We start from the raw sequence: 114,415 nt of genomic DNA, 5'->3' as shown, positions 1-114,415 counted from the left end.
CCGTGGCCGGCTCGCCCAGATCCCGCGCCGCTTCGGGCCGCTGACCGTGGTGGATCCCGCGCTGCTGCGCCGGGCCCACGGGGCGGGCATCGAGGTGCACGTGTGGACGGTCGACGATCCCGCCGAGATGCGGGAGCTCCTGGACCTCGGCGTCGACGGGCTGCTCAGCGACCGCCCCGACCTGCTGATCGCCCTGTGAGTGTCGGCGCTGTGAGTGTCGGCGCTGTGCGGGTCGGGGCTGTGCGAGGCCTGCGACCGCTACGCTGCGCGGCGTGACGAGCGAGGCTGCGGCCGGCCCGGCGAACGACGCACCGGTGGCCCGGCGCCAGATCGTGTCCTGGGGCTTCTGGGACTGGGGGTCGGCGGCCTACAACGTCATCATCCTGACCTTCGTCTTCTCCGTGTACCTCACGGACTCGGTCGGGAAGGACCTGCCCGGCCCGATCAGCGCGAACAGCTGGCTGGGCTGGGCGATCGGCGCCGCCGGGCTGCTGATCGCGCTGATGGCGCCCGTCATCGGGCAGAGCGCGGACCGGGCCGGGCGACGGCTGCGCTCCACCGGGATCTGGACCGCCGCGACCATCGTCAGCATGGCGTTCCTGTTCCTGGTGCAGGACGACTACCACTACCTCTGGCTGGGGCTGCTGCTGCTGGGCCTCGGCTCGGTGTTCTTCGAGCTCGCGTCGGTGTCCTACAACGCGGTGCTACGCCAGATCTCCACCCCGGCGACCATCGGCCGGGTGTCCGGTTTCGGCTGGTCCATGGGCTACTTCGGCGGCATCGTGCTGCTGCTGGTGACCTACGTGCTGTTCATCGCCGGCGACGGCGGGCTGCTCGGCGTCAGCACGGACGGCGGGCTGAACATCCGGGTCGTCGCCCTGGTCGCGGCGGCCTGGTTCGCGATCTCGGCGATCCCGCTGTTCCTCGCGGTGCCGGAGGCGCCCCCCGCCTCGGCGAAGCCCGAGCGGCTCGGCGTGGTCGCGAGCTACCGCCGGCTCTTCACCGACCTGCGCGAGCTCTACCGGAGGGACCGGCACACGGTCTTCTTCCTCGGCGCGAGCGCGCTCTACCGGGACGGGCTCGCCGCGGTGTTCACCTTCGGCGCGGTCCTCGCGGTGAGCGTCTACGGCATCGCCGCGGGCGACGTGCTGATCTTCGGCGTGGTCGCGAACGTGATCTCGGCGCTCGGGGCGCTCAGCGGCGGCTGGCTGGACGACCGCATCGGGCCCAAGCCCGTGATCACCGGGTCCCTGCTCGGGATGCTGGCCTGCGGGATCGTCCTGTTGTTCCTGTCCGGCCCGAGGGCGTTCTGGATCTTCGGGCTCGGGCTCTGTCTGTTCGTCGGGCCCGCCCAGTCGTCGTCGCGGACGTATCTGGCCCGGCTGGCCCCGGCCGGACAGGAGGGACAGCTCTTCGGCCTCTACGCGACGACCGGCCGGGCCGTCTCGTTCCTGGCACCGACCCTCGTGGGGCTCTTCACGTTCCTGTTCTCGTCCGACCGCGCGGGGATCGTCGGGATCCTCGTGGTGCTGCTCGCCGGCGTCGTCGCGCTCTGGCCGGTCCGCGCTCCGGCACACTGACCGCCCGTCCGAGACTGTCGTGCTTCCGACAGTGGACGGCGCAACCACTCTCACCTGCGGGTTCCCGCGGCGCCGTCGCGGGGGTAACGAAGAACGGCCCGCTGTGTAAACACTCGTCGCCTCAGCCGTGAGCTAAGTCACATAAGGCTGGCCCGTCACATTCCGGTGTGGCAAAGGGCCGGATGGGGGACACTCTCACATCGGGACGCCACTGGGCCCGCGTCGGCCGCACAACGGCCACACGGACCGGTGAAGGTTCCGCCCCGGGAATGTACGTCTGCCCCACAGACGTTACACCGGGTGGTGAACACGTGACCGTCGAGGGGTGCCCCCCTCGGCTCCGACGGAAGGATGATGCATGGCCGACCGCGTGCTCCGTGGCAGCCGGCTCGGGGCTGTCAGCTACGAGACGGACCGGAACCACGACCTCGCTCCGCGCCAGGTGGTCCGCTATGTGTCCGACTCCGGCCACGAGTTCGAGGTTCCGTTCGCGAACGACGCCGAGGCTCCCGCCACCTGGGAGTCCCCGCAGGGCGGCCTCGGCCGCCGGGTGGACGGTGTGGAGCCCGAGCAGAAGAAGGGCAAGCCGCCGCGTACCCACTGGGACATGCTGCTCGAGCGCCGCTCGATCCCGGAGCTGGAGGAGCTGCTCAACGAGCGTCTCGACCTCCTCCGCGAGCGTCGTCAGGAAATTGCCTGATCCGTCCTTCCCGAACGGGTCGCGCAGCACCATCACGAAGCCGGGCCACCTCCCGTGGGGCCCGGCTTCGTCGTGTCCGGGCCGGTGTCGGCCCGACTTTCGGTGTGCGGGTCCCGGTCGCAGGATGGGGTCATGTCTCCCGACTCCCCGGCGGCCGGCGGCTCCCCGACCCGCACGATCCGCGACCTGGCGGACGCCCACGTCGCCGCGCACGCCCGGCTGGACCCGCTGCTGGCCACCTCGCTCGGCCTCCCCGGCGGGGAGGACCGGCTCCCGGACCTCTCCCCCGCCGGTGAGGAGGCACTCGCCGAGCTCGAGGGCCGCACGCTCGCGGCCCTGAACTCGGCCCTGAACCCGGCTCTGAACTCGGCGGACAGGCCCGCCGAGGGGCACGAGCGGCGCTGTGCCCGGCTGCTCCGCGAACGTCTCGATGCCTCCGCCGCCACCCGGGCCGCCGGGGAGAGCCTGCGGGACGTGCAGATCCTGTTCGGGCCGGTCCAGGGCATGCGCACGGTGCTCACCCTGATGCCGACGGAGACGCCCGAGCAGCGCGAGGCCGTCGGCGGGCGGCTCGCCCGGATCCCCGAGGCGTACGAGGGCTACGTCGCGTCCCTGCGCGAGGGGCTGCGGCGTGGTCTCGTCGCGGCGTCGCGGCAGGTCGACGCCGTGGTGGCCCAGTTCGACTCCTGGCTCGCCGCGGACTGGTTCACCGGGTTCGCCGCCGCGGCCGGGGCGGACGGCAGGCCGGCCACGGCCGCGCTGGCCGGGCTGCGGGAGTTCCTGGCCTCGGAGTACCGGCCGCGGGCCGAGGGGGTCCCGGACGGCGTCGGCGAGGAGCGCTACCGCATCGCCGTGCGCCGCTGGACGGGCTCGGACCTGGACCCCCACGAGGCGTACGCGTGGGCCTGGACGGAGTTCCACCGGATCCTCGACGAGCAGCGCGCCGAGACCGTGCGGATCCTCCCGGGCGCCACGCCGCGGGAGGCCATGGCCCACCTCGACGCCCGGGGCGAGGCCGTCGACGGGGTCGAGGCGATCCGCGAGCGGCTCCAGCGGATCACCGAGGAGGCGATCGCGGCGCTGCAGGGCACGCACGTCGACCTCGCGCCCGAGCTGCTGCGCGTCGAGTCGATGATCGCGCCGGAGGGCAGCGCCGCGGCGCCGTACTACACGCAGCCGTCCCTGGACTTCTCCCGCCCGGGCCGGACCTGGCTGCCCACCCTGGGTCGCAGCCGGTTCCCGATGTGGGACCTCGTGAGCACCTGGTACCACGAGGGTGTGCCGGGCCATCACCTGCAGCTCGGCCAGTGGGTGCTGTGCGCGGGCGAGCTGTCCACGTTCCAGTCCGGCGCCGGGATGATCAGCGCGAACCTCGAGGGCTGGGCGCTCTACGCCGAGCGCCTGATGGACGAGCTGGGCTTCCTCACCGACCCCGGTCACCGGATGGGCTACCTCGACGCGCAGATGATGCGGGCGATCCGGGTGATCATCGACATCGGGATGCACCTGGAGCTCGAGGTACCGCCGGACTCGCCGTACGCGCCCGGGTCGCGGTGGACGCCGGAGCTCGCCCGCGGGTTCTTCGGTGCCTACTGCGGCCGCGATCCGGCCTTCCTCGACAGCGAGCTCCTGCGCTACCTCGGCGGCCCGGCCCAGGCGATCAGCTACAAGCTCGGCGAACGGGCCTGGCTGGCCGGCCGCGACGCGGCGCGAACCCGCCGCGGAAAGGACTTCGACCTGAAGACCTGGCACATGGCCGCGCTGTCGCAGGGCTCCCTGGGCCTGGACGACCTCGAGTCCGAACTCGCCGCCCTCTGACAGTGCCGGGGGCTAGGTGACGACCGGGGGCAGGGTGGACCAGGGGAAGTTGATCCAGAGCGGGGTGCGGCGCCAGACGTACTCGCAGCGCACCTCGCTCCCGGGCTTCTCGTAGACCACCGCGCAGCGCACGTCCGCGACCTGGCCGCCGCAGAAGTCCCGGACCAGCCGGAGGGTGGCGCCGGTGTCCGCGACGTCGTCCGCCACCAGGACGGTCGCCCCGGACAGGTCGACGGCGTTCGGCACGGGCGGGAGCATCACCGGCAGCGGCAGCCGCTCCCCCACACCGGTGTAGAACTCCACGTTCATCACCGCCAGGTTCTTGACGCCCAGCGCATAACCGAGCGCGCCGGCGACGAACAGGCCACCACGGGCGATCGACAGGATGAGATCCGGCCGGTAGCCGCTGTCCGCGACCTGCTCGGCCAGCTCGCGCGCGGCGGTGCCGAACCGCTCCCACGTCAGGGTCTCGCGGGCGGGCTCCTGCTCGTGGGCCTCGGTCATACGCGGCAGCCTAACGGCGGACGATCACGCCTTCAGGCTGTCCTCGGTGCTCGGGCCCGCGGTGGTCGGCCGCTCCGTGCCCGGGGCCACGTCGGTCGGGACCGCGTCGCTCGGCGCGGTGCCCGACAGAGCAGTGCCCGACAGAGCGGAGCCGGAGACGACAGTGCCCGAGACGGCGGTGCCGGAGACGGCGGTGCCGCTCGGGGCCGTTGCGCCCGGGGCCGCGCCGCGGGACCTGCGCAGCCGGTGGGAGATGCCCCAGCCGGTGACCCGCAGCAGCGCCTCCGCGACCACGGCACCCGACATCTTCGAGCTGCCGAGCTCGCGGTCGGTGAAGGTGATCGGCACCTCGCGCACCCGGAACCCCGCCTTGACCGCGCGCCAGGCCATGTCGACCTGGAAGCAGTAGCCCTGCGAGGAGATCGTGTCCAGGTCCAGGGCCTCGAGCACCTGCCGCCGGTAGGCGCGGTAGCCGCCGGTGATGTCGCGGATCGGCACGCCCAGCGCGAGGCGGGAGTAGACGTTCGCACCGCGGGAGAGCCACTCGCGGTGCATCGGCCAGTCCTGCACCCGGCCGCCGGGCGTGTAGCGCGAGCCCAGCACCAGATCGGCGCCCGGACCCTCGTCGAGCGCCGCGAGCAGCGCCGGGAGGTCCTCCGGGGAGTGCGAGCCGTCCGCGTCCATCTCCACGACGACCTGGTGCTCGCCCGAGAGTGCGTGCCGGAAACCGGCGAGGTAGGCGGCGCCGAGCCCGTTCTTGCCCTCGCGGTGCAGCACCCGGACCCGGGGGTCCGCGGCCGCCATCTCGTCGGCGACCTCACCGGTGCCGTCCGGGCTCGCGTCGTCGACGACGAGGACGTCCGCCGCCGGGACGGCTGCGTGCAGCCGCGCGATGACCGGCCCGATGTTCTCCCGCTCCTGATAGGTCGGGATCACCACCAGCACCGGTCCCGGGGGCTCAGCCATCGAAGTCCTCTCCTGCCCCGGGGGCATCGGACCCGCCGGTCCCCGCCCCCGCACCGTTCGCGCCGGCCGGCTCGTCACCGGCCCTGCGGCGTCGCCTCCCGGCGAGCACCGCGGCACCGACCGCCAGCACTCCTGCCGCGGTCAACACCCACTCGGGGATCGACCGCAGTCGCGTGGCCAGAGTAGTGGTGTCCTCCAGCGTCTCGTCAGCGACCAGCACTCCGGGCACGAACTGGCCGGTACTGCCCGTGACGGCACCGTCCGGGGTGATGGTCGCGCTGACCCCGGAGGTGGTCGCCACGACGACCGGCCGATCGTGCTCGACGGCCCGGATCCGGGACATCGCCAGCTGCTGGTAGGTCATCTCCGAGAGCCCGAAGGTGGCGTTGTTGCTCGGCACCGCCAGCATGGTCGCCCCGGCCGACACGCTGTCGTCCACCAGGTCGTCGAAGGCGATCTCCCAGCAGATGGCGATGCCGATGTCGGCGCCGCCGGCCTGCAGCACCCCGGGGCCCGGACCGGGCACGAAGTTGCCGGCCCGGTCGACGTAGCTGGAGAAGATCCGGAAGAACGAGCGCCACGGCATGTACTCGCCGAAGGGCTGGATGCGCCGCTTGTCGTTGCGGGCCACGGGGCCCGCCACCGGGTCCCACACCAGGATCGAGTTGCTCGTGGTGCCGTTGTCGTTCACGAGCACCGAGCCGACCAGGATCGGCGCCTTGATCGCCGCCGCGGCGCGGCTGATCTGCGCGGCCGCGTCGGGGTTGCGGAAGGGGTCGATATCGCTGGAGTTCTCGGGCCACACGACGACGTCCGGCTGGCGCTGCCGGCCCGCGGCGACCTCCGCGGCGAGCTGCTCGGTGACCCGGACGTGGTTGTCCAGCACCGCGCGGCGCTGGGAGTTGAAGTCCAGGCCGAGGCGGGGGACGTTGCCCTGCACGGCCGCGACCGTGAGCTGCTTCTCCGGCCCGTTCACGGTCGGTGGGACCAGCGTGGCCACGGGCCCGACCAGGAGCGCCACGGCCAGCAGCACGGCGGGCACGACGGCCGCGCGGATCCGGCGGCGGTAGAGGCGGCGCAGCAGCTCTCCGAACGCGAGCCCGGCCAGCACCACCACGAAGGAGAGCAGCGGGACGCCGCCGAGCGACGCCGTCGGCAGGAACAGGCCCGCGGGCTGACCGAAGCCCGTCCGCCCCCACGGGAAGCCGCCGAACGGCACGCGGCCGCGCACCGCCTCGACCCCGACCCAGATCGCCGCGCCCCAGACGGGCGCTGCGGGCAGTGTGGACGTTGCGGCCATCGCGGCGGCGGCCACGCCGAACGCGAGCGACTCGACGGCGCACAGTGCGAGCCACGGCAGCGCGCCGACGAAGCTGCCGGTCCAGCTCAGCAGCGGGACGAGGAAGCCCATCCCGAACAGGAAGCCCAGCAGGAACCCGCGGCGCAGGCGCACCCCGCGCAGCAGCAGCCCGAGGGCGGCGAACGTGAACGGGGCGAGCCACCACAGGTCGCGCGGCGGGAAGCTCAGGTAGAGGACCACCCCGGCGCCCAGCGCGGGCACGGCCCGGGCCAGCAGGGCCACGGCACGGCCGGAGCGCGGGCGCTCGGACGGAGGGCTTCCCGGGGCGGGATCGAGGGTCGGCGCGGCCACGGCTGGAGCCTACGGCCAGGCACCGACGGAACCGACGGCCGTACTCAGGCGGGACGGGCGCCGAGCAGGTCGAGGACCCCGGGCCCGGCGGCCGGGGAGGCGTGGCGGAACCACTCGCGCCCGTAGTGCCCCGCGAAGTCCGCCTCGGGGAGCGCGGCCGGGTCGACCTGGCTGCGGTGGGCGAGGATCGCGGCGCGCTTCACGGCGAGCAGCCGGTCGTCGCCCTCGACGGCGAGCGAGATGTCCGAGGCGGCCCGGCCGAAGGACACCGCCGCGGCGCGGGCGGCCCCGTGCACGAGGTGGCCGTCGCCGACGGTCCGGTCGACCGTGGCGAGGTAGGCGTCCGCCCCGGTCAGCTCGGCGGCGATGGTGCCGACGATCCCGGACATCCGGTGGTCCGGGTGCCCGTAGACGCCCTGCTCGTCGTCCGCCAGCAGGGTGGCGGCGCCCTCCTCGTCGAGGATCTCGGCGACCCGGCCGGCCAGTGCGAGGGGCTGCGCGGTGGCCAGGGCCAGCGCGTGGCTGCCGTCGGGGCCGCCGGGCAGGCCGGAGTCGCGCCGGCCCAGCAGCACGAGCCGGGAGACGCCGAGCAGGGCCGCGGCCTCCTCGAGCTCGGCGATCCGGCGCTGACCGACCGTCTCGCCGGTGCGCAGCGGGACCCGGGAGCCGCCCAGCTCACCGCCGGTCGCCATGACGAGGACGGTGCGGGCACCCGCGTCGGCCAGGCGGCGCAGCGTGATGCCGGTGAAGATCGCCTCGTCGTCCGGGTGCGGGTGGAGGGCCACGACGGTCTGGCCGTGCAGGTCGAGACCGGCGGACGGGACGACGGGTGCCGGGAAGGCGTTCATGAGAGGGGTTCGCAGACGCGCGGGCCGCGGACTCGCGGCAGGTGGACGGGGCCGGGGGTGTCAGCTGCTACAGCAGCGACAACACCCCGGACAGCAGCGACCCACGGCGGGGTGGCTGGTCCGGTCCGTCACGGGCGGAAGCATCCCACAGGGTGGTATCGCGCCGGAAGCGGGTCCCCCGAGCGTCACATCGCCTGGTGGAGGAGCCGACCGGCCCGCACGGTCCGCAGGCAGCGGTCGCCGTCCCAGAGGGCGTAGCCGGCCGCGCCGCCGGCGACCGGGACCGGCCGGCCGCCGGTGTGGGCGGCGAGCGCCGTGGCCTCGTCGACCGACGATCCGGGCGTGCGATGAGCGGTCGCCGCCCTGATCGTCGCCCAGGGGTCGACCGGGGTCACGGGGCTGTCCGACCCGAACGCAAGGGCGACCCCGGCGGCGTGCAGCGCGGCGAAGGGGTTCATCGCGAGCGCCCGCTCCTCCCCCAGCCTCGCGGCGTACATCCCGTCCGGGCCGCCCCAGGCCGCGTCGAACAGGGGCTGGACGCTCGCGACCACGCCGAGGGAGGCGAGGCGGGCGGCCTGCCCGGGATCGACCATCTCCAGGTGCTCGAGCCGGTGCCGCGCGGCCCGCACCGCGTCGGGCGAGGTGCGGGAGGCGGCCTCCTCGAAGGCCGCGACGGCGGACTCCACCGCGGCGTCGCCGATCACGTGGAAGCCGGCCGGGATCCCGGCCCGGGTACAGGCGACGACGTGCCGGACCAGGGCGGCATCGTCGAGGTAGCGGTTGCCGGTGCACTCCGGCGCGTCGCGGTAGGGGGCGTGCAGGGCCGCGGTGCGCGAGCCGAGCGAGCCGTCCACGAACAGGTCACCGGCCAGGCCGCGGGCGCCGGTGCGGGCGCAGAGCTCGCGGGCCTCCTCGGGGCTGGCCACCGCCTCCCCCCAGAACCCGGTCACGCCGTCGAACGCCAGCAGGGCCGCCAGGTCGGCCTCGCCGGAGATCTCGGGGCCCGCGCACTCGTGGACCTCCCCGATGCCGCGTCCGGCCGCATGGGCCAGGAAGGACCGCTGCGCGGCGTCCCGCTGGGCCGTCGGCAGGGCGGCCAGCGCGGCCCGGCGCACGTGATGGTGGGCATCGGCGGTGAGCGAACCCTCCGCCGTCCAGCCCGGGGCCCCGACGGCCTGCGGGGCACGATCGACGAGGGCGGTCGAGACCAGCGCGGAGTGGACGTCGATCCGGCTCAGGTAGACGGGCCGCCCGGCGGATGCGCGGTCGAGCGCCGCACGCCCCGGCAGGCGGGGATCGGCCCAGCGGTCCTCCTCCCAGCCGTGGCCCCAGACGAGCCCGCCCGGGGCCGCGACCACCGCGTCGAGGACGTCGGGCCCGCTGCGGCAGGAGGTGAGATCGAGGCCGGTGAGCAACAGCCCGGACGCCGTCGCGTGCACGTGGGCGTCGACGAACGGCGAGGTCAGCAGCGTGCCGTGCAGCTCCTCGACCCGCTCGGCCGGGCGGCCCGCCGCCCGGTCGGCCGGACCGGTCCAGGTGACGAGCGGCCCGTCGAGCTCGACGGCGGCGGGCCCGGTCGCTCCGGGCAGCCGGACGCCGACGAGGAGGGTGCGGGTCAGTAGTCGGCCTTCGGCATCAGGATCCACAGCACGATGTAGATCACGAACTGCGGGCCCGGGAGCAGGCAGGACAGCAGGAACAGCAGGCGCACCAGGAACGGGCTCATGCCGAAGCGCCGGGCGAGCCCCGCGCAGACCCCGGCGATGACCGTGCCGTTGCGGGGGCGGGTGAGGCTGGAAGCCATGGTCGGACGACTCCTTCGGTCGGCGGTGGCGGGTTCGCCACCGGCACCGTCCACGATGCCGTGCGGCGGCGGGACGGGACATCCGGTGAACGCCCCGACCGGGGCCGGGGTTCCCCCTGATAGCACGGTTCGGGCCTGCCGGAGGGCGAGGGCGGGGGTTGTCCACAGGGTCCGGCGGAATTGGTCCCTCCGGGTGAGGTGACGGGCCGGCGGGGATCCGCCATCCGGCCGAGCCGGACGAGGTTGTCCACAGGGGACGGGAAAGGTCCGCCGGCTGTCGGTGGTCGCGCCTAGCGTCCGGTCCGTGCCGATCATCCCGCTCCCCCGTCGCCTCCTCCTGACTGCGCTGGCCGCTGCCGTGCTGGTCGTGGGGCTGCCCTCGTGGGCCGCTGCCGATCCCCTCCCGAGCGCGGTCGTGGCGCTGGGCGACAGTGCGGCCTCGGGCGAGGGCGCCGGCGACTACCTGCCGGGGACGCGGGGCGAGGGAGGGGACTGGTGCCATCGCTCCCCGGCCGCGTACGTGCACCGGACCGGTCTGGCCGACGTCGGGATCGACCTGGCCTGCTCGGGTGCCGGGTCCACCCATGTCGGGTTCGGCGGGCCCGCGCACCACACCGAGGGATCGCAGGCCGCCCGGCTCGTCGAGGTCGCGCGCTCGCACCGGGTGCCGGTGGTGACCCTGCAGGTCGGCGCCAACGACGAGCCCGACCTGTCCGGCACGGCGGTGGCCTGCATCCGGGCCTTCATCGAGCCGGTCGGGCCGCCCTGTCGCGAGACCGTCGGCCGGGTCTGGGCAGACCGGCTGGCCGCGATGGAGCCGCGGGTGGAGGCCGCCGCGCGGGACGTCCGCGCGGCGATGCGGGAGGCCGGGTACCCCGACGACGGGTACGCGCTGGTCCTGCTCTCCTACGCCGCCCCCGGTACGGAGGCGATGCCGCTGTGGCACGCGTTCCAGGGCTGCCCGTACTCCCGGCCGGACGCCGGCTGGGCCCGCACGGTCGCGTTCCCGCCGCTCGCCGCCGCGATCGAACGGGTTGCCGGCCGGGTCGGGGCCCGCTTCCTCGACCTCACCCGGATCGCCGAAGGGCGCGAGGCGTGCACCGGCCCGCTGCGCGACGAGTGGCAGCGGCGCCTGACCGTCGACCCCGGGAGCCTGGTCCGGGGCACGCTCGACGCCCGGGCGCTGCACGTGTTCCAGGAGTCGTTCCACCCGACCGCCGCCGGGCACGCCGCGATCGGGGCCTGCCTGGCGGGGTTCGTCCGTTCCGGCGCGCAGCGCGGGGCGTGCGTGCCGGAGCCGGACGGGAGCGCGCACGCGGAGGTGCGCGCGTGAACGTCCTACAGGACGACCAGGTCGCGCGGACCGTTGTTCAGCCGCTCGGCACCGTTCTCGGTCACCACCACGATGTCCTCGATCCGGGCGCCCCACTCGCCGTCGAGGTAGATGCCGGGCTCCACGCTGAAGGCCATCCCGGGCTCCAGGGTGAGCCCGTTGCCGCCGACGATGTAGGGCTCCTCGTGCACGTCGAGGCCGATGCCGTGGCCGGTGCGGTGCACGAACTGCGGGCCGAACCCCGCCTCGGTGATCGGCGCGCGCGCCGCCTGGTCGACCGACTCCGCGGACACGCCCGGGCGCACGGCCTGCACCGAGCGCTCCTGCGCCTCCTGCAGCACGGCGTACGTCTCGCGCACGCTCGCCGGGGGCTCGCCGCCCACCGCGTAGGTCCGGGTGCAGTCGGAGTTGTACCCGCTGGCCAGCGGGCCGCCGATGTCGATCACGACGACGTCGCCCGCCTCGATCACCCGGTCGGACACGTCGTGGTGGGGGCTGGCGCCGTTCGGGCCAGAGCCGACGATCACGAAGGCGGCCTCGGTGTGCCCCTCGGCGAGGATCGCGGCGGTGATGTCCGCACCGACCCGGGCCTCGGTCCGGCCCGGCTTGAGGAACTCGCACATCCGGGCGTGCACGCGGTCGATCGCCGCGCCGGCGGCGCGCAGCTCGGCGATCTCCGCGGCGTCCTTGCGCATCCGCAGCTCGCGGACGATCGGGCCCGCGAGGGTCTGGCGGATGTCCGGGAACGCGTCCCGCAGCCCGAACACGTGCCGCGCCGGCATGCCGTCGGCCACGGCCATCGTGGTCGGGCCGCCTGCCAGGTCGCTGACCAGCAGGTACGGGTCCTCCCCGTCCGTCCAGGTGATCACCTCGACACCGAGGGACTCGAGGACGTCCGCAGCGAACCCGGGGGCCTCCAGGCGGGGGACGACGAGTGCGGGCGGCGCGAGGTGCCCCGCGGCGGGCAGCACCAGGCAGGTGAGGCGTTCGTGCGACTCGCCGGAGTGGTCGAGCAGGTAGCGCAGGTCGGTTCCCGGCGTGATCAACAGGACGTCGGCGTCCTGGGCTGCGGCCACCTCACCGGCCCGGCGCAGCCGGTCGGCGAGCAGCTCGGTGGGGACGGCGTGGGTCATGCCGCGAGCTTAGGGCGGTCACGCGGTGTCGCGGCCGGGGCTGGCATGCTTGCCCCTCGTGACGGCTCCGGTGCAGGTCCCCGCAGGCTCGCTCATGTTGCTCGACGCGGCGAGCATGTACTTCCGCGCCTACTACGGCGTCCCCGAGTCGATCACGGCTCCGGACGGCACGCCGGTGAACGCCGTGCGCGGCTTCACCGACATGGTGTCCCGTCTGGTGGCCGAGCACCGGCCCGCGCGGCTGGTCGCCTGCCTCGACCTCGACTGGCGGCCGGCATTCCGGGTGGACGCGCTGCCCTCCTACAAGGCGCACCGGATCGCCGGGTCGGAGCCGGGCGGCAAGGGGCCGGACACCGCGCCCGCGGGGATCCCGGAGGAGGTGCCGGACACCCTGGCGCCCCAGGTCCCGATCATCCTCGAGGTGCTGGAGGCGGCGGGCATCGCGACCGGCGGGGCCGAGGGCTGCGAGGCGGACGACGTGATCGGCACGCTCGCGCACCAGGAGGCCACGGACGCGGTCGTCGGGGTCTCCGGGGACCGGGACCTCATGCAGATCGTGCGGGACGAGCCCACGCCGGTGCGGCTGCTCTACGTCGGCCGAGGGCTGGCGAAGGCGGAGTACCTGGGGCCGGTCGAGGTGGCCGAGAAGTACGGCGTGCCGGTCGCGCGGGCCGGCGAGGCCTACGCGGAGATGGCGATGCTGCGCGGCGACCCCTCGGACGGGCTGCCCGGCGTGCCGGGGGTCGGGGCGAAGACCGCCGCGACGCTCGTCGGGCGGTTCGGCTCGTGGGCCGAGCTGCTCGCCGCCGTCGACGACCAGTCGGACACGCGCCTCGGCAACACCCGCACGAAGCTGTCGAAGGCCGCGGACTACCTCGCCGTGGTCGAGCCGGTGGTCCGGGTACGGCAGGACGCGGAGATCCAGTTCTCGCGCCCCGACATCCTGCCGTCCGCGCCGGCGGACCCCGAGGCCCTCGCCGCGCTGGCGGAGCGCTGGGGCCTCAGCAGCTCCGTCGACCGCCTCACGGCAGCCCTGAAGGGCTGACCGCGGCCGGCTGGCTCCCGCGGCTCTCGCACCGGCGACCCTCTCACCCGCGGCCCGCACAGACCACGTCGAGCGCTGGCACACCGCGTCGAGCGTCGGCACACCCGCTCCGGCCGGTGTGCGGTGCACCGGAGCGGCGTGCGAGCGACCCGACGGCCCGGGGGTCGGTCGCGCCGAGGGCCAGCAGGAGCGAGGTCAGAAGAAGGTGCCGGACCAGGGGGTGGTGGGGGTCGCGAAGAGTACGTCCGCGCGGGTGACCGCGGCGGGATCGTGGGCGGACCACCAGCCGCTCGCGACGAGCTCGGAGGGGCGGCGGTCGCCGAGGTAGGCCATGGCGAGGGCGGCGACGTCGCATTCGAGGTCGGCCTCGCCCTCCGCGGCCGTCCCGGCGTCGGAGCCGCCGATCACGTGGACGCCCTCGTTCCCGGGCAGCAGGCGGTCGTGCACCCGGATCCGCACCGGGTCGGCGTCGCCCCAGGCCCGGGCGGCGAGTGCGGCGGGGACGTCGAGGAGCCGCAGCCAGGTCTCGTCGACGATCCCGGTGGTGCGGGCGGCGCGGGGATCGGTGAGGAAGAGCTCCAGGGGATCGTCGATCGGCCGGAGCCGGGCCTTCACCTCGCGGACGAGGTCGATGCCGAGCACGAACCGCCACAGGGCCGCGAGGACGGCCGGGGTGGTGGCCTGCAGGTCCTGGACCTCGAGGACGTTGTCCGCGAACCCCGGGCCCTCGTGCGTCACGGTCCAGACGACGTAGCCGTCGTCCGGGCCGGTGGGGCTGCGGTGGACGGCGACGGCCGGGGCGGGACGGCCGGGGTGGTCCAGGCTCAGGCCCCACCAGACCTCGTCCCGTTCGATCACGCCCGGGACCGGGATCCGCGCCTGCGCCCGGGCGTAGACCTCGGGCAGGACGGTGCGGGCCTCGTCACCCGTCACCATCCGGACGTCCCCGCCCTCGGACGGACCGGCGCGGAACGGGGTGCGGGACGGCACGCGCAGGTCCCGGCCGCGGGTGGCGACGCCGTAGCCGAACCGGCCGTAGATGGCGGTCTCGGTGGCGCGCAGGCTCGCCGCGATCTCCCCGCGGGCCGCGCTGTCACGCAGCTGGGCGGTCATCAGCGCGCTGAGCAGACCACGCCGGGTCCGGTCGGCCCGCACACCGACGCGTGTGACCGCGGCCATCGGGATCCGGGCGCCACCGGGCACGGTCAGCGCCGACGCGAAGCTCGTCGCGCTCCCCGCGAGGCGGGCCTCACCGACGGGAGCCGGGTCGTCGACCCCGAAGGTGCGGCCCGGCGTGTAGGAGGGCGCGGTCCGGGCCCAGCGCTCGTCGTCGACGGGCCCGCCCATGTGGATGGCCGAGCCGAACAGGCCGTGCGCGACGCGGACCCCGTCGCCGTCGAGCACACGGACCGCGGGACCGGCGGAACCGGAGGGCGCGGTGCGGGTCTCGGGGTCGGTCCGGTCGGCGGCGGCATCGGCTCGGGTCACGAGGGTCGATCTTCGCCCTCTCCCGCCCCGGCTGTCACCCCGATTCGCTCCGGTCGCCTGCCACCGAGCCCCGATGGCGCCCCAGCACGACAACGCCGCAGCGCGACATCCCCGCAGCCCGACAGCCCCGAAGCCCGACAGCGACGCCGGACCTTGCGCGACCGCGGGCGGGCCCGGAGTCCGACGGCCCCGCGCTCGGGGCTCGGCCGATGCGCGGGGCCGGGTCGGCTCAGCCGGGCGAGCTCAGACGCGGCCGACCTGGTAGGTGCCCTGGTCGTCCAGAACCGTGATCGGGACCTGGACGTTCTCCCCGTCGACGGTCGCGGAGCAGGTGAAGGTCGCGCCCGCGGACACCTTCTGCGCGGACGGGCAGCGGACGTCGGTGGCACCGAGCTTGTAGTCGTCGGTGAGGATCTTCGTCACGCCGGTCTGGAGGGCCTGCTGGTCGAACTCCGTGGGGCGGAGGAAACCCGGCTTCCAGAAGGCGAGCACGGCCAGGACCACGAGCACGACGACCACCACGGCCCCGCCGATCACGAGCAGCCGGCCGCGGCCCTTGGCGCCGGCGTCTCCCGTGACCCGGCGCGCGGCCTCGACGCCCGCCGCACCGACCCCGCCCGCCGCACCGACCCCGAGGGCCGCAGTGACCCCGGCGGCCCCCGCGGCCCCGGTGTCGGGGTTCCAGGACCCCTGCCCGGCGTTCCAGCCCCCGGACGTCACGTCGGGTCCCTGACCCGGGCCCCGCCCGTGCTCGGCGCTCCAGCCGCCCTGGCCCGCGCCGGTCTCCCAGGAGCCGCCCTGCCGGCCCCAGGAGCCGCCGGCGGCCGCCGGGGACGCGGAGCCGGCCTCCGGCGTCCAGGAGCCCGCTGAGGCCCCGGTCTGCGTGGTCGGGGCGCTGTCGAACCACTCGGCCTCGTCGGCCCGCGCGCCGTCAGCGTCGCCCGGGCGGGCGAGCTGGTCGGTGTCCTGGGTCTCCCCGGCGTCAGGGGCGGACGGGGAGGCCGGGATGCCGTAGGCGGGGGTCGGCGGGTCCGCCTCGGCGTCCGCCCAGTCCCGCTCCGGCACGGACGAGCCCGGACCGGTGCCCGCCGCCGGGTCCGCGGGGGCGTCGGTGGGGGCGCCCCAGCCTCCGGCGGGCGGGCGGCCCCAGTCCGTCTCCCCCGGGCCGTTGGGGTCCTGTGGGCTGGTCATGACACTCCCTCGCTGTGCGAGCCCGGCACACCGGGTACGGGCTCGCTCCTCGCTCTCGCTCACCGTGCGAGCCGACCGGGGTCGGATGCTCTCGCACGCTCCTGCTGGGACCTTCTCGGGTGGGCTCCTGCGAGCCCGGTGGACGATCCAAGCACATGGCCCCGCCCGCCGGGACGCCTCCGCGCCGCCGGGGCGCGGTGCTCACCGAGCGTCATCGATGTGCCACATTCCGCAAGCAACGCTCGCCGCGAGTGCCGCCCGCGGACGGATCCGGCCGCCCCACCCGTACGGCACGGCAGCCGGACGGACCGGGTCCCGGACCCGACCGGGTCCCGGACCCGACCGGGCTCCCTGCCCGCCCGTCGGGCCCGGGGGCGCGCCTCACCCGATCCCGGCCGCCACCACCCCGCGCCGCACCTCACGGGCCGCCCTGGCCGCGGCGCGGCCGACCGGTGTGGACCGGTCCGCGACCGACGCGAGCTGTTCGAGCAGGTCGAGCACCTGACGCGCCCAGCGGACGAAGTCCCCCGCGGAGAGCTCCTGGCCGTTGCGGGCCGCCGCCTCGAGCACCTGGGCGAGCGACTCCCCGCGCGCCCAGCGGTGGATCGGCCAGGCGAAGCCCAGGTCCGGCTCGCGGGTGCGGTCGATCCGGTGCCGGCGCTCGTCCTGCTCCAGCTCCGACCAGATCCGCACGGTCTCGGCCAGCGCCTCGGTGACCGCGCCCTGCGGCAGCCGGGGCACCGGCGCGTTGTCCCGGCGCGACTCGTACACCAGCGCGGACGCCACGGCGGCCAGCTCGTCGGGTTCGAGCCCCTCCCACACCCCGTGCCGCAGGCACTCGGCCGCGAGGAGGTCCGACTCGCCCCAGATCCGGGCGAGCCGCCGACCGTGCTCCGTGACCTCGGTGTCCTCGCCCGAGCCGGAGAGGTAGCCGCGTTCGGTGAGCAGCGCCCGGATCCGGTCGAACCCCCGGGCCAGCGAATGGGTGGTGGCCCGGACCTTCTGCCGCAGCTGCTCGGTCTCCCGTTCCAGCCGCGCGTGCCGCTCGGCCCAGCGGGCGTGGGCCTCCCGGTCGTCGCAGCCGTGGCACGGGTGCGAGCGCAGGGCGCGGCGCAGGGCCGCGATCTCGGCGTCCTCCCCCGCCCCGCCGCGGTTGCGCCGCCGCTGCGGCGTGGGCGCGACGATCCCCGTGTTGCGCAGCGACGACGCCAGGTCCCGGCGGCCCCGGGGGGTGCGGTGGTCCATGTGGCGCGGCAGCCGCATCCGGCCCAGCGTCTCGACGGCGACCGGGAAGTCGGCCGACGACAACCGGCCGGCCCAGCGCTCCTCGGTGAGCACGAGCGGCCGCGGATCCTCGGCGTCCCGGGCGGCCTCGAGCACCACGGCGAGGCCGGCCCGCTTCCCGCCCGGCACCGCGATGACGTCCCCGGCCTTCAGGGCGGCCAGGGACTCGCCGACCTCGGTGCGCCGCTCGGAGGAGCCCTGCCGGCGCAGCGTCTTCTCCCGCTCGGTCACCTGCGCGCGCAGCCGCGCGTACTCCGCGAAGTCCCCGAGATGGCAGGTCATCGACTCGGCGTACCCGGCGAGCGCCTCGCTGTTCCGCTCGATGCGCCGCGCCAGCCCGACCACCGACCGGTCCGCCTGGAACTGCCCGAAGGACTGCTCGAGCAGCTCCCGGCCCTGCTCGACGCCGAGCCGCTCGACGAGGTTGATCGTCATGTTGTAGTCGGCGTGGAACGAGCTGCGCAGCGGGTACGTGCGCGTGGACGCCAGCCCGGCCACCTGCTCGGGATCCACCCCCGGCGCCCAGACGACGACGGCGTGCCCCTCGACGTCGATACCCCGCCGCCCGGCACGACCCGTGAGCTGCGTGTACTCCCCCGGCGTGAGGTCGACGTGCGCCTCGCCGTTGTACTTGACCAGCCGCTCCAGGACGACGGTGCGCGCCGGCATGTTGATGCCCAGCGCGAGCGTCTCGGTGGCGAACACGCAGCGCACCAGCCCGGAGACGAACAGCTCCTCGACCGTCTCCTTGAACGCGGGCAGCATTCCCGCGTGGTGCGCCGCGATACCCCGTTCCAGCGCCTCGCGCCACTCCCAGTAGCCGAGGACGCCCAGGTCGGCCTGGGGCAGGTCGCCCGTGTGCCGCTCGACGATCCGGCGGATCTCGGTGACCTCGGCGTCGGTGGTGAGCTTCAGCCCGGCCCGTACGCACTGCCCCACGGCGGCGTCGCACCCCGCGCGGCTGAACACGAACGTGATCGCGGGGAGCAGCGCCGCGCGGTCCAGCCGGTCGATCACCGTGACCCGCGAGGGCGGGCGGATGCCGCCCTTGCCGCGTGGGGCGCCGCGACCGCGCCGCCCGTTGACCCAGCCCGCCATCTGGTCCTGACGGGTGAGCTCGCGGGTCTGGCGCAACAGCTCCGGATCGACCTTCAGCTCGCCGGCCTGCTCGGCGAACAGGTCGTACATCCGGTTGCCCACCATCATGTGCTGCCACAGCGGCACCGGCCGCACCTCGTCGACGACGACCGTGGTGTCCCCGCGGACGGCGACGAGCCAGTCCCCGAACTCCTCGGCGTTGCTCACCGTGGCGGACAGGCCGACGATCGCGACGTGCGCGGGCAGCTGGAGGATGACCTCCTCCCACACCGCGCCGCGGAACCGGTCCGCGAGGTAGTGCACCTCGTCCATCACGACGTAGCCCAGCTCGTCGAGGTTCCGCGAGGCTCTGCCGCTGCCCGGGCCCGCAGGCGACCCTTCGGCGTAGATCATGTTCCGGAGCACCTCGGTGGTCATCACGACCACCTGCGCGTCCCCGTTGATGCTGCTGTCGCCGGTGAGCAGGCCGACGGCGCCCGCCCCGTGCCTTTCGACGAGGTCGGCGTACTTCTGGTTCGACAACGCCTTGATCGGCGTCGTGTAGAAGCACTTCCGCCCCTCGGCGAGCGCGAGGTGCACGGCGAACTCGCCGACCACGGTCTTCCCGGCGCCGGTCGGCGCACACACGAGGACACCGTGGCCCTCGTCCAGGGCGACGCACGCCTGTCTCTGGAAGTCGTCCAGCCCGAAGGGCAGGGCGCCGGCGAACTCGGTCAGCCGCGGATGGGCGGCGCGGGCCCGGGCCGCGGCATACGCCTCGGCAGGGGCCGGTGTACTGCTGGCCACCCACCCAGGCTGTCACACCGCACCGACAGTTTCCCGTCAGCCGCGCGAACCGGGCCGGCTCAGGTCACGTCGTCGATGTTCCGCGCGCTCGGTTCGGCGGAGTGGACCGGTGCCGCCGGGGGAACCGGCGACGGCCCGCTGACCGCCTCCGGGTGCTCGATGCGGCTGGGCGCGGTGTCGATCGGCGAGGGTGCGTCCGGGTCCCAGGTGTCCCAGCCCTCCTCCGTGCGGCGCAGGGCCTTGCGCTTGTCGTGCACCCGCGAGATCTGGATCGCGAGCTCGAACAGCAGCGTGAGCGCGACGGCCAGCGCCGTCATCGAGATGGGGTCCTGGCCGGGCGTCGCGATCGCGGCGAACACGAAGAGCCCGAAGATGAGCCCGCGTCGCCACCGGCGCAGCTTCTCGTAGGACAGGATCCCGACCCGGTTGAGCATCACGACGAGCAGCGGGATCTCGAAGCTCACCCCGAAGATCAGCAGCAGCCCGATGAAGAACCCGAAGTAGCTGTCACCGGTCAGCGCGGTGGTCTGCACCTCGCTGCCGATGGTCAGCAGGAAGGCCAGCCCCTGGGAGACGACCAGGTAGGCGAGCACCGCGCCGCCGACGAACAGCAGGACCGCGCTGCCCACGAAGATCCGCGCGAACTTGCGCTCCTTCGCGTACAGCCCGGGGACGATGAACGCCCAGATCTGGTACAGCCACACCGGGCAGGCCAGCACGATGCCGGCGATGGCGCCGACCTTGAGCCGCAGCGTGAACTGATCGAAGGGGCCGGTACCCAGGAAGGTGCAGGAGCCGTCCGCGGTGAACACCGCCCGCGACGAGGCGGGCAGCGAGCAGTACGGCTCCTTCAGCAGCTGGCCGAGGGACGGGGCGCCGAAGAAGTTCGCGTCGTACCAGATGTATCCGACGATCGTGGTCACCACGATCGCGATCAGGGCGATCCCGAGCCGGTTGCGCAGCTCGTACAGGTGCTCGACGAGCGGCATCGTGCCGTCCGGGCTCTTTGCCCGTCGACGGCCGGGGAGCTTGACCACGGCGGCCGCTACTGCTCGCGGCGGTCCGCGGGCTGCTCGACCGGACTCGGCGGCGTGACCGGCGTGGCCTGGGCCGGCGGCAGCTGCACCGGAGGAGTCTCGACCGGCGCGTCCGACTTCGGCGCGGCCGCGTCCTTGCCGTCGCCCTTCATGCCCTTCATCTCACCCTTGAAGATCCGGGCGGACTGGCCGACCGAACGCGCCATGTCGGGCAGCTTCTTGGCGCCGAACAGCAGGAGCACCACCACCACGAGGATGACGATCTCCCACCCGCCGAGGTTCGGCATGACCAGTCCTTTCGCCGACGACGTCTGGCGTCACGATAGTACGTGCGGTAATGCGCGCCCGGTCAGGGCGCGGGCCGTGAACTTCCGGTGTCACCCCGCCGGGACCGCAGCCGGGCGGCAGCCACCTGGAGCGGGACCGTCGCCGCGGCGGTGCCGCGCTGCGCCCGACCCATCACCCGCTGCAGCCGCCGCACGTGCGCCGCGCTGATCACCGCCACCGCGAGCAGCGCCACGATCCCCAGGGCCCCCAGCAGCACCGGCACCCAGTACCCACCCATCACGCCTCCCTCTGCGGGGCGGCTCCCGCGAGCGCCGCCCGGGCCCGCTCCGCCACCGCCTCGACCATCTCCGGCGGCTCCAGCACCGTGGCCCCGCCGCCCAGCCCCAGCACCAGCCGGACCAGCCACGCCGGGTCCGCGTACTGCATGAGCACCCGGGCCGCACCGGACCCGTCCGCGTACTCCACCACGTCGTCCACCGGGTAGTACTCGGCGATCCAGCGCGCCTCCGACCCCACCTCGAGGACCGCCGTCCGGTGTTCCTCGCTCGCGGAGAACGCCCCCTCGGAGACGTCCGCGGGCTCGGCGTCCGGGGGCGGCGCGGCCGGTTCGTCGAGCTCGGCGACCTCCTCGATCCGGTCCAGCCGGAACAGCCGCACGCCCTCGGCGCGCCGGCACCAGGCCTCCAGGTAGCCCCGGCCCTCGATGAGGTGCAGCCGCATCGGGTCGACGGTCCGGCGCGACACCGCGTCCCGGCCGGCCGTGTAGTAGACGATCTGCAGCGCGTGGCGCCGCTCCAGGGCGCCGCGCAGCGCGGCCGCGGTGGCCTCCTCCTCGCGGGTGAGGTCGACCGCGACGGCCGGGATACCGGCGTCCCCCACGGCCTGTTCGATCTTGGCCGTGGCGCGGCGGACCGCCGCGGTGTCGACCACCCCGGGCGCCTCGCCGAGGGTGCGCAGCGCGACGAGCAGCGCCGTGGCCTCGGCCGTGGTCAGCCGCAGGGGACGCTGCATCCCGGCGTCCTCGGTGACGGTCACGGTGTCCCCGGAGAACGAGAGGTCCACCAGGTCACCGGGCCCGTAGCCGGGCAGCCCGCACATCCACAGCAGCTCGAGATCGCGGCGCAGCTGGCGCGCGGTGATGCCGAAGTCCGCCGCCGCCTCGGCGATCGGGATGCCCGGGCGGGCGAGCAGGTAGGGCACCAGGGACAGCAGCCGCGGCAGCCGGTCCGTCACGCCGCTCACCGCACGCCCTCGCTTCGCCCGGTCGGCCCGGAAGGATCCGACACAGCGCGGATGCGCTGCGTTGAAAGCTCGCTCACCGGACACGCTCCGCGGACAGGTGGGCGGCGAGCGCCCCTTCCCACAACCTCCGCACGTGCTCCACCAGCGCCGGCGGGGAGAGCACCACGACGTCCGCACCCGCCCCGGCGAGCCAGCGCGCGACCGTCCGCTCGCTCCGCAGCTCGATCTCGAGCTCCTCCCCGGGCCGGCCGGCGTGCTCCCGGGGACCCACGACCGTCCCCAGCCGGCGCAGCCCGTGCGCGTGCCCCTCGGCCACCCATACCCGGGCCGTGCCGGTGACCGGGCCGACGTCGAAGTTGCGCCGGATCGACGCCATCAGGTCCGTCCCCGGCGGCACGACGACCTCGCCGGGATCGCCGAGCGTCTTCACCGGTTCGAGGATCCGGGAGAGCCGGAAGGAACGGACGTCCGCCCGGTCCCGGTCGTGTCCCACGAGGTACCAGCGCCCGCGCCAGGACACGACACCCCAGGGCTCGACGCTGCGCCGCACGATCTCGCCGGTCGGCCCGCCGCGCCGGTGGTCGAAGGTGACCGCCTGACCGGCCTGGACGGCCGCGAGCAGCGGCGCGAACGCCGGCTCGGCCGAGCGCACCCGCGGCTGCACCGACCCGCGCGTCTCGTCCACCTCGACGCCGGCGGCGCGCAGCTTGCGCAGGGCACCGTGGGCGGCTCCGGACAGCTCCGGGGAGTCCCACAGCGAACCCGCGAGGGCGACGGCGGCCGCCTCCTCGGCGTCGAGGTCGATCTCGCCGAGCTCGTAGTCGCCCCGGGCGATCCGGTACCCCTCAACGGTGTCGAACGCCGAGGTCCGGCCCGTCTCGAGGGGGACGCCGAGCTCGCGCAGCTCGGTCTTGTCCCGTTCGAACATACGGAAGAACGAGTCGTCGCTCGTGGCGTCCGCGTACCCGGGCACGATGCCGCGGATCCGCTCCGCCGTGAGGAACTGCCGCGTCGAGAGCAGGCAGAGCACCAGGTTCACCAGGCGCTCGGCGCGGGCGGAGGACACGCGCGCAGCATACGACCAACCGTTCGAACGCCGCGGGCAACCGGGGAAACTCGGCACGCCGCGTCCCGCGGGCCCCGGGACCGGGGTGTCTCAGGAAGCGACACCCGGCGACCTTGACCGGCCGATCATCCCGCTGAAGGCTCGTGCTGTGACGCGCACCACCGAGCACACCACTGACGGGGAGGCCCACGACATGGCGGACCAGGCGGAGACGTTCAACCCGTGGTCCGTGGTGAACCTCGTCTTCAACCACCTGGCGGACGCGGACCTGCACCCGGTCCTCGGCGAGTCCGGTGATCCCAGGAAGGCCGCCGAGGACCTGCTGCGGGCGCTCGGCATCGAGCCCGCACCCGACCACGCCGGCCCGGCCGCCCGGCCCGTGCAGAACGAGCTCGAGGAGCTCAGGAAGCGGATGATGCCGGGCATCGAGTGACCTGTTCCCGGGGCACGGGCCGCCTCGGGAACCGTCCGGACCACCTCGTGAGTGGCGATGGTCGCCAGGGCGACCATCGCCACTCACGGGTCACAGGGACTGGATCAGCCGGTCGACCCGCTCGTCGACCGAGCGGAAGGGGTCCTTGCACAGCACGGTGCGCTGGGCCTGGTCGTTGAGCTTGAGGTGCACCCAGTCGACCGTGAAGTCCCGGCCGGCGGCCTGGGCGGCGGCGATGAAGTCGCCGCGGAGCTTGGCCCGGGTGGTCTGCGGCGGGGTGTCCTTCGCGACCTCGATCTCGCCGTCGTCGGTCACCCGCTCGACGAGCCCCTTGCGCTGCAGCAGGTCGAAGAGCCCGCGACCGCGGCGGATGTCGTGGTAGGCGAGGTCCAGCTGGGCGACGCGCGCGCTGGACAGGTCCAGGTCGTGCTTGGCGCGGTAGCGCTCGACGAGCCGGTGCTTGATCGCCCAGTCCACCTCACGGTCGATCATCGAGAGGTTCTGGCTCTCCACGGCGTCGAGCGTGCGGCCCCACAGCTCCACGACCTTCTCCAGCGAGCGGTCCTCGCTGCCCCGCTGGGCCAGGTGCTCCACGGCGCGGGAGTGGTACTCGCGCTGGATGTCCAGGGCGCTCGCCTCGCGCCCGCCCGCCAGGCGCACGGTGCGCCGGCCGGTGAGGTCGTGGCTGATCTCGCGGATGGCGCGGATCGGGTTGTCCAGGGTGAAGTCCCGGAACTGGACGCCGGCCTCGATCATCTCCAGGACGAGGTGCGTGGCCCCGACCTTGAGCAGCGTGGTGGTCTCGGACATGTTCGAGTCGCCGACGATCACGTGCAGGCGGCGGTAGCGCTCGGCGTCCGCGTGCGGCTCGTCCCGGGTGTTGATGATCGGGCGCGAGCGGGTGGTGGCGCTGGAGACGCCCTCCCAGATGTGCTCGGCGCGCTGCGAGAGGCAGTACACGGCGCCCCGCGGGGTCTGCAGGACCTTGCCGGCGCCGCAGATCAGCTGGCGGGTGACCAGGAACGGCAGCAGCACGTCCGCGATCCGGGCGAACTCGCCCTGCCGCGCCACCAGGTAGTTCTCGTGGCAGCCGTAGGAGTTGCCCGCCGAGTCGGTGTTGTTCTTGAACAGGTAGATGTCCCCGCCGATGCCCTCGTCGACGAGCCGGCGCTCGGCGTCGACCAGGAGGTCCTCGAGGATCCGCTCGCCCGCCTTGTCGTGGGCCACGAGCTGGCCCAGCGAGTCGCATTCCGCGGTGGCGTACTCGGGGTGGGACCCGACGTCCAGGTACAGCCGGGCGCCGTTGCGCAGGAAGACGTTCGACGACCGTCCCCACGACACGACACGCCGGAACAGGTACCGCGCCACCTCGTCCGGCGACAGGCGACGCTGGCCGTGGAAGGTGCACGTGACCCCGAACTCGGTCTCGACCCCGAAGATCCGTCGCTGCATGTCCTCCAGCGTAAGCGCAGGAGGCCCTTTAGGGTCACGCCTGTGAGCGACTGGTTCCGGCGCGTCGCCGTGAAGTCCCGCAGGGTCGACCGCGGTCTCGTCGCCGTGTCCGACACCGACCGGGCCATCACGGCGGCCATCTCCGCACGTCCGCAGAGTCCGCTCGACACCGCGATCTGCCGGCTGACCCGCTCCGCGGACCACAGCGCGCTCTGGGTGGTGGTGGCGGGTGTCCTGGCGATCCGGCGCGGCGCGGGCCGGAAGGCCGCCGCGCGCGGGCTGCTCGCGATCGCGCTGTCCAGCGCCGTGGCCAACGGGATCCTCAAGCCGCTGCTCCCCCGCCGCCGGCCCGCCGCCGCCGAGCTCCCGGCCTACCGCACCATCTCCGACCCGCCCACGTCGTCCTCCTTCCCGAGCGGGCACGCCGCCTCCGCCGCGGCGTTCGCCACGGCCGTCGTGCTGGAGAACCCCAAGGTCGCCCCGGCCGTCATCCCGCTGGCCGCGGCCGTCGCGTACTCCCGGGTCCACGTCGGGGTGCACTGGGCGTCGGACGTCCTCGCCGGCGCGGCGGTGGGCACCGGGATCGCCGTCGCCACCCAGCGCTGGTGGCCGGTCCGCAAGGAGGACGAGGCGCGGGCCCGGCCGATGGACACCGTGCCCGAGCTGCCGCGCGGCGAGGGGCTCGTGATCGTCTGCAACCCGTACTCGGGACCGCCGGACTACGACGTCAGCGACGAGGTCGCCGCGGCCCTGCCCGCCGCCCGGGTGCTGCGGGTCCAGGAGGACACCCGGGTCGACGACCAGCTGGAGGAGGCGATCGGCCCGGACACCAAGGCCATCGGCGTGGCCGGCGGGGACGGGACGGTGGCCGCCGCGGCCGCCGTCGCGGACTCCCACCGCCTGCCGCTGGTCGTGGTGCCCGCCGGCACGCTCAACCACTTCGCGCGGGACGTCGGCGTCTACGACCTGCAGGAGGCCGTCGACGCCACGCAGGCCGGCGAGGCCGTCGCGGTCGACCTGGCGCTCGTCGAGGCCCACCGGGGAGTCGGCACGGACCCGGAGGATCCCGAGGTCATCCGCACCCGGTACTTCCTCAACACGGCGAGCATCGGCTCGTACCCGGAGCTCGTGCGGCTGCGCGAGAAGTGGCAGCCGCGCTGGGGCAAGTGGCCGGCGTTCGCCGCGGCGCTGGTCACGGTGCTGCACCGCTCCGAGAAGGTCCGGGTGAAGGTCGAGGACGAGTGGCACCTCGTCTGGTTCCTCTTCGTGGGCAACGGGCCGTACCACCCCCGCGGCATGGTCCCCGCCTGGCGGCCCACCCTCGACTCCGGGCTCCTGGACGTCCGGTGGCTGCGCGCCGACGTCAGGTTCTCCCGACTGCGCGTGGTGCTGGCACTGATCCTGGGGGCGCTGGGGCACAGCCGCGTCTACACGCAGCGGGAGGTCGCGGAGCTCGACGTCGAGCTGGCCGTGCCGAGCATGCTGGCCACGGACGGCGAGGTGGTCGAGGAGGCCGGCCGGTACACCTTCCGCGTCGCGAAGAACCCGATCCCGATCTACCGGCGGGACGAGGAGCGGTGGACGGGGCGGGACCGGCCGTTCCAGGGCTGACGGTGCCCGGTGGTACCCACCGGCGGTCGCTCCACCGCGCCTGCACCGATCAGAGGCCCGCCTCGGCCAGACCCTGGTCGTAGAGGGCGCGGACCTCCTCCTCGTCCCGCCCCTCGGCCACCGCCCGCTGGTGGATCGCCACCATGTCCACGCCGGACGCGTCGAGCTTCTCGACCCAGGTCTCCTGCTGCGCCCGCCAGTAGCCGATCACCCCGTAGGTCCCCCGCGGCAGGCCCGCCTCCCGGAGCGCACGCCGGGCCTCGCGGGTGGCCGCGGCCTCCCCCGCCACGTAGACGTACCCCGGGCCCTCGGGCAGCGCGACGGCGCCCACGATCTCGCCGATCCGGCTGCCCGCGCCCAGGTCCGGGGTGTGGTGCCAGGTGACCTCCGCGCCCGCCAGGTCCTGCGCGTCCGCCGGATCCGGCACCTCCAGATGGACGATCGTGCGTAGCCGCCCGGCGGTCTCCTCCACGATCCGGCCGATCGCCGGCAGCGCGGTGACATCCCCGGCCAGCACCTGCCACCCGGCCTCCTCGGGACGCCGGTACCAGCTGTTGGCGTGCTCGGTCCGGCGCAACCGGTCCCCCACCCTCGCCACGGCCGCCCACTCCCCGCCGGTACCGCCGGGATGGGTCACGATGTCCACGGTCAGCCCCTCGGCGTCGACCCGCCGCACGCTGTACCAGCGGCCGCTGCCCTCCACCGGCTCCCGCGAGCCCGGTTCCGGGAACTCCAGCACGCAGGCCTCGTCGGGGACCCCGAGCGACTCCACCGCACCCCGCAGCCGGATCCGCACCAGGCTCGGCGAGAGCCGGTCCGCGGCGGTCACCTCGAGCAACGTCACGTGTGTCTCCTCCCGGATCGTAAAAACAAGGCCAGGCTAACCAACTCTCCGCCGCGACGCCCGGTTCCGTACGCTCGACGGATGGGACGGCTCACCGCACGACGGCCGGTGCTGCGGATCGCGGCGGACGGCACCGCCCGCCGCCGCCCGGACTCGCTGGCCGTCGAGGAGCCCCTGGAGCTGCGGATCGACGGCCGGCCGCTGAGCGTCACCATGCGGACCCCCGGGCACGACGTCGAGCTCGCCCACGGCTTCCTGCTCACCGAGGGTGTGATCGGGGCCGCGAGCGACCTGGCCACGGCCCGGTACTGCGACTCCGTGGACGCCGAGGGTCGCAACACCTACAACGTCCTCGACGTCGGCCTCGCGCAAGGCGTCGAGCCGCCGGACGTCTCCCTGGAGCGGAACTTCTACACGACGTCCTCGTGTGGCGTGTGCGGCAAGGCCTCGCTCGACGCCGTGAGGCTCAAGTCCCGGTTCGCCCCGTCCGGCGACCCGGTGGCGTGGGAGGTCCTGCGCACCCTCCCGGGGCGGCTGCGCGAGGCCCAGAAGGTCTTCGCCGCCACGGGCGGCCTGCACGCCGCGGGCCTGTTCGAGGCCGACGGGACCCCGATCGTCGTCCGTGAGGACGTCGGGCGGCACAACGCCGTGGACAAGGTGCTCGGGCACGCGCTGCTGGGCGGGCGGGTCCCGGCGGCCGGCACGGTGCTGCAGGTGTCCGGACGGGCGTCGTTCGAGCTGGTGCAGAAGGCCGTGATGGCCGGGGTGCCGGTGCTCGCGGCGGTGTCCGCGCCGTCGTCACTGGCCGTCGAGCTGGCCGACGAGGCGGGCCTCACCCTCATCGGGTTCCTGCGCGAGGGTGCGGGGAACGTCTACACGCACCCGGAGCGCGTGAGCATCTGAGCGGCGCGCTCGACCAGCAGGCCGCGCTGGGGCAGGAACAGGTGGTCCGCGCCGGGCACCGTCTCCACGGTCGTCGCGGCCCAGCCGGCGGTGGCCTCCCGGACGTGGTCGGGCGGCGCGACCCGGTCCCGCTCCCCCGCCATCAGCACCTTCGCCCGCGGATCGGTCCCGTGCGGGGAGAGGGCGAACCGCAGGGGCGGGGCGACGGCGAACCAGCCGGCGATCCCCTCCGGGGCGGTGGAGAGCGCCACGTCCGCCCCGAAGGACCAGCCCCCGAGAAGGATCGGCAGGCCGCCCCCAGTGCTGCCGGCGAGAGCCTGCGCACCTCCGAGCGCCTCCGCCAGCGCCGCGACCGCCGCCGCGGCGTCCTCCCGTTCGCGATCCCCGCCCGTGTGCGTGCCCCCGCTGCGGCCGACGCCGCGGAAGTCGAAGCGCAGCACCGCGATCCCGTGGGCGGGCAGGCCCTCGAACAGCGCCTCGACCACCGGCGTGTGCATCGAGCCGCCGTGGTGAGGGTGCGGATGGCAGAACACCAGGCCCCCGCGCGGCTCCTCCGGGAGCGCCAGCTCCGCGTCGAGCGCCGTCCCGTCCGCCGAGATCACCTGCACGAACCCACCCTAGCCAGCCGTGATCACCGAAGCCGTGCTCTCACACAGGTCCGGCATGCGCAGGAGCACCCAACCGGGTGCGTGCGGCGCGGGAGCGGGCCAGACTGCGCACATGCAGGTCACCGGACTGGATCACATCGTGCTGGTCAGCGCCGATCCCGAGCGCCTGATCGCCTGGTACCGCGAGACCCTCGGCCTCGAGCCGGTGCGGCTGGAGGAGTGGCGGCGCGACGAGGTCCCGTTCGCGTCGCTCCGCGTCTCGGACAGCACGATCATCGACGTCCAGCGCGGCGAGCGCACCGGCGAGAACATGAACCACGTCGCCCTGGTGGTCACCGGCGTGGACCTGGAAGCCCTCGCCGAGCAGCACCACGCACCCGCGCCCACGTCGCTCTTCGGCGCGAGAGGCCAGGGCCGCGGCATCTACCTCCGCGACCCCGACGGCAACGGGGTCGAGCTCCGCACCTACTGACACCCCGGCACACCACTCCGCACGAGGAGACGGCGCCGCGGTCCGCCACCCGAGCGGGCCGAGAGGGAGGACTACTCCTGGCCGCCGGCCGGGGCGTCGTCGCCGCCTCTGATCTCGGGCTCGGTGTCCGCCTCGCCGCGGTTCGCGGCGGGCAGCAGGGCGCGCAGGGGGGCGCCCTTGATGCGGCGGAAGGACCGGCCGGGGCGGCCGCGGTCGAGCACCGCGACCTCCAGCGCGCTCTCCCCCAGCACCCGGGCCTCCGCGGCGCCGTTGCCCGGGGCCGCGCCCGGCACCTGCAGGCCCTCGAGGGCGGCCGCGATGGCCTCGCCGAGATCGTGCCCGGCGGTCCACACGTCCTTGACCTTCTCCGAGATGGGCTCGGTCTGGCCGCCCATCACGATGTAGGAGGACTCGTCGAGGATCGAGCCGTCGTAGGTGATCCGGTAGAGCTGGTCGAGCTCCTGCGTGGCGCCGACCTCGGCCAGGCAGATCTCGACCTCGTACGGCTTCTGCTGCTCGATGAACGCCGCGCCGATGAACTGCGCGTAGGTGTTCGCGAGCCAGCGACCGGTGACGTCTCGCCGGTCGTAGGAGAAGCCGCGGGAGTCCGCGAGCCGGATGCCGGCGGTGCGCAGGCTCTCCAGCTCGTTGTAGCGGCCGACGGCGGCGAAGCCGATCCGGTCGTAGATCTCCGACACCTTGTTCAGGGCGCTGGAGTGGTTCTCGGCGACGAACAGCACGCCGTCGGCGAAGGACTGCACGACGACGCTGCGGCCCCGCGAGATGCCCTTGCGGGCGATCTCCGAGCGGTCCCGCAGCAGCTGGTCGACGGACGAGTAGAACGGCATGGTCATGGCGGGTGCTCCTGACTGCGGTGAGGGCGGGGAGGGAGAGGGCGGCTGCTCAGCCGCCCGGGTTCTCCGCCCGGCCCGCGATGACGCTGTCCACGACGGCGGCGAGCTCCTCGTCCGACCGGCGCACCGCGCCGTCGGCGCCCGTGATGCTCACGACCACGGGGTAGATCTTGCGGACGGTGTCCGGGCCGCCGGTGGCCGTGTCGTCGTCCGCCGCGTCGTAGAGCGCCTCGACGGCGGTCCGCACCGTGGTCTGCAGGTCCGCCGACGTGCGGTGCAGCTTCTTGAGCGACGACTTGGCGAACACCGAGCCGGAGCCCACGGCGTGGTAGCCGAGCCACTCGTCGTAGCGGCCGCCGGTGGGGTCGTACGTGACGATCCGGCCGGCCTTGGCCGGGTCCGGCTCCTCGGTGTCGTAGCCCGCGAACAGCGGGACGACGACGAAGCCCTGCATGGCCGCGCCGAGGTTGCCCCGGACCATCCCGGCGAGGCGGTTGGCCTTGCCGTCGAGGGACATGGGGACGCCCTCGATCTTCTCGTAGTGCTCCAGCTCGACGGTGTAGAGCCGCACCATCTCGATCGCGATGCCCGCCGAGCCGGCGATGCCGACGGCCGAGTACGCGTCCGTGATGAAGATCTTCTCGATGTCCCGCTGGGCGATGACGTTCCCGGCGGTGGCCCGCCGGTCACCCGCGATCACGACGCCCTCGGCGAACTGCAGCGCGACGATCGTGGTGCCGTGGGGCACCCCCAGCTGCTCCGGGCTCGGCGCCCGGCCGCCACGCGGGGCGTCGAACTGGGGCGGGCTCGGGAGCAGGTGCGGCTGGGTGGCCGCGACGTAGTTGGCGAAAGAGGTCTCGCCCAGCGCCGCGAAGGCGGCGTGGTGCCCGAGCTCGGGGCGGGACGTGCGGCCGACGGCGGGCCCGGGGATGCCCTCGCGGAACTCCATGATCTGGGGTGTGCCTCTCCTCATCGGGTGTCGCTCACGAACAGGGCTCGAAAACCCCTGACGGGCCGGCCCGGGCTGAGCCGGGCCGGCCCGTCAGGAGGCGGTGCGGCTACTCGCCGCCCTTCTGCACGTAGGCGCGGACGAAGTCCTCGGCGTTCTCCTCGAGGACGTCGTCGATCTCGTCGAGGATCGTGTCGACGTCCTCACCCAGCTTCTCGCGGCGCTCCTGCCCTGCTGCCGCGGCGTCGCCGGACTCGTCGTCGTCCCCGCCACCGCCGCCCTGGCGCTTCGTCTGCTCCTGCGACATGACGTCTCCTCCTCGCGTCCGATCCCGGGCACCCGCCGCCGTCACGGCAGGTGGACCCCGGGGTCCGATGCGTCAAGCGTACTGGGCGCGACCCCGGATCGCCGAGGTTTCGCCTGTTGCGAACGGGTGTCGTGCCGGGATTCGCCTGGCCGGACCCTCAGCCCTTGGTCAGGGCGGTGACCAGCTCCTCGGCCGTCCGGGACGCGTCGATGAGGTCGCCGACGTGGCGGCGGGTGCCCCGCAGCGGCTCCAGCGTGGGGATCCGCACGAGCGACTCGCGGCCCAGGTCGAAGATCACCGAGTCCCAGGACGCGGCGGCCACCTCGGCCGGGTAGCGCTCGAGGCAGCGGCCGCGGAAGAAGGCACGGGTGTCGTCCGGCGGGCTCTGGATCGCCGCCTCGACCTGCTCCTCGGTGACGAGCCGCTTCATCGAGCCGCGGGCGGCGAGCCGGTTGTAGAGGCCCTTGGCCAGCCGCACGTCCGTGTACTGCAGGTCGACGAGGGAGAGCCGGCCCGCACCCCACTCCAGGTCGTCCCGGCGCCGGTAGCCCTCGAGGAGCTGCAGCTTGGCCGTCCAGTCCAGGCGGTCGGCCGTCTTCATCGGGTCCTCGCCCAGGTCCTCGAGGACCTCGCCCCACAGCTGCAGGACCTCGGCGGTGTCCGCGTCGACGTCCGCGCCGAGGGCGTTCTCGACGTACTTGGTCGCCTTCTCGTGGTAGAGCCACTGCAGCTCGACGCCGGTGAGCGAGCGCCCGTCCGTGAGCTCGACCTTCTGCCTCAGTGAGGGATCGTGGCTGATCTGGTGCACCGCGCGGACCGGCTCGGACAGGCGCAGCTCGTCGAAGCGCACCCCGTTCTCGATCATGTCCAGGACCAGCGCCGTGGTACCGACCTTGAGCAGCGTGGAGTACTCGCTCATGTTGGCGTCGCCGATGATGACGTGCAGCCGGCGGTACTTGTCCGCGTCCGCGTGCGGCTCGTCCCGCGTGTTGATGATCCCGCGCTTGAGCGTGGTCTCCAGCCCGACCTCGACCTCGATGTAGTCCGCCCGCTGGGAGAGCTGGTAGCCCTCCGCGTCGCCCTGGGCCCCGATCCCGACCCGGCCCGCACCCGTCACGACCTGGCGGGACACGAAGAACGGGGTGAGCCCGCCGACGATCGACGGGAAGGTGGTCTGGCGGGCCATCAGGTAGTTCTCGTGCGAGCCGTAGCTCGCACCCTTGCCGTCGACGTTGTTCTTGTAGAGCTGGATCCGCGGCGCCCCGGGCACGGTGGCGGCGCGCATCGCGGCCTCCTCCATGATCCGCTCGCCGGCCTTGTCCCAGATCACGATGTCGCGCGGGGTGAGGACCTCGGGCGTGGAGAACTCGGGGTGCGCGTGGTCGACGTAGAGCCGCGCCCCGTTGGTGAGGATGACGTTCGCGGCGCCCAGGTCGTCGAGCTCGGAGTCGTTCGACGAGCTGGACAGCGTGGGCGCGGACAGGTCGAAGCCCCGGGCGTCCCGCAGCGGGGACTCCACCTCGTAGTCCCAGCGGGCGCGGCGGCTGCGCGGGATGTCCTGCGCCGCGGCGTACGCCAGCACGATCTGGGTCGAGGTGATGACGGGATTCGCGGTGGGGTCGCCCGGCACCGAGATGCCGTACTCGACCTCGGTGCCCATGATGCGGCGTGCGGTCACGCGACGACCTCCAGGGAGAGCATTCCCAGAGCCTAACCCGCGCAGGCGCCCTCCCGCGGCCCGCCGGGCGGGTTGTGGCGCGGGACCGGCGCCGCTCCGGCGCAACGGCGGCCGCACCACGCGGCGGGGACGCCCCGAACCGGCAGGATGGGGCGATGCCCGAGGTCATCGCGGTCTACTCCCCCGGAGGCGAGGTCGTCGGCGCCGCGCCGCGCGACGAGGTCTACGCCCGGTCGCTGTGGCACGCCAGCGCGGGTGTGATCCTGCGCAGCGGCGACGGCACCCGCGTCTACGTCCACCGGCGGGCCGACACGAAGCAGGTCATGGCCGGGCTGTGGGACTGCGTGGCGGGCGGGGTCGTCGACCCGGGCGAGACGCCCCTGCAGACGGCTCTCCGCGAGCTGCGCGAGGAGCTCGGTGTGAGCGGGGTCGAGCTGGAGTTCCTGCACTCCCTCGCCTGGGAGTCGGGCCCGGGCGAAGGACTCGGCGGGCCGGAGGGCCTGCGCTGCCACCTCTTCGGCTACCAGGCCTTCTGGGACGGCGAGGTGAGCCACCAGCCGTCCGAGGTCGCCGAGGGCCGGTGGATGAGCCACGCGGAGCTCGCGGCGCTGCTCCCGGGCCCGTTCGCCCCGGACTCCAGGATCCTCGCCGAACACTTCCTCACCACCTCGTGAGTGGCGATGGTCGCCATGGCGACCATCGCCACTCACAGGGGTTCAGAAGTTGATCATGTGGCCGGCGAGGCCGTGGATGGCTTCCTGCAGGGCCTCGGACAGCGTCGGGTGCGCGTGGACGTTGCGGGCCAGCTCCGTGGCCGTGAGGTCCCACTTCTGCGCCAGGGTCAGCTCCGGCAGCAGCTCGGTGACCTCCGGGCCGATGAGGTGCCCGCCGAGCAGCTCCCCGTACGTCTCGTCCGCGATCAGCTTCACGAAGCCACCGGGCTCCGCGAGGCCCTGCGCCTTGCCGTTCGCGGTGAACGGGAACTGGGCGACCTTGACCTTCCAGCCCTTCTCGTCGGCCAGCTCGCGGGCCTGGGCCTCGGTGTAGCCGAAGCTGGCGACCTGCGGCTGACAGAAGGTGGCGCGCGGCATCATCGCGTACTCGGTCGCCCCGAGGCCCATCGTCTCGGCCCCCGCGATCGTCTCCGCGGCGACCACGCCCTGCGCCTCGCCGACGTGGGCCAGCATCAGCTTCGCCGTGACGTCCCCGATCGCGAAGATGTGCGGCACGGAGGTGCGCATGGTGTCGTCGATCTGGATGGCCTTGCGCTCGGTCAGCGCGACGCCGGTCTTCTCCAGGCCGTAGCCGTCGACCCGCGGCGCGAACCCGATCGCCTGGACGACCTTGTCGGCCTTCAGCTCCCGGGTGCCCTTGGCATCCGACACCGTGACGGTGACCTGGTCGCCGGAGTCGTCGATCTTCTCGACGCGGGTGCCCGTGAGCACCTCGACGCCCAGCTTCTTGTAGCGCTTGCCGAGCTCCTTGGAGACGTCGACGTCCTCCAGCGGGAGCAGCCGGTCGAGGAACTCGACGATGGTGACCTGCACGCCGTAGTTGCTCAGCACGTAAGCGAACTCGACGCCGATCGCGCCGGCCCCGGCGATGATCACGCTGCCCGGCAGCTCGCGGGTGGTGATCTGCTCCTCGTAGGTCACCACGCGCTCGGACAGGCTCGTGCCCGGCAGCAGGCGGGTGGTGGCGCCGGTGGCGATGATGCAGTTCTCGAACTCGACGGTCTCGGTGCCGCCCCCGGTGAGCTCGACGGAGATCGTGTGCGGGTCGGTGAACGTGCCCTTGCCGTCGATCTCGGTGATCTTGTTCTTCTTCATCAGGAAGTGGACGCCCTTGACCCGGCCGTCCGCGACCGTGCGGCTGCGGTCGAAGGCCGCGCCGTAGTCGAAGCTCACCTCGCCGGAGATGCCGAAGGTCTTCTGCTCCTTGGTGACGAGGTGCGCCAACTCGGCGTTGCGCAGGAGCGCCTTCGACGGGATGCAGCCGACGTTCAGGCAGACGCCGCCCCAGTACTTCTGCTCGATGACGGCCACGCTCTTGCCGAGCTGCGCAGCACGGATCGCAGCCACGTAACCACCGGGTCCGGCACCGAGTACGACGACGTCATAACGAGACATGCCCCCACCCTAGGACGCCGTCGCCCCGCGGGTGGCGTCGGTCGGCACCCCGCCGGGCGAGTGCGACCGAACGCACAACGCGCAGGTCACGCCCCGGTCGCCGCTGCGGCGGCCGCCGCGGTCGCCGCTGCATCGGCCTCCGCCTGCGGGCATGCCGAGTCGTCCGCCGCGGGCCAGACCGGCCCGTCCGTGAGGTGGCCCACCAGCACGTCGCTGATCTCCCGCAGGGCCGCGGTCTGCGCGGGGGTCAGGGCGTCGAACAACACCTGGCGCACGGTCTCGACGTGCCCGGGAGCGGCCGCCTCCAGCGCCGCCATGCCGGCGTCCGTGAGGTGCGCCCACTGGCCGCGCCGGTCGTCCTCGCAGGGGGAACGCTCGACCCAGCCGGCCTGCTCGAGCCGGGCCACGGCGTGCGAGAGCCGACTGCGTGAGGACAGCGAGGTGTCCGCGAGCCTGCTCATCCGCAGCGTGCGGTCCGGGGCCTCGGACAGGCGGACCAGGATCTCGTAGTAGGCGTGCGGCATCCGGGAGGTCTGCTGCAGCTCCCGCTCCACGCGCTCGAACAGCAGGCGGTGGGCGGTGAGGAAGCTCCGCCAGGTCTGCTGCTCGTCGTCGTCGAGCCAGCGGGTGTGGTCCACGTCACCTTCCGAAAAGTTGAGCCTTCAACTCGAAGAGGTCTACTGTCGCTCTCAACAACCTGAGAGTTCAAGCATATCTCCCCTTTGGAGGGTTTCGATGACGACTGCGACGCAGATCCCCGGCTATGTCGTGGGTACGTGGGACATCGACCAGGCGCACTCGGACGTCTCGTTCTCCGTCCGGCACATGATGGTCAGCAAGGTCAAGGGCCGCATCGCCCAGTTCGGTGGCACTCTCACCACGGCCGAGAACTTCGCCGACTCCGTGGTGACCGCCACGCTCGACGCCTCCTCGATCGACACCAACAACGCCCAGCGCGACGGGCACATCAAGTCCGCCGACTTCTTCGAGGTCGAGAAGCACCCGGAGTGGACCTTCGCCTCGACCGGCATCGCGGCCGACGGCGACGACTTCACCCTCCACGGCGACCTGACGATCAAGGGCGTGACCAAGCCGGTCTCGCTGGCCCTCGAGGTCGGCGGGTTCGGGCCCGACGCGTGGGGCGGCACCCGCGCCGGCTTCACCGCCACCACCACGATCAACCGCAGCGACTTCGGCGTCGACATCGCCATGCCGCTCGACGGCGGCGGCGTGGTCGTGAGCGAGAAGGTCGCGCTCACCCTCGAGATCGAGGCCGTGCTCCGCGCCGCCTGATCCCGCACGCCTCGAAGGGCCCGTCCGCCACGGTGGACGGGCCTTCGGCATCCGTGGACCTTCGGCATCGACGCCGGTGGCGCGGCGAACTGTCGGTGGGCCGGGCTAGGGTCCGGCGCGTGTACCGGGAGATCGCGCCGCCGCCCGCATTGCGGGGGCTGGTCGAGTGCCTGTGGGTCGCGCGGCCCACGGGCCCGACCCGGGTGCTCCCGGACGGCTGCATGGACCTGCTCCTCGACGGCGGCGACCTCGACCGGGGCGACCTCAACGGTGGCGACCTCGACGGCGGCGACGTCGACCGTGGCGGCCTCGGCGGTGCGGGCGGGGCAGCGGCCGGCGGGGCGCTCGGGCGCGGCCTGACGGTCGCCGGGCCGGACACCACGGCGTTCCTCGCCGGCAACACCGCGGGCCGCCTCACCGCGGGCCTGCGGTTCCATCCGGGTGCGCTGCCCCGGCTGCTCGGCGTCCCGGCCTCGGAGGTGCGCGACAGCCGGGTCCCCCTGGCGGAGCTCTCCCCCGTCGCCGCCCGCCTCACATCCGTGGCGGCTCGGCGGACGGCGCGCCGCAGCCTCGCGGAGGACCCGCTGGGCCCCGGACCGCGCAGCTCGTTCGACAGGGCGTACTCCGGCGAAGCGTTCGCCCTGGTCGCAGCCCTGGCTGCGGGCGAGGAGCGCCCGGAGACCGCACCCTGGTCCCGGGCGGAGATGCGAGGCGTCACCCGGCTGCTCGCCCGGGGTGCCGAGGTACGGGAGGTCGCGGCCGAGCTCGGCCGCACGGAGCGCACCCTGGCCCGGCAGTGCGCCGCGATCTACGGCTACGGCCCGTCCGTCCTGCGCCGGGTCCTGCGGTTCCGCCGGGCAGCCGGGTTGCTGCACGCCGGCGTCGCACCGGCCGAGGTGGCCGTGCGGGTGGGCTACGCGGACCAGCCCCACCTCACCCGCGAGACCCGCGCCCTGGCCGGCACCACCCCCGCCGCCCTCCGGCGAGCCTGACCGGCCGCCGGCCGGCCCCCAACCCTCGCCGCGGTGATCATCAGGACCTCAGCGCTGATTTTTCATGATCGAACAGCGCTGGTGTCCTGATGATCACCACCAGGGATGATCATCAGGACGGGAGGGCGGCGAAGAGGTCGACGTGGGTGCCGTCGGGGTCCGTGACGGTGGCGTAGCGCTGGCCCCAGAAGGCGTCGAAGGGCTCGTGGACGGACGGGGCACCGGTGGCGACGAGGGCGGCGTGCGCCTCGTCGACCTCGGCCGGGGTGTCGAAGCCGAAGGCCAGTGCCATGCGGCCCTCCCCCGTCGGCGGCGTGTAGTTCGGGGTGAAGCTCGCGATGGTCGACTCGGGATCGAAGGCGAGCCGGTTGCCGCCCGGCAGCGGGACCTCGACGTGCGGCTCGCCCTCGGCGCTCTCGGGCACCTCCAGCCCCAGCGCCCGGTAGAAGGCCAGCGCCTTGCCCAGGTCGGCGGTCACGATCTCGATCACGGTCGACGTGCTGCGGAAACCCATGCGCGGAACGCTAGCGCCGGCCGTCGCCCAGCGTCTTGAACAAATCAGACAGCACCCGGAGGCCTTTCCGATCACCCGCAGTGGAGATCACCAGGACCTCAGCGCTGTTGGATCATGAAAAATTCGCCCTCAGGTCCTGATGATCACCCAGGTGGGCGCCCCGGCGCGTGGGGTGGCGGCGCGGCGCGTGGGTGGCCGCCATGCCCGGGCCGGACGCGCAGAGGCCCCGCCCGGAGCTCCGGGCGGGGCCTCGCGTGTCGTGCGTGCCTACAGGTACTGGCCGGTGTTCGACGCGGTGTCGATCGCGCGGCCCGTGGCGTCGTTCTTGCCCGTGACCAGCGTGCGGATGTAGACGATCCGCTCGCCCTTCTTGCCCGAGATCCGGGCCCAGTCGTCCGGGTTGGTGGTGTTGGGCAGGTCCTCGTTCTCCGCGAACTCGTCCACGATCGCGGAGAGGAGGTGGGCCACCCGCACGCCCGGCTCACCCGTCTCCAGGACGGCCTTGATGGCCGACTTCTTGGCCCGGTCGACGATGTTCTGGATCATCGCGCCCGAGTTGAAGTCCTTGAAGTACAGGATCTCCTTGTCACCGTTGGCGTAGGTGACCTCGAGGAACCGGTTCTCCTCGGTCTCGTCGTACATCCGCTCGACGACGCGCTGGATCATCGCGTCGACGCACGCCGTGCGGTTGCCGGCGAACTCGCCCAGGTCGTCCGCGTGGAGCGGCAGGGTCTGGGTGATGTACTTCGAGAAGATGTCCTGCGCGCCCTCGGCGTCCGGACGCTCGATCTTGATCTTCACGTCGAGCCGGCCCGGCCGCAGGATCGCGGGGTCGATCATGTCCTCGCGGTTGGAGGCGCCGATGACGATGACGTTCTCCAGGCCCTCGACGCCGTCGATCTCGGCGAGGAGCTGGGGCACGATCGTCGTCTCGACGTCCGAGGACACACCCGAGCCACGGGTGCGGAAGATCGAGTCCATCTCGTCGAAGAACACGATCACCGGGGTGCCGGCGCTCGCCTTCTCCCGGGCGCGCTGGAAGATCAGCCGGATGTGCCGCTCGGTCTCGCCGACGAACTTGTTGAGCAGCTCCGGGCCCTTGATGTTCAGGAAGAACGCGCGGCCCTCGTTCGGGTCGTCCCCGCGCTGGGCCGCGATCTTCTTGGCCAGCGAGTTCGCGACGGCCTTGGCGATGAGCGTCTTGCCGCAGCCGGGCGGGCCGTAGAGCAGGACACCCTTGGGCGGGCGCAGCTCGTACTCGGTGAACAGCTCGGCGTGCAGGAAGGGCAGCTCCACGGCGTCGCGGATCTGCTCGATCTGCTTGAACAGGCCACCGATGTCCTCGTAGCCGACGTCCGGGACCTCCTCGAGCACGAGGTCCTCGACCTCGGCCTTCGGGACCCGCTCGTAGGCGTAGCCCGCCTTGGTGTCCACGAGCAGCGAGTCGCCCGGCTTGAGCGGCACGAAGTCCGGGATCGTGTCGTCGACCAGCGGGGCCGCCAGCCAGACGACCCGCTCCTCGTCCGCGTTCCCGACGACGAGCGCGCGGCCCGCCGTGGAGTCCGTGGGGTCGGAGAGGACCTCGCGCAGGCCGCAGACCTCGCCGATCTTCTCCCAGTCGCCCGCCTCGACGACCGTGAGCGCCTCGTTCAGCCGCACCGACTGACCGGAGCGCAGGGCGTCGATCTCCACCGCCGGGGACACCGCGACGCGCATGCGGCGGCCCGAGGTGAAGACGTCGACCGTGCTGTCCTCGTACGCCGTGAGGTAGACGCCGTAGCCCGACGGGGGCTGGGCGAGGCGGTCCACCTCCTCGCGGAGCGCGACGAGCTGGCTGCGCGCCTCCTTGAGCGTCTCCGTGAGCTTCTCGTTCCGCGCAGACAGCTGCGACAGCCTGCTGGCGGACTCGGCGAGGCGCTGCTCGAGGAGCCGGGCGTGCCGGGGGGACTCTGTGAGCTTGCGTCGCAACAGCGCGACCTCTTCTTCGAGGAAGCGGATCTGCGCCGCCGCCTCGGCCGGGGTCAGGTCCCCGTCTGCACCGTGAGGACCAGGCCCGCGGGTGCCGTCATCGTAGGGATTCACGGCATCCTCCCTCCGTGTTCCGTTTCCATACGGTACCCGTAAGCGGCGCCCGCGTCGGTGAGGCGAATCGGTGATCCGCCCCTCACGCGGACGGCACCTTGACGACGTCCCGATGTCTGGTTCCCGTTACCGGGCATTCCGGCCCGCTCGGCCGAACGCCGTCAGCGGCTGGTCGGTCTGCGCTGGGGGCGGGGCGGGACCACGCCGTCGGCCAGCCGGCGGGCCGTCACCAGGAACGCTGTGTGACCGATCATGCGATGCTCCGGCCGGACCGCCAGACCCACCACGTGCCAGGGCCTGACCAGCGATTCCCATGCCTGCGGCTCGGTCCAGCACTGCATCTCCCGGAGCTCCTCGACGAGCTTCGACAGCTGGGTGGTGGTGGCCACGTAGCCGACGAGGACGCCGCCGGGGATCAGCGTGTCGCGCACCGTCGCCAGGCATTCCCAGGGCGCCAGCATGTCCAGGACGACCCGGTCGAAGGGCTCCGCGGCGCCGTCGTGGGACTTCAGATCGCCGAGGCGCAAGCTCCAGTTGGGTGGAAGATCGCCGAAGAATTTCCGGACGTTCCGCTCGGCGTGTTCGGCGTGGTCGGCCCGGACCTCGTAGGAGACCACGCTTCCGGTGGGGCCCACGGCCTGTACCAAGGAACAGGTGAGCGCCCCCGAACCGGCGCCCGCCTCCAGCACCCGGGCCCCGGGGAAGATGTCGCCCCACACCAGGATCTGCGCCGCGTCCTTCGGGTAGATGACGGCGGCACCGCGCGGCATCGACAGGACGTAGTCCGCGAGCAGGGGGCGCAGCGCGAGGTACGGCGTGTTGGCCGCGGAGTGGACGACCGAGCCCTCGGGCTTGCCGATCAGGTCGTCGTGGGCCAGGGCGCCGCGGTGGGTGTGGTAGCTCGCGCCCGCCTCGAGGACGACGGTGTACTTGCGGCCCTTGGGATCGCTGAGCTGCACCCGGTCGCCGGGACGGAAGGGGCCACCGCGGGCGCGGAACCCGGAAACCCCGGCCGGGGCGTCCTCCTCGCCTGTCTCGCCCTCGACTGCGCCATCGGTCGCTGCGCCGTCGCCCACTGCTGCGCCCTCGACTGCGCGGTCGCCCACTGCGCCGTCGCCCATTGCGCTGTCGCCCACTGCGCCATTGGTCGCGTCTCCGGCCGGATCGGCGGCCTCGGCGGAGGTGGCGGCGGGCGCGTCCTCGGCGGGGGCGGCGGCGGAACTGTCGACGGCCTCGTCGGCGGCGGGGCGGAGGTCGGAATCGGGCACGAGGAGCAACGCTATCCGCCGGTCCCCCGGGACTGTCGGTGGGCTCGCCTAGCCTGGCGTCCGTGAACGAGCAGGCGGCGGGACCCGTCACGGATCCCGAGGTGGCGGCGGAGCGGCGGCGCCCGGCGCTGTCCCCGTCGCGGGCTGCGGACTTCAAGCAGTGCCCGCTGCTCTACCGGTTCCGCGCGGTGGACCGGCTGCCCGAGCCGCCCGGGTCGGCGGCCCTGCGGGGCACGCTCGTCCACGCCGTGCTGGAGCGGCTGTTCGACCTCCCGGCCCCCGAGCGCCTGCCCGGCACGGCCCGGGTGCTGCTGGGCCGGGTGTGGGCGGAGCTCGTCGCCGCCGCGCCCGAGCTGGTCGAGGTGGTCGTGCCGGCGCAGCGGGCTCCCGAGGCGCCGGACCCGCTCGCGGAGTGGTTCGCCTCGGCCGGCGCGCTGCTGGAGGTCTACTTCGGCATGGAGGACCCGCGGGCGGTCGAGTCCGAAGAGCGCGAGCTGCTGGTGGAGACGGAGCTGGCGTCCGGCGTCCCGCTGCGCGGCTACCTCGACCGGCTCGACGTCGGTGCCGGCGGCGCGCTGCGGATCGTCGACTACAAGACGGGCGCGGCCCCGCGGGAGAGCGGCGAGGGCCGGGCGCTGTTCCAGATGAAGTTCTACGCGCTGGCTCTGCTGCAGCTGCGCGGCCGGGTGCCCGAGGAGCTGCGGCTGGTGTACCTCGGCGCCGGCGGTGAGGAGCTGACCTATCGGCCGGACGAGGGCGAGCTGCGCCGCTTCGAGCGGATCCTGGAGGCGATCTGGGCGGCGGTGCAGGAGGCGGACCGCACGGGCGAGTTCCTGCCGTCCACGGGCCCGGGCTGCGGATGGTGTGCCCACAAGGCGCTGTGCCCGGCCTGGGGCGGGACTCCCCCGCCCTACCCCGGCTGGCCGGAGCTGCGGGGCACAGCGCCGACGGCGCCCTTCGGCACCACACCGACGGCGCCCTTCGGCACCACGCCGACGGCGCCCTTCGGCACCACGCCGGCGGCGCCCGGCGGGACAGCCCCCGCGGCACTCGGCGCCACAGCGCCGGCGGCGCCCGGCAGCACAGCGCCGACCGCGCCCAGCGGGACAACCGCGGACAATCCGGCGCCCGACCGCACAGCACCGGGCCGCGCGGCGTCCGGTCCGCCCCCTCGGCCCGTCCCCGTCGCAGGGGGCATGATCGAGCCGTGAGCGAGGAGCCCTACTTCCGTCCCCTCGAGACCGACGACGCCGGCGGCGGCCGCTTCCACGCGACCGGCTCGACCACCGGCCCCTGGTTCTCGGACGCGCAGCACCTCGGCCCGCCCTCGGCCCTGCTGGTGCGGGCGTTCGAGCGCTGCGCCCCCAGCCGGCCGGACGCGCCGCCGCTGCAGCTCTCCCGCTACACCGTGGAGATCCTCGGCCCGGTGCCCGTGGGCGAGCTGGAGGTCTCGGTCGGGATCGAGCGGCCCGGCCGCACGATCGAGCTGCTCGGCGCGGAGATGCGGGCCGGCGGCCGCGCGGTGCTGCGGGCCCGCGCCTGGCGGCTCGGGACCGTCGACACCGCCGCGGTGGCCACGGGCGAGGTCGCGCCGATCCCCGGCCCGGAGGCCGGAGAGGAACAGCTCTCCCGCCCCGACCACTGGCTCCCCGGCTACATGGACTCGGTGGAGTGGCGCTTGGTCGGCGGGACCTTCGAGAGCCTCGGCCCCGGCACCGCGTGGGGCCGGCTGCGAGTTCCCGTGGTGGAGGGCGAGGAGCCCACGGCCCTGCAGCACCTGGCCGCGGTCGCCGACTCCGCCAACGGCATCGCCGCGGCGCTGGACCTGCGGGAGTGGCTGTTCGTGAACACCGAGCTGACGGTGCACCTGCACCGCCCGCCCGTCGGCACCTGGACGGGGCTCGACGCGGCGGCGACGATCGGCCCGACGGGCACCGGCACCGTGGCGGCCGCGTTGTTCGACGAGGCCGGCCACGTCGGCCGGATCACCCAGGAGCTGACGGTGCGACCGCGCTGACCCGGAGGCGGCGACAGCTCAGTTGTTGCCGCCGTCGACCGCGCGGCACGAGCGGATCTCCGAGGTCAGGATCGCGCGGGCACCGAGGTCGGCCAGCTCGTCCATCACCTTGTTCGACGCCTGCTTGCGCACCATCGAGCGGACGGCGACCCAGTTGTCGTCCGCCAACGGGGCGATGGTCGGGGCCTGCAGGCCCGGGGTGATCTTCATCGCCGCGTCGAGCTCGCTCTTCGGGCAGTCGTAGTCCAGCATCAGGTACTGGCGGGCGTAGACGACGCCGCGGATCCGCTCGGTGAAGATCTTCTTCAGCTTCACGACCTCCTCGGAGTCCAGCCGGTCCCCGCGCGGCTCGCGCTCGATGAGCATCGCCTCGGACTCGGCGATCGCGTCCCCGATGACCTTGAGCCCGTGCTGGCGCAGGGTGCGACCGGAGGACACGACGTCCGCGATCGCGTCCGCCAGGCCGAGCTGGACCGAGATCTCCACGGCCCCGTCGAGCTTGATGATCGTGGCCCCGATCCGCTTGCCGGCCAGGTGCGAGCGCACCAGCCGCGGGTAGGACGTCGCGATCGTCTTGCCGTCGAGGTCCTCGAGCTTCCACTCGCGGCCCTCGGGCGCGGCGAAACGGAACTTCGAGGCGCCGAAGCCCAGCTTCAGCACCTTCTGGACCTGGCTGCCGGACTCCTCCATGAGGTCGTGCCCGGTGACGCCCAGGTGCAGGTCGCCGGAGCCGACGTACGTGGCGATGTCCTTGGGCCGCAGGTAGAAGAACTCGATGCCGTTCTCCTCGTCGATCATGGACAGATCGCGAGAGTCCGAGCGCTGCCGGTAGCCCGCCTCCTTCATCATGGTGGCGGCGGGCTCGGCCAGCGTCCCCTTGTTCGGGAGTGCGACGCGGAGCATGGTGTCTTCCTTAGAGGTACTTGTAGACGTCCTGGAGGCTCAGCCCGCGGCCGAGCATGATGACCTGGGTCCGGTACAACAGCTGGGAGATCTCCTCGGCGAGCGCCGAGTCGTCCTCGTGCTCGGCGGCGATCCAGACCTCGCCGGCCTCTTCCAGCAGCTTCTTGCCCTGGGCGTGCACGCCCGCGTCGAGCGCCTCGACGGTCCCCGAGCCGGCGGGCCGCGTGGCCGCCTTCTCCCGGAGCTCCTCGAAGAGCTCGTCGAATGTCTTCACGTGCCCGAACTTCCCCTCTGCGCGGCCTGCGTGCAGCCCTGTCCGACTCTCGAGTTCCGACTCTCAGTGTCCGCGCCCTCACCGCCTGGTCAGAACTCCGCGGACCATCGTGAGATCGCCGGACCACGGGTTGCGCCGGGCGGTGGACCGCCCGGGCGGTTCACCCGGACGGAGGCTCCGCTCGTCGCGTCTCCGACACGCCCGACGGTACCTTGCGCACCCTCGCCGACCTGCGGGGGTTCCGGTCAGGCGCGCGCCCGGGCGCGCACCTCGCGGTGCACCGCCGCGAGGTCCGCCGCGGTCAGCCCCACGAGGCTCTCCCGGACGACCCGCTGCGGCCCGTCCGGGATCGGCACCTCGCACGGCACGGCGAGGACCGCCGTTCCCGCGGCCTCGGCGGCGGCGATCCCGGTCGGCGAGTCCTCGACGGCCACGCAGTCCGCGGGATCGACCCCGAGCAGCGAGGCCGCCCGCAGGTAGGGGTCCGGGGCCGGCTTGCCCGCCGGCACCTCGTCCCCGCAGACCGTGACGTCGAAGTGCTCGGCCCCGATCCCGACGAGCGCCTTGTCCGTGAGGTACCGGCCGGTGTTGGTCACCAGCGCCACGGCGAGGCCGCCCGCCCGGGCCGTCCGCAGCGCGTCCCGGGCGCCGGGCCGCCAGGGCAGCCCGCCCTCGAACAGCTCCGCCGTCGAGGCGACCAGCCGCGCCGCCGCCTCCTCCCGGACCTCCGGCGTCGGGGTGACGCCGGCCTCCCGGAAGACGATCGCGAGGCTGCTCTGCAGGTTCCCGCCGAGGGTCTCGGTCCGCGCCGCGGCGGACAGGTCCGTGCCGCCGAGCCAGCGCAGGACCGCGACGAGCGAGCGGTCCCAGACCTTCTCGGAGTCGATCAGCGTCCCGTCCATGTCGAACAGGACCGCGGCGGGCGATGAGCGAACGGCGCCCTCGTTCACACCTAGTGAGCGAGAGTGCCGTTCGCTCACCGGGTCAGTCGGCATCTCGGCGCCGATGTTCGGCCCTGACGAGCAGGCCTCAGCCGGCATTGAAGTACTTCGCCTCCGGATGGTGGGCGATCAGGGCGTCCGTCGACTGCTCCGGATGCAGCTGCAGCTCGTCCGAGAGCTCGACGCCGATCCGCCCGGGCTCCAGCATGGAGATGATCTTCACACGATCCTCCATGGTGGGGCAGGCGCCGTAGCCCAGCGAGTAGCGCGCCCCGCGGTAGCCGAGGTTGAAGAACTCCCGGATGTCGTCGGGGTCGTCCTCCGCCAGCGTCCGGCCCGTGGACCAGGTCATCTCCTCACGGATCCGGCGGTGCCAGTACTCCGCGAGCGCCTCGGTGAGCTGCACGCCCAGGCCGTGGACCTCCAGGTAGTCCCGGTAGGCGTCCTTCGCGAAGAGCTCGTTGGCGTAGTCCGCGATGGGCTGGCCCATCGTGACCAGGTGCAGCGGCAGCACGTCGATCTCGCCGTTGGCCAGCGCGACCTCGCGCGGGCGCCAGAAGTCCGCCAGGCACAGGTTCCGGTCCCGGCGCTGGCGCGGGAAGGTGAACCGGAAGCGCTCGGGCGAGTCCGCCCGGGGCTCGGTGAGCACCAGCAGCGAGTCCTTCTCGGCGACGGCCGGGAAGTACCCGTAGACGAGGGACGCGTGCGCGAGCACGCCGTCCGCGGTGAGCCGCTCGAGCCAGTACCGCAGCCGCGGCCGGCCCTCGGTCTCCACGAGCTCCTCGTACGAGGGCCCGTCGCCGCCCTTGGTGCCGCGCAGCCCCCACTGGCCCAGGAACAGCGCGCGCTCGTCGACCATCCCGGAGTACTCGGCGAGGGCGACGCCCTTGACCACCCGGGTGCCCCAGAACGGCGGCGTCGGGAGGGGGTTGTCGAGCGCCACGTCCGACCGCTCCGGGAGCGGGCCGAGCACCTCCGCCTCGGCCGCCTTGCGCTTGGCCGCGATCCGCTTCGAGCGCTCGTGGCGTTCCTTGCGCTCGGCGGTCTTGCGGTCCTCCTCGGCGTCCGCCTCCGGGGCGGTGCCGCGCAGCCGGGACATGGTCTGGTCCATCAGCCGCAGGCCCTCGAAGGCGTCCCGCGCGTAGGAGACCCGGCCCTCGTAGACCTCCGACAGGTCGTTCTCCACGTAGGAGCGGGTCAGCGCGGCGCCGCCGAGCAGCACCGGGAGCTTCTTCCCGCGGGAGTTCATCTCCTGCAGGTTCTCCTTCATGATCACCGTGGACTTGACGAGCAGCCCGCTCATGCCCACGGCGTGCGCCCGGTTCTCCTCGGCGGCCTGCAGGATCGTGGCGATCGGCTGCTTGATGCCCAGGTTGACGACCGTGTAGCCGTTGTTGCTCAGGATGATGTCGACGAGGTTCTTGCCGATGTCGTGGACGTCGCCCTTCACGGTGGCCAGGACGATCGTGCCCTTGCCCTCGTCGTCGGACTTCTCCATGTGCGGCTCGAGGTGTGCCACCGCCGTCTTCATCACCTCGGCCGAGGCGAGCACGAACGGCAGCTGCATCTGCCCGGAGCCGAAGAGCTCGCCGACGGTCTTCATACCGGCCAGCAGCGTGTCGTTGACGATCTCCAGCGGCGGCCGGGTGAGCATCGCCTCGTCGAGGTCGGCCTCCAGGCCGTTGCGCTCGCCGTCGACGATCCGGCGCTCGAGGCGCTCGAACAGCGGCAGCGCGGCCAGCTCCTCGGCCCGCCCCGCCCTGGCCGACGAGGCCGTGACGCCCTCGAACAGCTCCATGAACCGGTTGAGCGGGTCGTAGGCCGGGGTGTCCGCGGTCTCGGGGCGGCGGCGGTCGTAGACGAGGTCGAGCGCCACGGCCCGCTGCTCGTCCGGGATCTTCGCCATCGGCAGGATCTTGGCCGCGGAGACGATCGCGGTGTCGAGCCCGGCGTCCACGCACTCGTGCAGGAACACCGAGTTGAGCACCTGGCGGGCGGCCGCGTTGAGGCCGAACGAGATGTTGGACACGCCGAGGGTGGTCTGGACCTCGGGGAAGCGCCGCTTGAGCTCGCGGATGGCCTCGATGGTCTCGAGGCCGTCCCGGCGGACCTCCTCCTGCCCGGTGGTGATCGGGAAGGTCAGTGTGTCGACGACGATGTCCTCGACGCGCATCCCGTGGTTGGCGGTGAGGTCGCCGATCAGCCGCTCGGCGATGCGGACCTTCCAGTCCCGGGTGCGGGCCTGGCCCTCCTCGTCGATGCACAGCGCGACGACGGCGCAGCCGTGCGCCCGGACCAGCTCCATCGTGCGCTGGTAGCGCGAGCCGGGACCGTCGCCGTCCTCGAAGTTGACGGAGTTGACGATCGAGCGCCCGCCGAGCAGCTCGAGCCCGGCCTTGAGGACCTCGGGCTCGGTGGAGTCGAGCATCACGGGCAGGGTGGACGCGGTGGCGAGCCGGCCGGCCAGCTCCGTCATGTCCGCGGCGCCGTCGCGCCCGACGTAGTCCACGCAGAGGTCGATGAGGTGGGCGCCCTCGCGGGTCTGCTCGCGGGCGATCGCGACGCAGTCCTCCCAGCGCTCCTCGAGCATGGCGTCGCGGAACTTCTTGGAGCCGTTGGCGTTGGTCCGCTCCCCCACCATGAGCACCGAGGTGTCCTGGCGGAACGGCACCGGCGCGTACAGCGACGACACGCCCGCCTCCGGGCGCGGCTTCCGCTCGGCCGGGGTGATCCGCGGGATCGCCTCGGCGACCGCGCGGACGTGGGCGGGCGTGGTGCCGCAGCAACCCCCGACGAGCCGCAGCCCGTAGTCCCGCACGAAGGTGGACAGCGCCTCGGCCAGCTCCTCGGCGGACAGCGGGTACTCGGCGCCGTTCTTGCCCAGGACGGGCAGGCCGGCGTTCGGCATCACCGACAGCGGGATCCGGGACTGCTTGGAGAGCGTGCGCAGGTGCTCGCTCATCTCGGCGGGCCCGGTGGCGCAGTTCAGGCCGATCAGGTCGATGCCCAGCGGCTCGAGCGCGGTCAGGGCCGCGCCGATCTCGGAGCCCAGCAGCATGGTGCCGGTGGTCTCGACGGTGACGCTGGTGATGATCGGGATGCGGCGGCCCTCGAGGCGCATGGCCTCCTGCACGCCCAGCACCGCCGACTTGACCTGGAGCAGGTCCTGGCAGGTCTCGATGAGGAACGCGTCCGCACCGCCGGCGAGCAGGCCCCGCCCGGTCTCGGTGTAGGCGTCCCGCAGGGTGCCGAACTTCTCGTGGCCGAGGGTGGGGAGCTTGGTGCCCGGGCCGATCGAGCCCAGCACGTAGCGCTGCCCGCCGACCTCGTCCGCGGCCTCGCGGGCCAGGCGGGCGCCGCTCTCGGCCAGCTCGCGGATCCGGTCCGCGATGTCGTAGTCGGCCAGGTTCGGCAGGTTGGCGCCGAACGTGTTGGTCTCGACCGCGTCCGCACCCGCCTCGTAGTAGGCGCGGTGGATGCCCCGCACGACGTCCGGCCGGGTGGCGTTGAGGATCTCGTTGCACCCCTCGAGCCCGGCGAAGTCGTCGAGGGAGAGATCGACGTCTTGGAGCATGGTGCCCATCGCACCGTCGGCGACCACCACGCGCTGGCTCAACGTCTCCAGGAGCGTGGTGTCGAAGCTGTGATCTGACGCGGCTGCGTTCACGGCTGACACCCCCTCACAGTACCGGCGTCGGGGGTTGGTCCCGTCGTGTTACCCGCCCGCGTCGTAGGCTGTGATGATGACCGATCGAGAGCAGCGCTCGGGGGTGCCCTCCGATCTTCCGGACCTCGTCGACCCGGTGCTCATCGCCGCATTCGAGGGCTGGAACGACGCGGGAGAGGCCGCCAGCACCGCCCTGGAGCATCTCGAGCTCAGCTGGGACGCGGAGCCGCTGGCCTCGATCGACCCGGAGGACTACTACGACTTCCAGGTCACGCGGCCGCTCGTCACCATGACGGACGGCGTGACCCGGCGGATCGAGTGGCAGACCACGCGGCTGTCCACGGCCAAGATGCCGGGCACCGGGCGGCACGTCGTGCTCGTCAACGGGATCGAGCCGAACCTGCGCTGGAAGTCCTTCTGCGCCGAGCTGCTCGGCCTGATCGAGAAGCTGGGCGTGACGAAGGTCATCAACCTCGGCGCCATGCTCACGGACGTGCCGCACACCCGGCCCACGCCCGTGCGCGGCTCGGGCTACGACGCGGCGTCGACCAGCAAGCTGGGCGTGGAGCCGTCGAACTACCAGGGGCCGACCGGGATCGTCGGGGTGTTCCAGAGCGCCTGCATCGAGGCCGGCATCCCGTCGCTGTCGTACTGGGCCGAGGTGCCGCACTACGTCTCGCAGGCCCGGGTGCCCAAGGCGGCGATCGCGCTGCTGCTGCGGGTCGAGGAGGCGCTCGACGTCGAGGTCCCGCTCGGCGGCCTGCCGGACCAGGCCGAGGAGTGGGAGCGCACGGTCAACGAGATGGCCGAGGCGGACGACGAGGTGCGCGAGTACGTCCGGCAGCTCGAGCTCCAGGCGGTCGAGGAGGAGGAAGAGCAGCCGGTCGACCTCACCGAGGCCAGCGGGGACGAGATCGCCGCGGACTTCGAGCGGTACCTGCGCCGGCGGGGAACGGGCGGCCCGGGCGGCGGGGACTGAGACGGCAGCGTCCGTGGGACCGCCGGGTCGCGGGAGGCTGGGGCGGGGCGCCCTCTACGCCGGTGGCTTCATCGGCCCGTTCGGCGGCGGGATCACCGCCTCGATGCTCCCGGAGCTCGGGGCGGACTTCCACGTCTCCCCCGGCACCGCGTCCCTGTCGCTGACGGTCTACATGGTGCCCTTCGCCGCCGTGATGCTCGTCTCGGGCACGCTCGGCGAGCGCTGGGGCCGCGCCCGGACCGTCCGGCTGGCGTACCTGCTGTTCCTGGTGTCCTCGCTGGCCTGCGCGCTGGCGCCGGGCTGGGTGGCGTTCCTCGGCGCGCGGGCGCTCGGTGGCATCGCCAACGCCTTCACCACCCCGCTGCTGATGGCCGCGCTCGGCGCCTCGGCGTCGCCGGGCGTCCTCGGCCGTGTCCTCGGCTGGTACGGCTCGCTGCAGGCCGCCGGGCAGACCTTCGCCCCGCTGATCGGCGGGCTCGCCGCGGAGGCGAGCTGGAGATGGGCCTTCGCGGGCGTGGCCGTGGTCTCCGCGGTGCTCGCGGTCCTCGGCATCCCCGTCGAACAGCGCGGCGAGACCGTGGCCCGGCCGTCGCTGCGCAGCGCGTGGACGCCGACCGTGCTGCGCCTCGGCATCGTCTCCGCGCTGGCCGGGGCGTGCCTCGCGGGCCTGGGCTTCCTCGTCGCCCTCCGGCTCGACGACGTGTTCGCCCTGGACGCCGGTCTGCGCGGCCTGGTGCTGACGGCCCTGGGCGCGGTCGGGATCGTCACCGCCCGGGTGATCGGCTCCGCCGTGGACCGGGTCGGCGGGCGCCGGTGCGTCGTGACCGGCGCGCTGGCCGGCGGCCTGCTCGTCGCCGGCATCGGGCTCGCGCCCTCGCTGTGGCTGGTCGTGGCGTTCTGGGCGGCGGCGGGCGCGGCGAGCCAGCTGATCGTCGTCGGGATGAACACGCTGGTCCTGAGCGGGCCGGGCGCCAACCGCGGCGGCGCGGTGTCGGTGGTCCAGGCCCTGCGGTTCACCGGCTACGCGACCAGCCCGGCCGTCCTGCCGCCCGTGTACCACGCGGACCCGCTGGTGGGCTTCCTGCTCCCCGCCGGCCTGCTCGCGATCGGCGCGCCCCTGGCCCTCCCCCGCCCTTCCTCCGGGCGTGAGTGACGGCGTTCCGGCACCGCCTCCCACGCACCGGGTTCTGGTGGGCCCTACAGGGCGATGCCGAGGAGGGCGTCCACCGCGGCGCGGGCGGTGCGGGGGGCCTCGGGGTCGGTGCCGCGGCGTTCCAGGGCGGACGCCGCCCACGCGTCCATCGCCGCCAGCGCGCGGGGGGTGTCCAGGTCGTCCGCCAGGTGCAGGCGCAGGTTCGCGACCAGCTCCGCGGTGTCCGGGCCGGCGTCGAGGTTCACGGCCTCGCGCCAGCGGGCGAGCCGGGTCTCCGCCTCGGTGAGCAGCCCGTCCGTCCACGGACGGTCCTCGCGGTAGTGCCCGGAGATCAGCGCCGCGCGGACGGCGTTGGGGTCGACGCCCTGCGAGCGCAGCTTGGAGACGAACACCAGGTTGCCCCGGGACTTCGACATCTTCTCGCCGTCGAGGCCGATCATGCCGCTGTGCGTGTAGTGCCGGGCGAAGGGGTGCTCGCCGGTCAGCGCCTCGGCGTGGGCGGCGCCGCACTCGTGGTGCGGGAAGATCAGGTCCGAGCCGCCGCCGTTGAGGTCGATCTGCGGGCCGAGGCGGTTCAGCGCGATCGCCGCGCACTCGATGTGCCAGCCCGGCCGGCCGGCGCCGAGGTCGGACTCCCAGCTCGGCTCGCCCTCGCGGGCCATCCGCCAGAGCAGCGGGTCGATCGCGTGCCGCTTCCCGGGCCGGTCCGGGTCCCCGCCCCGCTCGCGGGAGAGGCGGACCATCGTCTCCTCGTCGTAGGTGGACTCGTAGCCGAAGCGGCCGGTCACCGACGAGTCGAAGTAGACGTCCGGGTACTCGGCGTCGTCGACCCGGTAGGCGGCGCCGGACGCGAGCAGCTTGCCCACCAGCTCGACGATCTCCGGGATCGCCTCGACGGCCCCGATGTAGTGCTGCGGCGGGACGACCCGCAGCGCCTCCATGTCCTCGCGGAACAGCGCCGTCTCCCGCATGCCGAGGACCACCCAGTCGTCCTGGTCGCGCTCGGCGCGCTCGAGGAGCGGATCGTCGATGTCGGTGATGTTCTGCACGTAGTCCACCGCGTGGCCCAGGTCCCGCCAGTAGCGGTTGACCAGGTCGAACGCGAGGTAGGTGGCGGCGTGGCCGAGGTGCGTGGCGTCGTAGGGCGTGATCCCGCAGACGTACATGGTGGCGGTCGGTCCGGGCGCGGTGGGCCGCACGCGCGCGGTGGAGGTGTCGTAGAGGCGGAGCGGCGGACCGCTGCCCAGCTCGGCGGGGAGGACTGGAATCTCCACGGGGGCCCAGGTCTGCATACGTCCACAGTAATTGCTCGGGGGGCGATCCTCGGTCGGATCTCCACCACTCCGGGGGCTCAGCCGCGCAGGAAGGCGAGGACGGCCAGCACCCGGCGGTTGTCGTCCGCCCCCTGGTGCAGGCCGAGCTTCGTGAACACCGACCGCACGTAGGCCTCGACGGTCTTGGGGCTGAGGAACAGTCGCTGGCAGATGGCCTGGTTGGAGCGCCCCTCCGCCATCACCGTGAGCACCTCGCGCTCCCGTTCGGAGAGATCGTCCAGCGGGCTGTGCGCCCGCGCCCGGCCGACGAGCTGCGCGACCACCCCCGGATCGATCACCAGCCCGCCCGCCCCGACGCGCCGGACCGCCTCCACCAGCTCCTCGACGTCGGTGATCCGGTCCTTGAGCAGGTAGCCCGCGCCGTGCGCTCCGGTCTCCACGAGCTCGAGCGCGTAGGCCGGCTCGACGTGCGCGGACAGGACCAGCACGCCGACCTGCGGGTACTCCTCACGCAGCCGGGCGGCGGCGTCGAGGCCCTCGGTGGTGTGGGTGGGCGGCATCCGGATGTCGACGACGACGGCGTCCGGCGGGGCGGCCCCCACCAGCTCCATCAGCCCGGCCACGTCCCCGGCCTGCCCCATCACCTCGAGCCCGGCGTCGCGCAGCACCCGCGCGATGCCCTCGCGGAAGAGCACGGAGTCGTCGGCCAGCATCACACGCACGCCACGATCCTGGCCCGCCGCGCCCGGCCCGGCTACGGGGTCAACCCTGCCGCCACTGCCGGGTCGGCCCGGTACCGGCGCAGCCCCGCCCGGACGACCGTGGGTCCCCTACCCCAGGAGGTCCCGATGTCGTTCGTCCGCCGCCACCGGCTCGCCGTGTTCTTCGCCCTCACCTTCGTCCTCACCTGGTGGTCCTGGCCCTTCCAGGCCCTCGGCATCGCCCCGACCGCGCACTGGCCGGCGGGCCCCCTGGTGGCGGCGCTGATCGTCATCGGGCTCACCGAGGGCGTGGCCGGGTACCGCGATCTCGGCTCCCGGCTGATCCGCTGGCGGGTCGGCTGGCCGATGTGGGTCATCGCGATCGGCACCCCGCTCGTCGTCCTGGCCCTGGCCGCCACCGCGAACGTGACCCTCTGGGGTGCGGCCGCGCCCGATCTCGCGGCCATGGCCTGGGGCGACATCGCGCTCGTCGCCGCGATCCGGTTCGTCAACCCGCTCGACGGTCCCCTGGGCGAGGAGCCCGGCTGGCGCGGCTACGCCCAGCCGCGCATGCAGGCCACCCGGTCGCCGCTGGTCGTGGCGACGGTCCTGGGCCTGGTCGTGGCGCTCTGGCACCTGCCGCTCGTCACCACCGGCTCGCTCGCGCCGATCGGCCTCGCGGTGACGTTCGCGATCACCTACGTCTACGTGTGGATCGTGAACCGCAGCCGCGGCAGCCTGCTGATGCCGCTGCTGTTCCACATCGCCCAGGGCACCGTGAGCTACGCCGCGCTCGGTTTCGCCGGTGCGGACGCCGCCCGGATGGACTGGCTGACCGGCGGGCTGTGGGTCCTGCTCGCGGCCGGCCTGGTGCTCGGGGACCGTGCGGCGTGGCGGGCGGCGCCGGCCGAGGCCGTCGTCCGCGGGGAGTCCAGCGACGAAATCAGCACCGTGCACTGAACCAGCCTCCGACAGGCGGTGTCGTCCCGATTCGGCGCGATGTACCTTTCGCGCCGGACCGGGACGCCCGCGTGTGCGGGGCCGCCGCCCGGTCGGGGGGCCATGACCGCGTCAGCCGTTCCGCCCGAGGCGCTCCCCGCGACGGGGAGCGCCGGTCTGCTGCGCCGGTTCACCGCCCCGCGCCCGACCGGTGCGGCCTGGGTCCTGCTCTGGGCCGTGACGGTGCTCGGCGGCGTCGGGGCGCTGGCGCCGGTGCTGTTCCGGCACGTCGAGGTCGTGCCGGTCGACGTCGTGTTCCGGCTGATCGGGTTCTCGTTCGCCGTGTGCGGGCTGCTCGCCTGGCGGCGCCGCCCGGACAGCCGCGTCGGGCTGCTCATGATCGGCACCGGGTTCGCGTTCTACGTCTCCCCGCTGCTGGGCCAGCTCGACTCGCCCGTCGCCCGCACGGTCGCCCTCTGGCTGCCCGACCTGTGGATCCTCCCCTTCGTCGCGCTGCTGCTGACGTTCCTCACGGGAGGCCGCACGCGGACGGTGGCCGACCGGGTGGTCATCGGTGCGATCGTCGTGGAGCTGCTGGTCCTGGCGCCGCTCTGGCTGGTGTTCTCCCCCGGCGAGGACACGCTGTTCGGGATCGTCGACGCGCCGGGCGCCGCCGCAGTGGTCGACCGGGTCCAGAAGGCGGTGCTGGTGGCGGTGTCCCTGGCCACCACCGTGATCGTCGGGCTCCGGTGGCGGGCGGCGGCCGCGCCGGGCCGGCGGGCGCTGCTGCCCGCGCTGGCCGGGTGCGGGTGCCTGCTACTGTTCGCGGCCCTGCTGCTCGTCGACCTCGTGGGCGGCGGCCGGATCCAGTGGCTGCTGTGGGTGGCGGCCTGCTCGATCGCGGCCGTGCCGATCGCCTTCCTCGCCGGGCTGCTGCGCTCGCGGCTGGCCCGCGGCACGCTGGCCGGGCTCTTCGCCGGGATGCGGGACATGCAGCCCGACGCGCTGCGCGACGCGCTGGCCAGGGCCCTCGGCGACCCGGGGCTGGAGATCTCCTACGGCGAGGCGCTCCCGGTGGCGGCGCCCGGGAGGTCCGTGACCGTCGTCGAGCGGGGCGGCACCCGGCTGGCCGTGCTCGTCCACGACTCGTCGCTCGACGACGATCCGGAGCTGGTCGAGGCGGTCGGCGCGGCCGCGGCGCTGGCCCGGGAGAACCGGATGCTCCAGGCGGAGGTGCAACGCCGGCTCGCGGCCACGATCGCGGCCGGGGACGCGGAGCGCCGCCGCATCGAACGGAACCTCCACGACGGGGCCCAGCAGCGGCTCGTCACGCTCGGGCTGCAGCTGTCCCTGATCCGTCGCCGCATCCGGGACGATCCCGCCGACGCCGAGCTGCTGGTGGCCTCCGCGAGCGACGAGCTCGCCCGATCCCTCGCCGAGCTGCGCGAGCTGGCGCGGGGGGTGCACCCGGCGATCCTGGACCGGGGCCTCGGCGTCGCCCTCGAGTCGCTCGTCCTGCGCTCCGCGGTGCCGGCCACCCTGAGCATCGAACCCGGGCCGGAACCGCCGCAACCGGTGGCGTTCGCGGCGTACTACGTGGCATCGGAGGCGCTGGCCAACACGGCCAAGTACGCCGGGGCCGGCGCCGCCACGGTGCACGTGGAGCGCCGGCCCGGGGAGCTGCTGATCGAGATCGCGGACGACGGTGCCGGGGGCGCGGATCCCCTGCGCGGCACCGGGTTGCGGGGCCTCGCCGACCGGGTCGAGGCGCTCGGCGGCGCGCTGCGCGTGGCCGAGCGCCCCGGGGGCGGCACCGTCGTCGGGGCCCTACTCCCGCTGCCCTCCGCGTGAGGCCGGCTGCGCCCTCCGTGAGGGGACCAGGGCCACGGTGGCCCCCGCGACGAGCAGCCCGCCGATCAGCAGGCCGATCGCGAGCGGGGTGAGGACCGGGAGCGCGATCCCGCCGGAGGCGAGGACGTCGACGCCGGCGCGGCCGTCCGCGTTCATCACGACCACGCTCCAGTCACCGGGGCGCCCGGACCAGTCGACCCGCTGCTCCCCCGGCCCCTGCGCCGAGGCGACCCAGAAGGTCTGCGCCGCAGCGGGTGCCGGGGTGCGGACACCGGGGGTCGGCAGGAGGTCGACCGAGCCGGCCCGGGGGTCGACGTCCGTGATCCGGTCCGTCGCGACCCCGGCCAGGTAGCGCGCGACCTCCGCGCGCGGCCCGAGGCCGACGAACACCGAGCCGGTACCGGACGAGCGGGCGCTCACCCGGAAGTCGACCCCGCCGGGCGGCCGCACGCCGAGGTAGCCGAGGCCGAGATCGTCGACGACCAGAGCGTGCCCGCTGCTCGTCGCCACCAGGCCGGCCGCGGTGTAGTACCCGTCCGGGCCGCGCAGCGCCGCCTGCGCCCAGGCCAGGGCACCGCCGCCGACCAGCAGCGCGACCGCCACCGAGCCGGTGACGACGGCGATGAGGATGCGGGCGGTGACCTCCGTGGCCGTGCGCCGGGGCACCGTGTCCGTGGTGACCATCAGGAGCTCCGCACGGTGACGGCGCCGTTCACGGTGTGCGCGTCGATGGTGGCCGCGGCGGTGGGGTCGTGCGGGATCCCGAGGGTCACCGCGCCGACGACCGCGGAGGCGCTCACCCGGTACGGGCCGGGCGGCACGGTGGCGGTCGCCGCGCCGTTCACCGTCCCCACCTCGACCCGCTGGGGTGCGCGGTCGAAGGCGGCGTCGACGGCCCCGTTGACGGTCGTGGCCGCGAAGCGCGGGACGTCGAGACCGGCGGCGTGCACCGCGCCGTCGACGGTCGAGATGCGCACCGCGACCCCCGCCGGCACGGCGATCTCCTGGTCGACCTCGCAGCCGAGGTCGAAGTCCGGGCAGTCGCCCCGGACCGTGAGAACGCCGTCGGTCAGGGCCCGCGAGTGCGCCGGCTCGTAGCCGGGCGTCCAGGCGGGGATCGTGCGGACCTGCACGTCCGGGCCGGTGGCGGCGGTGAGCCGCACCGAACCCTCGTCGAGGTCGACGACGATCTCGCGCGCCCCGGCGAACGTCTCGGTGATCGTCCGGCTCTCCAACGCCGTGGCGCGCGACACCCCGAAGGCGATCGCCGCGCCGGTCCCCGCGAGGAGCAGGGCGACGGCGATCACCGCGCCGATCAGCAGTCCGCGCCTGCCCGGTCTGCGGCGCGGGCCCGGCGGATCCGTCCCCCGTGGCGGGTCCGGCAGGCGGACGGTGTTGTGCGGGCTCTGCTCGCCGTGGTCGTTGTGGTCGCTGTCGGGGGTCGTCCCCGGTGTGGTCGTGGGCATGCACCGAGGGTCCGCCGGGCGGCCGGGGCCCGGTAGCGGGCGCACCCCGGACCCCGGGCAGGGTTTTCCCTTACGCGGGCACGGGTTCGGCGGGCGCGCCCTGCCGGGCGAGCCGCCCCGCGATCGCCGCGCACGCCATCAGCTGGATCTGGTGGAAGAGCATCAGCGGCAGCACGAGCAGGCCGATCTGGCCGCCCGCGAAGAGCACCCCGGCCATCGGCAGCCCGCTGGCCAGGCTCTTCTTCGACCCGCAGAACAGGATCGTGATCCGGTCCTCGCGCGGGAAGCGCCGCGGCACGAACCAGGTGATCGAGAGGACGACGGCCAGCAGCACCACGCACGTCCCGATCAGGGCGGCGAGGGCGCCGAGCGAGAGCCGCCCCCAGATCCCCTCGACCATGCCCTCGCTGAACGCGACATAGACGACCAGCAGGATCGAGCCCCGGTCCACGACCTGCAGGTACTTCTTGTTCCGCACGATCCAGTCGCCGACCCAGCGGCGGAGCAGCTGGCCGAGCACGAACGGCGCGAGCAGCTGGAGCGCGACGTCGACCACCGCCTGCCCCGACAGCCCGCCCTGCGAGGACAGCAGCAGCCCGGTCAGCAGCGGCGTGATCACGATGCCCAGCAGGTTCGACAGCGACGCCGCGCAGAGCGCCGCCGGCACGTTGCCCCGCGCCACCGAGGTGAACGCGATCGACGACTGCACCGTCGAGGGCAGGCAGCACAGGAACAGCACGCCGAGCTTCAGCTCGGCCGGCAACACGCTCGTGGGGACCAGCTGGATCAGGAGCCCGAGCAGCGGGAACAGCACGAACGTCGCGAGCACCACGGTGCCGTGCAGCCGCCAGTGCGTCAGCCCGCGGATCGCCTCGCGCGTCGAGAGCCGGGCGCCGTAGAGGAAGAAGAGCAGGCCGATCGCGACGACCGTGGCGGTCGAGAACCCGTGCGCGACGGCGCCGCGGGCGGGCAGGAGCGCCGCGATCCCGACGGTCGCGAGGATCATCACCAGGAACGGGTCGACGCGGAGGCGCTTCAGCACGGGGACCATCGTCTCCCGCCGCCGTTCAGTGGGAAACGCGCACACCGCTCTCTCTGTCATCACGATCTATGATGAGGACGTGGATCCGGTGCTGCTGCGTTCCTTCGTCGCCGTGGCGCGCGCCCTGAGCTTCACCCGCGCCGCCGAGAGCCTCGGGCTGCGGCAGTCGACGGTGAGCCAGCACGTCCGCAAGCTGGAGGACCAGGTCGGACGGGTGCTCCTGGTGCGGGACACTCACTCCGTCGCGCTGACCGGGGACGGCGAGGCGATGGTCGAGTTCGCCGCCACGATCCTCGACGCCGGGGACCGCGCCGTCGCCCACTTCCGCGGCGCCCGGGTCCGCGGCCGGCTGCGCTTCGGCGTCTCCGAGGACCTCGTCCTCACCCGCCTCCCCACGATCCTCGACGACTTCCGGCGCCGGCACCCGGGCGTCGACCTGGAGCTGACGGTCGGGCTGAGCGAGACCCTGGAGGCCGCACTCGACGCCGGGGAGCTGGACCTGCTGTTCGCCAAGCGCTCCCCGGGCCGCCGCGGCGGCACACCGGTGTGGCACGACCGCTTCGTCTGGGTCGCCGCGCCCGGCTTCCCGCTCGACGGCCACACGGTCCCGCTGGTCTGCTATCCCCCGCCGAGCCTCTCCCGCGCCGCGGCGATCACCGCCCTGGAGGCCGCCGGCCTGAGCTGGCGGATGGCCTGCACCTCCGGCTCGCTCTCCGGCCTGCGCGCCGCGGCCCTCGCCGGGCTGGGCGTGGTCGCCCACGCCGAGACCCTCATCCCCGGCGGCCTCGTCCCCGTCCAGGGGCTCCCGGCCCTCCACGACTTCGACTTCGTCCTCCAGACGGGCCGCCGGACCCTGACCGCCCCCGCCGAGGCCCTCGCCTCCGCGATCAGCGAGAGCGCCGCGACCCTCCGCACCCCGACCCCGCGACTCGGGGACCCCGAGCGCCACTGAGCGGCGCACACGGTCCCCAGGCGTCAGCGGCCTCCGGACGCCGGCTGGACCCGTAGGGCACGGCGGGAGAGGGCCCAGGCGAAGGCGCCCGCCGGCCCGAACATCACCACGCCGTAGATCGCGGGGGCGATCGCCGCGGCCGGGTTCCCCAGCACCGAGACCGCGACCGTGATCGCGAGGACGGCGTTGTGCACCCCGATCTCCAGCGACGAGGCGATGGCCTGCCGGCGCGGCACGTTCGCCAGCCGCGGCACCCCGTAGCCGATCGCGAGGCTGAGCACGCTCAGCACCACACAGACGAGCCCGACCGCGACGAGGCTCGGGAGGAACTCGTCGAGCTGCTGGAGGACGGCGGCCAGGATCGCAAGCGTCACGGCGGTGACGGAGGCGAGCCGCACCGGCCGCTGCATCCGCTCCGCGAAGGCCGCCCACCGGTGCCGCACCAGCATCCCCAGCGCGACGGGCACGAGGACCACCGCGAACACCTGCGCGAGCTTGTCGAGCTGCAGGCCGATCCCGCCGCCGTCGCCGAACCGGGCGAGCGCGAAGGCGGTGACCAGCGGCAGGGTGAGCACGGCGAGCACCGAGTTGACGGCGGTGACGGTGATGCTGAACGCGACGTCGCCCCCGGCGAGGTGGGCCAGGATGTTCGCCGTCACCCCGCCCGGCGACGCCACGAGCAGCATCATCCCGATCGCGAGATCCGGCCCGAGCCCGACCAGCAGCACGAGCCCGAAGCAGAGGGCCGGCAGCAGGACCAGCTGGCACAGCAGCGTGACCAGCACCGCCTTCGGCAGGGTGAGCACCCGCGCGAAGTCCGCCACGGTGAGCGCGAGCCCCAGCCCGAACATCACCAGGGCCAGGACGAGCGGCAACGCGACGGTGAAGATCGAGGACGTCATCGTCCCTCCCGTTTCGGGCGATTCGTCCCGATACGGTAGCGGCCGGCCGTCGTGAGTGGCGATAGTCGCCAGGACGACTATCGCCACTCACAAGGTCTCTAGGCCCGCCGCTTCAGATAGTCGGCGACGACCTCGGCACCCAGGCCGTCCAGGGTCGGGGTGACCACCCGCCCGCCCACGCGCCGAGCGACGTCGTCCATGAACACCGCGAGCCTCGGATCGTCGCCCAGCACGAAGAACGTGAAGGCGGCCCTCATGCCGGACAGCTTGTCCAGCTCGGCCACCGTCGCGCGCAGCGTGTGCGGGCTGGGCGGGTAGTCGAAGTAGGCCTCGCCGTCCGGCTCCAGATGGGCGGTCGGCTCCCCGTCCGTGACGACCAGCACCACCGGGGTGGCGTCCGAGTTCTTGCGGAGGTGTTGTCCCGCAAGGAGAAGCGCATGGTGCAGGTTGGTGCCCTGCGCGTACGCCCCCTCGAGACCCACCAGCTCCCCCAGCTCGACGGACTGCGCGTGCCGCCCGAACGTCACGAGTTGGAGCGCGTCGCCGCGGAACCGGGTGGAGATCAGCTGGTGCAGGGCCAGCGCGGTGCGCTTCATCGGCACCCAGCGACCCTCGGCGACCATCGACCAGGAGGTGTCGACGAGCAGGGCGACCGCCGCGCGGGTCCGCTGCTCCGTCTCGACGATCTCCACGTCCGTCACGTCGAGCTTCCGGGTGTCCCCGGATGCCTTGCGCAGCTCCGCGTTCAGCAGCGTCCGCGGAACCGACCAGGCCTCGGTGTCGCCGAACGCCCAGGGCCGGGTCGCGCCCGTGGCGTCCCCCGCGGCGCCGGCGCGGCGGGTGTCCCGCTGTCCGTTGCGCCCCGAGAGCTGCTCGGCGACGTCGCGGAGGATCGACTGCCCCAGCCGCCGCAACGCCTTGGGCGACAGCAGGAGCGTGCCGTCCGCCGCCCGTTCGAACAGGCCCTGCCGCTGCAGCTCGCGCTCCAGCTGGGCCAGCGTTCGGGCGTCGACGCCGGCCTGCTCGCCGAGCATCCCGGTGAGCGCGTCGAGATCGATGTCGTCCAGCCGGGCCCCCGGGTAGCTCTGGGACAGCTGCTCGGCGAGGTTGTCGAGCTGGCCGAGCTCCTCGAGCGCCCGGGTCGCCTCGCCCATGCCCATCGGGTTGTCGCCGCGGAACCGCCCGGAGCCCTGCCAGTCCTCACCCGGGCGCATGCCCTGCAGCTGGGCGTCGAGCCGCGCCATCTGCTGGGCCAGCCGCGGATCCCCGAAGGCCTGCTGCGACAGCTCCATCAGCTCGGCCCGCTGCTCGGCGGACATCGAGTTGAGCATCCGCTGCGCCGCCGCGGCGCGGGCCGCCAGCAGGTCCGCCAGCTCGTCCGTGTTCTGCGGGTTCTCGGGGAAGAACTCGCCGTGCTTGTCCATGAACTCGCGGAACTCGTCCGTCGTGTCCTGGCCGGCCGCGTGGTGCTCCAGCAGGTCGTTGAGATCGGACATCATCTCGTGGATCCGCTCGAGAGCTTCCCGGCCCTCGGGCGTCGCGTTCGACCCCATCGACTCGAGGGCCTGTTTCATGCCCTGGAAGCGCTGGTCGAGCATCTCGCGGCCGAGCAGGTCCCGGATGTCCTCGTACGCCTGCCGGGCCTCCGACGAGCGCCAGTCGTACTCGTTCAGCTCGCGGACCGCGCCGCCCGTGTCGTTCGGCAGCGCGTCGAGCTGCATCTCCCGGAAGCGGGCGTCGTCGGAGTCCTCGTTGCCCAGCGCCTCGCGTTCGGCGTCGAGGGCACGCTGCAGGAGCTCGCGGACCTCCTGGAGCGTGCCGTCGAGCCGGTTGTCGCGCTGCAGGTCGCGGCGGCGCTCCCAGACCTGACGGGTCAGGTCGTCGAGACCCCGCCGGCCCTCCAGCCCGCGCCGCAGCAGCTCCTGCAGCGCCTGGCGCGGCGAGGAGCCCTCCATGACGTCCCGGCCGATCTGGTCCATGGCCGAGCGGATGTCGAAGGGGGGCGCGAGCGGGTCCGGGCCCCCGGCGTACGGCCCGTAGGCGTAGCGGAGCTTCCTGCGGCGCGGATCAGCCATATTCGACCGTGTCGCCGTCGTCGGTCTCTTCCTTCGCCAGCTTGCGCGTGAGGAAGAGGTACTCCAGAGCCAGCTCCGCGGCCGAGGCCATCGGGCCGGGGTCCTCGGTGCCCTCCGCGCCGAGCCGCTTCGCGACCTCGGTGAGCGCCCCGGCGGCCGGCAGCTTGGCGACGACCTCGGCCGCCGGCACCCGCTCCCCGGTACGGACGGGATGGGTGGCCACCTCGTCGGCCAGCTCGGTCAGGTCGACGCCGCGCAGCGCGAACCGCGCGGTGTCCGCGACCGCCCGGCGCAGCAGGTGCTCGAGGATCTCCTCCTCGCGCCCCTCCTCCCCGGACTCGAACTCGATCTTGCCGCGGAGGACGGACGGCACGGCGTCGAGATCGACGGGGCGCGCGTACGCCCGCGCCTCGCCGACGATGGCGGCCCGGCGCAGCGCCGCGGCGGCGACGGTCTCGGCGGCCGCCACGGCGAACCGCGCGGACACGCCGGAGCCCTGGTCGACGGCGCTGGACTCGCGCAGGTGCCGGGTGAAGCGGGCGACGACCTCGATGAGGTGGCGCGGCACCTCGGCGGAGAGCTCGGCCTCCTGGACGACCAGCTCGATCTCGTCGTTGACCTCGAGCGGGTAGTGCGTGCGTACCTCCGCGCCGAAGCGGTCCTTGAGGGGGGTGATGATCCGGCCGCGGTTCGTGTAGTCCTCGGGGTTCGCCGAGGCCACGAGCAGGATGTCGAGCGGGAGCCGCAGCGTGTAGCCGCGGACCTGGATGTCCCGCTCCTCCATCACGTTGAGCAGCGAGACCTGGATGCGCTCGGCCAGGTCCGGCAGCTCGTTGATGGCCACGACGCCGCGGTGGGCGCGCGGGACCAGTCCGAAGTGGATGGTCTCCGGGTCGCCCAGCGAGCGACCCTCGGCGACCTTGACCGGGTCGATGTCGCCGATCAGGTCCGCGACGGCCGTGTCCGGCGTCGCCAGCTTCTCGGTGTACCGCTCCGACCGGTGCCGCCAGGTGACCGGCAGGTCGTCACCGAGCTCCGCGGCGCGCGCGATCGTCGCGGGGGCGATGGGTTGGTAGGGGTGCTCGCCCAGCTCGGAGCCCTCGATCACGGGGGTCCACTCGTCGAGCAGCCCGACGATCGAGCGGAGCAGGCGGGTCTTGCCCTGGCCGCGCTCGCCGAGGAGCACGAGATCGTGGCCGGCGATGAGCGCGCGTTCCAGCTGCGGGAGCACGGTCGACTCGAAGCCGACGATGCCCGGCCAGGGGTCGCGGCCCTCGCGCAACGCGGCGAGGAGGTTGTCACGGATCTCGGTCTTGACGCCCTTGATCACGTGCCCGGAGGCACGGAGGGCACCGAGGGTGCGAGGAAGATCAGGGGATGGTGTGACAGGCACACCCACCACGCTACGCCCGCCCGATGATTACGGCGCAACGTTTCCCGTTCCCCCAGCTCACAGGAACAGGAGCACGGTGGGGACCGCCACCAGCAGCACCGCGCCGACCCGCACGAGAAGACGCGACCACCACGGCAGCGGGCACGGATGGGCCGAGATGCGTTCGATGCGGGCCTCGAGGGCGTCCGTGAAGGACGTGAGGGCGGCGGCCGGGGCGCTGCCGCCCACGGTCTTCAGGGCCCCGACCAGCTCGTGGGGCTCCGAACGGCAGGCGGCGACGTCGTCGGCCCGCATCTCGATCAGGGCCGCCACGGCCACCTGCGCGCAGAGCATGCCGCGCACGAACGGGGCGGTCGCTCCCCAGGCGACGAACGGCAGGACCACGAGATCGTGCCGCTCCCGCAGGTGGGACTTCTCGTGGGCGAGGACCGCCCACACCTCCTCGGGCTCGAGCGCCTCCAGCACCCCGGCCGAGACGACCAGGCGCGAGCTGCGGCCGGGCAGGCAGTAGGCGACGGGCTGGGGATGGTCGAGCACGCGCGTGCCGGGCGAGTCCGGCCAGGGCGTGGCGAGCACGTCGAGCAGCTCGCGGTGCCGGCGGCGCGCCCGGACGGTGCGCCAGTACATGGTGCCGAGCACCCAGAACAGCCGCAGCCCCACGCCGACCGAGGCCAGCATCGCGATCAGGTGCACCGCGTCGAGGCGGTCCGGCCAGTGTCCGGAGTTCAGCTCGCGGAGCAGGGCCGAGACGCCCGCGGGCAGGCTGCCGCCCAGCGGCGACAGCCCGTAGACCAGCCCGCACCCGACCAGCGACAGGCCTCCGGCGAGGCCGATCGCCTGCCACACCAGCAGCGCGCCCACCGGATCCCGGTGGGGCCAGCGGGCCCGGGCGAAGCCACGACTGACCGGCTCGGCGAGGAGGATGCCGAGCAGGAGAAGGCCGAGCGCGGCGAGCGCCATGACGTCAGTGTCGCAGGGCGCGCGAGTCGATCAGTCCAGCAGGTCCCGCAGCTTGCGGCGCTCGTCGTCCGGGATCGAGCCCAGGAAACGGGCGATCGCCGCCCCGCGGTCCGGGGCGCCGTCCAGCGCGTCGTTCATCAGCTCGGCGAGGTGGTCCTCCCGGCTGGCGGTCGGGCGGTAGTGGTGGGCCCGCCCGTCCCGCGTGCGGACGACCAGCTGCTTGCGCTCCAGCCGTCCGAGAACGGTCAACACGGTGGTGGTGGCGAGCTCGCGATCGGCGAGCGCCTCCTGCACATCCCGGGCGGTGAGATCGTGATCCGCCGCCCAGAGCACGTCCATCACAGCGCGCTCCAACTCACCCAGGCTCGGCACGCGACCGATTCTACCCTGCGTAGAAGCCGGATGATTCGGCACACAGGGTGACGCTCATGTCACCTGGACCTCGTCGCCCACCTGGAGGCTCGCGAAGAAGGCCTTGGCGTCCGCCTCGAGGAGCTTCACGCAGCCCGCCGACGGCGTGTCCTGGCGGCCCTGGTGGAACGCCACGCCCCCCGGGGCGAAGAACACCGAGTACGGCATCTGGGTGAGGTACTGGCGGCTCGTGTACTGCTCGGCCTTCCACTCCACCCGGAACGTGCCGAGCGGGGTGGGGTCCTCGGCGTCGCCCGTCTGGATGCGGACGGGGCCGCGCGTCACCGCACCGTCCTCGACCAGCCAGGCCCGGCGGGCGTCGACATCCACGCAGGCCCGGGCCGTGACGGTGCACGGGGTGCCGGGGACGAGCACCGCGGTCCCGCCGCCCGCGGGCCGGTCCGCGGCGGAGGCGACCCCGGCCGCGGTGGCGGCGAGCAGCGTGCCCGCCGCGAGCGCGAGCGCGATCCTGCCGCGCACCCCGCGACGGCGGCTCCCGCCGCTCCAGCCGTGCTCGCCCACCGGCACCTCCCAGCCCTTGCCCGTTCAACGACCGGGAACCACCGGAGTTGCCGCCGGCGGGGCGGACACGAGCCCAACGGGTGTAATCCGAAGATCACCCGCTGGGACGTTGACGGGTGATCGCCGATCACTCGTGGCGCGCAGCAACCGAGGTTGCGGGGCCGGGTGCCGTTAGGGTCGGCGCGACAGCGTCTCCACCCGTCGACGGGAGCCCGATGACCTCGCAGGACGTGCCGGGCCCCGCGGCCGCCGACGGGCTCCGGATGGGCAGTCCGGCAGGCCGCTGGGTGCTGCTGACGACGGTGCTCGGCTCGAGCCTCGCGATGCTCGACGGCACGGTGGTCAACGTGGCCCTCGCGCACATCGGCGAGGACCTCGGCGCCGGCTTCACCGGTCTGCAGTGGACGGTCAACGCCTACACGCTCGCCCTGGCCGCGCTGATCCTGCTCGGCGGCTCGCTCGGCGACCGGTACGGGCGGCGGCGGGTGTTCCTGATCGGGGTGGCGTGGTTCGCGCTGGCCTCCCTGGCGTGCGGGCTGGCGCCGAACATCGAGCTCCTGGTCGCGGCGCGGGCGCTGCAGGGCGTCGGCGGGGCCCTGCTGACGCCGGGGAGCCTCGCGATCATCTCGTCCTCCTTCCACGGGAAGGACCGGGCGGCCGCCGTCGGGGCCTGGTCCGGGCTCGGCGGGATCGCGGGCGCGATCGGCCCGTTCCTGGGCGGCTGGCTGGTGGAGTGGACGTGGCGGGCGGTGTTCCTGCTGAACCTGCCGCTCGCGGCGCTGGTGATCGTCGTGGCGATGAAGCACGTCTCGGAGAGCCGTGACCCCGCGGCGGCCCCGGGCCTGGACCTGACCGGGACGGCCCTGGCCGTCGCCGGGCTGGCCGCGCTCACCTGGTCCCTCACCGAGCTCGGCGCGTCGGGCGGCAGCGTGGCGACCTGGGCGACGCTCGCCGTCGGGGTCCTCGCGCTGGCCGCGTTCGTGGTCGTCGAGCGGCGGTCGCCGCATCCGCTCGTGCCGCCGGCGCTGTTCGCGAACCGGGTGTTCACCGCGGCGAACATCGTGACGCTGCTGGTCTACGCGGCGCTGGGGTCACTGTTCCTGCTCCTCGTGCTGGCGCTGCAGATCGTCGCGGGGTTCACGCCCGCGCTCGCCGGCGCCGGGCTGCTCCCGGTGACGGTCGTGATGCTGCTGTTCTCCGCGCGCTCCGGTGCTCTCGCACAGCGGATCGGGCCGCGGATCCCGATGACGGTCGGGCCGCTCGTCGCCGCCGTCGGGCTGCTGCTCATGCGCCGCATCGGGCCGGACGCCTCCTGGTGGACGGACGTGCTGCCGGCCGTCCTGGTCTTCGCGGCCGGGCTCGCCCTCACCGTCGCCCCGCTGACCGCGAGCGTCCTCGACGCGGCCCCGGACCGGTACGCGGGCTCGGCCTCGGGGGTGAACAACGCGGTCGCGCGGGCGGCGGGGCTGCTGGCGGTCGCGGTCATCCCGGGGGCCGCGGGGATCGGGAACGCGGACTACTCCGATCCCGTGGCCTTCGAGGCGGGCTTCCGCACGGCGCTGCTGATCGGCGCGGGGCTCCTGGTGCTGGGCGGGCTGGTGTCGGCGGTGGGGGTGCGGTCGAAGCTCGGGGGTCCGGAGGACGCGGGCCCCTCCCCTGCCGCTCCGGAGCCGGTGGGCCCGCCGCTGGAGCGGATCCCCCTGGAACGCTGCGCCCACTGCGGCATCACCGGCCCGCAGGTCTACCCGCGCGACGCCGCCGACCGCTGAGCGCCGCCACCCCGGCCCCCGGCCCCGGCGCGGGCGCTCTCGCTCACCAGGACTGAGCGACGCTGCCGCTCGCTCACCGGGGAGGTGTCGGCGCTCCGGTCGCTCACCGACGTCGAGCGAACGGCACTCTCGCTCACCAGGCATGAGCGAGAGTGCCACTCGCTCATGCCGTGGCGGGGCGGATCAGTGCCGGACGGGGGTGCCCGGGGCCCGGTCGGGGTCGGGGGCGGTGCCCGAGAGGTCGCCGGCGAAGCCCACCACGACCTGGTCGATCCGACGCAGCAGCCGGATCGCGCCGAGCAGCTCGCGGCGCAGCGGGGCGGAGTCGCAGGTCGACGCCCAGGACTCGGCCTCGTCGACCACCTGCTCCGCCGACTCGACGTCCGGCTCCGCGCCCTGCCCGTCCGCTCCCTGCCCGTCCGCTCCCTGCCCGTCCGCTCCCTGCCCGTCGGTGCCATACCGGGCCGGGCTCTTCGACGCCTGCCGGTCCGATCCGCGCCCGTCGGGCCGTAGGAGGCCGCCCAGCGCGGCGATGTTGGCCCGCACCCGGGCGGCGGCCGGGTCCAGCGTCGGGGCCCACTCCGGGACGTCGAGCCGCTCGGAGGCGAGCGCGAGCGCCCGCGCGTAGTGGTCGACGGCGGTGAGCACCCGCAGGGCGCGCTGGTAGCTGCCCCGGCCGTGGCGGCGCGGCAGCGGGTTGTCCAGCGGCTTGGCGCGCGCCCGGAGGATCCCGAGCTGCTCGTCGACCTCGCGGGCGAGCTCGACCGGGGAGTCTACGGGCGGGCGGCCGGTGATCCGGTCGACGGCGGCGTCGAGGCAGGCGTCGACCGCGGCGACGGTGTCGTCCAGGGCGTCCCGGAAGGCGGCGCGGGTGTGCTTGGGGAGCACCAGGAATCCGGCGAGACCGCCGAGGGCCCCTCCCACCGCCGTCTCGACCACGCGGAGCACCAGCGTCTCGACGGAGAACTGGCCCAGCAGGCCGTAGAGCAGGGCGAGGACGGCGGTGATCCAGAAGGCCATCAGCGCCGTCGAGATCCGGACCAGGTACAGGGCGAGGAACACGCACACGGCGAGCAGCACGAGGGTCGCGATCACGTGGCCGCCCACCAGGAACGCCAGCACCATCCCCGCCACGACGCCGCCGACGGTCCCGAGCAGCCGTTGCCCGCCCCGGGTCAGGACGTCGCCTCGGCTGGCGGTGCCGGCGAACACCACGAACGCCGCGACGACCGCCCAGTACCAGCGGGCCGGCGAGATCAGCTCGCCCGCGACGATCGCGAGGCTGGTCGCGACCCCGACCTGCACGGCCTGGCGGGTGGACAGCGAGATCCGGTCCGGCTCGCGCCCCGGACGCGGCTCCTCGTCCGCCAGGTCCTCGAGCGCCGTCCCGACCGGCTCGGGAATGCGGCCCTCCGCCTCCAGCGCGTCGGCCAGCCGGGTCACGGCGAAGGCCACCCGCTGCTCGCGCGGGCGAACGCCGCTGTGCTCCGCGACCAGCGCGTCGACCGCGCGGCGGGCGCCGTCCAGCGCCGTGGACCGGAGCCCCGGCGGCGCACCGGTCGCGGTGGCCGCCACGATCCCGCGGACCCCGGCGATCATGGACCGCCGCAGCTCCGGATCGAGGGCGCCCGGCCGGGTCGGGTCGTCGGCGAGCCGGCGGGTCGCGACGGCGAGCCGCTCGGCGGCCAGCTCCAGGTCCGCGACCTCGAGGGAGAGCCGCCGGTCGTCGGCCACCGGCTCGTCGCCGGAGCGCTGCTCGATCCGGTCCACGACCAGCAGCATCGTGTCGTTGAGCCGGACCCGGCGGCGGTGCAGCACGGCGAGGGCGCGGTCGATGTCCGGGCGGTCGTCGGCCGGGGCCTCCAGGACGTCGATCACGGCGGCGGCCACGGCGTGGACGTGCGCGACCGTGGCCCGCAGCAGCCGGTCGAGCACCTTCTCGGGCTTCTCCGCGAACACCCAGCAGCGCAGCAGCAGCGTCGAGCCGATCCCGGCCAGCGCCGCGATCAGCAGCCACGGCAGCTCCGCCGGTCGGGCCTGCAGGAACTGGGTGAAGAAGTACGGCATGAACAGCGCCATGCCCAGCGCCATCCCGCGCGGGCCGAACCGGCGGATGTACACCGCGAGCATCATGACCAGCACGAACACGATGTCCGACACCAGCTTGTGCGCCGAGAGCAGCGTGCCGACCACGATCGCCGCCGCGGCCGGCGGGATCATCAGCGCGGTGGTGGCGGCGCGACGCCCGGCCGCCGGCTCGTTCACGGCCAGGTTGCTGATCATGGCTAGGACGGCGGCGAACAGGACCACGGTGATCGGCCGGCCGCTCACGACCCGCACCACGGACATGATCGCGACCGCCAGCACCATGGCGGCCACCGCGACCCCGGCCAGGCGCAACCGGCCCAGCCCGGGGTCCACGCCCGTCACCCAGGTGCGCAGCTCACCGACCCAGGCCCGCCCCCGCACGTCCGGGAGTCTCGCACGTCAGGTCTCCGCTCAGCGCAACGGAAGTGCTCCGGCGAGCGCACGCAACGCGGTCGTGTACTCCGGCCCCGGGCCGCCGTCCTCGGTGAGGATCTGGGCGCAGACGTGGTCGGCGCCGGCGTCGAGGTGGGCGGTGAGCGCGGCGGCCACCGCGTCCGGCGTGCCGTGGCCGACCAGCGCGTCGATCAGCGGATCGGTGGCCTCGTCGAGGTCCTTCTCGGTGAAGCCGAGGCGGAGCAGGTTGCGCCGGTAGTTCGACAGCCGCAGGTAGGGGCTGACGACCTTGGGCCGGCCGATCGCGCGGGCGTGCTCCGGATCGTCGGAGAGGACGACCTTGTGCTCGGGTGCGAGCAGGGGGCCCGCGCCGAGGATCTCGCGGGCCTCGGCCGTGTGGGCCGGCGTCGTCAGATAGGGGTGGGCGCCGGCGGTGCGCTCCCCCGCGACCCGCAGCACCTTCGGGCCCAGGGCCGCGAGCGCTCGACCCTCCACCGGGACGCCTGCCGCGTCGAGCTCGTCGAGGTAGCTGACGATCGTCTCGAACGGGGAGCGGTACTCCGCGGTGGCCTCGGGATGCCCGATGCCGACGCCGAGCAGGAACCGGTCCGGGTACCGCTCCGCGATGCGGTGGTACGAGGCCGCGACGGCGTCCGCCGGGTCCTTCCACATGTTGACGATGCCGGTGGCCACCGCGATCCGCCCGGTCCCGGCGAGCAGCGACTCGGCGTGAGCGAGGTCCGCGGGCGGGGAGCCGCCGATCCAGATCGCGCCGAAGCCGAGCCGTTCGATCTCGGCCGCCACCTCCGGGGTCAGCTGGTCCTCGCGGGCCCAGATCCCGTACCTGCCCACATCCACCGCCATGGTGACCTCCCTCTCGTCCTTCCGGGCAACCAGGGCCCGCCGGTGCGCATTCCTGTCGGGGGTCGTTCGTAGAGTGCGCCTCGTGAGCTCTCCCTCGCTGCCGCGACCGGCGCCCTCGGGTCGCCCGGCGTCCGGGCGTCCCGCGCGCACGGTGCCCTGGCGCCGCGCGCCGCACGTGCTCGTCGCGGGGCGGCCCGGCCGGGTGCCCGCCGGCACCCGGGTAGCGGTGGTCGGCGGCGGGATCGCCGGGATCAGCGCGGCGATCGTGCTGGCCGAGCGCGGTGCGGAGGTCACGCTCCTGGAGGCCGCGCCCTGGCTGGGCGGGCGGCTCGGGGCCTGGCCGGTCACGTTGCCGGACGGGTCGGAGCAGGTCGTGGAGCACGGCTTCCACGCCTTCTTCCGCCACTACGACACGTGGCGGTCGATCCTGCGCCGCGCCGATCCGTCGCTGGGGTTCCTGCGGCCGGTCGAGGGCTATCCGGTGATCGCGCGGCGCTGGCCCGCGGAGGACCTGGGGAACCTGCCCGCCGCGCCGCCGTTCAACCTGCTCGCGCTGTTCGCCCGCTCCCCCAGCCTGCGGATCCGCGAGATCCTGGGAGCGGACGCCGCCCTCGGCTTCGCGCTCCTCGCCCACTCGCCCGAGGACACCGCACAGCGGTTCGACGGGATGAGCGCCGCCGATTTCCTGGCCCGGCTGGGGGTGTCGGAGCGGGCGCGGCAGATGCTGTTCGAGGCCTTCGCCCGGTCGTTCTTCTGCGACCAGGACGGGCTGTCGGCCGCGGAGCTGGTCGCGATGTTCCACTACTACTTCCTCGGCAATCCCGCCGGTATCGGCTTCGACGCCCCGTCCGAGGACCACCTCACCGCGATCTGGGCCCCCCTCGCCGAGTACCTGCGGGAACGCGGTGGGGTGGTGCGCACGGGCGCCCGCGTGGCGGGGCTGGCGCAGGTCGAGGGGGGCTGGGAGGTCCGGATCGACCGCGGCCGGGCGGGGATCGGCGGCCCGGGCGCGGGTACCGGTGGACGGGACGCGGCCGTCGATGGGCCAGTCCCGGCCGTCGGTGGGCACGGTTCGGGTGACGGCGGAGGGCCGGGGTCGCGGGGCGGCGGTGCCGCCTCGGACCCGGTCGTCGCGGAGCACGTCGTGCTGGCGCTCGATCCCGGTGCGCTGCAGGCATTGCTCGCGGGCTCGCCGGTGGCACCCGACCTCGTGCGGCGTGCTGCGGCGCTGCAGGTCGCACCGCCCTTCGCGGTGAGCCGGCTGTGGCTCGACCGGGACGTCGGGCCCGATCGCGCGGTGTTCAGCGCCGTCGCCGGGGAGCCGACCCTGGACTCGGTCACGATCTACTCGCGGCTCGAGGGCGAGTCGGCCCGCTGGGCGGCCCGCACCGGGGGCTCCGTGCTGGAGCTCCACTCCTACGCCTGCCGCACGCCGGCCGACGCGACCGCGCGCATGCGGGCGGAGCTCGCGGGGCTCTGGCCCGAGACGGCGTCGGCGCAGGTCCGGCACGTGCACGAGCGGATCGAGGCCACCGCCCCCGCCTTCCCACCCGGCAGCGCCGGCACCCGTCCCGGGGTGGTCACGGACGCACCGGGCATCCGGGTCGCCGGGGACTTCGTCGACTGCCCCTACCCGTCGGGGCTGATGGAGCGGGCCTCGATGACGGGGGTGCTGGCCGCCAACGACATCCTCGACGCCTGCGGCGCGGGTGCCGAGGAGATCCGCGGGATCGCGGCCCGGGGGATGCTGGCGGGGCTGCCGGTGCACCGGCTCGGCAGGCTGGGGCGGAACCGCGGTGGCTGAGCGGGCCGGGGCCGCACCGAGGATCGCGGTGCACGCCGAGCCCGAGGGCCCCGTCCTCGTCCAGCACCTGGACGAGCTGGGCGTGCCTCTCGGGCCGGTGTCGGCCGTCGAGGCGTCCGCGCTGTCGGAGCTCGACCGCCGGGCGCCCCGCTGGGTCTGGCGCAACCCGCGGACCTACCGGGCGCTGCTGGCGCGAGGGGCGCGGCTGACCCGCGCCCACGACGTCGAGCTGGTGGAGGGTCTGCTCGTGGCGGCCGCCGGGCGGTTCGGCGCGCCCCACGGGCTCGCGGCCGCCGCGGCCCGGCTCGCCGGGCTGCCCGAGGAACCGGATCCCGCGCCGGACGACTCCTGGGACGAGCCGCCGGGGCTGTTCCGCAGCGCCGCGCCGCCGGCGGCCGAGACGCTCGCCGCCGTCGTCGAGGTCCATGCGGCACAACGGAAGGCGCTCGCCGGCGACTCGCGGCTCGCCATGCTCGCGGCGGCCGAGTCCGCGGGCGGGATCGTGGCCGAGGAGATGCGCGCCGAGGGCCTGCCGTGGGACGCCGCGGTGCACGACGCGCTGCTCACCGAGGCGCTCGGCCCGCGTCCCGCCGGGTTCGCCCGGCCCGAGAAGCTCACCGCGCTCGCCGCCGAGATCGACGCCGCCTTCGGCCGCCCCCTCAACCCGGACTCCCCCGCGGAGGTGTTGCGCGCCTTCGCCCGCGCCGGGTTCGAGGTCCCCAACACCCGCAACTGGGTGCTCAAGCGGATCGACCATCCGGGCGTCGCGCCGCTGCTCGCTTACAAGGAGCTCGCGCGCCTGCACGCCGCGCACGGCTGGGCCTGGCTGCGCACCTGGGTCCACGACGGCCGCTTCCGTCCCGAGTACGTCGTCGGCGGGGTCGTGTCCGGGCGCTGGGCGACCCGGGGCGGCGGGGCGCTGCAGATCCCGAAGGCCGTGCGGGCGGCCGTCCGGGCCGATCCGGGCAACAAGCTCGTGGTCGCCGACGCCGCGCAGCTCGAGCCCCGGATCCTCGCCGCGATGGCCGGCGACACCGCGCTCGCCCGCGCGGGTGGCCGGGGGCGGGACTCCGACCTGTACGCGGGCCTCGCGGCGGAGATGTTCGGGCCGGACGCCGAGGACGGCCGCGCGAAGGCCAAGCTCGCGGTCCTCTCGGCCATCTACGGCCAGACCTCCGGCGACGCCGGGGTGCACCTCGCGCTGCTGCGGCGGCGCTTCCCGGCGTCCGTCGAGGTGGTCGAGTCCGCCGCCCGGGACGGGGAGGAGGGCCGGATCGTCCGTTCCTGGCTGGGCCGCACCTCGCCGCCCGCCCGGCCCGGGGACGAGGCTCCGGCGCGGGCCCGGGCGCGCGGCCGGTTCACCCGCAACTTCGTGGTGCAGGCCACGGCCGCGGAGTGGGCGCTGATCCTGCTGGCGGAGCTGCGGTCGGCCCTGCACCGGGCGGGGGATCCCGCGGCGCTGGTGTTCTTCCAGCACGACGAGGTGCTCCTGCACGGCCCGGCCGACGGTGCCGCGGACGCCGCCGAGCTCGTCCAGGCCGCCGCGGACACCGCGACCCGCACGCTCTTCGGCGACACCCCGGTCCGGGTCCCGATGCCGGCGGAACCGGTGGACTCCTACGCCGAGAAGTAGCGCCACACCGGCTTCACGGGGCTGCGCCTCCCCGGCCACCGCCGCGGCTCGGCGGAGGGCGCCGTCGGCAACCGCCCGGAGCTCCTGCCTCCGCTCCGGTGATCCGCGCCTGCGGCGGTCCGGGCCTGCGGCGGTCCGGCCGAGCCTGAGGCGGCCGTGACGGGGCGTCGCAGACGTGTGACTCGCACTCCCGGAAGTGCCGACTCGCGGGGGTGGGGGGCGGCCGGCCGTGGGGTGGGCCGTCAGGCGGCGGCGGAGCCGGGGGCGCCGAGCGCGTCGAGGACGGCGCGGCCCATGGCCTCCATGCCCTGCGCGTTGGGGTGCACGGGGGCGGCCGGGGAGGTCGGGACCAGGCCCTCGATCCACTTCACGCCCGGGACCTGGCACATGTCGTGACCGATCGTCGGGGTGTACGTGTCCACGTAGGTCGCGCCGGCGGCCGCGGCCCGTGCGGCGAGCATCGCGTTGAGGTCCTTCTCGATCCCGCGCAGCCACGCCACGTCACCGGGGCTGAACGGCACGACGGGGAAGCAGCCCGGGCCGGTGTCCGGGAGCAGCGCCGGATAGCCGACGAGCGCGACCGCCGCGTGCGGGGACCTCTCGCCCACCGCGGCGAGGGCGGCGGCGACCTTCGCCCCGGTGTCGCTGATGCGCTGGTCGAGCTGGTCGCCGTAGTAGTCGCGGCACGCGCTGCCGAGGGGCTGCAGCGGCGAGCGGAGCGCGCACTGCTCGATGATCTGCGCGAAGCCGATGTCGTTGCCGCCGATGCCCAGGGTGACCGCGGACTCGTCGCCGGTCAGGCCCCCGAACTGGGCCGGGTTGTCGCCGAGCGGCAGCGACTGCGCCGTGCTCAGGTCCGCGGTGGTCGCGCCGCTGCAGCTGCGGTCCACGAGGGTGGCGCCGAGCCCACGGGCGACGACGTTCGGGTAGTTCTCGCCGGAGCGCAGGCACCCGACCGGCCCGCCCTGCTGCGGCGGGACCAGCGGGCCCGCGGTGTAGGAGTCGCCGAGCGCGACGTACCGCGGCGGCCCCGACTCCTCGGCGGCCGCGACCCCCGCCGTGCCTGCGAGCAGGGTCACCACCCCGACGACCAGCAGGAACAGGCGGGCGGAGCGGGAGCGCGCGGGCATCGGTGAGCAGGTCCTCCGGCAGGGGGCGGGTCACGGCGGTGCCGGAGGCCGGCACCACCGGGACACTAACGAGCCCCCCACGAGCGCGGACGCAGTTCCGCCCGACCGTGTGACGCGAGGGCCTACACGGAGCGGAGGGCCAGCGGCGGGACGCAGTGCGACCGCAGGTCGGTGGCGTCGAGCGTGCGCGGCGGTACCGACAGCTCGCCGAGGCGTCCGGCCGCCACCTCCGCGGGATCCGGCACGGGATCGGCCGTCCCGCACAGGAAGGCCCACTCGTGCTCCGGGCTGCCGACGTACATCCGGCCGCCGAAGACCGCACCGAACCGCGCCCAGGCGGCGCGCAGCGTGGCGTCCCGCCACACGGCCGGGCTGCCTGCCTGGCTCACGACGACTCCCCCGGGCCGCAGCCGCGCGGCGCAGTCGCGCAGGAACCGCTCGGTGTAGAGCTGGTTGAGCTGGTTGTCCGGCTCGTCGGGCCGCTCGTCCGGCAGGTCGACGACGATCACGTCCCAGCTCTCGGCCGTGTCGCGGACGAACGCGCGCCCGTCGGCGTAGTGGACGCGCACCGGGCCCTCGCCTCGCTCGGCGGCCGCGAGCGAGGCCGGGGTGTAGCCGTACGGGAGGTGCTCGGCGCAGAGCCGCACGCACTCGTCGTCGAGATCCACGTGGTCCACGCGGATGGCGCCGGCGGTGACCGCGAGCTCGCTCACCACGCCCTCGCTGGAGCCGATCACGAGCACGCGCTCGCGGCGCTCGGCCAGCAGCGCGGCCGGCAGGAACAGGGCCTCGTGGTAGGTCAGCTGGGTGTGCTCGGCGCTCTGCCGCTCACCGTCGCAGAACAGGGTGACGCCCTGTGCGGTGTCGGCGACCAGCACGTCCTGCAGGGCGGTCCGCGCACGCACGCGCACGCCGTCGAGCCGCCAGCGGCGGGTGACCCCGGGCGAGATCGGCTCGTCGACGACACCCGGTGCGCCGCGTTCGACGACCTCGACCGCGCAGCTCCCGGCGCCGAGCGCGGCGGCCAGGTCCGCCACCGCGCGTACGGGATCGGCGCTGTCGCCGCAGGTGAAGACGTCGACGTAGGCGCTGCCCAGCTCGGGCCAGGTGTGGATCGACGCGTGGGACTCGGCGAGCACCGCCACGACCGTGACGCCCTGGGGGGCGAACCGCTCGGCGACGACCTGCCGCACGGTCGCGCCCGCACCCGTCAGCGCCGCGCGCAGCGCCTTCTCCAGCGCGGCGGAGTCGTCGAGCAGCGCTGCGGGCAGGCCACCCAGTTCCGCGAGCACGTGCCGGCCGATGGGAGAGGACATGCCACGAACGGTATTTCAGAGGACGTGGACGGTGAGCGGGGGCAGGCCGTTGAAGCCGACGGCGGCGTAGCTGGAGGTGTAGGCGCCCGCGGCGAGCAGGTCGACCACGTCGCCGGCGGCCAGGTCGGCGGGCAGCGCGTAGGGGCGGCGGCGGTAGAGGACGTCGTCGCCGTCGCAGGTGGGGCCGGCGAGCACGACCGGGCCGGGCGGGCCGTCGCGGCCGGGAACCCGCACCGGGTAGTCGATCGCCTCCCCCTCGGTCTCGGCGAGGCCCTGGTAGCGGCCGACGTCGAGGTAGACCCAGCGCCGGTGGTCGATCCCCGGCCGTCGCGACACCCGCAGCACCCCGGCCCGCAGCACCCCGGCCTCGGCGACCAGGGCGCGTCCCGGTTCGAGGACGAGCCGGGCCCCGTCGACGTCCCCCGCGGCGACGGCGGCCCCGACCGCCTCGTCGAGGGCCGCGGCGTAGGCCTCGGGCGGGGGCACGTCGGTGCGGTAGCGGACGGGCAGGCCGCCGCCGGCGTCGAGCACCGGGCGGCGGATCCCGGCGGCCCCGGCGACCCGCAGCGCGGTCCGGGCACCCGCCGCGAACGCCTCCGGGCGGACCTGCTGGGAGCCGGCGTGGAAGGCCACCCCGGCCGCGCCGCGCGCCAGCCGGACCGCCTCGGCGGGCAGCGCGCCGAACTTGCCGAGAAAGGGGGTGGCCGAGCCCTCGTCCACCACCACGACCCGGACCAGCACCTGCGCGCCGGCCGGGAGCAGGGCGAGGTCCTCGGCGCTGTCCGTCACGAAACGGTGGACGCCGCGCTCGGCGGCCCGAGCGGCGGCACCCGGCCCGCGGATCGGGTTGCCGTGGCAGAGCGTGCCGGGATCCGCGCCCGCCGCGAGGCACAGCGCGATCTCCTCGGCCCCCGCCACGTCGAACCCGCAGCCGAGCGCCACCAGCCGCCGCAGGACCTCCGGCTCCGGGCACGCCTTCACGGCGTAGAGCAGCTCCGCCTGCGGGAACGCCACCCGCAGCTCCGCGTACCGCTCCGCCACGACACCCGGGTCGAGCACGAGGAACGGCGTCGGCCGGGCCTCGGCGAGGAAGGTGTCGAGTGCGGGCGAGAGCACCCGCCGATCATGCCCGGTAGCGTCGCTGACCATGACCGCACCCAAGACCCAGAAGCGGGGCCGGGCCATCGCCATGACCGGCCAGGAGCTCGACGCCTTCCTCGCCGAGCAGCGCACCTGCCGCGTCGCCACCACCGGCACCCACGGACCGCACGCCACCCCGCTCTGGTTCCACTGGGACGGCACCTCGCTGTGGCTGACCTCGCTGACCCGCGCCCAGCGGTGGAAGGACCTGGAGCAGGACCCGCGGATGGCCGTGGTGGTCGACGCCGGACACGAGTACGGCGAGCTCCGCGGCGCGGAGCTGCGCGGGCGCGTGGAACCGGTCGGCGAGATCCCCCGCACCGGCGAGCCGAACGCCGAGCTGGACAAGGTCGAGCAGGCCTTCGCCGACAAGTACACCGGCGGCCAGGTCGCCAACGACGGCCGGCACGGCTGGCTCCGGCTGCGCCCCGAGAAGATCAACAGCTGGGACTTCCGCAAGATCCCGGCCTCGTAGGGCGCCACCGGTGCGCGGGCACCGGTGCCCGCGCACCGGGCGGTTCAGGGGGTCCCGGTGAGCAGGGGCCAGAGGCCGTCGGGGCCGGCCTCGAGGGCACGGGCGCCGAGGCGGTCGTTCCACTGGGCCTCGGTGCCGTCCTCCTCCCGCCAGGCCCACAGCCGGGTCGTGACGAGCCGCAGGTCGTGCTCGCGGGTGAAGCCGATCGCGCCGTGGACCTGGTGGGCGATGCGGGCGACGACACCGGCCGCCTCGCCGCACCGGGACTTGGCCGCGGCGATCGCGAGCGACGCCTCGACGACGCCGTCCCGCTGCGCGAGCAGGGCCGCCGCCTGTGAGGCGGCCACCGCGGCCGCCACCTCGGCGCCGGCGAGCGCGAGCTGCTGCTGGATGGCCTGCAGCCTCGCGATCGGGCGGCCGAACTGCACCCGCTCCGTCGCGTACCGCACCGCCATCGCGAGCGCCGAGCTCGCCGCGCCGGCCAGCAGCAGTGCCCGCCCGAGCGCCGCCCGCAACGGGTACTCGATCTGGACCCGCGAGGGCACGGTCCCGGCGGCGAGCGGGACCACGCCGGCGAACGCGAGCTCGTCGCGCGGCTCCTCCGCGAGGTTCACACCCTCGGTGACCTGCGCGGACGCCGGATCGAGCAGCAGCACCCGCTCCCCTGCCAGCACGACCACACCGGCGGCCGAACGACCCCAGGGCACCCGGCGCAGCGTCCCGGAGACCGGCTCCCCGCTGACCGCGGGGACCTTCAGCTCGGCACCCAGGACGGCCGTGAGCGGGCCGGCGGGCACCTCCAGCCCGGCGGCCTGCAGCAGCCAGCCGGCCAGCAGGTCCGTCTCCACCAGGGGGACACGGGCGGCGAACCGGCCGGCCGCGATCAGGATCTCCGCGGCGTCGACGAGCGTGCCGCCCGATCCCCCGGCCGCCTCGGGCAGGGTGAGCCGGGCCAGGCCCGTCTCCTCCAGGGTGGCCCACAGTGCGGAGTCCAGCGCCGTGCCGGTGCCCCAGGCGTCGCCGAAGACGGACTCGGCCAGGTCCTCCAGGTCGTTGCGTGCTGCACTCACCGCAGTCCCAGCCCTCGTGCCACGATCCCGCGCAGGATCTCGTTCGTCCCACCCCGCAGCGTGAAACCGGGGGCGTGCAGCACCGCGTCGGCCAGGAGCCGGGCGTAGCCCGCCTCGGCCCTCGGGTCCGGTGGGACCGACCACAGCAGCCGGGCCGCGTCGATCACCTCGTTCTCGAACCGCGTCCCCAGGTCCTTGACGACGGCGGCGGACAGCTCCGGCGCCTCGCCGGCCTCCAGGGCCCCGGCGATCGACAGGGACAGCCGCCGCAACGTCCAGTAGCGCGCGACCAGGCCGCCCAGGTCCCGGCGCCGGCCGGCGTCGAGGTCCTGCGCGGAGATCTCCCGGAGCAGCGCGACGAGCAGCGGGAAGGTCGACAGGTACCGCTCCGGCCCGGACCGCTCGAACGCCAGCTCCGAGGTGACCTGGTGCCAGCCCTGGCCGATCTCGCCGAGCACCCGGGTGTCCGGGACGAAGACCTTGTCGAACACCACCTCGTTGAAGTGGTGCGCGCCCGTGAGCAGCGGGATCGGCCGGATCGTGATGCCCGGGCGGTCCAGCTCCACGATCAGCTGCGAGAGCCCGGCGTGGCGGTCGGTGTCGTCCTTCGGCGAGGTCCGGACCAGGGCGAAGAAGGCGTGCGCGTGGTGCGCCCCGGACGTCCACACCTTGGTGCCGGTGAGCTCCCAGCCACCGTCGACCCTGTCGGCCCTCGACCGCACCGACGCGAGATCCGAGCCCGAGTCCGGCTCCGACATGCCGATGCCGAAGTAGATCTCGCCGCGCGCGATCCCCGGCAGGAAGGCCTGGCGCTGCTCCTCGGTCCCGAAGCGCAGCAGGGACGGGCCGATCTGCCGGTCCGCGACCCAGTGTGCCGCCACGGGCGCACCGGCGGCGAGCAGCTCCTCGGTCACGACGTAGCGCTCGAGCGCCCCCCGACCGTGCCCGCCGTACTCCGTGGGCACGGTCATCCCGAGCCAGCCACGCTTCCCGAGCTCCGTGCTGAACCGCTCGTCCCAGCCGGAGAGCCAGGTGTCCTCGCGGGGGGTCCAGGCACCGGCGGCCAGCTCGTCCGCCACGAACGACCGCACCTCGGCGCGCAGGCCCGCCACGCGCCCGGGGAGGTCGACCGGGGCCGGGACGAGGCCCGGCAGCCTCGGGGGCGGTGGCGTCGAACCAGCCGTCGTCGCGGTCGCGCTGTCCGTCACCGGATCTTTCTAGCCGACGTCCCGTCCCTCTGCAGCGGCCCGGCGGCGATGGCACGATCCGGGGCATGACGAACCCCGATCTCGAACGCACGGTCCTCGAGTCGGTCCCGACCGGGCTGCTCATCGGCGGCGAGTGGCGGCCCGCCTCGAACGGTGCCACCACGAAGGTCGAGGACCCGGCCACCGGCGAGGTGCTCGCCGAGGTCGCGGACGCGACGCCCGAGGACGGCATGGCGGCGCTGACCGCCGCCCACGAGGCCCAGGCCGGGTTCGCCGCGATGGCCCCCCGGGAGCGCGGGGAGATCCTGCGCCGCGCCTACGAGGCCATGCTCGCCCGCACCGACGAGCTGGCCCTGCTCATGACGCTGGAGATGGGCAAGCCGCTCGCCGAGTCGCGCGGCGAGGTCACCTACGCCGCCGAGTTCTTCCGCTGGTTCTCCGAGGAGGCCGTCCGCATCGACGGCGGCTACGCGACCGCGCCCGCGGGCGGCAGCCGGTTCCTCGTGATGAAGCAGCCGGTGGGGCCCTGCGTGTTCATCACGCCGTGGAACTTCCCGCTGGCCATGGGCTCCCGCAAGATCGGCCCCGCGATCGCCGCCGGCTGCACCGCGGTGATCAAGCCGGCGCCGCAGACCCCGCTGTCGATGTTCGCCCTCGGCCAGATCCTGCTCGACGCCGGCCTGCCCCCGGGCGTCCTCAACGTGATCAATGCCACGGACGCCGGTGCGGTCATGGAGCCGATCATCCGGGACGGCCGGGCGCGCAAGCTCTCCTTCACGGGCTCGACCGGCGTGGGCCGCAAGCTCCTCGAGCAGTGCGCCGAGAAGGTGCTCCGGACCTCCATGGAGCTGGGCGGCAACGCCTCGTTCCTGGTGTTCGCCGACGCCGACGTCGATGCCGCGGTCGAGGGCGCGATGCTCGCCAAGATGCGCAACATGGGCGAGGCCTGCACCGCCGCCAACCGCTTCTACGTGCAGCGCGGCGTCGCCGAGGAGTTCGCGGGCAAGCTCGCCGAGCGGATGGGCGCGCTCACCGTCGGCCGCGGCACCGAGGACGGCGTGCAGGTCGGCCCGCTGGTCGACGCCAAGGGCCGCGACAAGGTCGTCGACCTCGTCGGGGACGCGCTGGCGCACGGCGCCTCGGTCAAGGTCGGCGGCGAGCCGGTGGCGGGACCGGGCTACTTCTACCGCCCGACGGTGCTCACGGACGTCCCGCAGGACTCCCGTCTCAACCACGAGGAGATCTTCGGGCCGGTCGCGCCGATCTCGGTCTTCGACACCGAGGACGAGGCCCTCGCCGCCGCCAACGCCACCGAGTTCGGCCTGGTCAACTACGTGTTCACGCAGAACCTCGACCGAGCGCTCCGGATCTCGGAGCGGCTCGAGAGCGGCATGGTGGGGCTGAACACCGGGCTGGTGTCCAACCCGGCCGCCCCGTTCGGCGGCATCAAGCAGTCCGGTCTGGGCCGCGAGGGCGGCACCGTGGGCATCGACGAGTTCCTGGAGCTCAAGTACGTCGCGATCGGCGGCCTCACCTAGTGCGCCAGGAAGCCACACCTGTCGTTCTCAGGGCCGGAGACGGCAGGCGTGGCTCCATGACGCGCAGGGTCAGGCGTCGATGTGGAGCTCGCGGGGTTTCGGGCCGCCGGGGCGGATGCGGGGCCAGATCAGGAGCACCAGGGCGCACAGGGTCTGGCTCACCGCGTAGCCGATGGCCACCGGCAGGAGCTGGTTCACGGGGTGCGCGCCGTCCGCCAGGGCGGGGCCGATCGGGGTGAACAGCGCGACGCCGATCACGAAGGCCGTGCTGATCAGCTGCAGGCGGGCGTAGCCGAACCCGTCGTGCAGGGCCTGCCGGACACCCAGCTCGTGGGTGATCACGAGCCGCGCGACCATGCCGAGCAGCAGGATCCGCAGCACGTTCGCGGCCTCGGCGTAGCCCGGCCCGAACAGCGACAGCCCGAAGCCCGCCAGCAGGATGCCGGCGACGATCATCGGCAGGAAGATCTTGTAGAGCCGCAGCCGGGACGCGCGGATGTGCGCGGCGATGTTGGCCGGGTCCCGGGCGAGCTGGGCGGACAGCGACTGCATGAACCGCTGGACCGCGATGTCGATCACCATGACGGCCTGCCAGGCGATGAAGAACGCCGCGCCCGTCGCCCCGCCGAAGCGCTGGGTCACGATGACGGCGACCTGGTTGAACAGCAGCACCGTGCCCCAGTGGGCCAACGTGGTCGGCCCCAGGAAGCGCGCCGCCTCGCGCCGGGTGGGCAGCCACTCCTGGTCCGACGCCCGCGCGAAGTTCCGGGTGGAGATGCCCCCGACCACGGCGCTGCCGACGGTGAACAGGACGATCGGCAGCACCCACGACAGGACGATCGCGAACTGGCCGAAGGAGGCGCCCAGCGCCACGAGCAGCCCGATGCGCACGACGGCGAACGCGATGTTCCGCCACGAGGCCCACCAGGTCTTGCCGATCGCGATGAGGCTGAAGTCGTGGACGCCCCAGAGGCCCCAGCCGATGCCGGCGGCGAGGAACATCAGCCCGCCCGCCCAGACGGGCAGGACGTCCCCGGCACCGGTCCGCGCCATCAGCGGCTCGAGCAGCACGTACACCAGCCCGACCAGCGCGCAGGACGGGATGATCACCAGGTGGCTGCGCCAGAACAGGGTCGTGGCCCGCTTGCCCGCCCGCGGCATCCACAGCATCATCGCGGAGTCGAGGTTGAGCTGCGCCACGCCCGCGACCAGCAGGAACGCGGACACGAACGCCGAGGCGTAGCCGACCGCCTCCTGCGGCATGATCCGGGCCGCGATCAGCCAGCTGACCAGGCCCGCGACCGAGCCGACCGCGCCGCTGATGGCGAGGGAGAGCCCGTCGGACAGGGCCCGCTTCCCGGAGCCGCCGTCCGGCTGCTCGGCCACGGCGGCCACCGCCGGGCCGACCGAGCCGTCGGGCGCGCCGTGCGGGAGAGCGGTCGGCGGAAGGGCGGTGGGCGGGGTCGCGGGGGGACCCGCCGTCGAGGAACGTGCCGCCTCGGAGTCCGGCCGGGTCACTGCTGCCCGCGGACGCGGGAGGAGGACACGGCGGGAACCACCGGCGGACGGGCGTGGGAGCTGCGCCGGACCGTCGTCATGGCGCCGGAGTCTAGTGGGTGCGTCGTGGAACCGTCGCGGGCCTCCCTAGCGGTAACGACCCGTTCCGGGCATCCGACGATCGGGTGAAGGCCCCGCCCCCGAACGCCTGGCGGGACGCGGGTCCGGTGATCGTTCCGGCCTTTTGTAGGGTCCGACCGGACGACGTGTCACACCGAGGGGAGCCAGCAGGGTGGAAACGGCGAGTCCGATCGGCATCGCGGTGGTCGGCGGCGGGTACTGGGGCCCCAACCTGGTCCGCAACGCGCAGCAGACCCCCGGCCTCCGGCTCGAGTACCTCTGCGACCTCGACGAGGGCCGCGCCCGCGCGGTCCTCGGCAACTACTCCACCGTGGCGATCTCCACGAAGCTCGACGAGGTGCTCGCCGACCCGGCCGTGCAGGCGGTCGCGATCGCCACCCCGGCGGCCACGCACCACGCCATCGGCATGGCGGCGCTCGAGGCCGGCAAGCACGTGCTGATCGAGAAGCCGCTCGCGCCCACCTACGAGGAGGGCCGGCAGCTGGTCGAGGCGGCCGAGAAGCACGGCCGCGTGCTGATGGTCGACCACACCTTCTGCTACACCTCCGAGGTCCGGCACATCCGCGAGACCCTGCGCAGCGGCCGCCTCGGCGACCTGCAGTACCTCGACTCGGTGCGGATCAACCTCGGCATCGTGCAGCCGGACGTCGACGTGCTGTGGGACCTCGCCCCGCACGATCTGTCGATCTTCGACGCGATCCTCCCGGACGACGTCTTCCCCGTCTCCGTGGCCGCGCACGGCTCGGACCCGGTGGGCGCGGGGCACGCCTGCGTGGCCCACCTCACCCTGCGCCTGTCCAACGACGCGCTCGCGCACGTGCACGTGAACTGGCTGTCCCCCACCAAGATCCGCACCTTCGTCGTCGGCGGCTCGGCGCGGACGATCATCTGGGACGACCTCAACCCCACCCAGCGGCTGTCCGAGCACGACCGTGGCGTGGAGCGCAACGACGAGCTGGCGGACGCCGACGTGCGCGGCCGCCAGATCGTCTCCTACCGCACCGGGGACACCGTCGCCCCCGCCCTGGCCAACCTGGAGGCCCTCCGGTCGGTCATGGTCGAGTTCGCCGCGGCGATCACGGAGAAGCGGCGCCCGCTCACCGACGGTTTCGCGGGCCTGCGGGTCCTCGCCATCCTCGAGGCGGCGTCGGAGAGCCTGGCGAAGGACGGCCAGTCCGTCCGGATCCGGGATCTGCAGCACGCCCCGGGCGATCGCGCCGGGGTCATCGAGAACGTGGCGACCACGATGGCCCAGCGCGGCCGTGGAGAGGTGACGGTGTGACCGAGTCAGCCAAGGCTGCCCAGCCGGTTTCCGGACAGAGGATCCTGGTCACGGGCGGTGCGGGCACGATCGGCTCGACGCTCGTGGACCAGCTGGTCGACGCCGGTGCGGCCGAGGTCGTGGTCCTGGACAACCTGGTGCGCGGGCGCCGGGAGAACATCGCCGCCGCGGCCGAGAAGGCCGGCGACCGGCTCACCCTCGTCGAGGGCGACATCAACGACCTCGGCGTCGTGCGGGAGCTGACGGCCGGCAAGGACCTGGTCTTCCACCTCGCGGCCCTGCGCATCACGCAGTGCGCCGAGCAGCCGCGGACCGCTCTCGAGTCGCTGGTCGACGGCACCTTCACCGTCATCGAGCAGGCCGTCGAGGCCGGGGTGAAGAAGGTCGTCGCGAGCTCGTCGGCGTCGGTCTACGGGCTGGCCGAGCAGTTCCCCACCACCGAGCGCCACCACCCGTACAACAACGACACCTTCTACGGCGCCGCGAAGGCGTTCAACGAGGGCATGCTCCGCAGCTTCCACGCCATGAAGAGCCTCGACTACGTGGCATTGCGCTACTTCAACGTCTACGGCCCGCGGATGGACGCGTACGGCGTCTACACCGAGGTGCTGATCCGCTGGATGGAGCGGATCGCCCGCGGGGAGCGCCCGCTGATCTTCGGCGACGGCCTGCAGACGATGGACTTCGTGCACGTCCACGACATCGCCCGCGCCAACGTGCTGGCCGCGCAGGCCCCGGTCACGGACGAGGTCTACAACATCGCCACCGCCCAGGAGATCAGCCTCGCCGGGCTGGCCGAGGCGCTGCTGGCCGCCATGGACTCCGACCTCACGCCGGAGTTCGGCCCGGCGCGGCAGGTCAACGGCGTCACCCGCCGGCTCGCGGACATCTCCGCCGCCGCCCGCGACCTCGGCTGGAAGCCGACGATCGGGATGGACGAGGGGCTGCGCGGGCTCGTGGCGTGGTGGCAGGCGGAGACCCAGGGGATCTCCGCGTGATCCCGGTCATGAAGCCCCTCCTCGGCGACGAGGAGGCCGAGGCCGTCGCCGCCGCCGTCCGGTCCGGCTGGGTGGCCCAGGGCCCGCGGGTCGCGGAGTTCGAGAAGGCCTTCGCCGCGCACGTCGGGGCCGCGCACGCCGTCGCGACGTCCAACTGCACCACCGCGCTGCACCTGGCCCTCTACGTGCTGGGGGTGGGCCCGGGCGACGAGGTGGTGTGTCCCTCGTTCTCGTTCATCGCCACGGCCAACGCGATCCGCTACTGCGGCGCGACGCCGGTGTTCGCGGACGTCTCCGCGGAGCACGGCAACCTGACCGCCGACTCCGTCGCGGCCGTGCTCACCGAGCGCACGAAGGCCGTGCTGGTGGTGCACCAGGGCGGCCAGCCCGCGGACGTCCCGGCCATCCGAGGCGCAGTCGGGGCCGTCCCGGTCGTCGAGGACGCCGCCTGCGCCGCGGGGGCCACGCTCAACGGCGAGCCGGTCGGCACCGGCGCGCTGCTGGCCGCCTGGTCGTTCCATCCCCGCAAGCTGCTCACCACCGGTGAGGGCGGGATGGTCACCACGGACGACGCCGAGTGGGCCGCCCGGATCCGCAGGCTGCGCGAGCACGGCATGACGGTGTCGGCCGCGGACCGGCACGCCGCCGGCAGCAAGGTCGTCCTCGAGGGGTACGCCGAGACGGCGTTCAACTACCGGATGACGGACATGCAGGCCGCGATGGGTCTCGTGCAGCTCGGCCGGCTGCCGGGGATCGTGGCGCAGCGGCGCGCGATCGCCGCGCGGTACCGGGAGCTGCTGGAACCGCTCGGCCTGCGCGCGGTCACCGATCCCGCCCACGGCACCGGCAACTACCAGTCGTTCTGGGTGGAGCTGCCCGCGGGCGCGGACCAGGTCGCGGTGCTCGGGTCGCTGGCCGCGGCCGGGATCTCCGCGCGCCGCGGGATCATGGCCTCGCACCTGGAGCCGGCCTACGCGGGCCACCCGCACGGCCCGCTGCCGGTCACCGAGCACCTCACCCGCTCGACGATCATCCTGCCCGTGCACCACGAGATCGGCGAGGCCGAGCAGAAGCTGGTGGTCGACGCCCTGGCGGACGCGCTGGACCTCGCCCCCACCGTCTGACGCACCCCGACCCCCTGCCGAGGAGAACCGTGGCGAACATCCCCCTTGTCGACCTGGCCGCCCAGCACGCCGAGGTGGCCGCCGAGGTCGCGGAGGGCTGGGCGCAGGTCCTGGCCCGCACCGCGTTCGTCGGCGGGCCGGCGGTGGCCGCGTTCGAGGCGGAGTACGCCGCGTACTCCGGTGTGGAGCACGTGGTCGGCGTCGCCAACGGCACCGACGCCCTGGAGCTGGCCCTGCGGGCCCTGGGCGTCGGCCCCGGCGACGAGTGCCTCGTCCCGGCCAACACGTTCATCGCCACCGCCGAGGCGGTCGTCCGGGCGGGCGCCGAGGTCGTGCTGGTGGACTGTGAGCCCGGCACCGCCTTGATCGACGTCGACGCCGCGCTCGCCGCGGTCACCGACCGGACCCGCGCGGTCCTGCCGGTGCACCTCTACGGCCAGGTCGCGGACGTCGCCCGGCTGCGGGACGGGCTGCCGTCCGGGGTGCGGATCGTGGAGGACGCGGCCCAGTCCCAGGGCGCGCGCCGCGACGGCCTGCGGGCCGGGGCGGTCGGCGACATCGCCGGCACCAGCTTCTACCCGGGCAAGAACCTCGGCGCGTACGGCGACGCCGGGGCGGTGCTCACGAACTCCGCGGAGCTCGCCGAGCGGGTCCGGCTGATCAGCGCGCACGGCTCGCCGCGCAAGTACGAGCACAGCGTGATCGGCGTCAACAGCCGGCTCGACACGATCCAGGCCGTGGTGCTGAGCGCGAAGCTGAAGCGCCTCGACGCATGGAACGCGCTGCGCCGCGAGGCCGCCGCCCGCTACGACGCCCTCCTCGCGGACCTCCCGGTCACCACGCCGACGGTCACCACGGGCAACGAGCCGGTGTGGCACCTGTACGTCATCGAGGTCGAGAAGCGGGCCGAGGTCCTCGCCCACCTCAACGCCAACGGTGTCGGCGCGGGCATCCACTACCCCACCCCCGTCCACCTCACCGAGGCCTTCGGGAACCTCGGCAAGGCGGGCGACTTCCCCGTCGCCGAGGCCATGGCGGACCGCATCCTCAGCCTGCCGCTGTACCCGCAGATCACCGAGGAGCAGCAGCGCCGGGTCGTCGAGGTGCTCACCGAGGCGCTCGCGTGACCGGTGCTGCCAGAACCGCCGCGGGCGTCTTCGTCCACGAGCGCGGGCTCTGCGAGAGCACCGACGTAGGCGCGGGGACCCGGGTCTGGGCCTTCGCCCACGTGCTCCCGGGCGCGCGCATCGGCCGGGACTGCAACGTGTGCGACGGCGCGTTCGTCGAGGGCGGCGCCGTGCTCGGGGACAACGTCACCGTGAAGAACGGCGTGCTGGTCTTCACCGGCGTGACCTGCGAGGACGACGTCTTCCTCGGCCCCAACGTGCTCTTCACCAACGACATGCGGCCCCGCTCCGCGATCAAGCGCGGGCCGGAGGCGCTGATGTCCACGACCGTGCGCCGCGGCGCCACCCTGGGAGCGGGCGCGGTCGTGGTGTGCGGCACCGAGATCGGCGAGCACGCCTTCGCGGGTGCCGGCGCGGTGATCACCGGGGACGTGCCGGCGCACGCCTTCGTCGTCGGCAACCCGGCCCGGCAGAAGGGCTGGGTGTGCGCCTGCGGCGTCCGGCTCGACGAGACCCTCACCTGCCCGGAGTGCGGCACCCGGCACGAGCGGCTCGCCGAGGGCGGCCTGCGGGCCGTCTGACCGGCACCCGGCACGCCGCCGGTCCAGGCCACCCGGGTCACGCCACCGCACGGGCCGGCGGCGTGACCGGAGGGCCTACGGCTCGACGAGCTCCTTGCGGACCCGCCGGTTGTCCCGCAGCGCCCGCGCGTACAGGAACGGCCCGGTCGCGTACCCCATCAGCTCGACCAGGGTGGCGCCCTTCGGGAACTCGTGCTGCTCCCCCAGCGCCTCCTTCGTCTCCGAGCGGATCGAGACGATGCGGCCCAGCCCGGCCGGGATCCGGCGGATGACCTCCCACCGCGTCGACCGGCGGATCAGGCACTTGGTGATGAAGGCGGCGAAGCCGGTGCCGTAGCCGTAGAGCTGGCGCAGCAGCTCCCGGTGACCGACCCGGTGGTAGTGCCAGACGATGGCCGAGGGCTCGTAGACGATCGTCCGGTCCCTCAGCAGGGTGTTCACGAACGCGTCGAGGTCCTCGCCGCCCCGGGTGGGCGATCCCGCGCCGAGGGCCTCGTCGAAGCCGTCCGCCTGGCCGAGCACGCCGCGGTCGAAGGCGAAGTTGGCCCCGGTCCCGAAGACGCCCGCCGAGAACGGGTAGAGCGGACCACCCGCCGAGTCCTGGATGAGCTCGAAGACGTGCGGGCGGACGCGGGTGGACCAGGACGAGGCGCGCGCGTCGAAGTAGGCCTCGACCGTGGTCGACATGCTGGCGGTGCAGACGAGCCCCGTCACGCAGCCGACGTCGGCACGCCGCCCGAAGCCCCGGACCAGGCCCTCGACCCACTGCGGGTCCACGGTGACGTCGTCGTCGGTGTAGGCGATGATCTCACCGCCCGCCTCGCGCAGGCCCTTGTTGCGGGCGAACGAGAGCCCGGCGCGCGGCTCGGCGACGTATCGGAACCGGCTGTCCGTGGCCATCATCTTCTCGACGACCGCGCGCGTGCTCCCGTCGCTCGGCGCGTTGTCGACGATGATGATCTCGAGGTTCGGGTAGGTCAGCGCGCCCAGGCTGGCGAGGCAGCGCGGCAGGATCGCCGTCCGGTTGTGCGTGCAGACCACGACCGACACGAAGCGGTCCGTGGACACCCGGCCCGGGCAGCTGCCGCCCGCGACCGGGAGCGGCAGGTCGGCGACCGTGAGCGACGTGGGCCGCGGGTGTCCCTCGCCGGCGAGATGGTCGGCGATCTCCTCCGACCACTGCGACCAGGAGACGGTGACCAGCTCGGCGAGGTCGAACCCGCCGGCGCGGGCCGGCACGGTCGCGTAGCCCAGCGGCTCACCGTGCAGCCGGACGAGGGCGCGGACCCACGCGTGGTCCGGACTCTGCGGACCCGCGGACATGACCTGGCCGGGCCCGGCCAGCTCGAGCTGGCAGCACCAGGTGCCGCCGCGCTCGTCCTCGTCGTCGTCGAGGCCGTCGTCGGCCAGGACACCGTCCTCGACGAGGTCCTCGGTCCCGGCCACCGCCTCGACCGCCCCTCTGACCGAGGAGGCCTCCCCCGGGCGGGGCCGGTGGGTCTGGGGGTCCGTCGTCATGCCTTCACCTTCGCCTTCGCGACCCCGCGCGCGGTCGCCGCCGCGGTGGTCACACGGTCCGGCAGGGTCCCGAGCCGGTGGTTCACCGGCGTCAGGTAGGAGCGCAGCCGGGCGCGCAGTTGGGGAACGCCGCGGCGGGCCCGCACGGCGGACAGCGTGAGGGGAAGTGCGCCGTCCCGCAGCCCGGTCAGCAACGGGCTGCCGAAGCGGTCGCGGAGGCGGTCGACCTCGTCGCGCGCGCCCTCCGGATCCTGCTCCAGTGCGAACTCGCACAGCGCGTCGAACGCGCCGCCGTCCTGGAGGAAGGCCTGCGGGGCGAGCCGCAGGGCCGTGCCCGCGAGGGCCTTGCGGGCCGTCGCGATGAGCCGGTCGATGTCCGGCAGCGACGCCCCCGACGACGCGGCCCACTGCTCGAACGCGGTGGCGTCGCTGCGGAGCTGCCCGGTCCACTCCAGGGTCAGGTCGCGCGACATGTTCTGGGCATGGATGCGGTAGAACGCCGCCCACGGCCCCCGGACCTCGACGACGTCCCCGACGCTGGCCAGCCGGAGCCACATCTCCATGTCCGAGCTGTACGGGACCGCCGGATTGTAGTCGCCGACGGCCCGCTGGGCGGAGTTGCGCACGATCACCTCGGGCGACCGGGCCTTCGTCACGCCGCGCCGGCAGCTGATCTCCAGCCAGTCCCGGCCGGGGAACACGACCGAGCGGACCTCCCGCTTCTTCCGGACGATCGGCAGCAGCTCGCTCTCGAAGACCTGCACCGGACCGATGGCGAAGGAGGCCGCCGGGGTCCGCTCCAGCAGGTCCACCCCGCGGTCGAGCCAGCCGGGCGCCAGGGCGTCGTCCGCGGAGAGCAGGACGACGTAGTCCCCCTCCGCGTCGTGCAGGCCGGAGTTGGCGGTGCCGATGAGGCCGAGGTTCTGCTCGTTGCGCCGGACCCGCACCCGGGGATCGAGCCGCGGCAGCCGCTCGACCACCGACCAGGAGTCGTCCGGCGACGCGTCGTCGATGACGAGGACGTCGAGGTCGACCTGCTCGTTGCGGAGCACGCTCTGCACGGTCTGCGTGACGTAGTGCCCGTACCGGTAGCACGGGATCACGACACTGACGGTCGGACGTCTTCCGCTTGGAGGCACTGGTCGTTCCGTTCCCTTCCGGAGGTCGCTGTCGATGGTGGGCCGTCGCCCGGTTCGGGTCAGTAGCGCCGGATGACCGGCAGCACGATGGTCTCGGGGTCGGCGTAGCGGACGACCGGCAGCACGACGGTCTCGGGATCGGGCGGGGCGACCGACGCCTTGCCCCGGAACACCTGGATCAGGGGGCCCAGGACGACGAGCGCCGACAGCACCTCCGCGATGAGGTAGGCCAGCGCCACGCCGTCGATGCCGAGCGGGTCGACCAGCATGAACGCCAGTCCGAGGGTGACCACGGTCGCCCCCAGCTGCACCGCGACGACCCGGCCCATCTGCTGACGCACGCGGGCGGTGCTGAGGTACAGGTTCGTGATGATCAGGAACGGCACCGCGCAGGCCAGCAGCCGCATGACGCCGGCTCCCTCGGCCGCGTACGCGCCCCCGAGCAGGGTCAGCAGCCACGGTGCGGCGAACAGCAGGAACGGCACCCCGGCCAGCATGACGAGGCCGCTGAGCTTGGCGGTCCGCATGAGCAGCGCCGCCGCCCGGGTGCTGTCGTGGGACACCTCCACCATGTAGGAGGACCCGATGTTCCACAGCAGCATGTTGAAGGCCTCGCTGAGCATCCACGGCAGCGCGTAGTACGCGTTGGCCGCGGTCCCCAGGTGGGCCACGACGATCAGGGGCAGGAGCATCGGGACGATCACCGTCATCGCGCCCGTCGCGTACTCCGCGAAGAAGATCTTCGTCAGCGCCTTGCGGGGCGGCAGCTCGACCACGCCCGCGAGGGGCTCCGGCCGCCGCGGCAGGACGCGAACCATGATCAACGAGCTGACGACGACGACGGCGACCGCCGCCGGCACCGTCCAGGCGAGCAGGATAGCGTCGTCCGGGAGCACCGAGATCAACATCACCAGCAACCCGAGCTTGACCGCGGCGAACAGCAGCTGCTCGAGCGGGACCCAGATCGACATCCGCAGCCCGGTCAGCACCCAGTCCTGCAGGGTGAACACCGCGAGGACCAGGACGACGACGGGGAAGTACAGCTTCTCGGACCCGCTGCGGAACAGCGTGTCCGACGCGAGGAACAGCGCGAACCCCACGCTGAGCACGACGGCCACCACGATCGCGACCCCGTACCCACCGAGCACCAGGCGCTGCGAGCGGCGCCCCGCCCCCGGGAGGAACCGGCTCACGACCAGGCCGACGTTCTGGCTCGCCAGCACACTGAACATGGTGGCGGTGCTCAGGACGGCCGAGGCGCGCCCGACCTCCTCCGCCGGCAGCCGGGTGGCCACGGCCCAGAACGCGAGCCCGACGAGCGCGGTGATCGCGGAAGCCGCCATCAGTGCGATCGCGTTGCGTTCCAGGCTGGCACCCAGCCGTCCACGCGCCATCAGTTCAGACTTCCGTTTCATCGTTTCCAGCGCTGCCGATCGGGCCTCATGCTAGCGAGACTGCGCCGAGCGGCCTCTCGCGGGCCCATCCGATTAGTCCGTTTCACGCGCGTCGGTCGCTTCCGGACCGGGCTCCGGTCGTACCGTCGTCATCGTTCGACGTGCCGGGATCGTTTCCGCGGCGGAGCAGGGACGGGACGGGGACCGGTCGCCGCGCCGGACGAGCCGCCTGGCTACGATCGCCGCGTGAGCCGGTCCGTTCCCGAATCGTTGCGTTCCGCCGTCGGGTCCACCCGGCTCGGCCAGGTCGCGTACCCACACCTCGTGAAGGGCCGGCTCGGCGTCGAGCGCTGGAGCCTGGGTCTGCGGTCCCGGCCCGCCGCGGGTGCGGCGCGGGCGCGGATCGTCGCCTACCACTCCGTCGGCACGCCCGAGTGGGGCGTGAACGACGTGACACCGGCGGCCTTCGAGCGCCACCTGCAGCTCGCGGTGGACGACGGCTGGACCTTCGCCACGCCGTCCGAGGTCCTCGCCCGCCCGGACGAGCAGCTCCTGTCGATCACGTTCGACGACGGGGTGCGCTCGGTCCTGCAGAACGCCGTGCCGGTGCTGCGCGCGCACGGCGTGCCCGCCACGATGTTCGTCGTCACGGGCTGGGCCGACGGCGGGCACGAGGGCGGGTACGACCACGTGCTCGACTGGTACGGCCTCGACGCCCTGCAGCGGGCCGGCATGGAGCTCGGCAGCCACTCGGTCACCCATCCCGACTTCTCCACCCTCGACGACGGCCAGGTCCGGCGCGAGCTCGCCGAGTCCCGCGCGCGGCTGACCCGGATGCTCGGCGTCGACACCGCCGAGTTCGCGATCCCCTACGGCCAGTCCGCCAACTGGGACGCCCGGGCCCAGGCGGCCGCGCTCGACGCCGGGTACGCCGCCGTCTACGCGCAGGCCGTCGACACGCGCACCCCGGGCACGATCGCCCGCACCTTCGTGACCGCCTTCGACCGCCCGACGGTGTTCCGCGCCGCACTGCACGGCGCGTTCGACGGGTGGGAGGAGTGGAGCTGAGCCGGCGGTAGCACCGCCGGCCGCTCCTCGGTCCCCCGTCAGCGCCGGCTCAGCGCTGTGCTCAGCACCGCCGCGGCGAGCAGCCCGGGCACGGCGTACTCCAGCGCGTGCACGACCTTCTGGTTGTCGTCCGAGTCCTCGCGGCCGCCGACCACGACGGCGGCGGCGACCGCACCCGCGGCCGCCGTGGACAGCCCCAGCCGGCCCGCGGCCGCGGCGCTGCGCTCGGTCGCCAGCAGGCCCACCGCCCCGGCGAGGTGGGAGAGGGCGGCGACCCGGAAGATCGGGGTCCAGCGCGCCCAGCCGGCCTGGACGACCACGTCCCGCTCACCGGGGCCGGCCGCGTCCGCGGCGGCGTTCAGGCCGGTCGCGCCCATCAGCGAGCCGCCGAGCCAGGCGGCGCCGCCGACGTCGCGCAGGCTGCGGAGCAGGCCGGGCAGACCGATCGGGGACGCGGTCGCAGTGCGGGCAGTGCGGGTCATCGGGGCTCCAGTTCCGCCGCGTCTCGCGGCGTCGTTCGGTCGGGGTCGAGCCGGCTGCGCACGCCGCCGACCCCACCGGCACGACGCGTCCACGGGGAGCGTTCGCCGTTCATGCCTGGTAGAGCCGCCAGACGTCGCACCCGTTGGCCGAGGCGCTGCGCACCCGGGTCGCGTGCTCGTCCAACCAGTGTCCCAGCGTGCCGCTCGGCGTGACGATCGAGGGATCCGGTGACACCAGGTACTGCGCGCCCTGCGTGATGTAGCTGCGGACGCGGGACGGTTCCTGCTGGTCGGCGGCCAGGACCCAGCCCCGGCGGTCGGCCAGGTAGAAGATCGCCGGGTCCTGGAAGTTGTTGGGCGAGCCGTCCTCCACCGCCAGGCTGTCCGTGGCCACGATGCTCAGGTCCCCGGGCCGGGCCACCTGGTCCAGCGCGGTGGCACAGCTGCGGTACGTCCCGCTGGTGTCGACCATCGAGGCGCGCAGGACCGAGATGCTCGGCGCGCCCAGCGCGGCCACGGCGACGACCGTGCCCACCGCGGTCAGCGCCGCGACCGTGCGGCGCGGGCGCAGAGCGCGCAGCCGGCCGTACGCCGTGGTGACGCCGAGCCCGACCAGGATCGCAGCCGAGGGCAGCGAGAACAGGTGGTAGTGGGGTCCCAGCGCCATGCTGTAGCGGGGCACCGCGAAGTAGAACACCACGAGCGACGGGAGCGCGGCCCAGACGTACGCCGGCACCGAGCGCCGCGCCACGACCAGGGCCAGGATCGCCAGCGGCACCCCGGCGAGCCCGTAGACGATCGTGGCCTCGATGGTCAGGTTGCCGAGGTAGAAGCCGGACGACAGCCAGTACTGCAGGCCGCCGACCTTGCTGTCCCCGCCCGACAGCACCCCGAAGGTGTTGCCGTACTCCTCGTACAGGCCGCGCGCGTGCCACATCCAGATCGCGGCCGGCACCAGCGAGGCCACGGCGGCGGCGTAGAGCCCCGGGCGGAGCAGCCGCCGCCGCGCGACGATCGCCGTCCAGATCAGCAGCACGAGCAGGATGTGCAGCGAGGTCGGCTTGACCAGCGCCGCCATCGCGACGGCCGCGGCGGTGCCGACGAGCCAGCGCCGGCGGTCCTCCGTCAGCCACCGCTGGTAGGCCAGTACGGCGAGGAGGTAGAAGGCCAGTGCCGCGGCGTCCGGCATGAAGGCACTGCCGTAGCGCATGAAGGCCGGCGACAGGGCGAACGCGATCATCGACCAGCGCGCCACCGTCTCCGGCAGCACCCGCCGGGCGAACCCCCAGAAGGCGGCCGCGCCGACGATCATGAACACCAGCGAGACGAGCCTGCCGATCGCGGCGTGCTCGCCGAACACGTGGTAGAGCGACGCGGCCAGGTAGGGCACGAGCTGGAACTCGGTCTCGACGTAGCCCGGCCCCGAGCCGCCCCAGTTGATCTGGGGGTAGAGCAGCTCCATGCCGTTGCGGAAGAAGTTGTGCGCGATCGTCGCGGTGTCCGACTGCCGCCAGATGTCGCCCTCGTAGGTCATCGGGCCGAAGGCGCGGACGACCGAGAGCACCACGGCCGCGAGCAGCAGCACGCAGGTGAGCCACCCCAGCAGGTCCCGACGGCCCCGGGGCAGGAGCGAGACACCCCTCGGCGGCGGTGGCACCTCGACCTCGCGGTGCCGTCCCGTGCCGAGACAGGTGGGCGTCATCCGCTGCTCACTCCCCCAAGACCGACCGGCCCACCACCATTCGGGTGAGCACGGATCAGTCTGACGGACGCGGCTGAAACTACGCTGAGAGAGCGAGGCCTGCCTGAAGCTGCGCTGAGAGAGCCCACCGTCAGCCCATCGGGTGACGGTGGCTCACCTCAGGAGAGCTTGTACTCCTTGACCCAGTCGACCTGCATCTCCGACGGCGTCACGTTGTTCCGGTCCCCGTCGTCGGGGAACCAGTCGAACTGCAGGCAGAGGTGCATCGGGCCCGGGGGGAGCGTGTCCTTGTCGTCGATCCGGTACCACTCCCGGCCGTCGAGGTAGCCGATCACGTGGTCCGGGGTCCACTCGACCGCCCAGTTGTGCCACTGGGTGGCGTCCACGTTCACGTTGTTCTGGACCTGCTTGTTGCTCTTGCCGTAGTGCAGGAACGAGTTGACCGACTGCCGGTCCGGCGAGGTGGCCTCGACGAAGTCGATCTCGCCGCCGACCGGCCAGTTCTCCTTGTCCGGCCACAGCAGCATCAGGGCGTGGTAGGTCGGGTCGCTCGTGGGCATCCGCATGCGCCCCTCCCAGCGGCCGTACTTCTGGCCGGGCATCATCGCGAGGCCGCCGGTGTTGCCCTCGGCGTCCCCCTTGATGGTCAGCAGGCCGTTCTGCACGTCGATGGCGTTCGGCGTACGGGTGCCCTGGCCGTTGTGCCCCTCGCCGCTGTAGATGTCCCAGCCGGGGGGACGCGGCCCGTCGAACTCCTCCACCCGCGAGGGCTGGCCCCAGCCGAGCATCGTCGCCGCGCTCGTGGCCTCGCCCGCGCTGGGGGGCCGCGACGTCGTCGGCGTCGGCGCCGCGGTGGTCGTCGCCGCACTGCCGCCGTCCCCGCCGCTCCCGTCCGCGGGCGGCCGGGTCAGGAGCACGGCGACCAGGGCCACCACGGCGGCGACGACCACGACGCCGATCGCGTAGTAGGTGCCCTTCGAGCTCCTGCGGGGCGGGGCGTCGCCGTCGGGCTCCCGGTGGGAGTTCGGCGGCAGCGGGGCGCTCATCTGTTCACCTGTTCGTCGGCACTAGCTTGGGGACCGGTCGGCCGGACCGGCGGACGGCCCTCCGGCCGATCACGTAGGCGGTCCCGCCGTCGGTGATCCAGCCGATCCGCTCGCGCAGGGAGCCGGCGGCCACACCCTGCCCGGCGGTGCCCTCCCGGTCCCCGATCTGGCGGAACCGGGCCACGGCGGCGGGCAGCCGGCGCAGGGCCATCGCGCTCGCCCGGGGATCGAGCGCGATCTTCGTGAGGAATGCTCCCAGACCCATCGAGTACCCGCGCAGCTGGTCCCGCAACTCCCCCGGCGACGACCGGTGGTGGTGCCAGACGACCATGCCCGGGTCGTACCCGACCTCGTGCCCGTCGAGGACCAGCCGGACCATGAAGTCGCAGTCCTCGCCGCCACGGGTGGGGGCGCCGGCGCCGAGCGCCTCGTCGAACCCGCCGACCTTGCGCGCGACCTCCGCGCGGACGGCGAAGTTCGCGCCGATGCCGAACAGGCCGGGCGAGAACGGGAAGATCGCGGAGTCCTTGGGCGGCCTGGCCAGCGAGTACCGCCGCGACTCGAAGCCGCGGTTCCACACCAGCGCCCGCTCGGCGGCGAGCTGTTCCTCGGTGTCCAGCCGCGCGCCGATGACGGGGCCGCTCACGCACGTCAGGCCCGGCTCGGCCGCGAAGACCTCGGCGATGCGCGTGGCCCAGTTCCGGTCCACCTCGGTGTCGTCGTCCGTGAACGCGACGAGCGGGGTGGCCGCCTCGCGCAGGCCCCGGTTGCGGCCGACGGAGAGCCCCCGCCGGGCTTCCCGCACGTACACCACGCCGCGGTCCGCGAACTCCTCGGCGACGTCCCGGGTGCTGTCGTCGGGCGGGTCGTTGTCGACGACCAGCACCGTGACCGCCGGATGGTCCCCCGCGACGACCGACGCGAGGCTCGTCCGCAGGCTCTCGGCCCGGTTCCGGGTCGCGATCACCACCGTGAGCGGCTCGGCCGGCCCGGTGGGGGCCGCGACCGGCTGCGCGGGCACGCCGGCGGGCCCGAGCTGCGACTCGATCGCCGTCCGTACCGCCGCCGTCCCGGCCCGACCGTCGGCGAGGTCGACCGTCACCAGACCGACGGCCATGCGGCCCTCGGTCACGAGCAGCCGCGCTGCCAGGTACCGCGGGTCCACCGCCAGGTCGAGTGCCGCCGGCCCCTCGGCCAGCCGGTCCACCCGGCCGACCCAGGCGGGCGCCCGCGCAGGCAGTTCCATCGGGGGTCCTCCGTGTATCGGCTAGGAGCGGTTCACCTCGGGGCGGCGCGACCGCTGCGACACCCCGTTCACGACGGTCGCCGGCGCTTCCGCGACGACCTCGAGGTGGGGCAGCCGAGCCGGCGCCGGCGCCGTGTTCCCCAGAATCATGTCGGACGCCTTCTCGGCCACCATCAGGGTGGGTGCGTACGTCTGGCTGTTGGTCACGGAGGGGAAGACCGAGGCGTCGACGACGCGCAGGCCCTCGAGCCCGTGGACGCGCATCGACGAGGGGTCGACGACGTCGTCCGGCGTGGTCCCCATCCGCGCGCTGCCGGTGGGGTGCAGACCCGTCTGGGCGGCCTCGGCGACCCACGCGAGCAGGTCCTCGTCGGACTGCACGGACCTGCCGGGCGCGACCTCACCACCGTCGACCGCCGCGAAGGCGGGCTGGCTCATGATGTCCCTGGCGATCCGGATCGCCTTCACCCAGTCGTCCCGGTCCCGCTGGTTGTCCAGGTAGTTGAACACGATCCGCGGGTGCCGCCCCGGGTCGGACGACTTGAGCGTGACGCTGCCGCGGGCGCGGGCGGCGAGGGTCCCGACGTGCACCTGGTAGCCGTGCCCGTCGACGATGCGCTTCTCGTCGAACTTCATGGCCAGCGGGGCGAAGCCGATGATCACGTCCGGGAACTCGGTGTCCTCGTTGCTGCGGACGAAGCCGGCCGCCTCGAAGAGGTTGCTGGTCGCCGGGCCGCGGCCCGCGAGCCACTGCAGCCCCATCAGCGGCCACTGCTTCTTGTCCTTCATGTGCACCATCGAGATGGGCTCGGTGCACGAGTGCTGGACCTGGACCGCGAGGTGGTCCTCGAGGTTGTAGCCGACCCCGCGCAGCTCGTGCAGCGGGGTGATCCCCACCGGCTCGAGGTCCTCGGGCCGGCCGATCCCGGACAGCTGGAGCAGCTGCGGGGTGTTGAACGCGCCGCCCGAGAGGACGACCTCCTTGGCCCGCGCGATGAACTCCTCGTCCCCGACCCGGTAGGTCACACCGACGGCGCGGGTGCCGGAGAGCAGGACCTGCGTGGCGAGCGCGCGGGTGCGGACCCGCAGGTTGGGCCGCCCCATGACGGGGTGCAGGTAGCCCTGCGACGACGAGCGGCGGCGACCGTTGCGGATGCTGCGGTCGAACGCGCCGAAGCCCTCCTGGACCGCACCGTTGATGTCCGCCGTGAGCGGGTAGCCGGCCTGCTGGACGGCCTCGAAGAACAGCGTGAACAGCGGGTGGTCCGCGGGCGCGCGGTCGACGGGCTGGAACCCGCCGCGGCCGCGGTACTCACTGCCGCCGAAGGGCGCCGAGTCCTCGAGCCGCTTGAAGTAGGGCAGCACATGTGCGTAGTCCCACTCCGAGGCCCCGGTGGCCTTGGCCCAGCGGTCGAAGATCGCCGGATGCCCGCGGACGAACGTCATCGCGTTGATGGATCCGGAGCCACCCAGGAGGCGGCCGCGGGGCTGGTCCATCCGCCGGCCGTTCATGAACGGCTCGGGCTCGGTCTGGTAGTGCCAGTTGTGCGAGCGACTGGCGATGGCCATCCCCATGGCGGCCGGCATGTGGGTCAGGACGTCCCAGAACGGGTCGGACCGGCCGGCCTCGAGCAGCAGGACCCGGTTCGCGGGATCGGCGCTCAAACGGTTCGCCAGCACACAGCCGGCCGCACCGCCGCCGACGATCACGAAGTCGTAGACCTGATCCGACATGAAGGGGGAGCCTTTCTCCGACGAGACTGCAAGCGGCATGACGGCTACTGCGCGCGACCGTATCTCAGATCTCACTCAAACCGACGAACCGTTGGCCCGATCAACGATATCGCGGCCCGTTACAGGGCTTCTGTCGGGTAAGGAGGGCATACCGTCCGCCGATTCCGGTGTGACTTCGGTCCTAGTGGCTTGTCAACGAGCGCCACCTTGGGTGATCGGTCCGTCAGGGCGGGTTGACCGCGGGGGCGGCCGGGGCGGCCGCACCCGGCGCCGCGGGAGCCCCCGCGTCCGGAGCCACCGCCGGCTGGACGGGGACCGCCGGTCCGTCCAGCGGGAGCCCGGTGAGCGGGTCGGTCCGGTGCACGATCGACTCGAACGCCTGCTGGCCGCCCTGGACCCACAGGAGCCCGCACACGACCGCGACCATGCCCACCGACAGCACCGTGAGCAGCCGCACGCGCCCCGGGGCGCGGGTCGCGCGCCCACCGGTGCTCTCGACCACCCACGCCCGGATGCCGAACACGACCAGCAGCCCGAGGAAGCCCAGCCACACCCAGCGGTCGAACAGGGGATCCAGGATCATCCCGGCCTCCCCGCGGGTGCGTTGCTCAGGACCGGCGCGCCGGTCTTGCGGAGCACGAAGTCGTACGGGTCGGTCGGGTCCTGGTACCACATCGTGTAGGTACCCTGCGCGACCAGCGTGTTCGCCAGCTGCAGCGACCAGCCCGGCTTCTGCAGGAACAGGTGCTCCCCCTGCTTCTCGATGGACCGGTAGTTCACGAGGACGTCGGCGTTGATCGCGGCCACACAGGGCACCGGATCGGGCTGGGCGGCGATCTGCCCGCAGCCCTGCACGCCGCCGCCGCGGCCGAAGAGGGTGAGGCCCTCGAAGGCGAACGGCCCCGCGTCCGACAGCGGGATGACGCTCTGCCCGGGCGGCGTCGTGGCCACGACCAGCCGGTACAGCGCCAGATCGCGCGGGAACACCGTCTGGTAGGAGTCGTTGCCGCCGCGGATGAAGATCAGGACGACGTACAGCCCGACCATCGCCACCGCCAGCACCGGGCGGAACCACTTCCGCCAGCGCACCAGGAAGCGGAGGAAGTCCGCGCCCAGGATCGTCAGGATCGGCAGGCCGAACAGCACGATGCGCAGGAAGCCCTCGCCGCCGTAGCCCTGGGCCGCGAAGGCCGTCGGCACCGCCGCGAGACCGATCGGCACCAGGTCCCGGCGGCGCCGCCAGTAGACGAACGCGCCCACGACGCCGAGCGCGTAGGAGATCCCGGCGACCCCGATGCGCGAGTATTTCCCGACGATCTGCCCGGTGTCCCCCGCGAGGCGGTTGGCGACGCCGGACTCCAGCGCGGCGCCGGTGTTGCCGTCGCCGATGAACAGGGAGATCTGGGTGGTCCACACGTCGCGGGCGGCGATCAGGATGAACACCAGGACGCCGAGGACGCCGATCAGCACCAGCCCTCGCCCCCGGTACCGCCCGACGATCGCCAGCAGGGCCAGCTGGCCGAGGATGGCGAACGGGGTGAGCTGGTGTTCCGGGATCACCGCCAGGATGCACAGCGCGGCGCAGAAGTACACCAGCAGCAGCTGCTTCGGGGGGAGCGTCGGCCGGTTGGGCGGCGTCATCGCCGACACCAGCCAGCGGTTCCACAGCGGCAGGCGCTTCGCCCCGACGTGCGGCGGCGGCCAGCCCGGCACGCCGTTCGGGTCCGTCCGGCGGGTGGCCAGCGGGCCGAGCGCGAAGGTCAGCACGGTCAGCAGCAGGCAGATGCCGGTGGCCTGCGGCGAGAAGTAGTCCTGCTCGATCCAGTTCAGGCCGACGAACAGCCAGGCGGCGACCCACGGCGCCCGGTTGCCCCCGAGCATCGAGCGGGCGAGCGCGTAGATCCCGATCGCCCACACCGTCACGACGGCGGGCGGGAACCAGCGCAGCACCACGTCCAGCTGGTCGGCCCCCGCGGCGTCGCGGAACCAGGCCCACTGGGCGAAGAACGCGGGCCAGGAGAAGCGGGCGTCGAGGCCCGCGGGAGGCACGCCGTTGGCGGTGGCGACCGCGTCGACGAACCCGCTGATCGTCCACGACGTGCCGAAGCGTGCGGCGGGTTCCACGACGGACGGCAGCCCGGTGGAGCAGAGGATCAGCACGCCGGTGGCCGCACCCAGCATGGGGATGCGCGGACGCTTCGCGTGGAGCTCGGTGAGGCAGGCCCCGATCGCGAAGAGCAGCGCCAGCCAGGCGGGCACGCCGAGGACCTTGACCAGCCCCCAGCCGTCCAGGGCGTCCAGGTCGGTGGTGGCGACCGCGAGCGGGAGCATCGTCAGCGCGAGGAACGCCAGGACCGGCGACAGCCACCGCTCGAGCAGCGGCCGGCGGCTCTCGAACCAGCCCGGCTCCGGAGGCGCCTGCGCGGGCGGTGTCGGCACCACCGGCAGCGCGGTGGTCGGCGGATCCGCGACGGTGCCCGCGCTGATCCTGCCCATCACCTGCGTGGCCTCGGGATCGGAGGCGGAGAGATCCCGGGGGCCGTTGCTCCGGGTGTCGTGCGCCGTCACTGGGCGACCACCGCGTGCCGCAGCAGGAAGGGCACGCTGCCGACGGTGACGATGTAGAGCATCAGGTCCGGGTGCCACCAGGTCGTGCTCACCATGATCTGCGCCGCGAGCAGCGAGGTCGCGATGCCCACGCCCAGGGTCAGCAGCCACACGTGCGCGGCCGGCGCGCGGCGCAGGAAGCCCGCTGCCGCCCAGCCGGGGCCGAGCAGCAGGAAGCCGATGGTCACGAACAACCGGAGACCCGATCCCCCCGCGACGTCGAACAGGTTCAGCAGGCAGGCCACGACGCCCGCGACGACCAGCGCTACAGCCACACCACGCCGTGCCGCGCGGGCACGGGTCAGCTCCCCGGCGCTCGGCATGCTCACCGTGCTGTCACCGCGTCTCCTCGTTCCTCACCGGGCGGCCTTCCGCCCTCGGGGCACCCCCGGCCGCGGCCGGTGCGAGGTGACCTCCGTGCGCCCCGGACACCCGGGTCGGACACACCGGTCCTGATCCGGAGAGCGCTCGACACGGCGCGAAGTATGACAGGGGGCCCGGGCCCGCCGACGAGGCGGGCCCGCGCCCCGGGACGTCCTCAGCGGGTGGGGAGGACCGGTGCGGGTGACTCAGGCAGCACCGCTGCGCGAGTCGCTCCGGGGCTCGTCGTTCCGGTCCGAGGACTGGTCGAACGCGCGCAGGCCCGCCGCCGGGGTGGCGGTGGACACGGTCTCGGGGACCCGGGGCCGCCTGATCGCCGCGGCCTGACCGTCGGGGTGCGCCGGGGCGGAGGGGCCCTCGAACTGCACGAGCGGCCTGCGGACGGCCACCGGCACGGCCGGGACCTCCGGCCGGCCCGCCGCCGGAGCGGTCCTCCTCATGGCCCGGCGCCGCTCGGCGGCCAGGGTGCGCAGCACCCGCGTCCCGTCGACGAACGTCCGGAGGTTCGTGGCGCCGAACATGCGCTCGCGCTCGTAGGAGGGAACCTCCGCCACGCGCAGCCCCGCGGCCGCCACCCGGCAGGCGAGGACCGTCTCGATCTCGAAGCCGTCGCCCCACAGCATGGAGCCGTCCTCCGGTGCTTGAGCGTCCACCGCCGGCAGCTCAAGAAGCGGCAGCAGGTCGGCCCAGAAGGCGTTGTACCCGTAGCACAGGTCCGAGTGGCGGGTGCCGAACAACGCGTTCGCGACGCCGTTGAGGCCGGAGTTCCCGAGCCTGCGCAGGGCCGTGATGTCGTCGCTGCCGCCGCCCCGCGCGAAGCGGGTGCCCTTGGCGAAGTCCGCGCCCCGCACCAGGGCGGAGACGAACGCCGGGATCTCGGCGGGATCCGCCGACCCGTCGGCGTCGAACATCACCACGATGTCGCCCGTGGCGGCCGCGAAGCCGGTGGCCATCGCGTTGCCCTTGCCCTTGCGGGTCTGTTGCACGATCCGCGCCCAGGGCAGCACCCGCTGCGCGGTCTCCACGCTGCCGTCCACCGAGTTGCCGTCGACGACGACCACCTCGTGCACGGCCGGGCGCACCGCGGCGATCGCCGGCAGCACCACCTCGAGATTGCGTGCCTCGTTGCGGGTCGGTACCACCACGGACACCGTTGGATCCTGACTGCGCTGCATCGCAGTTGTTCCCCCTCGTCGCACGTCGGTGCGTCTTTACTGCCGTCTCGCCGTCTTACCGCTGCAGGTCGATTCCTCACCCGGTTCGGAGCCGTCCAACCGGATATCTGACGCCCACCCGAAAGCGTTACGTGACGCCCGGCTCTCCTCCGACGACGGCCGTCACTCGATCGGGCGAACCCGAGTGGACGCCGGGGTGACTCCCCCGGGCCCGCTCCTGCGCCGATGTACTAGTCGAACGTACCGACGACGCGTTCGGCCCACCCACCCGGGCTCCGTGAAGCGCTCGCTACGCTTCCCGGCCATGTGTCACGGCCACCCTTCCGACCGCTCCGGCGGGCCGTCGGTGAGCGTCGGATGAGCGTCGCCGGCGCGGGCGGACCTGCGCTCCTGTTCCAGCCGATGGTCTCCGTCGTCGCGACCGTGACGGACGGGGAGGCCCACGTCGGCGAGACGATCGGCTCGGTCCTCGACCAGACCGAGCGCGAGTTCGAGCTGGTGCTGTTCGACAACGCCAGCCGGGACGACAGCCACGAGATCATGCGCTCGTTCTCCGATCCCCGCATCCGCGTGGTGCGCGGGCGGGAACGCCTGTCGGCGTCCGCCGCGCGGAACCAGGCCCTGTCCTTCTCCCAGGCACCGCTGGTCAAGGCGATCGGCGACGGCGACCTGTTGCACCCGCGCTGCCTGGAGCTCCAGAGCCAGCCCCTGCTCGACGACCCGGGCCTCGCCGTCGTCGCCGCCCGCCGGCACGTCGTCGACGACCGCAGCCGCGTGCTGGTCCCGCGGCGCGGCCTGCGCGGGCTGATCGGCTCCCACGACGGCGACGAGATCGCCCGCAAGGTCGTCCGGGCGCGCGCCAACCTCGTCGGCGAGGCGTGCGCGGTCCTCTTCCGCCGGGAGGCCATGACCGCGGCCGGTGGCTGGCGCGGCGGCCAGGAGGAGCTGCTCGACCTGGACTGCTGGCTGCGCCTGCTGCAGCACGGCGACTTCCTCGGGATGGCGGAGCCGCTCGCGTCGGTCCGGATGCACGGCGGGCCGGGCCGGGCGGGCTACGCGGACCGCACCCGCACGGAACAGGCGGCCATCGGGACGGCGCTCACCGCCACGGTCGCCCCGCAGGTGCGGGGCACGGACCGGGTGCGGGGCGCGGTCGCCGCGCCCTTCGGCGCGGTCCGCCGGGCGGGCGTCGGGTTCCTGGCCGCGCGGTCGGAGCGGCGGCGCGAGCGCGAGGAGCGCCGGGAGCACGCCGCGAGCGGGTGACCCCGGCCGGCCCCTCCTTCCGGCGGGGCCGCCCTGTGCGATCGACCGGCGTTCTTGCCAACCTCTGGCGAGAACCACCTCCCGGCAGCTAGCGTCCTCTCGAATCGGCCTTTCGGGAGGAACGTCATGCGCACGGCATACAGCGCCATGCACATGAGCGACGGACTGGTGAACGCCCCCACGTCGCTCGTGTTCGGCGCCATCGCGATCGCGGGCCTGGCCGTGTGCCTCGTCCGTGCCCGCGCGGACCTCGACGAACGCACCGCGCCGATGGCCGGGCTGGTGACGGCCTTCGTGTTCGCCGTGCAGATGGTCAACTTCCCGATCCTGCCCGGCGCCAGCGGGCACCTGCTCGGGGGCGCGCTCGTCGCGATCCTGGTGGGACCGTGGGTAGGCGCGGTGTGCCTCGCGATCGTGCTGGCGGTCCAGGCCCTGCTCTTCGCCGACGGCGGGCTCACCGCACTGGGCACGAACATCACCAACATGGCGCTGATCGGCGTCTTCGCCGGCTACGGCGTGGCGGTGGCGCTGCGCGCGGTCGCGCGCCGCAGCCGGGGCGGGCTCGTCGCCACCGCGTTCGTCGCGGCCTTCGTCAACACGGTCGTGGCCTCGCTCGGCTTCGTCCTCGAGTACGCGGTCGGCGGCAGCGGCGGCGCCTCGCTGGGAGCGGTGTTCGGGCTGATGGTGGGCCTGCACGCGCTGATCGGCATCGGCGAGGGCGTGATCACCGCGGCCACCGTCGGCGCGGTCGCCGCGGTGCGGCCGGACCTGGTGTACCTGCTGCGCGGGAGCAGGCCGGTGCTCGTCCGGCGGGCCGCGCCGGCCGCCGGGGGTGCCGCGTGAACCGCCGGTTCCTCCTCGCCTTCCTGCTGGTCGCGCTGGTGGTGGCGGGCGGGGTCTCGTACCTCGCGAGCTCGTCCCCGGACGGCCTGGACACCGTCGCGTTGCACGGCTGCACCGAGAACGGCGAGCAGCTCGCGGGGACGTGCATCGCCCAGAACGCGGGTGAGCACGCGACCGCGGCCTCCCCGCTCGCGGACTACGCGCTCTTCGGCGGTCAGGGCACCGGCGGGCTCGCCGGGATCATCGGCGTGCTGGTCACGGTCGTGATCGCGGGCGGGCTGTTCTGGACGCTGCGCCGACGGACCCCGGCCGGTTCCGCGTCGCGCTCCGTACGGGACGAGTAGGTGGGCGCCGGGCACTCCCATCCCCTCCACCTGGTCCGCGACTCGCCCGTCCACCGGCTCCCGCCGCAGGTCAAGATCGTCGCGGCGTTCGTCGGGGTGGTGTGCGTGGTGGCGACGCCGCGCGAGGCCTTCTGGGTGTTCGGCGGGCACCTGCTCCTGCTCGCCGGGGTGTGGGTCGCGGCGCGGATACCCCTGCTCTGGATCCTGCGGCGCGCGGTGATCGAGCTGCCGTTCGTCGTGCTGGCGGTGCTGCTGCCCTTCACGGGCCCGGACCCGCGGATCGAGTGGCTGGGCATGGTCCTCTCGAAGCCGGGGCTGCTCGGGGCCTGGAACATCCTGGTCAAGGGCACCCTCGGCGTCCTCACCTCGCTCACCCTCGCCGCCACCACCCCGATGCGGGACCTCCTCGTCGGGCTGCAGCGGCTGCGGGCGCCGGCGATGGTCACCACGATCGCCACGCTGATGCTGCGCTACGTCGACGTCATCACCGGCGAGGCCCGCCGGATGCGGCTGGCCCGGATCGCCCGGGGCCACGATCCCCGCTTCCTCTGGCAGGTCGGCGCCACCGCCCGCGGGATCGGCGCGCTCTTCGTCCGCTCCTACGAGCGCGGCGAGCGGGTGCACCTCGCGATGCTCTCCCGCGGCTGGACGGGCGCGATGCCCGTGACGTCCGACGGCCGGGGCCGCCGGACGGACTGGGTCGCCGGGCTCGCACCGGTCGCCGCCGCCCTCGCCCTCGCCGTCACCGGGTGGGTGGTCGCGTGACGCCCCGGGGTCACGTGCGGGCCGGAGCACCGGCACAGCTCCTCGCCGATGATGTGCAGGTGCACACCGCCCCGCCGTCCCTGCTCGTCCGGGACCTGCTGTTCGCCTACCCGGACGGCCACCAGGCGCTGCACGGCGTCGACCTGCGGATCGAGCCGGGCGAGCGGGTGGCCCTGCTGGGCCCCAACGGCGCCGGCAAGACCACGCTGGTCCTGCACCTCAACGGCATCCTGACGGCCGGCGAGGGCGGGGTCGAGGTCGGCGGCCTGCCGGTCGAACGGCGGAACCTGCAGGAGATCCGGCGCCGCGTGGGCATCGTCTTCCAGGACCCGGACGACCAGCTGTTCATGCCCTCGGTCCGCGAGGACGTCGCCTTCGGCCCGGCCAACTTCGGCCTCACCGGTCCGCCGCTCGCCGCCCGCGTGCACGAGGCGCTGGACGCGGTGGGCATGGCCGGCCACGCCGACCGCTCCCCGCTGCACCTGTCCGGCGGTCAGCGCCGCCGCGTCGCCCTGGCCACGGTCCTGGCCTGCGATCCGGAGATCCTGGTCCTCGACGAGCCGTCGTCGAACCTCGATCCGGTCGCCCGCCGCGAGCTCGCCGAGGTCCTCCTCGGCCTGGGCCGCACGATGCTCATGGTCACCCACGACCTCCCGTACGCCCTGCAGCTCTGCCCCCGCAGCGTGATCCTCGACGACGGCGTGGTGGTCGCCGACGGCCCGACCGAGACTCTCCTCCGGGACAAGGCCCTCCTGGCCGCCCACCGCCTCGAGCTCCCCTACGGCTTCACCCTCTAACCCGACTCCGCGTTATGGAACCATAACGCAAATTTTGGGCCCCGATTTTCGCGTTATGGTTCCATAACGCGAGGTCAGCGGGGTGGGGCGTCCTCGGACCAGTTGCCGGGGGCCGGGACGCCGTTGGGCGGGGTCGCCTCGTCCGCCGCTCCGATGCCGAGCCGGTCGGACGCGGGTCCGACCTGCTTCGGGGCCTCCTCGCCGATCGCCGGCACCTCCTGGTTGGCCTGCGCCGTGGCGGCCGCGACCTGCCGGGCGATCTCCGGGTCGCCCGAGGTGTCGAACCAGCCGCGGACGGACTCCTCGTCCTCCTCCGGGGTGGAGCGCACGCCGTCGTCGGGGGACGGGGTGTACCTGAACACGCCGTCGTCCCCAGGGGCGCCCAGCATCTTGGTGAAGCCCTCGAGGGCCTTGCCGAAGTCCGACGGCACCAGCCAGACCTTGTTGGCCTCGCCCTTCGCCATCTCCGGCAGCGTCTGCAGGTACTGGTAGGCGAGCATCTCCGGCGTCGGGCGGCCGGCCTTGATCGCGGCGAAGGTCTTCTCGATCGCCTTCGCCTCACCCTGCGCCCTGAGGTACGACGCCGCCCGCTCACCCTGCGCCCGCAGGATCCGGGACTGCCGCTCGGCCTCGGCGTTGAGGATCGCCGCCTGCTTCGCGCCCTCCGCGGTGAGGATCTGGGCCTGCTTGTTGCCCTCCGCGCTGCGGATCGCGGACTCCCGCTGACCCTCGGCGGTCAGGATGGTGGCCCGCTTCTCGCGGTCCGCCTTCATCTGCCGCTCCATGGACTCCTGGATCGACGGCGGCGGCTCGATGGCCTTGATCTCCACCCGCTCGACGCGGATCCCCCAGCGGCCGGTGGCGTCGTCGAGCTCGCCGCGCAGCACGGTGTTGATCTGGTCCCGGGAGGTCAGCGTGCCCTCCAGGGTCATGCCGCCGACCACGTTGCGCAGCGTCGTCGTGGTGATCTGCTCGACGCCGGTGATGTAGTTCGAGATCTCGTACACAGCGGACTTCGGGTCCGTGACCCGGAAGTAGACGACGGTGTCGATGCTGACCGTCAGGTTGTCCTGCGTGATGACCGGCTGCGGCGGGAACGACACGACCTGCTCGCGCAGGTCGATCCGCTCCCGGACCCGGTCGACGAAGGGCACCAGGAACGCCAGGCCCGGCTGCAGCGTGGACTGGTAGCGGCCGAGCCGCTCCACCACGGCCGCGGTCGCCTGCGGGATGATCTGGATCGCCTTGGCCACCACCGTGATCGCGAAGATCACGATGAGGACGATGACGATCAGTACGGCGACGCTCACGTCTCCCCCTCGTGTTCGGGCCGGTGCTCGCAGAGGACCAGCACCGTGGCGCCCTCGAGGCGGATCACGGTGACCTCCTCGCCCGGCTCCATGACCTGTTCGCCGTCGAACGCGCGGGCCGACCACTCCTCCGGCCCGATCCGCACCCGACCGCCCTTTCCGTCCACGCGTCGGGAGACCACCGCCGGCCCCCCGACGATCCGCTCGTGGTGCTGCTGGTAGCCCGTGATCGACCGGTGCGTGCGGCGTTTGAGCACGGGCCGCACCCCCACCAGGAGCAGCACCGACGCCACCGCGAACAGCAGGGCGCTGGGCAGCCAGTCCAGGCCCAGCGCGGCCCCGCCTGCGGCGACCAGCGCACCCCCGCCCAGCATCAGCAGGACGAACTCACCGGCGAGCAGCTCACCGGCGAGCAGCACGAGTCCCGCGATCAGGAAGACCAGCGGAACCATGCGTCCAGCATGGCACGGGTCACGTCACGAGGTGGGCGAACCGATCATCTCGGGTCCGTATCGACGGCGGCGTCGACCGTCACGAAGTCGATCAGCTGCTCGACGGCTCCGATCAGCGAGGAGTCCAGGTCCCGGAAGGACTTCACGGCCCCCAGCACCCGGCGCGCCCCGTCGGCCGGCTCCCCCCACCGCAGGGCCTCGCAGACGCCGGTCTTCCAGTCCGTGCCGCGCGGGATCTGCGGCCACGCCCGGATGCCGACGGCCGCGGGCTTGACCGCCTCCCACACGTCGACGAACGGGTGGCCGGTCACCATCACGTGCGGCCCCGCGACCGACGCGGCCTGGCGGGTCTCCATCGTCCCCGCGACCAGGTGGTCCACGAGGATCCCGAGCTTGCGGTGCGGCGCGGGCCCGAAGTCGCGGACGGCCGCGGCCAGGTCGTGCACGCCGTGCAGCGGCTCCACCACGATCCCCTCGACCCGCAGGTCGTGCCCCCAGACCGTCTCCAGCAGCGACGCGTCGTGGATCCCCTCGACCCAGATCCGGGAGGCCCGCGCGGTGCGCGCCTTGAGCCCCGCCACCCGCACCGACCCGGACGCGGACCGCGCCCCGGCCTGCACGCGGGGTGCCGGCTTCACGAGCGTCGCCAGCTGCCCCTCGAACAGGAAACCGGCCGGGCGCAGCGGGAAGATCCGCCGCTTGCCGTGGCGGTCCTCCAGCGTGACCTCGCGGACGTCGATCGTCACCACGGCCCCGCAGAACCCGCTCGCCGGGTCCTCGACGACCAGCCCGGGCTCGGCCGGGACCTCCGGGATCGCCTTCTTCCGCTGGACGCGGGTGCCGTCCGCGCCGAAGAGGCCGCTGTAGCTGTCCGTACGGGGCATGCCGCGGTTGTACCGGAGCCACCGCGCCGGGTCGGCGAGCGACACGCCGGGCCCGACCACACCGTGCCCGACCGCTCACCGAACGTCACACACCGTCACCCGCACGGCACAAGCGGTGGGCCGGGGGCCGCTGGTTAGCCTGGTCGACGTGCCTTCTTCGTGGTCGGCTCCGCAGGCTCCGCCTCCGGGCTCCTCAGCGACCTTCGCGGTCTGGGCGTCGGCCTGGCTGGCCGGCTCCGCCGCTCCCGACGACGTGCTCGACGCCCTCGCTCCCTGGGCGGACGCGCACGACGTGATCGCCGCGGACGACGACACCGCCGGGCTCACCGACCTGCCGGGCCCCGGCCGTCCGGGCACCTCGTTGACGTTCCTGCTGGCGGCGCTGCGCCGCGCCCCCCGCGGCGCCGGCCGGCTCGTGCTGCCGGTCCCCGGGGACATCCGCGGCCTCCCGGGCCCCGGCCCGTTCACCTCGGCCGCGATCGCCGCCGCCGAGGGAGTCCTGTTCGCCGAGGCCGGCCTGGGCATCGTCCCCTCCCCCGTGGCCGACGGCGTGCTCCGCTGGACGGTCCTGCCCGTCCCGGCCCCGGTCCCGCCGGCGGAGTACGTGCCGCTGTCCGAGGCCGAACGGGACCTGCGCGGCCAGGTCCGGGAGTCGACGTCGATCCTCACCGACCTCGGCGTGGCCCGGCACCGGCCGGGCGTGCGCGAGGAGATCGCCGCCGCCCTGCGCCGCCGCCCCGCGTCGCACTGGCCGGCGGGCATGCCCGCGCCCGCCCTGCGCGTCCTGCAGCAGGCGGACGAGGTCGAGGCGATCCTGGCCGCGGCCTCGGTCGACGAGCCGGGCGGCGCCCTCTCCGCCAGCGCCGCGACGGCCCGCCGGGAAGCGCTACGCCCCTTGGAGACCGCGGTCCGCATCGCCCGTCGCGCCGCGGTCGCCGAGGCCGTCCGCACCTACGCCCCCACCCCGTAAACCCCGCGAGTCGGCACTTTCGGGAGGCCGAAACACACGCTGACGACGCGCGCGGACGTCACATTCGGGCTCCGAGGAGTGCCGACTCGCGGGCTCCGGACGGCCCTCACCCAGCGCCTCGCGGACCTCGACGCCACCGAGCGGCAGCACCGCCCGCGTGATCGCCACGGCGCCGAACAGGTTCACGTGCCGCGTCCACCAGCGCCGCCCCGACCCGCGCGATGCCCCTGTGATCATCCACACCGTCATGTCCGCCGGCCTCCCCGGCCGTCACCTCTCCGCACGGGTCGCGCGGGCGATCAGCGCCCGGGCCGCGGGACTGTTCGGGCCTTTCGCCCGCCAGGCCATCTCGATCCGGCTCCTGATCTCCGGGAGCAGCCGTGCGGGCGTCTCGTCGAGGCCCGCCGCGCGCACCGCACCCTCCGGCAGCACGGCGATCCCCAGGCCGCGGGCCGCGAGGCGGGCGAGCAGCAGCGGGTCACCCGCCTCGAAGGCGATCACCGGTCTCACCCCGGCCCGCGCACAGGCGCCGTCGAAGGCCGCGCGCGGGCCGCTGCCCGCTGTCATGCAGAGCACCGGCCGGCCGTCGAGGTCCTCGATCCGCAGCTCCCCCGAGGCCCCGACGACCACCAGCGCCTGGTCCGTGACCAGCCGGGTCCCGATCCCCTCGGGCACCGGCCCGGCGAGACCGGCCCACACCAGGTCCAGCTCACCGGCGGCCAGGAGATGGAGCAGCTCCCCGGACGTCCCCTCCCGCAGCGAGATCTCGACGTCCGGATGCGCGGCCCGGAACCCGGCCAGCAGCTCGGGCAGGTCGGTGGCGGCCAGCGAGGGCGCCATCCCGACCCCGACACGCCCCCTGACCAGGCCCTTCAGCTCGTCCACCGCGAGCCGGGCACCCTCGGCCGCAGCTAGTGCCGCCCGCGCGTAGGGCAGCACGGCCGCACCGGCCGCCGTCGGCGTGACGCCCCGGGAGGTGCGGCTGAGCAGCGGCTCCCCGAGCTCCCGCTCGAGCTGGCGCAGCTGCGCGCTGACCCCGGGCTGGGCGACGTGCAGGCGTTCGGCCGCCGCCGTCACCGTCCCCTCCTCGACGACCGAGACCAGATAGCGCAGGTGACGCAGCTCCATAACTGATGATGCTAGCCGTCAGAGGATCCATCTCTTGGACTTCTGGACGGACCCCCGCGACGGTGGAGTCATGACCGAGCTGACCGGAACCGTCCTCCGCCCCGACGACCCCGGCTACGACGCCGCCCGGCGCGGCTTCCAGGCCGCCCACGCCCACCGTCCGGACGTGGTGGTCGCCGCCCGTTCCGCCGACGACGTCGCCGCCGCCCGCCGCTACGCGACGGCGAAGGGCCTCCCCTTCGCGGTCCAGTCCAGCGGCCACGGGCTCGCCGCGCCGCTCGAGGGCGGGATCCTCGTCTCCACCCGCGAGATGCGCGGCGTGGCCGTGGATCCCGTGGCCCGCACCGCCCGGATCGAGGCCGGCGCGAGCTGGGGCGACGTCGTCGCCGCCACGATCCCGCACGGCCTGGCCCCGCTCAACGGGAGCTCACCCGGCGTCGGCGTGGTCGGCTACCTGCTCGGCGGCGGCTTCGGGCTGCTGGGCCGCAGGTACGGCTTCGCGGTCGACAGGGTGCGGGCCGTCGAGGGCGTGACGCCTGCGGGCGAGCAGATCCGCACCGACCTGCTGCGCGACGACCTGGTGGTCACCTCCGTCGAGATCGAGCTGGTGGAGCAGCCCGAGGTGTGGGGTGGCAGCCTCGCGATCGAGGCGACGCCGGAGCTGCTCACCGGATGGACCGAGTGGGCCGCCGACCTGCCCGAGACGGTGACGGCGGGAGTCTCGCTCGTCCCGTTCCCGGACGTCGAGCACATGCCGCCGCCGTTCCGCGGCCGCCACATGGCGATGCTGACGATCGCCGCCACCGTGGATGTCTCCGCCCTGGTCGCACCCCTGCGCGAGCTCGGCCCGGTCCGCCACGAGCGGCTGGGCACGATGCCGTACGCCGAGTCCCACACGATCCACAACGACCCGTCGGACCCCGAGCCGTACGCCGGCGACGCCCACCTCCTGCGGACCCTCGATCCGTCCCTGCTCGGCGAGGTGCTGGACGCGACCGGGCCGACCGCCGCCGTGCCGTCGGTCATGGAGATCCGCCGACTGGGCGGCGCCTTCGCCCGAGGCGAGCGGGTCCCGGCGGCGTTCCGGGAGGCGAGCCACCTCGTCCGCGCCGTCACGGTCCTCGGCGACATCGGCCCCACCGAGAAGGACGCCCGGGCCCTGCACGAACGCCTCTTCGCCCCGTTCGCCACCGACGACCTCGGCCGCGCCCGGACCTTCTGCTACGGCGCCACCCACTGACCCCACCCGCCCGTAAATCCCGCGAGTCGGCACTTTCGGGAGCCCGAAATACACGCTGACGACGGTCGCCGTGAGT

At 73.8% G+C, this 114,415-nt stretch carries 101 protein-coding genes and 4 pseudogenes (1 of these 105 running past the window's edge); 38 read left to right on the top strand and 67 right to left on the bottom strand.

Going from position 1 to position 114,415, the window contains the following annotated elements; translation table 11 throughout:
- The 4 genes from ABD324_RS03920 to ABD324_RS03905 form a co-directional block, all read left to right on the top strand.
- A protein-coding gene (locus ABD324_RS03920; protein WP_344412412.1) for a glycerophosphodiester phosphodiesterase family protein crosses the window boundary here: on the top strand, positions 1-199 show its final stretch. The gene continues 578 nt to the left of window position 1, outside the view; the window shows 199 of its 777 coding nt (coding positions 579-777); its start codon lies off the left edge, out of view; it ends in the stop codon at positions 197-199.
- 73 nt (positions 200-272) lie between these two features.
- On the top strand, positions 273-1,580 hold the full coding sequence (locus ABD324_RS03915; RefSeq protein ID WP_344412410.1) for an MFS transporter: 1,308 nt from the start codon (positions 273-275) through the stop codon (positions 1,578-1,580).
- Positions 1,581-1,938: 358 nt separating this feature from the next.
- Entirely contained in the window at positions 1,939-2,280 is a 342-nt protein-coding gene (locus tag ABD324_RS03910) for an RNA polymerase-binding protein RbpA (protein WP_344412408.1), read from the top strand.
- Positions 2,281-2,412: 132 nt separating this feature from the next.
- Positions 2,413-4,098: a DUF885 domain-containing protein gene (locus ABD324_RS03905; RefSeq protein WP_344412406.1), complete on the top strand. Its 1,686-nt coding sequence runs from the start codon at positions 2,413-2,415 to the stop codon at positions 4,096-4,098.
- Positions 4,099-4,110: 12 nt separating this feature from the next.
- Here the strand turns inward: ABD324_RS03905 and ABD324_RS03900 are convergent, their stop codons facing one another.
- From ABD324_RS03900 to ABD324_RS03875, 6 genes and pseudogenes are all read right to left on the bottom strand, one after another.
- Entirely contained in the window at positions 4,111-4,602 is a 492-nt protein-coding gene (locus ABD324_RS03900) for a phosphoribosyltransferase (RefSeq protein WP_344412404.1), read from the bottom strand.
- Between the two features lie 228 nt (positions 4,603-4,830).
- Positions 4,831-5,568 (bottom strand): annotated as a pseudogene (locus ABD324_RS03895) (polyprenol monophosphomannose synthase); the annotation flags it as partial.
- The gene (gene lnt, locus ABD324_RS03890) at positions 5,561-7,219 is read right to left on the bottom strand and encodes an apolipoprotein N-acyltransferase (protein ID WP_344412402.1); all 1,659 of its coding nucleotides are present in this window, start codon (positions 7,217-7,219) and stop codon (positions 5,561-5,563) included. The gene lnt and the pseudogene ABD324_RS03895, both read right to left, overlap by 8 nt.
- A gap of 44 nt (positions 7,220-7,263) precedes the next feature.
- On the bottom strand, positions 7,264-8,067 hold the full coding sequence (locus ABD324_RS03885) for a PIG-L deacetylase family protein (RefSeq protein WP_344412400.1): 804 nt from the start codon (positions 8,065-8,067) through the stop codon (positions 7,264-7,266).
- 185 nt (positions 8,068-8,252) lie between these two features.
- The gene (locus tag ABD324_RS03880; protein ID WP_344412398.1) at positions 8,253-9,713 is read right to left on the bottom strand and encodes an amidohydrolase; all 1,461 of its coding nucleotides are present in this window, start codon (positions 9,711-9,713) and stop codon (positions 8,253-8,255) included.
- Positions 9,683-9,871 carry a PspC domain-containing protein gene (locus ABD324_RS03875; protein WP_344412396.1) on the bottom strand — a complete coding sequence of 63 codons (189 nt, stop codon included), beginning with the start codon at positions 9,869-9,871 and terminating at the stop codon, positions 9,683-9,685. The genes ABD324_RS03880 and ABD324_RS03875 overlap by 31 nt, the downstream gene beginning before the upstream one ends.
- Before the next feature lie 304 nt (positions 9,872-10,175).
- Here ABD324_RS03875 and ABD324_RS03870 point away from each other — a divergent pair, with 304 nt between their 5' ends.
- Positions 10,176-11,204, top strand: coding sequence for a GDSL-type esterase/lipase family protein (locus ABD324_RS03870; protein WP_344412394.1), 1,029 nt, complete (start codon positions 10,176-10,178; stop codon positions 11,202-11,204).
- Positions 11,205-11,209: 5 nt separating this feature from the next.
- On the opposite strand, the gene ABD324_RS03865 is transcribed toward ABD324_RS03870, so the two are convergent.
- Positions 11,210-12,337: a M24 family metallopeptidase gene (locus ABD324_RS03865; RefSeq protein WP_344412392.1), complete on the bottom strand. Its 1,128-nt coding sequence runs from the start codon at positions 12,335-12,337 to the stop codon at positions 11,210-11,212.
- Positions 12,338-12,431: 94 nt separating this feature from the next.
- Between ABD324_RS03865 and ABD324_RS03860 the strand changes: the two genes are divergently transcribed.
- Positions 12,432-13,382, top strand: coding sequence for a 5'-3' exonuclease (locus ABD324_RS03860; protein WP_344413389.1), 951 nt, complete (start codon positions 12,432-12,434; stop codon positions 13,380-13,382).
- A gap of 195 nt (positions 13,383-13,577) precedes the next feature.
- Here the strand turns inward: ABD324_RS03860 and ABD324_RS03855 are convergent, their stop codons facing one another.
- The 8 genes from ABD324_RS03855 to ABD324_RS03820 form a co-directional block, all read right to left on the bottom strand.
- Positions 13,578-14,870 carry a GNAT family N-acetyltransferase gene (locus ABD324_RS03855; RefSeq protein ID WP_344412390.1) on the bottom strand — a complete coding sequence of 431 codons (1,293 nt, stop codon included), beginning with the start codon at positions 14,868-14,870 and terminating at the stop codon, positions 13,578-13,580.
- A 243-nt stretch (positions 14,871-15,113) separates the two neighbouring features.
- A complete protein-coding gene (locus tag ABD324_RS03850) occupies positions 15,114-16,061 on the bottom strand; it encodes a DUF4333 domain-containing protein (protein ID WP_344412388.1) in 948 nt (315 codons plus the stop codon).
- 381 nt (positions 16,062-16,442) lie between these two features.
- On the bottom strand, positions 16,443-19,229 hold the full coding sequence (locus tag ABD324_RS03845) for a DEAD/DEAH box helicase (RefSeq protein ID WP_344412386.1): 2,787 nt from the start codon (positions 19,227-19,229) through the stop codon (positions 16,443-16,445).
- A gap of 59 nt (positions 19,230-19,288) precedes the next feature.
- The gene (tatC, locus tag ABD324_RS03840; RefSeq protein WP_344412384.1) at positions 19,289-20,218 is read right to left on the bottom strand and encodes a twin-arginine translocase subunit TatC; all 930 of its coding nucleotides are present in this window, start codon (positions 20,216-20,218) and stop codon (positions 19,289-19,291) included.
- 56 nt (positions 20,219-20,274) lie between these two features.
- Positions 20,275-20,553, bottom strand: a complete 279-nt coding sequence (gene tatA / locus ABD324_RS03835; RefSeq protein WP_344412382.1) for a Sec-independent protein translocase subunit TatA — start codon at positions 20,551-20,553, stop codon at positions 20,275-20,277.
- 62 nt (positions 20,554-20,615) lie between these two features.
- Positions 20,616-20,831, bottom strand: coding sequence for a hypothetical protein (locus tag ABD324_RS03830; protein ID WP_344412380.1), 216 nt, complete (start codon positions 20,829-20,831; stop codon positions 20,616-20,618).
- Positions 20,831-21,796 (bottom strand): helix-turn-helix transcriptional regulator, encoded by a 966-nt coding sequence (locus ABD324_RS03825; RefSeq protein ID WP_344412378.1) that lies wholly within the window; start codon positions 21,794-21,796, stop codon positions 20,831-20,833. Before ABD324_RS03825 ends, ABD324_RS03830 begins: the two co-directional genes overlap by 1 nt.
- Positions 21,797-21,869: 73 nt before the next feature.
- Positions 21,870-22,862, bottom strand: coding sequence for a helix-turn-helix transcriptional regulator (locus tag ABD324_RS03820; protein ID WP_344412376.1), 993 nt, complete (start codon positions 22,860-22,862; stop codon positions 21,870-21,872).
- Positions 22,863-23,010: 148 nt separating this feature from the next.
- On the opposite strand from ABD324_RS03820, the gene ABD324_RS03815 reads away from it, so the two are divergent.
- Entirely contained in the window at positions 23,011-23,295 is a 285-nt protein-coding gene (locus tag ABD324_RS03815) for a hypothetical protein (RefSeq protein WP_425565724.1), read from the top strand.
- Between the two features lie 90 nt (positions 23,296-23,385).
- Here ABD324_RS03815 and pafA read toward each other — a convergent pair whose 3' ends face one another.
- Positions 23,386-24,747: a Pup--protein ligase gene (gene pafA / locus ABD324_RS03810; protein ID WP_344412374.1), complete on the bottom strand. Its 1,362-nt coding sequence runs from the start codon at positions 24,745-24,747 to the stop codon at positions 23,386-23,388.
- Positions 24,748-24,789: 42 nt separating this feature from the next.
- Here pafA and ABD324_RS03805 point away from each other — a divergent pair, with 42 nt between their 5' ends.
- A complete protein-coding gene (locus tag ABD324_RS03805; RefSeq protein ID WP_344412372.1) occupies positions 24,790-26,358 on the top strand; it encodes a bifunctional phosphatase PAP2/diacylglycerol kinase family protein in 1,569 nt (522 codons plus the stop codon).
- Between the two features lie 49 nt (positions 26,359-26,407).
- On the opposite strand, the gene ABD324_RS03800 is transcribed toward ABD324_RS03805, so the two are convergent.
- On the bottom strand, positions 26,408-27,202 hold the full coding sequence (locus tag ABD324_RS03800; RefSeq protein WP_344412370.1) for a siderophore-interacting protein: 795 nt from the start codon (positions 27,200-27,202) through the stop codon (positions 26,408-26,410).
- A gap of 81 nt (positions 27,203-27,283) precedes the next feature.
- On the opposite strand from ABD324_RS03800, the gene fdhD reads away from it, so the two are divergent.
- Positions 27,284-28,105, top strand: coding sequence for a formate dehydrogenase accessory sulfurtransferase FdhD (fdhD, locus tag ABD324_RS03795; protein WP_344412368.1), 822 nt, complete (start codon positions 27,284-27,286; stop codon positions 28,103-28,105).
- On the opposite strand, the gene ABD324_RS03790 is transcribed toward fdhD, so the two are convergent.
- Positions 28,075-28,713 (bottom strand): alpha/beta hydrolase, encoded by a 639-nt coding sequence (locus tag ABD324_RS03790; RefSeq protein ID WP_344412365.1) that lies wholly within the window; start codon positions 28,711-28,713, stop codon positions 28,075-28,077. The genes fdhD and ABD324_RS03790 overlap by 31 nt on opposite strands.
- A gap of 112 nt (positions 28,714-28,825) precedes the next feature.
- Between ABD324_RS03790 and ABD324_RS03785 the strand changes: the two genes are divergently transcribed.
- Positions 28,826-29,185 (top strand): VOC family protein, encoded by a 360-nt coding sequence (locus ABD324_RS03785; protein ID WP_344412363.1) that lies wholly within the window; start codon positions 28,826-28,828, stop codon positions 29,183-29,185.
- A 71-nt stretch (positions 29,186-29,256) separates the two neighbouring features.
- On the opposite strand, the gene prcA is transcribed toward ABD324_RS03785, so the two are convergent.
- The 4 genes from prcA to dop all read right to left on the bottom strand — a co-directional run bounded on the left by prcA (position 29,257) and on the right by dop (position 32,955).
- Complete coding sequence (gene prcA, locus ABD324_RS03780; RefSeq protein WP_344412361.1) at positions 29,257-30,039, bottom strand: proteasome subunit alpha; 783 nt, start codon at positions 30,037-30,039, stop codon at positions 29,257-29,259.
- Between the two features lie 49 nt (positions 30,040-30,088).
- On the bottom strand, positions 30,089-30,988 hold the full coding sequence (gene prcB / locus ABD324_RS03775) for a proteasome subunit beta (RefSeq protein ID WP_425565741.1): 900 nt from the start codon (positions 30,986-30,988) through the stop codon (positions 30,089-30,091).
- Positions 30,989-31,097: 109 nt separating this feature from the next.
- Positions 31,098-31,295, bottom strand: coding sequence for a ubiquitin-like protein Pup (locus ABD324_RS03770; RefSeq protein ID WP_344412356.1), 198 nt, complete (start codon positions 31,293-31,295; stop codon positions 31,098-31,100).
- A 157-nt stretch (positions 31,296-31,452) separates the two neighbouring features.
- Complete coding sequence (gene dop / locus ABD324_RS03765; protein ID WP_344413385.1) at positions 31,453-32,955, bottom strand: depupylase/deamidase Dop; 1,503 nt, start codon at positions 32,953-32,955, stop codon at positions 31,453-31,455.
- A 173-nt stretch (positions 32,956-33,128) separates the two neighbouring features.
- Between dop and ABD324_RS03760 the strand changes: the two genes are divergently transcribed.
- Entirely contained in the window at positions 33,129-33,647 is a 519-nt protein-coding gene (locus ABD324_RS03760) for an NUDIX domain-containing protein (protein ID WP_344412354.1), read from the top strand.
- A gap of 42 nt (positions 33,648-33,689) precedes the next feature.
- Here ABD324_RS03760 and lpdA read toward each other — a convergent pair whose 3' ends face one another.
- Together lpdA and ABD324_RS03750 are read right to left on the bottom strand one after the other, a co-directional pair.
- Positions 33,690-35,102 (bottom strand): dihydrolipoyl dehydrogenase, encoded by a 1,413-nt coding sequence (gene lpdA / locus ABD324_RS03755; protein ID WP_344412352.1) that lies wholly within the window; start codon positions 35,100-35,102, stop codon positions 33,690-33,692.
- An 86-nt stretch (positions 35,103-35,188) separates the two neighbouring features.
- Positions 35,189-35,740: a MarR family winged helix-turn-helix transcriptional regulator gene (locus ABD324_RS03750; protein WP_344412350.1), complete on the bottom strand. Its 552-nt coding sequence runs from the start codon at positions 35,738-35,740 to the stop codon at positions 35,189-35,191.
- Between the two features lie 97 nt (positions 35,741-35,837).
- Between ABD324_RS03750 and ABD324_RS03745 the strand changes: the two genes are divergently transcribed.
- Positions 35,838-36,395: a YceI family protein gene (locus ABD324_RS03745; RefSeq protein WP_344412347.1), complete on the top strand. Its 558-nt coding sequence runs from the start codon at positions 35,838-35,840 to the stop codon at positions 36,393-36,395.
- A gap of 119 nt (positions 36,396-36,514) precedes the next feature.
- Positions 36,515-37,387, top strand: a complete 873-nt coding sequence (locus tag ABD324_RS03740; protein WP_344412344.1) for a DUF6597 domain-containing transcriptional factor — start codon at positions 36,515-36,517, stop codon at positions 37,385-37,387.
- Between the two features lie 112 nt (positions 37,388-37,499).
- Here the strand turns inward: ABD324_RS03740 and ABD324_RS03735 are convergent, their stop codons facing one another.
- From ABD324_RS03735 to ABD324_RS03725, 3 genes are all read right to left on the bottom strand, one after another.
- Positions 37,500-37,901 carry a VOC family protein gene (locus tag ABD324_RS03735; RefSeq protein WP_344412341.1) on the bottom strand — a complete coding sequence of 134 codons (402 nt, stop codon included), beginning with the start codon at positions 37,899-37,901 and terminating at the stop codon, positions 37,500-37,502.
- Positions 37,902-38,168: 267 nt separating this feature from the next.
- The gene (gene arc / locus ABD324_RS03730; RefSeq protein ID WP_425565723.1) at positions 38,169-39,983 is read right to left on the bottom strand and encodes a proteasome ATPase; all 1,815 of its coding nucleotides are present in this window, start codon (positions 39,981-39,983) and stop codon (positions 38,169-38,171) included.
- Positions 39,984-40,144: 161 nt separating this feature from the next.
- Positions 40,145-41,104 (bottom strand): tRNA (adenine-N1)-methyltransferase, encoded by a 960-nt coding sequence (locus ABD324_RS03725; RefSeq protein WP_425565740.1) that lies wholly within the window; start codon positions 41,102-41,104, stop codon positions 40,145-40,147.
- A gap of 200 nt (positions 41,105-41,304) precedes the next feature.
- Here ABD324_RS03725 and ABD324_RS03720 point away from each other — a divergent pair.
- Both ABD324_RS03720 and ABD324_RS03715 read left to right on the top strand, forming a co-directional pair.
- Positions 41,305-42,180, top strand: a pseudogene (locus ABD324_RS03720) (RecB family exonuclease); the annotation flags it as partial.
- Between the two features lie 278 nt (positions 42,181-42,458).
- Entirely contained in the window at positions 42,459-43,268 is an 810-nt protein-coding gene (locus tag ABD324_RS03715) for a thioesterase family protein (RefSeq protein WP_344412339.1), read from the top strand.
- Positions 43,269-43,286: 18 nt separating this feature from the next.
- On the opposite strand, the gene hisG is transcribed toward ABD324_RS03715, so the two are convergent.
- The 4 genes from hisG to metH all read right to left on the bottom strand — a co-directional run bounded on the left by hisG (position 43,287) and on the right by metH (position 49,053).
- Positions 43,287-44,171: an ATP phosphoribosyltransferase gene (gene hisG, locus ABD324_RS03710; protein ID WP_344412337.1), complete on the bottom strand. Its 885-nt coding sequence runs from the start codon at positions 44,169-44,171 to the stop codon at positions 43,287-43,289.
- Positions 44,172-44,181: 10 nt separating this feature from the next.
- Positions 44,182-44,445 (bottom strand): phosphoribosyl-ATP diphosphatase, encoded by a 264-nt coding sequence (locus tag ABD324_RS03705; protein WP_344412335.1) that lies wholly within the window; start codon positions 44,443-44,445, stop codon positions 44,182-44,184.
- Between the two features lie 245 nt (positions 44,446-44,690).
- Positions 44,691-45,440 (bottom strand): HAD family hydrolase, encoded by a 750-nt coding sequence (locus ABD324_RS03700; RefSeq protein WP_344412333.1) that lies wholly within the window; start codon positions 45,438-45,440, stop codon positions 44,691-44,693.
- 34 nt (positions 45,441-45,474) lie between these two features.
- Entirely contained in the window at positions 45,475-49,053 is a 3,579-nt protein-coding gene (gene metH / locus ABD324_RS03695; RefSeq protein ID WP_344412331.1) for a methionine synthase, read from the bottom strand.
- Between the two features lie 76 nt (positions 49,054-49,129).
- Between metH and ABD324_RS03690 the strand changes: the two genes are divergently transcribed.
- Both ABD324_RS03690 and ABD324_RS03685 read left to right on the top strand, forming a co-directional pair.
- Complete coding sequence (locus ABD324_RS03690; protein WP_344412328.1) at positions 49,130-50,032, top strand: PAC2 family protein; 903 nt, start codon at positions 49,130-49,132, stop codon at positions 50,030-50,032.
- 13 nt (positions 50,033-50,045) lie between these two features.
- Positions 50,046-51,185: an MFS transporter gene (locus tag ABD324_RS03685; protein ID WP_344412326.1), complete on the top strand. Its 1,140-nt coding sequence runs from the start codon at positions 50,046-50,048 to the stop codon at positions 51,183-51,185.
- A 44-nt stretch (positions 51,186-51,229) separates the two neighbouring features.
- On the opposite strand, the gene mshC is transcribed toward ABD324_RS03685, so the two are convergent.
- A complete protein-coding gene (gene mshC / locus ABD324_RS03680; protein WP_344412324.1) occupies positions 51,230-52,477 on the bottom strand; it encodes a cysteine--1-D-myo-inosityl 2-amino-2-deoxy-alpha-D-glucopyranoside ligase in 1,248 nt (415 codons plus the stop codon).
- 59 nt (positions 52,478-52,536) lie between these two features.
- Positions 52,537-53,172: a response regulator transcription factor gene (locus ABD324_RS03675; RefSeq protein ID WP_344413383.1), complete on the bottom strand. Its 636-nt coding sequence runs from the start codon at positions 53,170-53,172 to the stop codon at positions 52,537-52,539.
- 135 nt (positions 53,173-53,307) lie between these two features.
- On the opposite strand from ABD324_RS03675, the gene ABD324_RS03670 reads away from it, so the two are divergent.
- A complete protein-coding gene (locus ABD324_RS03670) occupies positions 53,308-54,120 on the top strand; it encodes a CPBP family intramembrane glutamic endopeptidase (protein ID WP_344412321.1) in 813 nt (270 codons plus the stop codon).
- 102 nt (positions 54,121-54,222) lie between these two features.
- Entirely contained in the window at positions 54,223-55,950 is a 1,728-nt protein-coding gene (locus ABD324_RS03665) for a sensor histidine kinase (protein WP_344412319.1), read from the top strand.
- Here the strand turns inward: ABD324_RS03665 and ABD324_RS03660 are convergent.
- The 3 genes from ABD324_RS03660 to ABD324_RS03650 form a co-directional block, all read right to left on the bottom strand.
- Complete coding sequence (locus ABD324_RS03660) at positions 55,927-56,634, bottom strand: hypothetical protein (RefSeq protein WP_344412317.1); 708 nt, start codon at positions 56,632-56,634, stop codon at positions 55,927-55,929. The genes ABD324_RS03665 and ABD324_RS03660 overlap by 24 nt on opposite strands.
- Complete coding sequence (locus tag ABD324_RS03655; protein ID WP_344412315.1) at positions 56,634-57,416, bottom strand: DUF4097 family beta strand repeat-containing protein; 783 nt, start codon at positions 57,414-57,416, stop codon at positions 56,634-56,636. The genes ABD324_RS03660 and ABD324_RS03655 overlap by 1 nt, the downstream gene beginning before the upstream one ends.
- 70 nt (positions 57,417-57,486) lie before the next feature.
- The gene (locus ABD324_RS03650) at positions 57,487-58,467 is read right to left on the bottom strand and encodes a bile acid:sodium symporter family protein (protein WP_344412313.1); all 981 of its coding nucleotides are present in this window, start codon (positions 58,465-58,467) and stop codon (positions 57,487-57,489) included.
- A 70-nt stretch (positions 58,468-58,537) separates the two neighbouring features.
- Here ABD324_RS03650 and ABD324_RS03645 point away from each other — a divergent pair, with 70 nt between their 5' ends.
- Positions 58,538-59,410 (top strand): LysR family transcriptional regulator, encoded by an 873-nt coding sequence (locus ABD324_RS03645; RefSeq protein WP_344412311.1) that lies wholly within the window; start codon positions 58,538-58,540, stop codon positions 59,408-59,410.
- Positions 59,411-59,433: 23 nt separating this feature from the next.
- Here ABD324_RS03645 and ABD324_RS03640 read toward each other — a convergent pair whose 3' ends face one another.
- From ABD324_RS03640 to ABD324_RS03615, 6 genes are all read right to left on the bottom strand, one after another.
- Positions 59,434-60,312, bottom strand: a complete 879-nt coding sequence (locus ABD324_RS03640; RefSeq protein WP_344412309.1) for a bile acid:sodium symporter family protein — start codon at positions 60,310-60,312, stop codon at positions 59,434-59,436.
- 98 nt (positions 60,313-60,410) lie between these two features.
- Positions 60,411-62,387: a vWA domain-containing protein gene (locus ABD324_RS03635; protein WP_344412307.1), complete on the bottom strand. Its 1,977-nt coding sequence runs from the start codon at positions 62,385-62,387 to the stop codon at positions 60,411-60,413.
- Complete coding sequence (locus ABD324_RS03630; RefSeq protein WP_344412305.1) at positions 62,380-63,780, bottom strand: ATP-binding protein; 1,401 nt, start codon at positions 63,778-63,780, stop codon at positions 62,380-62,382. The genes ABD324_RS03635 and ABD324_RS03630 overlap by 8 nt, the downstream gene beginning before the upstream one ends.
- 57 nt (positions 63,781-63,837) lie before the next feature.
- Entirely contained in the window at positions 63,838-64,740 is a 903-nt protein-coding gene (locus ABD324_RS03625; protein WP_344412303.1) for a M56 family metallopeptidase, read from the bottom strand.
- Between the two features lie 30 nt (positions 64,741-64,770).
- Entirely contained in the window at positions 64,771-65,112 is a 342-nt protein-coding gene (locus tag ABD324_RS03620) for a BlaI/MecI/CopY family transcriptional regulator (RefSeq protein ID WP_344412302.1), read from the bottom strand.
- 54 nt (positions 65,113-65,166) lie between these two features.
- A complete protein-coding gene (locus tag ABD324_RS03615) occupies positions 65,167-65,673 on the bottom strand; it encodes a L,D-transpeptidase (RefSeq protein ID WP_344412300.1) in 507 nt (168 codons plus the stop codon).
- 215 nt (positions 65,674-65,888) lie between these two features.
- On the opposite strand from ABD324_RS03615, the gene ABD324_RS03610 reads away from it, so the two are divergent.
- Positions 65,889-67,442 (top strand): MFS transporter, encoded by a 1,554-nt coding sequence (locus ABD324_RS03610; protein ID WP_344412298.1) that lies wholly within the window; start codon positions 65,889-65,891, stop codon positions 67,440-67,442.
- Between the two features lie 183 nt (positions 67,443-67,625).
- On the opposite strand, the gene ABD324_RS03605 is transcribed toward ABD324_RS03610, so the two are convergent.
- Together ABD324_RS03605 and ABD324_RS03600 are read right to left on the bottom strand one after the other, a co-directional pair.
- Entirely contained in the window at positions 67,626-69,911 is a 2,286-nt protein-coding gene (locus tag ABD324_RS03605; RefSeq protein WP_344412296.1) for an FUSC family protein, read from the bottom strand.
- A gap of 30 nt (positions 69,912-69,941) precedes the next feature.
- Positions 69,942-70,787 carry an LLM class F420-dependent oxidoreductase gene (locus ABD324_RS03600; RefSeq protein WP_344412294.1) on the bottom strand — a complete coding sequence of 282 codons (846 nt, stop codon included), beginning with the start codon at positions 70,785-70,787 and terminating at the stop codon, positions 69,942-69,944.
- An 82-nt stretch (positions 70,788-70,869) separates the two neighbouring features.
- Between ABD324_RS03600 and ABD324_RS03595 the strand changes: the two genes are divergently transcribed.
- Positions 70,870-72,591 carry an FAD-dependent oxidoreductase gene (locus tag ABD324_RS03595; RefSeq protein WP_344412292.1) on the top strand — a complete coding sequence of 574 codons (1,722 nt, stop codon included), beginning with the start codon at positions 70,870-70,872 and terminating at the stop codon, positions 72,589-72,591.
- Complete coding sequence (locus ABD324_RS03590) at positions 72,584-74,224, top strand: bifunctional 3'-5' exonuclease/DNA polymerase (protein ID WP_344412290.1); 1,641 nt, start codon at positions 72,584-72,586, stop codon at positions 74,222-74,224. Before ABD324_RS03595 ends, ABD324_RS03590 begins: the two co-directional genes overlap by 8 nt.
- Before the next feature lie 242 nt (positions 74,225-74,466).
- On the opposite strand, the gene ABD324_RS03585 is transcribed toward ABD324_RS03590, so the two are convergent.
- The 4 genes and pseudogenes from ABD324_RS03585 to ABD324_RS03570 form a co-directional block, all read right to left on the bottom strand.
- The gene (locus ABD324_RS03585) at positions 74,467-75,354 is read right to left on the bottom strand and encodes an SGNH/GDSL hydrolase family protein (protein WP_344412288.1); all 888 of its coding nucleotides are present in this window, start codon (positions 75,352-75,354) and stop codon (positions 74,467-74,469) included.
- A gap of 122 nt (positions 75,355-75,476) precedes the next feature.
- Positions 75,477-76,142: pseudogene (locus ABD324_RS03580) on the bottom strand (spermidine synthase); the annotation flags it as partial.
- A 186-nt stretch (positions 76,143-76,328) separates the two neighbouring features.
- Positions 76,329-76,670: pseudogene (gene speD / locus ABD324_RS03575) on the bottom strand (adenosylmethionine decarboxylase); the annotation flags it as partial.
- A gap of 15 nt (positions 76,671-76,685) precedes the next feature.
- Positions 76,686-77,786, bottom strand: a complete 1,101-nt coding sequence (locus ABD324_RS03570) for a type III PLP-dependent enzyme domain-containing protein (protein WP_344412286.1) — start codon at positions 77,784-77,786, stop codon at positions 76,686-76,688.
- 31 nt (positions 77,787-77,817) lie between these two features.
- Here ABD324_RS03570 and ABD324_RS03565 point away from each other — a divergent pair, with 31 nt between their 5' ends.
- Entirely contained in the window at positions 77,818-78,285 is a 468-nt protein-coding gene (locus ABD324_RS03565) for a pyridoxamine 5'-phosphate oxidase family protein (RefSeq protein WP_344412284.1), read from the top strand.
- 44 nt (positions 78,286-78,329) lie between these two features.
- Here the strand turns inward: ABD324_RS03565 and ABD324_RS03560 are convergent, their stop codons facing one another.
- Positions 78,330-79,355 (bottom strand): acyl-CoA dehydrogenase family protein, encoded by a 1,026-nt coding sequence (locus tag ABD324_RS03560; protein ID WP_344412282.1) that lies wholly within the window; start codon positions 79,353-79,355, stop codon positions 78,330-78,332.
- Positions 79,352-80,563 carry an acyl-CoA dehydrogenase family protein gene (locus tag ABD324_RS03555; protein WP_344412280.1) on the bottom strand — a complete coding sequence of 404 codons (1,212 nt, stop codon included), beginning with the start codon at positions 80,561-80,563 and terminating at the stop codon, positions 79,352-79,354. Before ABD324_RS03555 ends, ABD324_RS03560 begins: the two co-directional genes overlap by 4 nt.
- A 65-nt stretch (positions 80,564-80,628) precedes the next feature.
- On the opposite strand from ABD324_RS03555, the gene ABD324_RS03550 reads away from it, so the two are divergent.
- Entirely contained in the window at positions 80,629-82,101 is a 1,473-nt protein-coding gene (locus ABD324_RS03550; protein WP_344412278.1) for an NAD-dependent succinate-semialdehyde dehydrogenase, read from the top strand.
- Between the two features lie 69 nt (positions 82,102-82,170).
- Here ABD324_RS03550 and ABD324_RS03545 read toward each other — a convergent pair whose 3' ends face one another.
- Positions 82,171-83,487 (bottom strand): lipopolysaccharide biosynthesis protein, encoded by a 1,317-nt coding sequence (locus ABD324_RS03545; RefSeq protein ID WP_344412276.1) that lies wholly within the window; start codon positions 83,485-83,487, stop codon positions 82,171-82,173.
- A gap of 403 nt (positions 83,488-83,890) precedes the next feature.
- On the opposite strand from ABD324_RS03545, the gene ABD324_RS03540 reads away from it, so the two are divergent.
- The 5 genes from ABD324_RS03540 to ABD324_RS03520 are packed head-to-tail and all read left to right on the top strand — an operon-like array spanning position 83,891 to position 88,851.
- Positions 83,891-85,021: a Gfo/Idh/MocA family protein gene (locus ABD324_RS03540; protein WP_344412274.1), complete on the top strand. Its 1,131-nt coding sequence runs from the start codon at positions 83,891-83,893 to the stop codon at positions 85,019-85,021.
- A complete protein-coding gene (locus ABD324_RS03535; RefSeq protein WP_344412272.1) occupies positions 85,018-86,019 on the top strand; it encodes an NAD-dependent epimerase/dehydratase family protein in 1,002 nt (333 codons plus the stop codon). Before ABD324_RS03540 ends, ABD324_RS03535 begins: the two co-directional genes overlap by 4 nt.
- Positions 86,020-86,027: 8 nt before the next feature.
- The gene (locus ABD324_RS03530; protein WP_344412270.1) at positions 86,028-87,143 is read left to right on the top strand and encodes a DegT/DnrJ/EryC1/StrS family aminotransferase; all 1,116 of its coding nucleotides are present in this window, start codon (positions 86,028-86,030) and stop codon (positions 87,141-87,143) included.
- Positions 87,144-87,172: 29 nt separating this feature from the next.
- On the top strand, positions 87,173-88,270 hold the full coding sequence (locus ABD324_RS03525) for a DegT/DnrJ/EryC1/StrS family aminotransferase (RefSeq protein ID WP_344412268.1): 1,098 nt from the start codon (positions 87,173-87,175) through the stop codon (positions 88,268-88,270).
- A complete protein-coding gene (locus tag ABD324_RS03520; protein WP_344412266.1) occupies positions 88,267-88,851 on the top strand; it encodes an acyltransferase in 585 nt (194 codons plus the stop codon). Before ABD324_RS03525 ends, ABD324_RS03520 begins: the two co-directional genes overlap by 4 nt.
- A gap of 75 nt (positions 88,852-88,926) precedes the next feature.
- Here ABD324_RS03520 and ABD324_RS03515 read toward each other — a convergent pair whose 3' ends face one another.
- Genes ABD324_RS03515 through ABD324_RS03505 form a run of 3 tightly spaced genes read right to left on the bottom strand, consistent with a single transcriptional unit; the run spans position 88,927 to position 92,902 of the window.
- A complete protein-coding gene (locus tag ABD324_RS03515; protein ID WP_344412264.1) occupies positions 88,927-90,369 on the bottom strand; it encodes a glycosyltransferase family 2 protein in 1,443 nt (480 codons plus the stop codon).
- Positions 90,366-91,508 (bottom strand): glycosyltransferase family 2 protein, encoded by a 1,143-nt coding sequence (locus ABD324_RS03510; RefSeq protein ID WP_344412262.1) that lies wholly within the window; start codon positions 91,506-91,508, stop codon positions 90,366-90,368. The genes ABD324_RS03515 and ABD324_RS03510 overlap by 4 nt, the downstream gene beginning before the upstream one ends.
- A 59-nt stretch (positions 91,509-91,567) precedes the next feature.
- Positions 91,568-92,902, bottom strand: a complete 1,335-nt coding sequence (locus ABD324_RS03505; protein ID WP_344412260.1) for a lipopolysaccharide biosynthesis protein — start codon at positions 92,900-92,902, stop codon at positions 91,568-91,570.
- A 246-nt stretch (positions 92,903-93,148) separates the two neighbouring features.
- On the opposite strand from ABD324_RS03505, the gene ABD324_RS03500 reads away from it, so the two are divergent.
- The gene (locus tag ABD324_RS03500; protein ID WP_344412258.1) at positions 93,149-93,970 is read left to right on the top strand and encodes a polysaccharide deacetylase family protein; all 822 of its coding nucleotides are present in this window, start codon (positions 93,149-93,151) and stop codon (positions 93,968-93,970) included.
- Positions 93,971-94,008: 38 nt separating this feature from the next.
- On the opposite strand, the gene ABD324_RS03495 is transcribed toward ABD324_RS03500, so the two are convergent.
- From ABD324_RS03495 to ABD324_RS03455, 9 genes are all read right to left on the bottom strand, one after another.
- Positions 94,009-94,452, bottom strand: a complete 444-nt coding sequence (locus ABD324_RS03495; protein ID WP_344412256.1) for a hypothetical protein — start codon at positions 94,450-94,452, stop codon at positions 94,009-94,011.
- A gap of 109 nt (positions 94,453-94,561) precedes the next feature.
- Positions 94,562-96,154, bottom strand: a complete 1,593-nt coding sequence (locus ABD324_RS03490) for an ArnT family glycosyltransferase (RefSeq protein ID WP_344412254.1) — start codon at positions 96,152-96,154, stop codon at positions 94,562-94,564.
- 158 nt (positions 96,155-96,312) lie between these two features.
- Positions 96,313-97,200, bottom strand: coding sequence for a glycoside hydrolase family 16 protein (locus ABD324_RS03485; RefSeq protein ID WP_344412252.1), 888 nt, complete (start codon positions 97,198-97,200; stop codon positions 96,313-96,315).
- 4 nt (positions 97,201-97,204) lie between these two features.
- Positions 97,205-98,446 carry a glycosyltransferase family 2 protein gene (locus ABD324_RS03480; protein ID WP_344412249.1) on the bottom strand — a complete coding sequence of 414 codons (1,242 nt, stop codon included), beginning with the start codon at positions 98,444-98,446 and terminating at the stop codon, positions 97,205-97,207.
- Positions 98,447-98,467: 21 nt separating this feature from the next.
- Positions 98,468-100,180: a choline dehydrogenase gene (locus tag ABD324_RS03475; RefSeq protein WP_344412247.1), complete on the bottom strand. Its 1,713-nt coding sequence runs from the start codon at positions 100,178-100,180 to the stop codon at positions 98,468-98,470.
- Positions 100,181-100,403: 223 nt separating this feature from the next.
- Positions 100,404-100,763, bottom strand: coding sequence for a hypothetical protein (locus ABD324_RS03470; protein WP_344412244.1), 360 nt, complete (start codon positions 100,761-100,763; stop codon positions 100,404-100,406).
- Positions 100,760-102,748 carry a hypothetical protein gene (locus ABD324_RS03465; RefSeq protein WP_344412242.1) on the bottom strand — a complete coding sequence of 663 codons (1,989 nt, stop codon included), beginning with the start codon at positions 102,746-102,748 and terminating at the stop codon, positions 100,760-100,762. Before ABD324_RS03465 ends, ABD324_RS03470 begins: the two co-directional genes overlap by 4 nt.
- Complete coding sequence (locus ABD324_RS03460; protein WP_344412241.1) at positions 102,745-103,116, bottom strand: hypothetical protein; 372 nt, start codon at positions 103,114-103,116, stop codon at positions 102,745-102,747. The genes ABD324_RS03465 and ABD324_RS03460 overlap by 4 nt, the downstream gene beginning before the upstream one ends.
- Positions 103,117-103,356: 240 nt before the next feature.
- Positions 103,357-104,319: a glycosyltransferase family 2 protein gene (locus tag ABD324_RS03455; RefSeq protein WP_344412240.1), complete on the bottom strand. Its 963-nt coding sequence runs from the start codon at positions 104,317-104,319 to the stop codon at positions 103,357-103,359.
- A 381-nt stretch (positions 104,320-104,700) separates the two neighbouring features.
- Between ABD324_RS03455 and ABD324_RS03450 the strand changes: the two genes are divergently transcribed.
- From ABD324_RS03450 to ABD324_RS03430, 5 genes are all read left to right on the top strand, one after another.
- Positions 104,701-105,606 carry a glycosyltransferase family 2 protein gene (locus ABD324_RS03450; protein ID WP_344412238.1) on the top strand — a complete coding sequence of 302 codons (906 nt, stop codon included), beginning with the start codon at positions 104,701-104,703 and terminating at the stop codon, positions 105,604-105,606.
- A gap of 126 nt (positions 105,607-105,732) precedes the next feature.
- On the top strand, positions 105,733-106,449 hold the full coding sequence (locus ABD324_RS03445; RefSeq protein WP_344412236.1) for an energy-coupling factor ABC transporter permease: 717 nt from the start codon (positions 105,733-105,735) through the stop codon (positions 106,447-106,449).
- Positions 106,446-106,793 (top strand): PDGLE domain-containing protein, encoded by a 348-nt coding sequence (locus tag ABD324_RS03440; RefSeq protein ID WP_344412234.1) that lies wholly within the window; start codon positions 106,446-106,448, stop codon positions 106,791-106,793. The genes ABD324_RS03445 and ABD324_RS03440 overlap by 4 nt, the downstream gene beginning before the upstream one ends.
- The gene (cbiQ, locus tag ABD324_RS03435) at positions 106,794-107,558 is read left to right on the top strand and encodes a cobalt ECF transporter T component CbiQ (protein ID WP_344412232.1); all 765 of its coding nucleotides are present in this window, start codon (positions 106,794-106,796) and stop codon (positions 107,556-107,558) included.
- 53 nt (positions 107,559-107,611) lie between these two features.
- Positions 107,612-108,355 carry an energy-coupling factor ABC transporter ATP-binding protein gene (locus tag ABD324_RS03430; RefSeq protein WP_344413381.1) on the top strand — a complete coding sequence of 248 codons (744 nt, stop codon included), beginning with the start codon at positions 107,612-107,614 and terminating at the stop codon, positions 108,353-108,355.
- Positions 108,356-108,429: 74 nt separating this feature from the next.
- Here the strand turns inward: ABD324_RS03430 and ABD324_RS03425 are convergent, their stop codons facing one another.
- Genes ABD324_RS03425 through ABD324_RS03415 form a run of 3 tightly spaced genes read right to left on the bottom strand, consistent with a single transcriptional unit; the run spans position 108,430 to position 111,001 of the window.
- Positions 108,430-109,665 (bottom strand): SPFH domain-containing protein, encoded by a 1,236-nt coding sequence (locus ABD324_RS03425; RefSeq protein WP_344412230.1) that lies wholly within the window; start codon positions 109,663-109,665, stop codon positions 108,430-108,432.
- Complete coding sequence (locus ABD324_RS03420; RefSeq protein WP_344412228.1) at positions 109,662-110,117, bottom strand: NfeD family protein; 456 nt, start codon at positions 110,115-110,117, stop codon at positions 109,662-109,664. Before ABD324_RS03420 ends, ABD324_RS03425 begins: the two co-directional genes overlap by 4 nt.
- A 44-nt stretch (positions 110,118-110,161) precedes the next feature.
- Positions 110,162-111,001, bottom strand: a complete 840-nt coding sequence (locus tag ABD324_RS03415; RefSeq protein ID WP_344412226.1) for a DUF3097 domain-containing protein — start codon at positions 110,999-111,001, stop codon at positions 110,162-110,164.
- 148 nt (positions 111,002-111,149) lie between these two features.
- Between ABD324_RS03415 and ABD324_RS03410 the strand changes: the two genes are divergently transcribed.
- Complete coding sequence (locus ABD324_RS03410) at positions 111,150-111,971, top strand: hypothetical protein (RefSeq protein ID WP_344412224.1); 822 nt, start codon at positions 111,150-111,152, stop codon at positions 111,969-111,971.
- Between the two features lie 270 nt (positions 111,972-112,241).
- Here the strand turns inward: ABD324_RS03410 and ABD324_RS03405 are convergent, their stop codons facing one another.
- Positions 112,242-113,099 carry a LysR family transcriptional regulator gene (locus ABD324_RS03405; RefSeq protein ID WP_344412222.1) on the bottom strand — a complete coding sequence of 286 codons (858 nt, stop codon included), beginning with the start codon at positions 113,097-113,099 and terminating at the stop codon, positions 112,242-112,244.
- A 70-nt stretch (positions 113,100-113,169) separates the two neighbouring features.
- Here ABD324_RS03405 and ABD324_RS03400 point away from each other — a divergent pair, with 70 nt between their 5' ends.
- Positions 113,170-114,339 (top strand): FAD-binding oxidoreductase, encoded by a 1,170-nt coding sequence (locus tag ABD324_RS03400; RefSeq protein WP_344412220.1) that lies wholly within the window; start codon positions 113,170-113,172, stop codon positions 114,337-114,339.
- The last annotated feature ends 76 nt before the right edge of the window (positions 114,340-114,415 follow it).

Origin of the sequence: Pseudonocardia ailaonensis (assembly GCF_039531635.1) — a bacterium.
In the GTDB taxonomy this organism is placed as follows: Bacteria; Actinomycetota; Actinomycetes; order Mycobacteriales; family Pseudonocardiaceae; genus Pseudonocardia; species Pseudonocardia ailaonensis.
The sequence above is the reverse complement of the archived record's forward strand: the minus strand, read 5'-3'. Positions and strand labels throughout refer to the sequence as shown.

Coding starts and splice junctions, on each gene's coding strand:
- ABD324_RS03660 (WP_344412317.1), bottom strand. CDS start 56,634: ATGGTCACCACGGACACGGTGCCCCGGCGCACGGCCACGGAGGTCACC.
- ABD324_RS03475 (WP_344412247.1), bottom strand. CDS start 100,180: ATGTCGGATCAGGTCTACGACTTCGTGATCGTCGGCGGCGGTGCGGCC.
- ABD324_RS03830 (WP_344412380.1), bottom strand. CDS start 20,831: ATGGGTGGGTACTGGGTGCCGGTGCTGCTGGGGGCCCTGGGGATCGTG.
- ABD324_RS03635 (WP_344412307.1), bottom strand. CDS start 62,387: ATGGCTGATCCGCGCCGCAGGAAGCTCCGCTACGCCTACGGGCCGTAC.
- ABD324_RS03875 (WP_344412396.1), bottom strand. CDS start 9,871: ATGGCTTCCAGCCTCACCCGCCCCCGCAACGGCACGGTCATCGCCGGG.
- ABD324_RS03725 (WP_425565740.1), bottom strand. CDS start 41,104: ATGGGCGACGGCGCAGTGGGCGACCGCGCAGTCGAGGGCGCAGCAGTG.
- prcB (WP_425565741.1), bottom strand. CDS start 30,988: ATGGAGTTCCGCGAGGGCATCCCCGGGCCCGCCGTCGGCCGCACGTCC.
- ABD324_RS03785 (WP_344412363.1), top strand. CDS start 28,826: ATGCAGGTCACCGGACTGGATCACATCGTGCTGGTCAGCGCCGATCCC.
- ABD324_RS03505 (WP_344412260.1), bottom strand. CDS start 92,902: ATGGCGCGTGGACGGCTGGGTGCCAGCCTGGAACGCAACGCGATCGCA.
- ABD324_RS03530 (WP_344412270.1), top strand. CDS start 86,028: ATGAAGCCCCTCCTCGGCGACGAGGAGGCCGAGGCCGTCGCCGCCGCC.
- ABD324_RS03865 (WP_344412392.1), bottom strand. CDS start 12,337: ATGACCCACGCCGTCCCCACCGAGCTGCTCGCCGACCGGCTGCGCCGG.
- ABD324_RS03610 (WP_344412298.1), top strand. CDS start 65,889: ATGACCTCGCAGGACGTGCCGGGCCCCGCGGCCGCCGACGGGCTCCGG.
- ABD324_RS03670 (WP_344412321.1), top strand. CDS start 53,308: ATGTCGTTCGTCCGCCGCCACCGGCTCGCCGTGTTCTTCGCCCTCACC.
- ABD324_RS03700 (WP_344412333.1), bottom strand. CDS start 45,440: ATGCCGACTGACCCGGTGAGCGAACGGCACTCTCGCTCACTAGGTGTG.
- prcA (WP_344412361.1), bottom strand. CDS start 30,039: ATGACCATGCCGTTCTACTCGTCCGTCGACCAGCTGCTGCGGGACCGC.
- lpdA (WP_344412352.1), bottom strand. CDS start 35,102: ATGTCTCGTTATGACGTCGTCGTACTCGGTGCCGGACCCGGTGGTTAC.
- ABD324_RS03400 (WP_344412220.1), top strand. CDS start 113,170: ATGACCGAGCTGACCGGAACCGTCCTCCGCCCCGACGACCCCGGCTAC.
- tatC (WP_344412384.1), bottom strand. CDS start 20,218: ATGCCGCTCGTCGAGCACCTGTACGAGCTGCGCAACCGGCTCGGGATC.
- mshC (WP_344412324.1), bottom strand. CDS start 52,477: ATGCAGACCTGGGCCCCCGTGGAGATTCCAGTCCTCCCCGCCGAGCTG.
- ABD324_RS03485 (WP_344412252.1), bottom strand. CDS start 97,200: ATGAGCGCCCCGCTGCCGCCGAACTCCCACCGGGAGCCCGACGGCGAC.
- ABD324_RS03495 (WP_344412256.1), bottom strand. CDS start 94,452: ATGACCCGCACTGCCCGCACTGCGACCGCGTCCCCGATCGGTCTGCCC.
- ABD324_RS03445 (WP_344412236.1), top strand. CDS start 105,733: ATGCGCACGGCATACAGCGCCATGCACATGAGCGACGGACTGGTGAAC.
- ABD324_RS03770 (WP_344412356.1), bottom strand. CDS start 31,295: ATGTCGCAGGAGCAGACGAAGCGCCAGGGCGGCGGTGGCGGGGACGAC.
- ABD324_RS03585 (WP_344412288.1), bottom strand. CDS start 75,354: ATGCCCGCGCGCTCCCGCTCCGCCCGCCTGTTCCTGCTGGTCGTCGGG.
- ABD324_RS03470 (WP_344412244.1), bottom strand. CDS start 100,763: ATGATCCTGGATCCCCTGTTCGACCGCTGGGTGTGGCTGGGCTTCCTC.
- ABD324_RS03405 (WP_344412222.1), bottom strand. CDS start 113,099: ATGGAGCTGCGTCACCTGCGCTATCTGGTCTCGGTCGTCGAGGAGGGG.
- ABD324_RS03655 (WP_344412315.1), bottom strand. CDS start 57,416: ATGCCCACGACCACACCGGGGACGACCCCCGACAGCGACCACAACGAC.
- ABD324_RS03640 (WP_344412309.1), bottom strand. CDS start 60,312: ATGACGTCCTCGATCTTCACCGTCGCGTTGCCGCTCGTCCTGGCCCTG.
- ABD324_RS03745 (WP_344412347.1), top strand. CDS start 35,838: ATGACGACTGCGACGCAGATCCCCGGCTATGTCGTGGGTACGTGGGAC.
- ABD324_RS03760 (WP_344412354.1), top strand. CDS start 33,129: ATGCCCGAGGTCATCGCGGTCTACTCCCCCGGAGGCGAGGTCGTCGGC.
- ABD324_RS03625 (WP_344412303.1), bottom strand. CDS start 64,740: ATGGCGCTCGCCGCGCTCGGCCTTCTCCTGCTCGGCATCCTCCTCGCC.
- pafA (WP_344412374.1), bottom strand. CDS start 24,747: ATGCAGCGACGGATCTTCGGGGTCGAGACCGAGTTCGGGGTCACGTGC.
- ABD324_RS03690 (WP_344412328.1), top strand. CDS start 49,130: ATGACCGATCGAGAGCAGCGCTCGGGGGTGCCCTCCGATCTTCCGGAC.
- ABD324_RS03675 (WP_344413383.1), bottom strand. CDS start 53,172: ATGCTGGCCGACGACTCCGTGCTCTTCCGCGAGGGCATCGCGCGGGTG.
- ABD324_RS03565 (WP_344412284.1), top strand. CDS start 77,818: ATGACCGCACCCAAGACCCAGAAGCGGGGCCGGGCCATCGCCATGACC.
- hisG (WP_344412337.1), bottom strand. CDS start 44,171: ATGCTCCGCGTCGCACTCCCGAACAAGGGGACGCTGGCCGAGCCCGCC.
- ABD324_RS03420 (WP_344412228.1), bottom strand. CDS start 110,117: ATGGTTCCGCTGGTCTTCCTGATCGCGGGACTCGTGCTGCTCGCCGGT.
- ABD324_RS03450 (WP_344412238.1), top strand. CDS start 104,701: ATGAGCGTCGCCGGCGCGGGCGGACCTGCGCTCCTGTTCCAGCCGATG.
- ABD324_RS03735 (WP_344412341.1), bottom strand. CDS start 37,901: ATGGGTTTCCGCAGCACGTCGACCGTGATCGAGATCGTGACCGCCGAC.
- ABD324_RS03600 (WP_344412294.1), bottom strand. CDS start 70,787: ATGGCGGTGGATGTGGGCAGGTACGGGATCTGGGCCCGCGAGGACCAG.
- dop (WP_344413385.1), bottom strand. CDS start 32,955: ATGGGCACCGAGGTCGAGTACGGCATCTCGGTGCCGGGCGACCCCACC.
- ABD324_RS03900 (WP_344412404.1), bottom strand. CDS start 4,602: ATGACCGAGGCCCACGAGCAGGAGCCCGCCCGCGAGACCCTGACGTGG.
- tatA (WP_344412382.1), bottom strand. CDS start 20,553: ATGCCGAACCTCGGCGGGTGGGAGATCGTCATCCTCGTGGTGGTGGTG.
- ABD324_RS03490 (WP_344412254.1), bottom strand. CDS start 96,154: ATGACGCCCACCTGTCTCGGCACGGGACGGCACCGCGAGGTCGAGGTG.
- ABD324_RS03665 (WP_344412319.1), top strand. CDS start 54,223: ATGACCGCGTCAGCCGTTCCGCCCGAGGCGCTCCCCGCGACGGGGAGC.
- ABD324_RS03885 (WP_344412400.1), bottom strand. CDS start 8,067: ATGAACGCCTTCCCGGCACCCGTCGTCCCGTCCGCCGGTCTCGACCTG.
- ABD324_RS03850 (WP_344412388.1), bottom strand. CDS start 16,061: ATGACCAGCCCACAGGACCCCAACGGCCCGGGGGAGACGGACTGGGGC.
- ABD324_RS03550 (WP_344412278.1), top strand. CDS start 80,629: ATGACGAACCCCGATCTCGAACGCACGGTCCTCGAGTCGGTCCCGACC.
- ABD324_RS03910 (WP_344412408.1), top strand. CDS start 1,939: ATGGCCGACCGCGTGCTCCGTGGCAGCCGGCTCGGGGCTGTCAGCTAC.
- ABD324_RS03480 (WP_344412249.1), bottom strand. CDS start 98,446: ATGGAACTGCCTGCGCGGGCGCCCGCCTGGGTCGGCCGGGTGGACCGG.
- ABD324_RS03860 (WP_344413389.1), top strand. CDS start 12,432: ATGTTGCTCGACGCGGCGAGCATGTACTTCCGCGCCTACTACGGCGTC.
- ABD324_RS03515 (WP_344412264.1), bottom strand. CDS start 90,369: ATGACGACGGACCCCCAGACCCACCGGCCCCGCCCGGGGGAGGCCTCC.
- ABD324_RS03415 (WP_344412226.1), bottom strand. CDS start 111,001: ATGCCCCGTACGGACAGCTACAGCGGCCTCTTCGGCGCGGACGGCACC.
- ABD324_RS03650 (WP_344412313.1), bottom strand. CDS start 58,467: ATGGTCCCCGTGCTGAAGCGCCTCCGCGTCGACCCGTTCCTGGTGATG.
- fdhD (WP_344412368.1), top strand. CDS start 27,284: ATGGGACGGCTCACCGCACGACGGCCGGTGCTGCGGATCGCGGCGGAC.
- ABD324_RS03905 (WP_344412406.1), top strand. CDS start 2,413: ATGTCTCCCGACTCCCCGGCGGCCGGCGGCTCCCCGACCCGCACGATC.